The sequence below is a fragment of the Pedobacter cryoconitis genome (genome assembly GCF_014207135.1).
GTDB classification, from domain to species: Bacteria; Bacteroidota; Bacteroidia; order Sphingobacteriales; family Sphingobacteriaceae; genus Pedobacter; species Pedobacter cryoconitis_D.
This window is the reverse complement of sequence record NZ_JACHCC010000009.1, coordinates 1-115,343: the sequence shown is the minus strand read 5'-3', so window position 1 is coordinate 115,343 and position 115,343 is coordinate 1. Positions and strand designations below refer to the sequence as shown.

Genomic DNA, 115,343 nt, shown 5'->3' with positions numbered 1-115,343 from the left:
AAAATAGTGCTTTACATCAGGAAAGTGTACAGAAACTGGAGTTTATCTTACAGCATGCCAATCATCAGCCTGGCTGTGTCCTGAAAAATAAGACAGACAAAAGCCTCGTTAAACCTATGATTGAGGCTATTATCCGTGAATATGTGAACAGAGACCTTTATAATAAAGAGCTGATCAGGCAGCTGATTAATACACTGATTATCGTTGTGGCGAGGAATATTGCAAAATATCTTCCTGAACAGATCAACGAGCAATCTGAAGAGAAAGCGCTGGGAATCCTGGAATATATCCAGAGTAATATCTGCGAACCTGAGAAATTAAGTGCTCTAAATCTGGGAAATGTATTCGGTATATCTGAGTCTTATCTCGGACGGTACTTTAAGAAACACGCTCAGGAAACGATGCAGGATTATATTATGAAATATAAACTCAAACTGATAGAAAACCGTCTCCTTCACAGTGACCTCAGGATTGGTGAGATCTCACGGGAATTTGGTTTTACCGATGAAAGTCATCTTAACAGGACTTTTAAGAAATATAAAGGCACCAGTCCATCAGGTTTCAGAAAAATATACAAATAACTTCAGCACAGTTATTTAGTTAAATAATTTTCATCTTCTTTTCTTATTGATCTTTCAGGATCGTCTGCACTTCGTGCAGAGAAATAATAATTATTTCAAAATGGAGTAGGGGTATATCTCTGTCATGGCGTCTAATCAGTAAACAAGCACAAAATGAGACATTTTAAGAGAGTCTATTTATTATTGAGACGAGCTTTATTCAGCTTTAAGAAATTAGCCTGAAAACTGTAGAAAAAATTGGATGTGCTATTGGATGCGATAAAATGTCGTTTCGGTAGGGTAAAATTCCGTCTCAGTTACTTTGTCTTTCTTATTTCGTTCATGATGTGCTAAAATTGTCTGATAAAAAAACGTAAAAATTAATTATTCAAGTATGAAAAAGTTATTGTTAGTAGCAGGATTATTGGCTTCTGTAAGTTTAGTAAAAGCACAGGATATTCAGTTAATCCCGAAAGCAGGTTTAAGTTTCTCTAAGCAAGCCATCAGTAATATGGACGGTGAGAAGACAAAAGTTGGCTTTACAGCTGGTTTAGGTGCTAATTTCAGAATTGCTAAATCTGCATTCTCCATTCAGCCGGAGTTAAATTATGTGAGCGCAGGTACCAAAATTAAAAATGTTAGTACCAGCTATAACCTGAATTATCTGGAGCTGCCAGTGTTGGCGAAATATTCTTTCGGTCCGGTATATGTGAATGCGGGCCCGTCTGTAGGCATGGCATTGGGTGGCATGAAAAAAATGGAAAGTTTTTATCAGGCCTCGGTTCAGCGATTCAATTTCGGTATCCAGATGGGTGGCGGTGTGGCCATTCCGGTTGGTAAAGGAAGTGTGTTGATTGATGCCAGATATGCACTGGGATTAACAGATGTAAATAAAGGACCAGCAACAGCTAAAAACCGTGGTTTCGTAACTACAATTGGTTACGCAATTCCTCTTTAATCATTTTGCATTGATACAAAAGCCCGTGATTTGGGTAATGGGCTTTTGTAATTCAACTATTTGTAATCCCAGTCAATTGTGGCCTGCAGGCTTTATGAGGTTTCTTATTTTAATATCTTTTCTTTTTTTATGCTCCGGGGCGGTAGGCCAGGTTATACAGGTAAAAGGTTTGATTACTGACAAATCAACGGGACAGCCAATTCATGGAATAACCGTAGGTTTTGAAAATTCCACCATTAAAACTTCAAGTGACCACAATGGGGTTTATACGCTGAGCTCAAAAGATCAGGTGAGATCAATCCATTTCAATGGTGTCGGCTACCGGAAATTAAAACTGGATATTCCCGCCGGACATAACCATCACCTGAACATTCAGTTAGAACCGCATACTCAGGACCTCTCCGAGGTGAGTATCTCTGTCGCACATAAACCAAGGTACAGAAACAAAGATAATCCGGCCGTTGAGCTGATCAAAAAGGTTATCGCGCATAAAGAATCCAATGCCGCAAATCTTCAGAACTATCTGTCCTATCAGGAATACGAAAAACTGAATATCCTTTTAAGTATGACTACCGAAAAAGCAAGGACATCAAAACTGCTTAAAAGGTTATCATTTTTAAAAGATAATTCAGATTCACTGAGTAAGCCGGGTAAGATGCTGACCCCAATTTTTATGAAAGAAAAGGTAAGCCAGAACCTGGTTTATCAGAATCCGTTTAAACAGGAATCTGCTGTGCTGGCTGAAAAGCAGTCCCGTATCGATCAGTTTATTGATGAAGATGGAATTAATGAATATCTGGATAAGATTTACCAGCGTGTTGATATTTATCAGGATAATATCGGAATGGGAAATCAGAGTTTTATGAGTCCGGTTTCAGGTCTCGCACCCCAGTTTTATAAATATTTTATCATTGATACTTTAAAAGATGTTTCTCCGATGCAGGTCAAACTGATGTTTGCCCCGAGAAATAAAGAAGATGTGCTTTTTCTGGGCTACCTGTATGTTTCTCTGGATGGTAAATATGCGGTACAAAAAGCTTCGCTGTCTATCAATTCCAAAATAAATATCAATTGGGTCAAGGACATGCACATCTCTCTTCAGTACGATCAGGATAGTACTGGGCATTATTATCTGGGTAAAAGTGTGATGGCAATGGATTTAGGGGTCTTTAAAGAGGGGGCTACCATTTTTGGAGAAAGAACCTTGTTTGTAAATAATTTTGTGAGCAGTCCAAAGGCACTGAATATTAAACTGGCAGAGGCTAATCCGCTTAAATCTATTCCCGTCGAAAAATTCAGGCCGGAAGAACTTTCATCTACTGAACGGATGGCCTATAAAAATATTGATAGTCTGAAAAAATCAAGCTCTTTTAAACGGGCTATGGGAGCTGTTTCGTTTTTACTCTCCGGCTATATCGGACAAGGTAAAGTAGAAGTCGGGCCATTCAATTCATTTTATAGTTTTAATCATGTGGAAGGCCTTAGATTTCGCGTTGGGGGGCGTACCACAGATTTATTCAGTAAACGGGTCTTTTTTGACGGACATGTCGCCTATGGTACACGTGATCATCGTTGGAAATATTCATTAGGAACTATTCTTTCTCTTTCTCCGGGTTCTATTTATGCTTTTCCGGTCAGGTCACTGACCTTAAGACATAGCTTTGAAACACAAATTCCCGGACAGGATCTTAACTTCCTGGAAGACGATAACTTCCTGCTATCTTTTAAAAGAGGGGTTAATAATAAATGGTTATATAACAGAAAATGGTTGCTGGAATATCTTCATGAAACAGAAGATCACTTTTCCTTTAAGGTCGCCTATAAAAATCAGGTTCTAAATCCGGCAGGAGGACTTCGGTTCACTACGCTGACCGATGCCGGCCCTTTAGCTATTCCGGCGATTAACAGTTCAGAGTTTTCTGCGGAAATCAGATGGGCTCCTCATGAACAATTCTATCAGGGGAAACGTTTCAGAAGACCCATACGGAACGGGTACCCAGTTTTTACTTTAAGGGGATCTGTAGGAGTTAAAGGATTCATAAATGGAGATTACGATTATCAGAATCTGACCTTTAACGTTTTTAAAAGGACTTATTTATCTCAGTTTGGCTATTCCGATATTATTCTGGAAGCGGGGAAGGTATTTGGAAAAGTCCCTTTTCCTTTGTTAACCATTCACAGGGCCAATCAGACTTATGCCTATGAATTGCCCTCTTATAACCTGATGAATTTCATGGAATTCATGAGTGATAAATATGCCAGCATTAATGTAGAGCACAATTTTAATGGATTTTTCCTGAATAAGATCCCTTTGGTCAAGAGGCTTCAGCTCAGAGAAATTGCCACGATAAAGGTACTGAGCGGATCACTATCCAATAAAAATGATCCGCGTCAGAGCCCAGGTTTGTACCAGTTCCCTCAGGATAAATTAGGTAATGATGTGTCTTTTAAATTAGGCTCCACACCCTATATTGAAGGCAGTGTAGGTTTATCTAATATTTTCAAAATACTAAGAGTGGATCTGGTCAGAAGATTTACCTATCTGGAAAACCCACATATAGCCAAATGGGGAATCAGAGCGAAAATCAAAGTGGACTTTTAATAAAATGGTATTTTCATGTCGTTTATTATTTAATATTAAACGATTTACCTTTTCTTTGCAAAAAAAAACTTACAAGGTCATGATGAAAATATTTTTGGGTGCAGCTGCTTTAATTGTACTCTTTGCCGGATGTAATTCAGGAGAACAAAAAGTGAAGAATTACATACCCAGGACCCTTTCTAAAAATGAGACATTTAACTATTTTCCGGCTGATGCTTCGGACTCAATCTCTTTGTTTAAATTTAAGAAGCCAGGAGAGGACGAGTTTCTTGCTGTGAAATTCAGGGACAGTGCGGTGGTTATTCAGGAAGGAAAATCGAATCCTGGTAAGGTGCTTTATAAATTTTTGTCCGCCCAGTTTATCAATAAACAAAAGACGTGTTTGCTGGTTCGGGCAGCAGACAGTTTGGCGCTGATACCGCATGTATTTCTGATTGCGGTAAACAAGGGTGCATTGGAAGTCATCAGTTTATCCCGTCCGTCAAATGGAAGAGATGATGAATCATTCAGTGGAGGAATAGAGAGAGTTGGTGCTACCGGATACCTGGTCAATAATGATTTTTTTATAACCAATGTCACTGCCAATGTTTACCTGATTAAAAGACAGTTTCCTCAGGAAAGAATTCAGGGAAAAATTCTGATGCTATCTCCTGATAAACGAACCATCGTTTTTACTGTGAAGGATTTTTTCTATCAGGTTAATTACCGGACTGATGAGGTTGTGAGTGAACCAATTGCTGCCGGCAGTCCTAAAGATATGGGCTCCGTTTATAAATGGATTACAAATAACTACAGTTACAAGGAAAATAAAAGTGGGAATACCTTCCTGAGGCATAATGACGACAACAGGATTGTCGATATGAGTGAGTTTAAAAAATAAGTTAAGGGCAGTTTAAACTGCCCTTTTTTTTTGTCTTATTATTATTTGATAATCAGGCTCTTACGCTGTGTGGTGTGGGCGCTGAAAAATCCTAATGCACCCCCGGTTATATTACTGATCGGGTTTGCCGGAGAACCGTTGCCGGTACCTTTGGCACCATTTAAACTAAACAGATAGAGATAAACTGAAGGATCAATGCTATGCATTTCTACGCCTAGTTTATCGCCTCTTTTAATGTCTTTTGATCTGTCTTTGGTGGTATTCTCAAAAACCACACTAGCATTCACAGTCTGGCCGGTAGTGAAGTCATTGTTTGTTACACTATAATTCGCTTGTCGCTGATCATTGACAAACAACTCAAACCAATAAAAATTTTTAGTAGCCGCTGAATCCTTATATTTTACGTAGGCGATGGTTCTCAGGCTGTCAAAATCAGCTGGTTTCATATAAAAATCTAAAAATGGTATAGGAGCGGGCATAGTACTGGCCGCAGTGAATACCTGGCCGTCTATGGTTGCTGTCATATGATAGGTCTGACCTGGAGTCCCGTTAATTGCACTGGTCTTATAAACTCCGGGAATGGTTTCCTGAAGGGTCACAACAGCACCATTATTTTCAATTTTAACATTGGCACCACTTACTCCACTGAAGGTATTGTCAGCATTGAAGTTTTTAGTCTTGCTGATTAAGACACTGCAAACTCCCGGCTCATTGGTGATAGTCCCTTCAATTACATATTTGACCTCGTTATTGGGGATTTTGAGTTCTATTATCTTTTCACAGGCAGAAAGAAGTATGGACATTAACAGCATAAGTGTTATATTATATATTGGTTTCATATAGATATCTGTCTAAAATTTAAAATCGTAAGAAATCGAAGGAATAAACCGGAATAAGGTTGTTTTAACAGCATCAGTCTGGTTAGGGTTATTCACATTATCCTTGAATTCGATTGAATAAGCATTTGATCTACCATAAGCATTATACAGACTGAAGCTTAGCTCAGAAGAGAATTTTTTAGTCTGTTTCAGTTTACGTGTTGCACCTAAATCCAATCTGTGGTAGGCAGGCATCCTGTCTGCGTTCCGTTCTGAAAAGTAAAAGTAATTCTCTCCCAGTAATTTATATTTTGCATTAGGAAAAGTAACGGCGTTTCCGGTAGAGAATACCCAGTTGGCAGATAAAGACCATTTTTCATTTAATGCGTACATGCCTACAACAGAAATATCATGAGTTCTGTCCTGACGGGTATTATACCACTGATTATTGTTAATACCATCTACCTGTCTCTCGGATTTGGAAAGTGTATAGCCTACCCACCCCGTCAGTTTGCCCGTTTTCTTCTTAATCAGCAGCTCTATTCCATACGCTCTTCCTTTACCATAAAGTAGCTGGGTTTCTATGGGTTTATTCGTATAGATATCGGCACCATCCCGGTAGTCAACCTGGTTCTGAAGCGTTTTGTAATATATTTCTGAAGTAAATTCATAGGCATTCTGTCCCAGATTCTTATAATAACCTAATGATACCTGATCACTGATCTCTGGTTTGATGATATTGGTACTGGCGAGCCACCGGTCAGTCGGAGAAGATGCGCCCGTGTTGGAGATCAGATGGAGATTTTGTGTGTTGCGGACATAAGATGCTTTAAACGAAGTGGATTCATTGGTCTGAAGGGCAGCAGCAATCCTGGGTTCCAGATTGAAATAGGTTTTAACTATTTCCCCGCTTTTATAGCTGGTTGTTCCTGTTACCACTCCGGCGTTGTTGACCTGATAATAATCCCCTTTTCCTAAAATAGAAAAAGCCGATAAACGTAAACCATAAGTCAGACTAAACACATCATTAGCTTTCCAGGTATTACTGATATAGGCAGCATTTTCCAGTGAATACCTGTTCTGAAGATCCTGAGAGATGAAACCTGTGTTTCCATCGGCTCTTACTTCCCCTGGTTTTATCGTGTGATAAATCGCATTCACACCAAAAGTCACCGTGTTTTTATCATTGGCATACCATTGGATATCTTCTTTGAAATTCCAGTCTCTGATTTGTGAAAACAAGGAAAGCGAATTCTGGTCTTCATTACTTTTGATTGTATAATCGTAATTGCTGAAAATCAAAGAAGTATTGGAAAAGAGTTTGCTGTTGAAAACGTGGTTCCAGCGTAGGGTAGAGGTGATATTACCCCAGTCCAGTCCTAATAGTTGTTTTGAACCTAATACATCTCTGCCCAGGTAACCAGAGATAAACAGCCTGTCTTTATCTCCCAGTACATAATTCGCTTTTGCATTGAGATCATAGAAATAGAGTTTCGTTTTTCTGACCGTCGAGTCGGAAGACAACTTAAGGAATGGATCTAAAAATGTTCTCCGTGCAGCAATCAGGAAAGACGATTTCCCTTTCTGTATCGGGCCTTCCACGCTAATTCTGGCAGCAATCATACCTACTCCTCCATTAACGGCCAGTTTCTGATTGTTTCCATCATTCATTTTTACATCCATCACGGAAGATAACCGGCCTCCGTACTGAGCTGGCATTCCGCTTTTATATAGGGTCACATTTTTAATCGCATCCGAATTAAATGTCGAGAAGAAACCCAGTAAGTGTGTCGCGTTATAAACTGGTGCTTCGTCCAGTAAGATCATGTTCTGGTCGGCGCTGCCCCCTCTGACAAAAAAGCCACTTGTACCTTCAGTAGATGACTTAATCCCTGGTAAAAGCTGTAAAGTTTTGATGATATCTCTTTCACCGAGTATGACAGGAATAGTTTTAGTTTCGGATACACTTAATCGTTCAACTCCCATTTGCGGATTATCTATCTCTCTGCGGGTAGTTGATGAAGTAATATTCACAGTTTCCAGCTCATTCGCATTATCATCCAGTGCAATATTCAACGTTAGATTTTTATTTAATTCAATAGCCTGAGTCCTGGTTCTGGAACCAACGGCACTAATTTCTATATGGTATTTACCCGTTGGCAATGTCAGTGAATAGAAACCATATTCATTACTTATTACAGCTTGTCTGGTCCCGGCAACTCTGATGGTTGCTGCAATGAATGTTTCACCTGTTGTAGAAGAGGAAACTGTACCACTCAAAGTATGTTTTCGACCTTCTGCCGGATTTGCCGCCGGGTCGGCCATGACGTTTTTTTCTTTCGAGGGGTCATATTTGATGTAAACTTCTTTTCCCAGTTCCGAGAATTTAAAAGGCTGATCAATAAACAGCAGCGTTAATATTTCATTTAAGCTTTTGTCTTTTGCATTGACACTGACTTTCAGTTTGCTGCTTGCTACCTGGTCATTGTAGGTGAATTTAGTCCCGCTGATGTTGCTGATTTTGTCCAGGGCAGATTTTAAAGATTCTTCTTTCAAAGAGATACTTAATTTTTTTTGCAGTGGGCTCTGTGCGTAAGACTGTACTTGTACGCAGAGCAGAATGAGTAACAATATGACAATAAATGTCAGGAACCTTAAGGGTTCGGATTTTTTCATAACTTTATATATAAATATTGATTTTAATATGCCCCACAGTTCTCAAGGCTTGGACATCTTTTAATTGATTGGATACTTGTCCGGTTTTCTAGCTTTAGAAACCGGACATTTATTTTACGATAACATATAGTCCTCCTTCTTTCTTCCAGTTTACTTCCATTACTGTACTTAACTTGTTCAGACATTGTTCAATAGGTAATGTCATATCCAGCTGACCATAAAATTTACCAGGCTCAAGAGATGGTGCCAACTGGATTTTCTGGTGATATTGCGTTTGCAGATCCGTAAGCACTTCACTGAAATCAGTTCCTTTATAATCAAACAAACCCAGGCGCCTGTTGAGAAAATCGCTGGCGGCAGGGTAGTTCATCTTTGTGATTTTCTCTGCTGCCTTATTCACGGTAACTCTTTGATTTGGACTGATGATTGCCTGCTGATCCTTATTTGCTGTTTTCAAAGCCACAGCTACTTTTCCGGTTACCAGGGTAACTTCAATATCCGGACGGTTTCTATAGGCATTTACATTAAAGCTGGTACCCAGTACTGTGGTACTGACATCCCCACTCTGGATAATGAAAGGATGATGGACGTCATGTACGACTTCAAAGAAGGCCTCTCCATCCAGGTTTACAATACGTTTACTCTTATCAAATTTATCGGGAAAACTTAATTTACTGTTTGGGCTCAGCCAGACTCTGGTGCCATCAGCCAGTTGTATTTGTTTGTGTTCCGCATTTTTACTGAAAACCTCCAGCTGATGGACAGGATTAAAGACCTGGGAGACTTTTTCACGGAAAAGATAAGCCCCTCCCAATACAAGTAGTATTGCAGCAGCTGCACTAAATTGTCTGAACCTATAACCGATCCTGCGAATTACCGGCGCAGGTTCTTTGACAAGGAATGATGGGATAAGCCCGCTTTCAGGAACAGCTTCTGTATTGTCCCATGTAGCTGACATCAATGCTGTGATTGCTGAATCGTCCTTTGTTTCTCTAAGCAATTCAAAAAAACGCTCCAGTTCAGTTGCAGAGCACTGGTTGGATAGATACAGCTGATAAAGTTCCTTTAATTCGTCTTTGTCTTCCATGGTATAGGTCTTTATGATTTTCCAGAACGCTGTCGTTCTATCCGATCTACATACTACTATACAACTGTCGGGAGCCTAAGGACTAGTTCGAATGAAAATAATTTGCCGAGGCAATGATAAAGCAGATGACGCTGCCATTTTTACTTACATATTCTCTGATAGACCGGGTTGCTTCTACCATATGATTTTTAACTGTATTTTTTGAGATATTCAGCTGCCTGGCAATTTCATCGTGACTTAATTCATCCTTGCGGCTCATCTGATAGATCAGTTTTTTTTGCTGTGGCAACCTTTCGATAGCTTCTTCATAGATTTTACGGAGTTCTTTTTCAAGAATCCTGTCTTCGGTTTTGTTGGAACTGGTTTCTATATTGTTAAATACCTGCTCCTGCAAAGCTCTTTCACGTGCTACCTTTTTAAGGTGGTTCAACACATGGTTCAGCGTTATTTTTTTGATGTATGCAGAGAATGAAAGTTCGGTATTGAGCTGTTCTCTTTTATGCCAGATCTTGATAAATACCTCCTGAACGGTTTCTTCTGCGGTGACAGTTGATTTACTCAGCTGGTAAGAATAGGTATATACCTTGCTTCTGTATTGATTATAAATTTTTATAAACGCAGACTCATCACCCTCCCTGAGTTTAATCAGCAGGTTTGTATTTTCCAGTTGCTCCGATTGAGGTATATCCATGAATATCTGGGTCAATGTTAAATATTTTTTTTTATAAACAATAGGTGTTGCCGATTCTTTAATTTTGGGTTTATACCGGTAACCAGTAATATAGAATTGTTGATTTCCATTTAATCTGCCAGAAAATGATAACTGATAAACCTTATATTTTTAAATCTGAACGCCTGGGTTTCCGGGAGTGGACTGATCAGGATCTGGAAGGACTAACTGGTATAAATACTGATCCTGAGGTGATGCATTATTTTCCATCGGTACAGTCAAAGGAGCAGACATTGGCATTCATGACCAGGATGCAGCTGCAGTTTTCTGCAAAAGGGTTCTGTTATTTTGCTGTAGATAAGTTGTCGGACCAGGAGTTCATTGGGTTTGTCGGACTGTCGGAGCAGACATTTGAGGCCAGTTTTAATCCTTGTATAGATGTGGGCTGGAGGTTAAAAAAAACAGCCTGGAATAAAGGCTTTGCTACAGAAGGTGCTGAAAGATGTTTAGACTATGGCTTTCATCAGCTCGGGCTGAAAAAGATAAATGCCATGGCGCCAAAAGTAAATTTGCCTTCTCTGAACGTGATGAGAAAACTGGGGATGAGAGAAGTACTGAGTTTCGATCATCCGCTGTTACTGAATGATACAAGGCTCAGGGAGTGTGTATTGTATGAAAAACTGGGTTAATGCTTTCTGTAATTCTGTATTTTTATATCTGCTGAATAAATCAAATTAATTATACCGTAATATCTGGACTTTGTTTAGCTTACTGGAGGTTATGGAATTTAAAGAATAAGCTCATCTTCCTTAAAAAATGCTCATATGAAAACTGCTTTACTTTGTTTTATCTGTCTGTTATTCACAATCAAGACATTCTCCCAGCAACGTGCTAAAAACAGAGATGTTGATTTTGCTAAAGTCGATTCTCTGGCCAATGATGCAAAACCAAAAGAAGCGCTGGCATTAATCAATAGTTTAAACCGGAAAGCCAGGGCTGAAGGCAATACAGTTTTATTGATTAAATCTGTTATGTACCGTACTCTGTTTCAGAGTTATCTGGAAGAAAATGCCCTCCCTAAAATCCTGACCGATTTAAAAGCAGATATACAGGTTGCAAAACAACCGGAGAAAAGTGTGCTTTTATCTTTACAGGCAGAAACTTACTGGACATATTATCAGCAAAACAGGTATAGGATCTATCAGAGAACCGAAGTTCAGGCTGATACCGGGGCTGATATCAGGACCTGGTCCCCGAAAAAGATAACGGATGAAATTACAAAAAGCCTTCTTTCTTCTCTTTCTGAGAAGGAGTTATTACAAAATACAAAGGTTGGTATTTTAAACAATATCCTTTTGGGTGATACTTCGACAAGATATCTGAGACCGACGCTTTACGATCTGCTTGCCCATCGTGCAATGGATATTTTAGTGAATACAGAATTGGATCTGTCAAATGCTGATGATGAGGAGGTTGACAGCAGTTCTTCTACTATAGAACCATTGAAGATTTTTCAGAACCTGATTCAATACCATACCAGTCATCACAATGAAGCAGCATTGGCCGATGTTGAGCTTAAAAGACTAAAATTTATTTATCAGAAAAGCACTGATGAAAATAAAGAAGAAAACTACCGGAAGTCTCTGGACTTACTGGCTGTGCAGGCTATTCACACAGAAATTTATGCGGATTTAGTATATGAAGAAGCACTGTCTTATAAAAACGAGCAGAATTTGCAGGCTGGTCAGAAAGCAGATTTGATTAAAGCAGTGGAACTTGCAAATAAAGCAATACAGGCATTTCCTAAAAGTAATGGAGCGATGAATGCTGCAAACCTAATTAAAGAGATTAATCGTAAAACATTAAGAATACAATTAAGGGAATTCATCCAGCCGGGTCATCCATCTCAGCTTTTCTTTTCCTATAAAAATCTGGATACTATAAAATTGCAGCTTTTCAAGGTTCCAGCGACGGTAAATGATTATTATTCCAATTTTAACAATAAGGAAAATTATCAGGAATTTTTAAAAGATAACCGGGCTATAAAAAGCTGGTCTGAAATCTTGCCAAAAGCAATTGATTATCAGGAACATACATTTATTGGGAAAATGGAAGCCCTTCCTAATGGTAACTATGTTCTGATTGCGCAGAATACAGCAGATACTAACCAGGTTGAACGGCTGGTTCAGTACAGTAATTTCAGGGTGAGTTCAATGGCAGTTACCCAGAGATTTCTCTATAATAAAAATGAATATTTTGTGGCCAGTAGCCTTACCGGGGCTCCGCTTAAAGGAGTAAGTGTCCAGGAGATGGAGTCGGGTATTGAAAATAATCAGCCAAATCCTTTCTTTAAGACTAAAGGAGATGGCTATGCTGTATTAATACCCCACAGTAGCTTAAGGAACCTGACAGCGCGGTTTGTTGATGGTACCGACACTTTGTATATGCCTTTGAGGAATTATAGAAATAACCAGGAAGAGGCAGTTCATAAACAGGTAGTTTTGTTTACTGACAGGGCTATCTACCGTCCGGGACAGACTGTATTTTATAAAGGTTTGCTGATGGAGGGCAAGGGTAATAAATACAGTATTCTTCCGGGCCAGAAAACAGTACTTACATTTAAAGATGTCAATGGTAAAGAGTTGGACAAGCTGGACGCGATAACCAATGATTTTGGAACATTCCAGGGTTCATTCACGATCCCTACCGGAAAATTAAATGGTACAATGAGATTGGTTACTGATTATGGAAGTAAAGAAATACAGGTAGAAGAATATAAAAGACCCACTTTCGAAGTTGTTTTTGATCAGGCAAACCAAAAATATAAACTCAATGACAGCATAAAAGTACAAGGCAAAGCATTGTCTTTCTCCGGGTATTCAGTTACTGGTGCTAAAGTGGTTTATAAGGTGTACAGAAGCATTATTCCCAATTTTTATTATGGGCGTCCTTATCGTCAGGAATCACGTAAACAAATCGCTATTGGTACTACGGTTACTAAAGAAGGAGGTAGTTTTGATATTACCTTTTTTGCAGCTGCAGACCAAAAGCTGAATGAAAACTACACTTTTAATGTCGAGGCTGATATTACGGATTTGAATGGAGAAACAAGGACGGGTACCAAAAGTATTAATGCAGGTAAGACAGATATAGTGATCAATGCAGGCATACCTGCGCAGGTGTTTTTAAAACCTAAGACTGATACTATTCCTTTTGAAATAGTGAATTTAAATGGAGAGCCGATAGCTGCAAAAGTAAAAGTAGAATGGACTACGCTCCAATCTCCTGGAAGGCTGGTCAATCAGTCTGCATTTTCATCCATACCAGACAACTATAGTTTAGGTAAGGAAGAGTTCCTTAAAATATTCCCTTATGAAAGTTATAAAGGGGATAGCGAACCAGAGAACTGGCCCACTCTTCAAAATGGTTATCATCAGGATTTAACTGTTAGTGACGGAAAAGGAGTGTTAACCTTAGATTGGAAAAGTCATGCGCCTGGTTATTATAGGGTTAAACTCGCGGCGGAAAATAAATTCGGTGATACCGTTTCGATCAATAGAATAGTCCGTATTTATCCTGCAGACCCTGAAGTTATTCAGAGCATGAATGAATGGCTGGTCACTGAAAAAAATACTGTTTTGCCTTCAGAAAGTGCCGTGTTCAGAATAGCAGGAGCTATAAAAGATGCAAAAGCCTACTACGAAATATATTACAGAGGGAAAATTGAAAAGAAAGTATGGATTGACGTCTCCCCGAAACAGACCATTATCAATGTCCCGGCACAACCGGATTATGGAGATGGATATGCCGTTCAGTTCACAATGATCCAAAACGGGGTTATTTATAATTCTTTACAGTCAGTGAAAATTATAGATCTCTCTAAAGAGCTGGAGATTAACTTTCTGACCTTTCGTAATAAATTACAACCTGGAGAAAAGGAAAAATGGAAGTTGAGGATTACCAGTAAAAAAGGGGAGAAGCAAATGGCCGAAATGGTTGCTACTTTATATGATGCCTCTCTGGATGGTTTACGGAAATTAGAATGGGAAAATATCGCTGCATCAGCTTATAGTTATTATGCTTATCGGTGGGAATTTGACAGAAACTCAATTCGTAGTGGAAATGAACTTTGGTTCTTAAGAAATTACAGCAACGATTACAGCACACCACTACGGAATTATGAGAAACTGAATGCGATCGGGATTGATATTCCAATAACAAGCAGCTATGCCTATCGGCAATATTTACAAATGCTAGAATTAAAAACTATAAAGGGTAATAGTTCAATTGTCCTTCAGAAATTAATGAATCTGCAGAAGGGAAAGAATAAATATGGTCTGGTAAGGGACAAAAGTGGGAATACCATACCAGGAGCTCTAGTGTCTTCAGCTAAAGTTGCTGTGGCTACCGACCAGTACGGAATTTATAGCATCAATGCAAAATCAGGTGATCAGCTGAAAATTCAGATGATTGGCTATAAAACTGCTTTGGTTCGTTTCACAGAAGCGAAAAGGTTAGATGTTGTACTGGAGCAAGATGGAAGTTCATTAAAAGAAGTTGTTGTGACTGGCTTAGGTGTACAAAGAAAGACTGTAGCTTACAGTAGTTCGCAGATCACACTCAGAGGGGCATCAACTTTAGCCGGTCAGGTTCCAGGTGTTCCGATTGCTAATGCTGATGTAGTTTCTAATCCAGGTATTCCCGGAGCCGGAGATAAAATCGAGATGCACGCTGCGGCAGGGGGAGCACCAAACATTGTTCCCCGGACAAATTTTAATGAAACTGCATTCTTTTATCCTCAGTTAAAAACAAATGAAGCTGGTGAAATCGATATTGAGTTTACAATTCCTCAATCACTAACAAGATATAAAATGATGGGTTTTGCCCATACCAAAGACCTTAAAACAGGCACTGTTGAACGTGAGCTGATCACACAAAAACAATTGGCTATTTCGGCAAATGCTCCCCGTTTCTTCCGTGAAGGGGATACGATCCTTTTCAGTGCAAAACTGAATAATTTATCTGGAAAGGACCTTAGTGGTGAGGCCTCCTTAGAATTAAGAGATGCCTTAACCGGAAAAATTATCCAGATTCTTTCTCCGGAAGGAAATGCCCTGCAAAAATTTGCATTGGCAGATAAAGGGAATGAAGTCTTGAAATGGCCGTTAATTATTCCATCCGGGATCAGTGCGATAACCTATAAGGTATTGGCCCAATCCGGAAAATATAGTGATGGAGAAGAGATGACTATTCCGGTTTTACCAAATTCTATGCTGGTTACCGAAACGATGCCTTTAAACGTGAGAGGAAATACGACAAAAACCTTTACCCTCGAAAAATTACTAAAATCAGGATCTTCAAAAACAATAAGAAACCAGGCACTGACTTTAGAATTTACAGCTAATCCTATCTGGTATGCGGTACAATCGCTGCCTTATTTAATGGAATATCCATATGAATGTGCGGAACAGACTTTCAGCCGTTTTTATGCGAATAGTTTTGCCACCGGAATCATCAATAGTTCTCCAAAGATTAAAGAAGTATTCAATCAGTGGCAGCAAACAAATAATGGAGAAGCCCTTCTTTCCAATTTAGAGAAGAACCCTGAACTGAAGTCGGTTTTATTAGAAGAAACTCCCTGGGTAAGGGCTGCTTCTTCAGAAACGGAACAGAAAAAACGTCTGGGTGTTTTGTTTGATTTAAACAGGATGAGTTACGAGCTGAAAAGCAATTTTGAGAAGCTGGAAAAGATGCAAAAACCGAATGGTTCTTTTGCCTGGTTTACAGGAATGAGTGAAGACAGATATATTACCCAACATATAGTTTTAGGGATGGGGCAGCTTGAAAAACTGAATTTGATTGATCAGAAGGCATTTCCTGGATTTAATCAGATACTGAATAAGGCTATCATTTACCTGGATAACCAATTGATTCTTGACTTCAAAAAAGAAACTTCAGGAAAAGGTATTGCGTATCTGCCTTTACATTATCTGTACGGACGTAGTTATACCAATCAGGAAAATAAAGATCCTGAATTTAAAAAAGCTGTCGCTTATTATCTGAAAAGACTGTCCGAAAGCTGGAAAACAATGGAGCCTTATCAGTTAGGTCAGGCTGCATTGGTTTTGAGCAGAAATGGAAACAGGCCAGAGGCATTGAAAATCATTAATCTGTTAAAAGAAAGGGCACAGCAGAGCGATGAAATGGGTATGTACTGGGCAAATAACCGTAGTGGCTGGTGGTGGTATCAGAATCCGATTGAGACACAGTCCTTATTAATTGAGGCCTTTGATGAAGTTGCTGCAGATGCCAGTTCAGTGGAGGAAATGAAAATCTGGCTGTTGAAAAATAAACAAACCAATGATTGGAAAACAACCAAAGCGACAGCTGCGGCCTGTTACGCCTTATTGATGAAAGGTTATAATTTATTAGGAGAATCTGCTGAACCGGAAATCCTGATCGGCAATAAAACATTCAGCGAACTGGGCATCACAGCTGGCAGTAAAGAAGCTGGTACGGGTTATCAGAAAGTAAGTATAGCAGGGGCAGCTATAAAACCTGAAATGGCTGAAATTAAAATTAAAAACAATAATCAGTCAATTGCCTGGGGTGGGGTGTACTGGCAATATTTTGAACAGCTTGATCGGATTACGCCTTCACAGACCGGGGTTAAAATCAAGAAACAATTGTTTATACAGAAACAAACGGCAAAGGGAGATGTGCTTACTCCGATATCTGCGGCTAATCAACTTGCAACCGGTGATTTGTTAAAGGTGAGAATAGAGATTTATACAGACCGGGATATGGAATATATACACCTGAAAGATATGAGGTCAGCAGGCTTCGAACCGGTAAATGTAATTTCACAATACAAATATCAGGATGGGCTGGGGTATTATGAAAGTACGAAAGATGCTTCTACAAATTTCTTTATCAGTTATTTGCGTAAAGGTGTCTATGTATTTGAATATGCTTTAAGAGTCACACATGCAGGAAGTTTTTCTAATGGAATAACTTCTTTACAGTGTATGTATGCCCCCGAATTCACGACTAATTCCGAAGGGATCAGGGTGCAGGTAAAGCCGTAACGTCCCGGGAGGGAAACCAATATTTATCGCTATGTTTAATATATAAACGCTTTAGTTGAAAAATAAGAATTACATCGTATTACTATACGTGACCATAGGTATTATATGGGTGGCTTTAAGCGATCAGTTTATCGCCATGTTAATTGACGGTATGCCTGTACATGACAGGGCATTGGTCAATAGTTTAAAGGGGTTTATGTTTATTGCATTCAGCGCCTTACTGCTTCATTATCTTGTTAATCTTTATAACAGGGGGCAAAAGCGGGAGATGGAATATCTGCAGCGGAATCTCGAGAATAGTAAGAAGGGGCAGCAGCAGTGGCATTATGCGCAGAAAATGGCTAAAGTGGCCAGCTGGGAGTATTTTATTCAGCAGGATGAAGTCATGTGGTCTGATAGTTTGTATGCACTTTTTGGTTTACAGCCTGATGCTGCAATTACACCAGCATCATTTTTTATGGAACGTGTACATCCTGATGACGTTCATGGCTTTAATGATCATCTGGAAGTCGTACTGAAAAGCGGCGAACTGGATTATGTACACCGTCTGCAAATAGATGGAGAATGGCGTCATGTACGTCATGCGGGAATTGTCGTTTATCAGGATGAACAGCCTTTGAAAATTATGGGGGTGATGCAGGATGTCACAGAAAGTTTCAACCGTGAACTATTATTAACCAATGCACTGGAATGGCATGAACTGGTTAATAAAGCAACTCATGATGCGATCTGGGACTGGGACCTGAATACAGATAAACTGACATGGAATGCTGGCTTATTACCCCTGTTCGGTTATGATTGTAAACAGATACCAGATACACTGGACTGGTGGGAGGACAGGATACATCCACTGGAAAAAAAAGAGGTCATCCACAGTCTGGATAACTTTGTGAAGCTTACTAAAAAACGCTGGGAAGCGTCTTACCGTTTTAGGTGTGCTGATGGAAGTTACAAATATGTTTTTGATCAGGCTTATTTACTCACAGGTGAAGACGGTGTACCTAAACGGGTTATTGGTGCAGTTAAAGATATAGATGAATTAAGTCGTAAAGATGAGGAGAACCGGCAGCTCGCTGAAGTGGTTGGTAAGGTCAGAAATGGTATTGTCATTAAAGACATTGCACAAAGGATACAATGGGTGAACCCTGCATTTGAACGGCTGACGGGATATGAATTGGAGGAGCTGAAAGGTAAATTGCCTGAAGACATTTTATACGGGCCGGAAACTAACAGATCGACCAGGGAAATTATTCAGGATACGTTAAAAGAACAGGACTATTTTTATGCAGAAATTGTAAACTACAATAAAAGCAGAAACCCTTATTGGGTTGAAATTAACAGTACTTCAATCTATGATTCGGATGGTCAGCATTCGGGTTATATAGATATCGTTACTGAGATCACAGAGCGAAAAAAACGCGAAGCACAGATTAATGAACAGAATCAGACTTTAAAAGAGATCGCCTGGATCAATTCGCATGAAATACGCAGACCCGTAGCTTCTATTCTGGGGCTGTCAATGTTAGTGGAGAACACAACCGATCAGGCTGAAAAGGAAGAATACTACAGGATGATTAATAATTGTGTGAAAGAACTGGATGAAATTATCCACCAGACAGCGGCGAAGGTGAATGAACTGACCAGTAGGGAAAGAGACTGAGCCATTAGCTGATTTATGGGATTTCATTAAGATAATCAGTCTTTGGATTTTTAAGCACAGAATCAACCTTGTGATTATGCTGCGGTTTATCAATTTTTTGCTTTCCCTGACTCTGACAAGCCTGAATAAAGGAGCTAAGAAATAGTAAACCAAATATTAACCTTTTCATTCTCCAAATATCGGGACCAGTCTTTGATTATTATAATTGATTGTTTTAATGGTTTTGATTAGTAATAACGATGGATGTGTTGTGGTATATCAGACTGGTATAGAAAGTAAAGGTATATTGAGGCCAGAGGCCATGACACGTGTTTTACTCCGGTGTACAATGCTTGCCCAGAAACCATATTTTTTGGGGACCATAATCAGCAGGTCGGCCTGAAATTCCTTAATTTCTTTTTCTATTTCCCTGATAACCATAATTGATTTGACATTTTTATAATAATAAGTGACACCGTCGAGGCTATCGTCAAGTGCATGGATAACCGAAGCATGGGCTTCCTCTGATCTCAATATTTCCAGTTTTTGATCCACATTAAAGATTTCAACCTCTGCTTCGAGATCGATAGCAACTTCCTTGACACGTTCCAGCACTTTTTTGGATAATCCACGCAATACATCACAGGCGAAAAGCACCTTTTTTGTCCCCGCGAAATGGGCATTTACAGGTACCGCCAGCACAGGAAGTTTTAAGTTTTTGATTGCATAGGAAGTTGTGTTACCCCAAAGTTCCTGTTCCAGCGTTTTTTCAGGCATGCCTAAAACAATCAATTCGGCCTTGTATTTTTTGATCACTTCCTTAAGCTCGTCTTCAATAAATGAAAAGGCACATTCATGTCCGACCTCAATCCCATAATCGTAGGAAAGGGAAAAAGCTCTTTCAAGCAACCTGATCTCATTTTCAATCATTAATAACTGAATACTTGAAGCTGGTAGTAGTGTATTAGCCGCATGGAAGGGAATGACAAAGGAATTGAACAAAACTAGTTTTGCTTGTTTATGTCTCGCTATTTCGGCTGCATACTCCACTGCATTTTCAGCTAATTCAGAAAAATCAGTTGCGGCGATTATGGTCATCATATCAGATTGGTCTTTAAACCAATTTAATCAGATGTCTTTAAATTATCATTGTTTACTTGGTTAGGGAAAACAATTTTACAATGAGATAACCAATTCAGGGTAAATGGGCGGTTTTGGAAGAGACCTTTACGGACAGGGATTAAATTTTCATTTGGTAAGTTATTAAATATCCTCTACCTTTGAATCATCAGATGATATGATGAATAACAATAATTTAATCTCCCGAAAATCATTAGCCGATGAGGTTGCCGAAAAACTTCAGCAGCAAATCGCCTTTGGCAATTATAAGGTCAATGAAAAACTGCCTATAGAACCTGAGTTAATGAAAACTTTTGGCGTTGGCCGTTCTACTATCAGAGAAGCTATCAAGATTCTGTTGAATTCTGGTTTATTAAGAGTACAGCAGGGGATCGGAACTTTTGTGGAGAATTCAACTGGTATTAAGGAACCGCTGTCGCAACGTTTAAAACGAGCCGACAGAAAGGATCTGGACGAGGTACGGCAACTACTGGAAATGAAGATTGCTGAAAAGGCAGCTTTAAACAGAACAAAAGCTGATCTGGTAAAAATATATGACTGGCTTAAAGTGCGGGACAAAGCAGCAAAACATGATCAGCTGGAAGAATGTATAGATGCAGATATTCAGTTTCACATCGCTATTGCTGAGGCCTCAGGTAACGATATTCTGATAGACCTGTATAAGTCAGTGGCTATCCATCTGAGAAACTGGTTTCTGGAGATCTACAAAGACACGAAAGCCTTCAGGGAAACAAGTCATCAGCATAAACAGCTGGTTAAAAGTATAGAAGCTGGTGATGCAAAGAAAGCCTGGAGCAACTCAGCGAAAATTATAGGACATGTTTCTCAGTAAAATGAATTTATAAAGAAGTTAAAAACAAATTGATATTGATGGAAACTAATACAGCAACACTCGACTCCTCTACAACAAAAGCAATCATCCAAAAGACGATTTATCCGATACTCTTTACAATCAGTTTTACACATTTACTGAATGATATGTTACAGGCAGTTATTCCTGCCGTTTATCCATTATTTAAGGCGAAGTTTAATTTATCCTTTTCACAAATTGGGTTGATTACGTTAACCTATCAGTTAACGGCTTCCTTGTTGCAGCCTTTTATAGGGCACTTTTCTGATAAAAAACCAAGACCTTATTCTCTGGCTGTCGGAATGGGGTTCACGTTGATGGGGCTGGTTCTGGTCTCTTTGGCGACAAGTTTTATGGCAATCCTGGTTTCAGTTTGTTTTATTGGATTAGGTTCATCAGTTTTCCATCCGGAAGCTTCAAGAGTAGCACACATGGCTTCGGGAGGTAAAAAAGGACTCGCGCAATCCATATTTCAACTTGGAGGAAACGCGGGAAGTGCAATAGGTCCGTTACTGGCTGCACTGATTGTTATTCCTTACGGACAATTTTATATTATCTGGTTTGGAATTGCAGCGGTCCTGGGAATTCTGATCCTGATACAGATTGGCAAATGGTACAGTGATCATCTGGATCTCAAAGTTAGTGGTAAAGTGCGTACCCTGGACGAGAACAGGCCAGCACTATCGAAAAGAAGGGTTGTTATTTCTATTGCCATTCTCCTGGTCCTGATCTTTTCAAAGTATTTCTATATGGCCAGTATGACCAGCTACTTTACCTTTTATCTGATTGATAAATTCCATGTTTCTGTGCAGCAATCACAACTATATCTGTTTGCCTTTTTAGCCGCAGTGGCTGCGGGAACAATGATAGGCGGGCCATTAGGTGATCGTTTTGGCAGAAAGTATATTATCTGGATTTCTATTTTAGGAGTTGCACCCTTTACCTTATTACTTCCTTATACGGGATTATTTTTAACAGGCGTGCTGGCAGTAGTAATTGGGGTGATTATCTCTTCCGCTTTTTCAGCGATTCTGGTTTATGCTACAGAGCTGATTCCGGGTAAAGTAGGTATGATTGCGGGGCTGTTCTTTGGTTTTGCTTTTGGTATGGGAGGGGTAGGTTCTGCTGTACTGGGTAAACTGGCCGATCAGACAAGTATCGAATATGTGTTTAAAGTATGTGCTTTCTTACCTTTGCTAGGTATCATTACCGGTTTTCTGCCTAATATAGAGCAAAAGAAAAAGTAATTTCTTTGTTATATTTAATATATAGAAAAAGCGGCAGGATTCAGTTCCTGCCGCTTTTTCTATTGTTAAACTCTGGAAGCAATGTATTGTTCACATAAACCTAAAGATAAAGTCATTCCGTTACCACCAAGACCATTGATGATGGTCACTCCAGGTGCAGCTTCAGTAATGAGCTCGGTCGCTCCATTGGTCATTTTAGGATAGATACCATGCCATGACTGAAGCATTTTCCATGATTTGAAACTGGCAAAAGTATGCAGGTATTCTATAATCATGTTGTTGATAAACTCCTTGTCAAACGGATCATGGACCAGGCCATATTCATGAGAATCTCCGATGGTTAATTCTCCGCTTCCGTTTTGTGATACCATCACATGGATACCCCAGTTTAAATGGGTTGCATATTGTTCTTCATACCTTTTGCGTAAAGCTGGTAAAGAGGAGGCAGCCTGAAAACCCGGATAATGGATCATGGATAATCCACCACATAAAGAAGGGCCTATACGCCATTCATCAGGTTGAGTTACCAGACGCATCATCTGTAACTTACATTTGGTAATTTCTGCCGAAGCAAATAACTCAGGGTATAGTGTTTCAAAATCAGCACCACTGCAGACAAATATTTCATCTGCTTCCCAGTTTTGGTTTCCTGAACTAACTTTTGGATGTTCAATCCGGCTGATTGCGGTGTTCCAATGAAAAATCACACCAAACTTTTCAGCCAGGTAAGAAGCGACCTGGCCTATAGCTACTCTTGATTCGATGATCATTTCCTCACCGCTCCATAAGGCTCCTTTCAGTCCATTCGTATTAATAGCAGGTGATTTTTGTAATGCCTGCTCAGCAGTTAGCAGACTACAATTCCGGTGCTGACTGTTAATATTCACATATTCACTCATGACCTGTAATTCATCATCATGATAGGCCAGGTGTAATGAACCTACTTCATCATGCCATATTTTAGCCTCTGTACAGATCTCTTTCCATATGCTGCGGGATAACATCGCTCTTTCAAACATAGGGCCTGTAGCTTGTCCGATAGGCCATACCATGCCGAAATTCCGGATCGATGCACCAACGGCACGTTCGTTGCGCTCGATAATGGTTACTTGATAACCTCTGATTGATAATGCACGGGCAGTAGCTAAACCTACAATACCTGCACCTATTACTATAGCAGTCTTCATAAGGAAACGATATTAAATTGTTGCTCAGTTTTTTTTTCTTTCTTTTTGTTTTTCTGAGCAGTCTGTAAAAAATAAATAAGTGATAGTACACTGCTGATACCACCAACTATGGAGACCAGCATAATGCCTTCTTTAAAAAATATGCCCCAGCTGATGTTGGGTCTGGCTAATTCCTTGGTTAATAAAATACTGATGCTGGCCAGATAACCTGCGGCATCAGCAATATACATCAGAAAACCAACGTTACTGCGGTAATTGAAAGATGCAATCATCCTTTCAAAAAAGATGGCATTATAAGGTACATAGGCTAGATAGAGACCCAGTCCGGCCATAGTCATCCAGGTGATCGGATTAATCATTTTATGATCAAAGAGATAAGTGGACATGCCTACCAATATACATCCTCCAATAATAAACAAATGGATAATACTAAAGGCTTTGAGATTCTTTTTAACCAGAATAAGCAGACTGATTGCCGTTAACACAATAATAGAGATAAACAGATCAATATGTGTATAAATATTATTGCTCTTGACTCCGAAATCGGCCCAGATCTCTACTTCAAAATTATCTCTGACATCACGCATAATCGTTAACATGACGTAGATAATTACAGTTAAAATAATGCCTGGAAGAAAACGTATCAGAAACATCCTTCTTTCCTGAGCGTTCATTGGAGAACGCTCTACCCTGAGTTTTTTATCTTCTGCCGATGGTGGAGGAATCAGTTCCAGAATAAATACAAACAGGACAAGAGGGATCACAAATAATGCTCCTGTAAGGAAAGGCATATGATATTCGTTCACATGAAATACCGTCAGTAGAGTGCGGCCAACGGTCTTGACAAAACCAGAGGCAAAGATCAGACTGATTGACATCACCGCGGCCATAAATTCTGTTGACTTTCTTCCTTCCAGATAACCGAATACCAGTCCCCAGATCATTCCCAGAGGGAAACCATTGATAAATAAAAAGGCAATATTCCATGGAGCAGGTACCAGTGCAAAACCTAACAGTGCCAGCCATGAAATGCCAATAAGCACTAAAATACTCTTTGCGCGGTTATTCCCTTTTATTTCCGAAATAAAACGGATCCCGTAAAATTTGCTCAGGGTATATCCCAGAACCTGGGCAATCACCAGCCACACTTTATAATCCACATGGAAGTACTGATGGTCTATAAAAGTACCCGCAGCAAAAGCTTTACGGAAAGCGTACATCGCAGTATAAGTGCCAAAAGCAGCAATAGCGGCAAGAAGAGAAAGCACAGCATAGGGGAGTCTGGCAACTTTAGCCCGCAGGTGGTTCATCAGTTCCATAATTTATCCGTTTACCAGGGTTAAAATCTGTGACATATCATCGATAATATGTGTAGGATGGTAAGTTTCCAACTCCTCACGGGTAAAAATCCCGGTAGTTATACCGATTACATATTTACAGCCTGCATTTTGTCCTTCATGAATATCCACTTCGGTGTCACCAACTTTGATAACCTGCAAAGGGTCTGTAAGTCCGCATTCCTTCATCAGCTGCTGAATCATGAATGGATGAGGGCGGCCTAGTTCAACTTCATCCGAGCCGATCACGTAATCAATAATGCCTTTTTCTTTCCACTGTAGACGATTGATAATGACATCTGCAATATCTTTCGAAAAACCTGTATTGATACCCACTTTAATTCCCTGCTCATGTAATGTGCGGAGTGTCTCTTCTACATTTGGTAGTGGTTCAATTGCCGGGCCATTCTGATAGAAATCAAGCATTTGTCTGACAAATTCAGTATGAATGCTGCTGATCAGTCCGGCTGTTATTAAGGATGTATCAGTTTCATGCATTTGAAGTAGCTGTTGTATCGCCAGGTTCTTCTCATAACCCATCAAAGGGTTAATCCGGGTTAAATTAACAGTGTAATTGTGTTTCTTTAAAGCGGCCTGAAGTGCTTTACTGACCTCATGGTTATCTTTAATTGTCGTGCCGGCTATATCAAATACTGCTAGTTTTATTGGCATCATATCTGGTGATCTTTTGTTTAGCAATACTAAACTTTGTTTATTAATATCAAATAACCATAATGTTAAGCTTTGGTAAACAAAGGATTTATTCCTTATGATGTAAAGCTAAATTTAGTTAATTTTAGCGTATGGATATTGTAACTCTTTCATGGCTAAAGTCTCTCGAAATTTTTATAAATGTCCCTGATGATCAGTTACAATGGTTTCTGGATAACAGTAAAAACCATTTACTGGAAGACGGCAGTTTTCTGACTTCACCGGGCGACGCAATTACCGGCCCCCATCTGGTTATCTCCGGAAAACTGGATCTATATCTGATGCAAAATGGCTCAAAGCGGGAGTTCGGCGCTTTTACAAGTGGTGATATTATGGGTTACTTACCCTATTCAAGGGGTAAGGTTGCTTCTGGTTATGCACAGGCGAATGGTACAGTGCAATTACTGAGTTTTCCTGTAGAAAGAATACAGGAGATGATTAAAAATCATTTTGAACTCACACAGGCATTGGTCCACGTCATGAGTAACCGGGTACGTGAATTTACCGCATTACAACAGCAGAATGAAAAAATGATGGCTTTGGGTAAACTTAGTGCCGGCCTGGCGCATGAGCTGAATAACCCGGCATCTGCAATTGTAAGGGATTCTGTTTCACTGAAAGAACACCTGAAGATGAGCTCGGAAGTCTTTAAAAAAATTGCTTCGATTACTATGGATTGCGACAGTATAGATGCGCTGAATACCGAAGTTTTTAAAATACTGGCTGTAACCGATCATCCTCATTTAACCTTAAAACAAAGAATGGCACTGGAGGATGAGATCAGCAGCTGGTTTGAAGAAAGGGAGGTAGAAAACGGATATGCAATTGCGGAGAGTTTTGTGGATTTCAATTTCAGCATCACTGATCTGGAGGCATGTGCGGTAACTGTCCCTGGCAATTTATCCCCTGTATTTAACTGGATCAGTAATCTGCTGATTACTGAACGGATGGTTGAAGACATACAGGAGTCATCGAGACGTATTGCCGATCTGGTCAATTCAGTCAAGACATTTACGCATATGGACAGGGGGCAGGACAAACAATTTGCCGATATTCATACAGGTATCCGTAATACGCTGACCATGTTAGGTTATAAAATCAGAAAGGGGAATATAACAGTAGTGGAAGATTATGATGAAACGCTTCCACCGGTAAAGGCTTTGATAGGTGAACTTAATCAGGTATGGACTAACCTGGTTGATAATGCGCTGGATGCTATGGAAACGAATGAGCAGGGAACACTGACCTTAAAAACAGAGAAGGACAGGGATTTCGTAAAAGTTACTGTAACAGATGACGGACCGGGTATTCCAGCTAGTGCCCTGCCCAATATATTTGATCCTTTCTTTACGACCAAACCGATGGGGAAAGGAACAGGTATGGGACTGGAAGTAGTCCAGAGAATCGTGCACCAGCATAATGGTTCGGTAAAAGTCAGCTCTAAAGGCGGGCACACTGAATTCGTAGTCTGTTTTCCATTTAATAATTAACACCACATGAATTTACCCATAATTTTCTCTATAGATGATGATCCACAGGTTTTGCGCGCGATCAGCCGTGACCTGAAAGTACAATATGGTAAGGAATATAAAATCATAAGTACTACTTCGGCACAGGAAGCATTAGAAATGCTGACTGAGCTTAAAAATAGTTCTGATGTGGTCGCCTTGTTCTTATGCGATCAGCGGATGCCCGAAATGGAAGGGGTTGCATTCCTGGAAAAGGCCATTGTCTTGTTTCCTGAGGCCAAGCGTGTATTGCTGACGGCCTATTCAGATACTGAAGCTGCAATCAGGGCAATTAATGAAGTAAAACTGGATTACTATCTGATCAAACCCTGGGATCCGCCTGAAGATAAACTATACCCGGTTATCAATGATCTGCTGGAAGACTGGCAGGGAGATTACATTCCTGAATTTAAAGGGATCAGGGTTGTCGGTTTTCAGTTTTCTCCATTGTCACATGTGGTGAAGGATTATCTGGCCAGTAATCTGATCCCATATCGCTGGATGGATATTCAGAAAAATCCGGATGCAGCTGGACTGTTGTCCATTAATCAACTAACGAATGATGATCTGCCCCTGGTGGTGCTGGATGATGGTACTTTTCTGAGTAAACCTTCGATTAAAGAGATTGCTACAAAAATAGGGAAGAATCCGGAAATCATCCATGATATGTATGACGTTGTTATCATTGGAGCAGGCCCTGCCGGATTGGCGGCGGCAGTTTATGGTGCCTCAGAGGGATTGAAAACACTCATGATTGAACGTAAGGCCCCAGGAGGACAGGCAGGAACAAGTTCCAGAATAGAGAATTATCTTGGTTTTCCATCCGGACTGAGCGGTGCAGATCTGACCAGACGGGCGATTAGTCAGGCAGTACGTCTGGGCGCAGGGTTTCTGTCCCCCCAGTCTGTCAGTGATATTAAACAGAAGGATGGCTATAAAACCATTATACTGGAAGACGGGCCAGAAATTGTAAGCCGGACCGTAATTATAACTACCGGAGTAGATTACAGGAAGCTGGAAGTGAAAGGTATAGAGAACTTTACCGGAGCAGGTATCTATTATGGGGCAGCGATGACTGAAGCCTCTGCCTGCAAAGAGAAAGATGTCTACATTATTGGTGGAGGTAACTCAGCGGGGCAAGCGGCTATGTATCTTTCCAAATTTGCTGCGAATGTCAGTATAATCATCCGGAAGGATAGTCTTGCGGCCACGATGTCTTCCTACCTGATTGATCAGATCGGGCATACTCCGAATATTCATATCCTGCCTCATACCGAAGTGTTGGAAGCAGAGGGGCAGAACCATCTTGAAAAACTGGTACTGATTAATGTTAAAACAAAAGAAACAACCGAAAGGGAGGCTGCTGCACTTTATATATTCATTGGCGCAAAACCCTATACTGACTGGTTGAAGCTGGATATCCTTAAAGATGAAAAAGGCTTTATTGAAACGGGACGTGAACTCAGAAACTACGAGAACTTTACCAAATCCTGGAAACTCAAGCGGGACCCGTTTTTACTGGAAACAAGTTGTCCTGGTATTTTTGCTGCCGGTGATGTACGTTCAGGAGCGATGAACCGTGTGGCTTCTGCCGTGGGAGAAGGTTCAATGGCTATTAGTTTTGTCCATAAATACCTGGCAGAAGTTTAAAAAGATATATCTGTAATCCACCATTCTGCTATCTTCAAGTTTTTATTGTTTAACAAAAGCTTTACAATTAAGAATTATGTAGCCGATATCTTTGTTAAAGCAATTATTTCAGCTAATATAGCGGGACAACTCCCAAATGTTCCCGATTAAGTAATATATATTGATTAACAAGAATGGATTCTAGAAGAGACTTTTTAAAGAAGGCAGCCATGTTTTCAGGCGCTACTGGTTTGGCCAGTGTAATTCCAATGTCTATACAAAAGGCAATGGCAATTGAAGCAGATCCCGGGACTACTTTTTACGATGCGGAACATGTCGTTTTTCTGATGCAGGAAAACAGGTCTTTCGATCATATGTTTGGTAAAATGAGAGGAGTAAGGGGATTTAATGATCCAAGGGCTGCTATCCTGCCGAACAAAAATAAAGTATGGTTGCAGCAGGATGCTTCAGGAAATACCTTTGCCCCTTTCCATGTTGATATTAATAAAACAAAAATTACCTGGCAGGGTGGGCTTCCACATTCATGGAATGACCAGGTTGCTGCAAGAAATATGGGTAAATATGATAAATGGGTACCTGTAAAATCTTTAATGACCCTGGGGTATTATGACAGAACTGATATTCCATTTTATTATGCACTGGCTGATGCTTTTACCATCTGTGATCATAGTTTCTGTTCTTCACTGACCGGTACCACACCCAACAGGTTATTTTTCTGGACCGGGACAATCCGGCCTGAACAAAACGGAAAGGCTATCGCTGCGGTTGACAATTCGCAGGCAGAATCACATACCAATACATTTGTAGACTGGGATACTTTCCCAGAGCTGCTTGAAGAACACGGTGTAGACTGGAAAGTCTATCAGAATGAATTATGGACTGTTAATTTACAGGATAAAAGAGTAGGGGACTGGGTGGATAACTACGGCGATAATGCGCTGGAGTATGTGAAACGCTATAATGTGAAACTATCTGCCTATTTCCGTAAAAACGGAGATAAGACCAGTAAAAAAGAGATCTTAAGTGCAGAACAGGTTCAGCAGAAATACAATAAACTCAGTCAGAAGGAAAAGAATCTTATTGATAAAGCATTTGCTACAAATATTGCGATCAAAGGTGATTACCTGGAACTCGAACCCTTTACTTATACCAATGACCAGGGAGTTAAAGAAACTGTAGAAATTCCTAAAAATGATATCTTTCATCAGTTCCGGGAAGATGTAGATAAGGGTAAACTGCCAACCGTATCCTGGTTGGTTGCCCCGCAGCGGTTTTCGGACCATACAAGCTCTCCTCTATATGGGACATGGTATGTTTCTGAAGCCATTGATATCCTGACCAAAAACCCTGAGATCTGGAAAAAAACAATTTTTGTCCTGACCTACGATGAAAATGACGGGTATTTTGATCATCTGCCTCCATTCGTTGCACCCAATCCAAAAGATACGGATACGGGAAAGGTTTCCGAAAAAATGGATATAGATGTGGAATGGGAAGCTAAAAAAGGAAGCCCGATAGGTCTGGGATACCGTGTACCTATGCTGATCGCTTCACCCTGGAGTAAAGGAGGATATGTAAACTCACAGGTATTTGATCACACCTCATCGCAACAGTTTCTGGAACGTTTTTTAAGTAAAAAAACAGGTAAAAAGATCAGAAGTCACCAGATCAGTGACTGGAGAAGAGCTGTCTGTGGTGACCTTACTTCTGCTTTCCGACCTTACAACGGAGAGAAGATAGCTCATCCTGAATCTCTGAAAAAAGAGGAAGTGGTGACTAGCATCCAGAATGCTAAAAATAAACCCAAGCAAGTCACTCCTGATGCATTGACCAAAGAAGAAATTGCTGCAATTAACCTGAATGCCTCATTTTCGCCCCAATCTCCTGCTGTGATGCCTGTTCAGGAAAAAGGGACAAGAAAAGCCTGTGCTTTACCTTATCAGCTATTTGCTGAGGCCAGTCTGAATGAGCAGAGGACAGCCATAACATTGAATTTTGCATCTGGGAAAACAGGTTTTGGACAAGTGCTGGAACCAGTAGGGGCTGCATTTAATGTTACCTCATTAAGCCTGTATGCTGAAACGGAAGGAAAAAATTGGGACTATGCAGTAAATGGGGGCGGTCAGGTCAGTCATCAGCTTGACCTGAACAAATTCAGCGATCATAGTTATAATCTTGCTGTAAGAGCACCTAATGGATTTTACAGGCATTTTAAAGGAGGTAAAAATGATCCTGCGCTCCAGGTATCCTGTTTATATGAAAAATCAGGGCTGCTGAAAGAAAAGCTCAGCGGAAACATAACCGTTCTGCTGGAAAATAAAGGAGAAGAAGCCTTGAATATAATCATAAATGGTGGGGTATATGGGCCTGATGATTCCCGAAAAATCCAGTTAAAAGGAAGAAGCAAAGAAAGTATAACCATCAATCTTGAAAAGAATTCAGGATGGTATGATTTTACAGTGCTGACCGATGAACCTGGTTATAGCAGACAATATGCCGGACATACTGAAACCGGAGAAGAATCTATTTCTGATCCTTATATGGCGGGTATCCTTTAATTAAGTTCCTGTTGTTTAAGAATGGGTAGAGAAACAAAGAATGAACTTCCATGGTTCTTACCTTTACTCTCTGCCCATACTTTACCTTTATGGCTCTCTGCAAGCATCTTGACTATAAATAAACCCAGACCATAAGATTTCTCATGAGCAGTAGGGATAGAACTTAATTTGGCAAATTTCAGGAACAATTTTTTCAGATCATCTTCATTTAATCCAAGGCCATCATCCTTGAATTCAACAACCAGCTCATCTTCATGAAGTGAAGTATTGATTGTAATTATAGCTCCTAAGTGTGAATACTTCATTGCATTGCTCAGCAGGTTATCAAAAATATCCAGTATACGGTCTTTGTCGGCATAAATTAAAACTGATAATTCATTATTGATAATCAATGTTTGATTTTTCGCAGTTAATGAAAGCTCGAAAGACTGTTGTAATTGTGTAAGGAGTTCTGTAATCATCAGAACTTCATAAATTAATTCAATATTGGAATTTTCATTTCTTGCGTCTGTCAGCAGGTTATTCAACTTTTGCTCTATGCCTTTAGAAGAAGCCTCGATCTTAGCGGCCATGTTAAATACTTTCTCACTGCTGATCTCCCTGCTACCTAATAACTGTGCGTACAGAGAGATAGAGGTCACTGGGTTCTTCATATCATGGGCCAGCCTGTGCAGGCGATCATCATAGGCCCTGACAATTTTTCTGTTGACCAGACGGGTTTCCAGTTTCTCCATAACCACTCTCGAAAGTAACTGAAGCATTCTGGATTGTTGTTCTGTAACTACTGTCCTGGGTTCAGCATCGAGTACACAAACGGTCCCCAGTGCAAATCCATCCGCTGTGCGTATTTGTGCGGCTGCATAGAACCTTACCCCCCCAGGTCTGGCGATATAGGGGTTTTTCATTAATTCTGGAAATTCATGTGTATCATGGAATATGGTCAGGTCGTTCTCCATGATACTTAATGAACACAGACCGTAGGCTCTTGAAATATGATCAACTTCAATCAGGCTGCTGCTTGCTTTGACAAAAACACGGCCTTTATCTACAAAGGTTACAAAAGCCTTTTTTGTGTTGAATATTTCTGCAGCCATTAAAGCAATAGTATCAAAATCTGTTTCAGAAGGGGTGCCTAATATTTCATATTGGTATAGTTTCTTTAATCTTATCTCGTCATTGCCGGGAATAAGATTATCCGGCGTTTTAATTTCTGTCATTGATTTCGTATTTCTGAACCTGTCTGATTGGGGTAATAAGCCATTTTTCTGCAATCTATTCTTCATTTTAAATTATGCCTGAAGAATTATATTATGAATTAAACAAAAAACCGGATTGATTGTTGTATGAATTGTTCTTTTATAGAATGATGCGGATTAACTATTTGTCGAAACAAAATCCTGGTCTGACCGGGTATATAAACATTAACGGTAATGAACCACTGATCAGGACTGATTCTGGTATGATTATGTATGAAATTATTCAATTTTTTTAAATTATGGGTATATTTAGACTTTGCATAGGATTTATTAAGTTTCTTCTCTCTCAGGTGTAAGCCTGTAAAATTAATTATGATACAAAAAAAGGTTAAATTTATTGCTGGAGCCCTGATCTGTTTATGTTATTTCCTTCCCGCGGAAGCATTTAAATTAAGAAATCCTGTTCAAACCAGGGCGGTTGCTTCATTTTCTACCTTAATTCCTCAGGCACAATTCAATAAGCTTTTTCCTTTAAGAGACAAGTTCTTCACTTATCCCTCTTTCCTCAAAGCTGTACAGAACCTGGCACAGGTAAAAGTCAGAATTGAGAAAAGAGGGCCTTTTATCTATAAAATTACAAGATCCGATAAACGTACCGGTAAAGAAACGGTTGTTCGTCAGGATAAAGACTGGAACGAGAGCTGGGCACAGCAAAAAGAATACAGCAGCGTCACAATTGATTATGGCTTATTTTGTAATAATCAGGATCTGAAGACCAATCAGAAAGAACTGGCAGCTTTTTTTGCACAGGTTGCCCATGAAACCCGGAACGGACGTGATGGACAATTTAATGATGGGCTGATGCTGAAGAGAGAATTGGACACTGTTAAAAACTATGTAGTTAATAATGTAATTTATCCGGCGCTTCCAGGTAAAAAATACTACGGACGTGGTCCGCTTCAGTTAAGTTATAACGGTAATTACGGCTTCGCCTCTGACTGTATCTATGGAGATAAGAATAAATTACTCAGTGACCCCGATCTATTGCTTAAAGATCCGGTAGTTTCTTTTGAAACGGCTATTTATTTCTGGATGACCCCACAGGGGATTAAACCTGCTGCACATGATGTAATTAATGGGAAGTGGAAACCTACAGCTGCAGAACAGGCAAAAGGATGGTCTGCCGGGTTTGGGCTGATCACTAATATTATCAACGGTGCTATTGAATGTAATAAAGGGGAAACAGTGGCCCCGATGAAAAACAGGATGGCTTATTATCAGTATTATCTGCGTGCTTTTGGTCTGACAGATACTAAAAATTGTTCCTGCGGTTCTATGCAACCTTTTCCTTAATGCTGTAGTAAAGGCAGGATCTCATCCACGTACTTTCTTTCATTCGCCAGTCTGGGTACTTTATGCTGTCCACCTAATTTGCCTTTTGATTTCAGCCAGTTATAAAAAGTATCTCTTGGTGCATTGTGAACCTTAGGTCTGCAAAGAGCCATATTATTAAAACGTTTGGCATCATAATCAGAATTAATCTCCCGGAGTGTCTGATCTAGTATATCAACGAATTTCTCAAAATCGTCCGGCTGCTGATCAAATTCAATTATCCACTCATGCCCTCCGGCTTCATTTCCACGGAAATAGATCGGACATGCTGTATAATCCTTAAAAGCGGCACCAGTTTCCTTACATGCTTTACTGATAGCCTGTTCAGCATTATCTATAATCACTTCTTCTCCAAAAGCATTAATAAAATGTTTGGTCCGGCCTGTAATTTTAATTCTGAAAGGCGATAAAGAGGTAAACTGAACGGTATCCCCGATTACATATCTCCATAATCCTGCATTGGTAGAGATAATAATTGCATAATTCTTGTACAGCTCTACTTCTCCAAGCGTAAGTGTTGCAGGGTTATCATCACAAAGCTGTTCAAGTGGTAAAAACTCATAATAAATTCCATAATCAAGCATTAAAAGCATTTCTTCCGAATTCATCTGATCCTGTATGCCAAAGAAGCCCTCAGAAGCATTATAAGTCTCCAAGTAATACATGTCGTCCCTGGGGATTAATTCTTTAAACTGCTCTCTGTAAGGACTGAAATTAACAGCGCCATGAAAATAAAGCTCAAGATTAGGCCATACTTCCAGCAGGTTTTTTTTGCCGGTGATTTCCAGGATCTTTTTTGCCAGAACAATCGTCCAGGTAGGTACTCCCGATATATTGGTTACATTTTCTTTAATGGTGGCCTCAGCCATTCTATCCATTTTCTGTTCATAATCGTCCATCAGAGCGATAGAAATATCCGGTGTACGATAGTATTCAGCCCACATTGGCAGGTTTTTGATCAGAACTGCCGATAGGTCACCATAAAATGAATCTTCATTTAACTGGTTAATCTGATGGCTGCCTCCAAGTACCAGGGCTTTTCCTGTAAGAATCTGATTGTTGTGTTTATTGTTACAGAAGATAGAAATCATATCCTTACCACCTTTAAAATGGCATTCTTCCAGTGCTTCGGGTGATACCGGGATAAACTTGCTTCTGTCACTGGTGGTTCCCGATGATTTGGCAAACCATTTGATTTCGGACGGCCAGAGAATATTTTGCTCTCCCTGAAGCATCCGCTCTATATATGGTTTTAAAGTATCATAATTTTGCAGTGGAACACGTTGCTTAAACTGTTCAGGAGTTTCAATAGATTTATAATCATATTTTTTTCCCCATTCTGTATTTTCAGCACAGGAAATCAGGTTATGGAACCACTCTTCCTGGACATCTACAGGATATTTCATGAAAAGCTCGATCTGATGAACACGCTTTTTCATATACCAGGTAAAAATAGAATTTACAATTGCCATGCTCGGTTTTATAGATTATAAGTTTTTACTGCGTAGTACGAAATTGGAACCTAAGTAAACTTTTCTCACCATTTCATTTGCGGCAAGAATTTCCGGAGTACCAGACTCCAGTATTTTTCCTTCAAATAGCAAATAAGCTCTGTCAGTAATGGAAAGTGTTTCCTGAACATTGTGGTCGGTAATCAGGATGCCGATATTTTTATTTCTGAGTTTTGCAACGATGGTCTGGATTTCTTCTACTGCAATCGGGTCAACCCCGGCAAAAGGCTCATCCAGTAAAATAAAATTGGGACTTGCAGCAAGCGCCCTTGCAATTTCTGTTCTTCTGCGTTCCCCTCCTGATAAAAGGTCACCACGGTTTCTTCTGACTTTGTGCAAACTGAACTCATCAATTAATTCCTCCAGTTTTTCTTCCCGTTCGACTCTGGTCATCGAAGTCATTTCCAGGATAGCCATAATATTGTCTTCTACAGATAATTTTCTGAATACAGAAGCTTCCTGAGCTAAATAACCAATTCCCTTTTGTGCTCTCCGGTACATCGCATCTTTGGTGATATCCTCATCATCCAGGAAAATGCTGCCTTCGTTAGGTTTGATCAGACCGACAATCATATAAAAAGAAGTCGTTTTTCCTGCTCCGTTAGGCCCCAGTAATCCCACAATCTCTCCCTGGCTTACACTAAACGAAACGTCATTAACGACAGTCCGCTGTTTGTATTTTTTTATAAGATTATCAGCTCTTAATATCATTTATATCTTGGTTATTAATCCTAATTGCTTTAATATTCAGTTGTAAACGCTTTTGCTCTTTCCACACATTCTCTTCTATAGTATAGCAGACAGAAAAAGGCTGATCGGGCAATAATAGTTGTTCAAATTCAGCAAGGCCAAATCCAATGGCTTCAAAAATAACGGAATTTTGTTGTTTAATGCTCAATTTTAAATGTTTTGCACCTACAATATAAGATCTTCCGGCCAAAATCAAGCCATGACTTACAAACACCGGAGCCGGGTTCATTGGTCCGAATGGTGCCATCTGGGCAATAATGCGCTGGAATTTTCCATCTATCTGCGCCAGATTGATTTCGTTGTCAATATGGATTTCCGGACAAAGTAAATTTTCTGTTATAGTAGAAGCAACAATATTTTCAAAGCGGTCAGTAAACTTCCCGATATTTTCAGGTTTCATGGTTAGTCCGGCTGCAAATTTATGTCCGCCAAACTGTTCCAGTAAATCGGCACAACCCAGTAGGGCCTCGTAAAGATCATAGCCAGCTACAGAACGGGCTGATCCGGTAAGCATTCCATTAGAATGGGTGAGGACAATGGTAGGTCTGTAGTATTTCTCCGTTAAACGCGAAGCCACTATACCGATTACTCCTTTATTCCAATGCTCATTATAAACTACTGTAGTTTTTTTACTGATCAGTATTTCAGAATCATCAATTAGAGCCAGTGCCTCGGCTGTAATGTTCTGGTCAGATGTTTTGCGGTCTGTATTTTGTATATTAATAAAAAGACTTTGCTCGGCAGCCAGCTCATTCGCTGTGCACAGCAACATTTTGACGGCCTGATTACCATGGTCCATCCGCCCCGCTGCATTAATTCTCGGTGCCAGGGTGAATACCACATCTGTAATTGTAAAATCCTTGTTTTTACCACAGCTATCCATCAATGCTTTCAGGCCGATACATGGATTTGTATTTAATTTGATTAGTCCGAAATAGGCAAGGGTACGATTTTCATCTATTATCGGAACAATATCAGCTGCGATTGAGACCATGACCAGGTCAAGGTACTTTTCATAATTTTCTGCCGGAAGACTATGTGTCTGACAATATGCCTGGGCCAGTTTAAAACCAATGCCACAGCCGGCAAGTTCTTTAAAAGGATAGGGGCAATCTGATCGTTTCGGATCCAGAACAGCGACTGCTTCAGGAAGTTCATCTCCTGGTAAGTGATGGTCACAAATAATAAAATCTATCCCCAGGGTATTTGCGTAGGCAATTTTATCATTGGATTTAATGCCACAGTCCAATGCTATGATCAGTGTTATCCCTTGTTTTTTCGCATAATCAATTCCGGTAACAGAGATTCCGTATCCTTCCTTGTGCCTGTCTGGGATATAGTACTCTATTTCACTGGTAAACTGTTTGAAAAAGCTATAGGCGAGAGCTACAGAGGTTGTTCCGTCAACATCATAATCGCCATATATCAATATTTTCTCATGAGCAGCTAATGCGCGGTCAATTCTGGATATAGCTTTATCCATATCCTTCATTAAGAAAGGATCGTGAAGCTGTGTCAGCTGGGGACGAAAGAAGTCTTTTGCTTCCTGAAAGGATGAGATACCTCTTTGTACTAAAATCTCAGCTAAACTCTTATCTATATTTAATTGTTGTGCAAGCAAACCTGTCGTTCCCTCATCACCCTTTACGGCTTGCACCCATCTTTTCTTCATTTAGTTATTATCGTTTTTAGTTTTTTAATTTAAAAAGGCCTGCCCAGCTGTAATGACCGTTTGATGAAGGTATTTCATACAGGTTCCCTATCTTTGTAACCGATGTAAATATATCATTAATTATTCTTTTGACTAATACCTACGCCATTGCAAGTTTTCACTTTATATGAAGGTTCTTACTCTGTAGCAGCCGACAAAAAATTTATTCCTTTTAATCCTCAGACAGATAACCCTAAAGACAGACCAGGGTCCCTGTTTATTCATGTTAATCCTTTTCTTGTCAAACATGGGGATAAATTATTGTTGCTGGATACCGGGCTCGGTTACAGTAACAGTAAAGGAGAGCTGATTATACATGAAAATATCAGGAGAGCAGGCTTTAATCCTGAAGATGTGGATTATGTATTGATGTCTCATTTACATTTTGACCATTCCGGTGGGATGGTACATCAGAAGGATGATGGAATGGAGCTGAGCTTTCCGGATGCAACCTATGTCATTCAACGTGGAGAGTGGGAGGGGGCATTTACCAATACCTCATCTTCATACAGAACAGAAATCTTTGATTTTCTGCAACGTAATGCACAATTAGCTTATGTTGATGAAACAGGTGACTTTTTGCCCGGAGTTAAACATATACTAACAGGCGGGCATACTCCATACCACCAGGCCTGGTTATTGGAAGATAGTGAAGATAAAGTTTTCTTCGGCGGTGATGTATTACCAGAGCCTGAAGAACTGATCAAGAAATTTATTGCTAAATACGACTATGATGGCCGTAAATCCATGGAATTAAGGGAAGAATTCGGACAAATGGCTGTTGCAGAACATTGGAATTGTCTCTTTTACCATGGTAAAAGCAGGGCGACAGGTTTTGTTGAATTGGGTGCTGAAGGGCAGTTTAAGCTGGTGTAGCACCTGCACTTTTGCCTTCAAACAGTTCAATCAGTCGTTCTATAGAAAGGGGTTTAGAAATAAACCCTTTTACTGTTTTATAAGTTTTGGCTTTTTCAATATCGTTTTCATATACGGAAGATGAAAGCATATACATGTCAATTTCCGTTTCTATTCCTAGTTTCTCATAGGCTTCCAGAAATTCCCATCCATTGAGTACCGGCATATTTATATCTATCAGGATCAGATGAGGCAGGAGCTGATTCGTGTCTATCAGTTCTTTCAGGTAATCAATAGCTAGCTGTCCATTCGTTTGAGCTACCATTTTCGCTTCATAGCCTGTTTTTTCTACAATCTTTTTAATGATAAAAATATTGATATCGTCATCATCAATTACCAGTAGGTTAATCTTAGTATTCATCAGCTTGAATTTTATGAAAAGGGAGTGCGTATTGTTATAAAGATATAAAATAGAAATGTAAACTGATTCTCTGTTGATTTATTATTTAACAAAAGAAGGGTCATTTCTTCAAACGACCCTTCTTTTGTTTAGGAAATCAGATTTTTTATAATGTCGCTTCTTCTTCCATATAACTTTCAATCGGAGGACAGGCACAAACCAGTGACCTGTCACCAAATGAATCATTAACTCTTCCTACCGAAGGCCAGAATTTATGTTCGGCAACATAGGCTAATGGGAATGCAGCAGTTTTTCTGGTGTAGCTATGTGACCATTGGTCTCCAGTAACTACAGCTGCAGTATGTGGTGCATTTTTCAATGGATTGTCAACTTTATCCAGTGTACCTTTTTCAACCATGGTGATTTCATTTCTGATGGCAATTAATGCATCACAGAAACGGTCGAGCTCATGTTTAGGCTCACTTTCTGTAGGCTCAACCATTAGTGTTCCAGCTACAGGGAAAGAAACTGTTGGTGCATGGAAACCATAATCCATCAATCTTTTCGCAATATCAACCACTTCGATACCAAAGTTTTTGAATTCACGACAATCCAGGATCATTTCATGTGCACAACGGCCTTTACTTCCTGAATAAAGAACAGGGTAGTGTTTCTCTAAACGCGCTTTCATATAGTTCGCGTTTAAGATCGCATATTCAGTTGCACTTTTCAATCCCTCTCCACCCATCATGGCAATGTATGCATGAGAGATAATCAGGATAGAAGCTGAACCCCATGGGGCAGCAGATACAGCGTGAATTGATTTTTCGTTATTGATATTTACTACAGCATGTCCTGGTAAATATTTAACCAGGTGAGCAGCTACACCGATCGGACCCATACCAGGACCACCACCACCGTGAGGGATACAAAATGTTTTATGTAAATTCAGGTGACATACGTCAGCACCAATATTTGCCGGGCTGGTTAATCCAACCTGAGCGTTCATATTTGCACCGTCCATATAAACCTGTCCGCCGTTAGCGTGGATAATTTCACAGATTTCGATGATACTTTCCTCAAATACACCATGTGTAGACGGGTAAGTAACCATGAAGCAGGACAGATTATCTTTATGCTCTTCAGCTTTAATTTTTAAGTCAGCGACATCAATATTTCCGTTGGCATCACATTTAACAATAACGATCTTCATACCGGCCATTGCTGCTGACGCAGGATTGGTACCATGTGCAGAAGAAGGAATTAAAGCGACGTTACGCTGATGATCACCACGATCCTGATGGTAAGCTCTGATGACCATCAGACCTGCATATTCACCCTGAGCACCAGCATTAGGCTGTAAACTCATAGCTGCAAAACCGGTAATTTCACTTAACCAACGGTCTAGTTCGTTAAATACGGTATAATAACCTGCCACCTGATCTGCCGGGGCAAAAGGGTGGACCCTGCCAAATTCTGCCCAGGTAACCGGGATCATTTCGGTAGTTGCATTTAATTTCATGGTACATGAACCTAAAGCAATCATCGAATGACAAAGCGAAAGATCTTTTGCTTCCAGAGATTTAATATAACGCAGCATTTCATGCTCTGAATGATGCGAATTAAATAAAGGATGGGTTAAATAAGCCGATGTACGTTGTAATTCAGCAGGAATTACTGTTTCAATGTTTTTTTCTTCAGCAAGCTCAACACTGTCAGCAGAGATCGCTTTTACTTTAGAAAATATTTTGTTCAGTAATTTAATATCTGCAATGGAAGTAGTTTCATCCAGTGAAATTGTAGCTACAGTACCAATGTAATTCAGGTTGATCTCGTTGTCAATACACTCTTTGTGGATTGAGTCTTTTAGATCACCCAGGTCTACACGGATTGTGTCAAAATAAACCTTGTTTAATTGTTTATAACCGATTTTCTCAATGGATTGCGAAAGTGCAACAGCTAAGCCATGGGTTCTTTCAGCAATTAATTTAAGTCCTTTCGGGCCATGATAGACCGCATAGAAACCAGCCATAATAGCTAATAAAGCCTGTGCAGTACAAATATTTGAAGTTGCTTTATCTCTGCGGATATGTTGCTCTCTTGTTTGCAGCGCCATACGCAAAGCGTAATTGTTATGACTGTCAATGGTTACGCCGATAATTCTTCCCGGGATGGAACGTTTATATTCATCCTTAGTCGCGAAAAATGCAGCATGAGGACCACCGAAGCCCATTGGTACACCAAAACGTTGTGTAGTACCAACGACAATGTCTGCTCCCCATTCTCCCGGAGGAGTTAATAAAGTCAGACTCAGGATGTCAGCTACAACTGTTAATTTAACATTTTTAGCATGTGCTTTTTCTGCAAATGAACTATAGTTAAATACCTCTCCGTTTCCGGCCGGGTACTGAACGATAGCGCCGAAAAATTCTTCTGTTGCCTCGAATGACTGGTGGTCACCGATTACCAGTTCAATTCCGAATGGATTTGCACGTGTTTTTAAAATATCTATAGTTTGCGGGAACAATAGTTCCGAAACGAAGAATTTACGGGCCTGCTGATTTTTACGTAAGCTGAATTGCATAAACATTGCTTCAGCAGCAGCAGTACCTTCATCTAATAAAGAAGCATTGGCAATTTCCATACCTGTCAGGTCGATGACCATAGTCTGAAAATTAAGCAAAGCCTGAAGACGGCCCTGAGCAATTTCAGCCTGGTATGGAGTATATTGTGTATACCATCCTGGATTTTCCATTACATTTCTCAGAATCACTCCCGGCGTAGTGGTATCATAGTATCCTTGTCCGATATAAGATTTAAAAACCTTATTCAGTGAAGCAGTTTGTTTAAGACTCTCCAGGTATTCTTTCTCAGACTTTGCTACTGGTAAATTTAAGGGTTGTTTTAACCTGATTTTTTGAGGAACAGTTTGTTCGATCAGTTCAGCAACAGAACCCAGACCAAGGGTGCTTAACATGGCGTCAGTATCCTCCTTATTTGGAGCGATATGACGGTTTTTAAAGTCTTCTTTGTAATGGATGTTTAAACTCATGACGGTTAACAATAAATTTGCGCAAAGGTATTAAAATTTCAGGTTCATTCCAATGGAATACCCTGAACAAAATGTTATTCTACAATTGTTTCAGATAAAGCTGAATGGTGTTTTCCAGACCTAAATACAGCGCATCACTGATCAGGGCATGACCAATGGAAACCTCCAGCAGATTAGGAATATTTGCAGCGAAATATTTCAGGTTATTCAGGTCCAGATCATGACCGGCATTAATTCCTAAGCCTAATTTATTTGCAGTATGCGCCGCCTGTGTATAAGGAGTGATTGCCTTTACCGGATCTTTCAGGTAATTAGCCGCATAAAACTCAGTATAGAGTTCTATACGATCAGTTCCTGTAGTCTGAGCTGCTTCTATAATCTCTCTGACAGGGTCTGTGAAAATAGAAACCCTGATCCCTTCCTTTTGGAAAAGTTCTACCATCTCTCTCAGATAAACCTGATGTTTTACTGTGTCCCAGCCATGATTGGAGGTGATTTGCCCTTCGGCATCAGGGACTAAGGTTACCTGTGCCGGCTTGTTCGCCAGAACCAGATCTATAAATTTCTGCTCCCTGCAGTTTCCTTCTATATTAAATTCAGTTGAAATGGCTGTTTTAAGATCGAATACATCCTGATAGCGGATATGTCGCTCATCAGGTCTTGGATGTACAGTGATTCCTTCTGCACCAAAACGTTCACAGTCAAGTGCTACCTTAACCAGATCTGGATTGTTTCCCCCGCGACTGTTGCGTAACGTGGCTATTTTATTGATATTTACTGATAGTTTTGCCATGTACAAAGATAATCCATAAAACATGAACAGGTATAATATTATTGTAAACAGGTTGGTCGCGGCTATAGTTATTTGTGTTTTTTTATCATTTGGGGCAATTGTCAGTCAGGCACAGGAGGTAATTAAAGATTATACAGTGTATAACGGCGTTGCGAAAGTGCAGGGAAAAGAGCTTTTGATCCTCCGGAAAATGGAAAAGGCAGGACAGCAGTTTTATCTGACTGTAGATCCTCATACCTTATCCACCCAATTAACCCCTGCTTCTGCTGCAGTGATTAAAGCTATGGACTGGAAAAGCCTGAAAATATACTTTCAGCAGACACCTTATTTTAATGCCTGGGCGACAGCCGCCAAACAATCTCTTGCTTTACAGGATGCTGGTGTTACTCACGGTTTCCCAAAAGAAAAGGGTATTACGCTGACGATAGATCTTTGTCCGTCTCATAAGCCACTTGACCGGATTATTTTTACCTCATTGATCAGTGAATTTGCTAAAATTGAACAACCGGTGCCTATTGCACTTTCTATTACCGGCCGTTGGATGCTGACACATACTGATGATCTGAACTGGCTGAAGGAACTCGTCGCAAAGAAAGAAATTGATATTACCTGGATAGACCATTCCTTTAATCACCATGTGAGTGCTACAGCCCCTTTAAAGACTAATTTTCTGCTGGAACCAGGAACTGATATGAATTTTGAGATACTGGGTACCGAACTGGCGATGCTACAACATGGTCTGACCCCGTCTGTGTTTTTCAGATTTCCCGGTCTGGTTTCTGACCAGCAGGTCGTGGATAAAGTACTCGCTTATGGGATTATCCCGGTAGGTAGTGATGCCTGGCTGGCAAAAGGGCAAAAGCCTTCGGCCGGAAGTATTGTTCTGATTCATGGAAATGGAAATGAACCAGTGGGTGTGGCCGATTTTATGGTGTTACTTAAAAATAAAAGTACTGCGATTACCAGCAAACAATGGCTGATGTATGATCTGACAGAGAGTGTAGAAGATGAATTCGGGAAATAAAAAAGGGATGCAAACCTTTCGGTGCATCCCTTTTAAATCTATATAACAGCTTAGTATCTGTAAGCTTCAGGTTTGAAAGGACCTTCAACTGGTACACCGATATAATCAGCCTGTTGTTGATCTAATACATCTAATTCAACACCAATTTTAGCTAAGTGTAAACGGGCTACTTTCTCATCCAGGGATTTAGGAAGAACATAAACTTTGTTCTCATATTTGCCTGGATTAGTCCAAAGCTCTAACTGAGCCAGGGTCTGATTAGTGAAAGAAGCAGACATTACAAAACTTGGGTGGCCTGTAGCACAGCCTAAGTTTACTAAACGGCCTTCGGCTAATAAGATAACATCTTTACCGTCGATAGTATATTTATCAACCTGAGGTTTGATTTCTACTTTGGTATTACCGTAGTTAGCGTTTAACCAGGCAACATCAATCTCATTGTCGAAGTGACCAATGTTACAAACGATAACTTTATCTTTCATAGTTCTGAAATGCTCAGGACGAACGATGTTACAGTTACCTGTAGTAGTTACCACAATATCAGCTTCTTTAACAGCTGTAGCGAATTTCTTCACTTCATAACCTTCCATTGCAGCCTGCAATGCACAGATCGGATCGATTTCAGAAACGATTACACGTACACCCTGTGAGCTTAATGATTCAGCAGAACCTTTACCTACATCACCGTAACCGGCAACTACAGCAACTTTACCAGCAAGCATTACGTCAGTAGCACGACGGATCGCATCTACCAATGACTCACGGCAACCATATTTGTTGTCAAATTTAGATTTAGTTACTGAATCATTTACATTGATAGCTGGTAAATGTAAGGTTCCGTTTTTCATACGTTCGTATAAACGGTGAACACCAGTAGTAGTTTCTTCAGATAAACCTTTGATTGCAGGAATCAGTTCAGGGAAACGGTCAAAAACCATGTTGGTTAAATCACCACCATCGTCTAAGATCATGTTTAATGGCTGTTGCTCAGGGCCAAAGTGTAAAGTTTGTTCGATACACCAGTCAAAATCAGCTTCATTCAGACCTTTCCAGGCATAAACCTGAATACCAGCCGCAGCAATAGCCGCAGCGGCGTGATCCTGAGTAGAGAAGATATTACATGATGACCAGGTTACTTCTGCACCAAGTTCAACTAAAGTTTCAATTAAAACTGCAGTCTGGATAGTCATGTGCAGACATCCTGCGATACGTGCACCTTTTAATGGTTTTGAAGGACCAAATTCTGCTCGTAATGACATTAGGCCTGGCATTTCTGCCTCTGCTAATCCAATTTCTTTACGGCCCCATTCTGCCAGTGAAATATCCTTTACTTTGTAAGGGATATAAGTAGTCTCTACTGATGACATATTTATTTTATTAAGTAATTGATTTGTAGTTAATTAAGTTGTTTTGAGTTTTGTGTTGTCCACTATTTGCCAACCTTTTATAAAACTCCTTACTTTTTCATCTGCAAAATTACACAATAGTTTGGCTAAATTCAAAAAGGGTGGAAGAGGTAACACACTAGTTTCCTTATATCAGTGTTGAGAAGTTATTCCATTCTGATGAAATATTTGGGGATATGCTTTAACTTACACCTCCAGATTCTGAAAGAGATTTTTTACCGGTTCCTCTTCATTAACGCTTAAAATAGTATCTACGAATGAAAAATAATCATTTGCAATTTTTGCAAGTTGAGGTCTGTCATAGATTTGAGCCCTGGATGATATCCGTAAACAAATACTCTGTTTAGTATCATAAACGGCTATTGATAAAGGAAGATTTTCTCTGTCCCATTGTGGCAGATGATAGGTTAACTCAGCATCGCCCAATTTAAAGGCAGGAACGATTTGATGATAACCAAAATATAATGAAGGTTGGTTGGATGTTGTTACATTTTTTTCTTTATAAAGTTTTAACACTTCTTCATAGGGGAATTTTTGGTGTTGCAGAACTTCTAATAACCGGGCCTTACACTTTTCAAAAATCAATTTTATGCTCATATGTTTGTTTATCTCATAATTCACGAGTATAACGTTGGATAAGAAGCCAATTATTTCATCGAATCCGTCGTGATTGCGGTTGGCTACCGGTAGCATGATCGGTATGTCTTCGACAGTTGTAAATCCGCTTATAAAAATTGCGTAGGAGATAAAAAAGAACTGAAATCTTGACATGTTTTTTCCTTGCAGAAATCCATGAATTTTTTTTAAAGTAGTTTCTGGAAGATATTTGATATGGGAAAGCCCCCCAATTTCCGTATGATCAATATTGGAGAATTTTTTCTTGAAATAGAGGAGCGGTTTGTATAGTGTTATCTGATTTTGCCAAAAAAATCTGTCGATTTCAAATTTTTCTGAATGTTGATATATAAAGAATTCCTTTTGAAATTCCGTAAACTGGTGAACTGTTTTGTTAGTATTTTCCTCATTGTAATTATCAACAAGATTTCTAATCAAAATTTGCAAAGTATGGCCATCTGAATTAATATGAGGCATATCGATATGTAAATACTTATTTTGATCTTCAGTTTCGATAATAAATAAACGCACTAAGGGTGCTTCGCCAAGTTTAAAGGATTTCGTTATTTCTGCCTTAACTATGTTTATGTCCTGACCTTTTACTTGAATAACCGAAATATCTTCCACATGATTTTTATTTTTAAACAGCTTTCCTTTTTTGAAAATATAAGATGTGTAAAGTCCCTCGTGTCTTGAAATAGTATTTAAGGCTGCAAGGCGTAATTGATCAATATCGATGCCTCCGGTTATTTTAAAAGTAATAGTAGAATTAGGGAAAGGATCCGAAGGATTAAGCTTATTCCTAATAAAGAGGTTTTTCTGTCCAAGGGTTGCTTCACTGGAATCAAAGTTTTCTAAATCAGGAACCTGTTTTTGTGAAGCTGAGCGTTTGAAAGATTTGATTAACTGATATAAGTCGTTTATAGTAGGATGATTAAACAGGTCTGTTGGCGTTATTGCCAGTCCGTATTTTGAATTTATTTTAAATGCAAGTTTTATCAGTGAAAATGAATTGCCACCCAAATCAAAAAACTGGGCATTAGGATCAATATTCCCATTATTAGTCAATAAATTACTCCAGAGATCATGTAAAAAGACAAATGTTTCATCCTGTGAAAACAGCAATGTTTTGTCTGTCTTTTCTATTTCTTCATATGGATTTGGCAGTTTTCTTTTGTCGATTTTGTTATTTACGGTCAGTGGCAACTTGTCAATAACAATAATGTGGCCTGGAACCATATATCCTGGAAGCTGTCTTTTGAGCAAATTCATAAGAATTTTCGGATTGTATGTTTCCTGGGGTATGATGTAGCTGACTAAAGCCTGATTGCCTTGATTGTTATCAAAGGTGGTCACAAAGGAGTCCTTTGTCATACCAGACAACTTGATGACTTTTTTAATCTCTTTTAGTTCTACACGATTGCCATTAATCTTTACCTGATCGTCATTCCTGCCCAGATAAAAAATAAGATTATCTTCCTCCATCATTCCAATATCACCTGTTCGGTAAAACCGTTGATCATTGCAATTAAAATCTGCTTTTATAAACTTTTCTGTTGTCGCAGTTGTATTATTTAAATATCCGCTGCTAAGGAGTGGCCCGGCCACCAATATTTCGCCTGATTCGCCAATGGCTGAGGGTTGCAGTTTTTCATTACTCAATGCGATAATAACATGTGGCAGGGGGATACCTAGTGGAACAGGATCAGGAATTTCATTGATATCCGTTGGGAACTCATAGGTTATAATTCCTATTGTTGTTTCCGTTGGGCCGTAATGGTTAAAAAAGAGGCACTCTTCTGATAGTAAACTGCGAATCGTAACGGCAAGATCATGAGAACAAGCTTCGCCGCCTAAAATCATTCTTTTTTTTGGGAGAATGGCACGTGCATCAGCGTATTCTCCGAATAAATTAGCTATGGAAGGAGTCGTTTTATAACAATCTACCGGATAGGTTTCGAGATGTTCTTTTAATGAGTCAAAACTTGAGTGGGATTTTAAATTAACTATATCCAGATGTTTGCCAAAACACAGGGCGCTAAAAAAAGCAGTATAACCGGCATCTGCAGATAAGGTACCTAGTATAGCGTAAGAAGCGCAAGCACTTAGTTGGAATCTTTCATAGACGTCAAGGAGATAGGCCATGAGTGCACTATGCTGGATCATTACACCCTTAGGTTTACCAGTAGATCCCGAGGTATAGATGACGTAGCATAAATCTGAGGGATGGGTAAATGTAAGTTCCGGAGTGGTTTCGTGTGCTTCAGTAGGTTTGGGCCCTGAGTTGATGTTTAAGGTTTGATGACCTATTGAAGTTATGCGTTCTTCATTTACTAAGTCACTGACTACGATTTTGCACTGACAATCGTCGAGCATGTATTTTATTCTTTCCTCTGGGAATTCTGGATCTAATGGTAAAAACGCAGCCCCCGCTTTCAAAATGCCTAAAACGGCTACTGGTATAATAACACTATAGTCCAGAAAAAATGGTACTATATCATTTCTTCCCACACCTGAAGATTTTAATTGCCTGGCTAAATCATCACTCATGCTATGAAGCTGATGATAGGTAAGTGTGTCGTTTTTATAACGGGCAGCCTGGGAATTCGGTGTCTTATTTGCTTGCGATACAAACATATCAAGGACTGTCATGGATTGCAGTTTTGAAAATATGTCGTCATTGGAATTAGTGTTATTAAGCGAATTGTGCATTGTTGAAGGCTTAGATTTATGAGCGATAGAATCGCTAATCTTTTGTAATCACCAGATTTTTATACGCTCCGCTTAAGCAATTGCCTAACCAGAATCCCACTGAGCCTGTTGTTAACGCTTGGTTTAAAGAAGTATATTTCAAAACAGGAGTATTGTTATTGTCAACATAAACGGTCAAAGTATTGTTATGTATTATTGCTTTGATGTGGAACCAGCCTTTCAGTGGCAGTGTCGCTAAGGCCTGATAGCTTTCACTTTCGTAATGCCACCAATCGAAATCTGTACCTGTTTTAGGCATATATTGAACGGCATTGACGGTGCCTGAAGCCCCCGGCCTGAAATACAAAGTCTCGTAATTGTTTTCATCTTTGATCCGGAAAGCAATTCCGACGAAACTGCCTTTTCCCAGCGGTGTGGCGAAATCTGCTTCAATTGTACCATTATAAAACTTCATGTTACGCAGATAGGCAATTCGGGCCGATTTGTAATTGTCAAATTTATTTGTCAGCATCAGGGCCGGGATACCTAAATACTTTCCTATAACATACCCTGCAGAATCAGATTTTGGTAAAATCCAATCTTTTTCATTGATACTTGTAACTGGGATACTGATTGTTCCCGATTGGCAGCTTGCCTGGCTTATTTTGAAAATCAGAATAGTTGCAATTAATACTGCGGAATATTTTAGTTTCGACATTTTTTATGGTTTTTCTTGTTCGACAATTTGAATTCCTTCCATTGAGTCTAAGCGGGCAATAAGTCCCCATCCAAAATAATTATTTGCCAGCGCTATTACCAGTTTGTTTTCACCTGTTTTAAGCGGTAATCTATATTTTCCGTTTTGAATAGATACCCTTCCTTCCGGATCCTTTTTCACTGGTTCGAAATAAATATTCTTATCTGAGAAGGCAATTTCATCATTAACAAAACCCCATATCTCGTCACTAAATCCAACATTAAGAAAACGTATCTGGTCAACCGGAGATAGGAGTGTTACTTTTAACCATATCATTCTTCTGTTCTGGCTGCGGTTATATAAACGGCTAAAATTGATCAGGCCGCAATTCTCAGCTGTGATTGATTTCCAGGAGACATCTTCTTTTGGAATTTCTGAGGAGATGGGTTCCCTACCTTTCTGAAGATTTACAGGATCAGTATATTTCCAGTTTCGCAAAAAACGTGGATCATTTAAAGTCAGGTCAAGGCCAGCCACTGGAGAAAGGCCCTCTGTAATGTTTGGCTTTATAATGATATTGGATATATATCCTGTTCCGTTAAATGCGATAAAACCGGCACCAAAATTACCCTCCAGTTTAGGTATGACAAGTGATGGCTTATTCATATCGTTTACATATACAAGCATCTGATCGCCAGAAACAACCAGTTTGATATGATTCCACGTGTTCCTTTTAAAGTTGGCAGCACTTTGGTAATGGGGTAACAATGTCCAGTAGGTCAATCCTTTAATTGTCGGAGCATATTGTATTGCTTCGATCGAATTAGGTATGGAGGCTTTATCGGGTCTCAGATAAAAATATTCGGCATTTTCGACATCAGCTGCTCTGAAATAGATGCCATTTAGAAGATCATCCTGAGGGTCAATGTCGTATTCAATTGTTCCGTTTAGAAATTTTTGGTCTTTATACAGAGCCGGTTTACCGAGGGACTTGATATGCAAACTTATAACACCATTATGTTCTACAAATTCGGTATTGGTCGAATTATATTCCCAATGGTCCGGAGACATATTAGGTTTTATTTGTCTTGATTGCGCAAATACAGAAGTTGTGATGCTAACAAAGAAAAAAATATTAAATATTTTTCTTACAGTTTTTAGATGATTTATGCTATACATAGTCAAATGATTTTATACAAAAAACGTACTCCATGAAGTATTTCGGAAGGCTTCTTTTAGATCATCATAATTATCAACAATTTCGGAAGGCTGATAAGTAATCTGTTTTTTCAATAATGTCTTTACTGTTTTGTGTGGCAATTCCAGAAAGTCGCAAACTTTATTTGTACATTCCTGTTTATCCAAAATCAGGTCTTCATAACATATATCCAGTTTAGAGTGATTTCGAAAAGTAAAATCATTCGTCAGCTCGTACCGTTCAATAGCAGAGAAATAATTATAACATTCATCGTAATCAAAATGCAATGGTGTTAGGTTGTTCCCGGTTTTGGGCATCCAATGTGTCCATTCGCTTGTCGTGTAAGCAGTTTTAAGAGATATCAGCGTATCCAGCTTGTTTCTTCTTTTTAAGTGAATAATTTTCAGATCAGTGTCACTGGACAGATAATTCCATAAACTTTTAAATTTAGTATTCAGTTGACTGATCGAATAATTATTTCGTATAAAACTATCAAAGTCATCATATTTGTCAACCAGCCTTTTTGATATTGAAGCTGACGAAACCATTTTATCAAAATAATCGAAGCTTAGGTGATCGTAAAACATCTTAAATCCGATAGCCTGATGTTTAGACTGAGCAGATTCATCCAGTTTTTTTTTCAGGAAAATAATAGGATCATTTAACACATCATCCAGAGTTTCCTGAGGCAGATTATCTATATTAAATAATTCACCATGCATCTTAATATCTCCATAAGAATTCAATAGGGACATTAATAAATTTGAACCTGTTCTAGCTGTTGCCAAAACCACAAACCGTTGCTTTTTTTTTACATTTTCCAAACTCATTATGTAATAAATTTTATCTTATTCATTTAATTATTCTTAGTGCTCAAACAAAAATATCTGAGGCCAGGATGGGCTTGTTTGAGATGGTTCTCTACATATAACCGTATGAACATCCTGGAATTCTATTTCAATTCTATAGATAAGTGAAATGTACTTGCTTGCGCTAATACAGTAGCATCGACTTTTACGTCCAACCGATTGTGCATTTCCCATTTCGCAAAACACACCTCTGTTATTGAATTCAACTGTTATGAATTCATCATCTTCGGTATCTTCCAGTCTATATTTATGTATTGCGTTTTTCCTTTTCTGGTTTCCGGTGCGGAATACTGCCGGGAGCCATTTCGACATGAATTCCATTTCAACTCCAAAATCTGAACGTTTATCTAACAAAAAGTTACTTAATCGGCCTATTACCGAACTATAATGAAAAGTTGAAAATGATCTTTTATGAATAAAAAATTTTTTCGGGATCTCCTTCCACTTCGGAATATAGAAATACTTAAGTTTTTTAAACTTGATTAAGTGATACAGAATAACTTCTTTTCTCTCATTATGCAGACTCCCATTATTCCAGTCAATCTTAGTTGAATTCAGACCACTTGTTTTTGTGAAAAAGAGTTTACCATCAATCCATTCCATCTTTCCTGGTAAATCTTCGACACAACACATTTCAAAGTGCGCTTTTATTTTTCCCGCGTTCTCAAATTTCTTTACAATATGAGTCATACTCTCAATTTGGGCGCTTGTTTCAAATATAGATTTACCACACATTAGTTCGTAAAAAGTACTGCCGCACTCATCAAAACAATAATGTTCAGCATCTTCAAGTATTTTTCGATAATCACGACTTTCTCTGTATAGTCTATTAATCGTTTCATTATTTTTATATACTGTAAGAAATCCGGTAACATATTCTCTTCTTACACATATTACGTCATTTTCATTCAAAATCTGAGGAGTAAAAAACGAACGGATATCACCAAAAATTAAATCTATATCCCCATGACCCCAAAAATCATATCCATTTAAATAATCCGAAAATATATCTCCATATACGGGCTTAAAATCGCATAACTTATAGGCATCAGTAAAGTTTGTTTTTATCTGTATTTTATGATCAATTAACTGCCTTAAGTCTTTTAAAGTTATGCTGACAACTTTAAAATTAGGCGGTAGTTCTTCTGAGATTTCAGCATCTGTAAATAAGATGAAATTAACAGTACTGTTATATTTACATGAATGGAGGAAATATTTAAAATACCATGGTAAAGGGCCAAAATAACAGTATATGAAACATATTTTATGCATCTTCATGAATTAAATTAAAGGCTGAATTGAGCTATTATCGTGTGATTTTTTTGTGAAAATAATACAACTAATTCATTGTCACTTTAAGTTTACCGTCAGCTTTTATTAACTGATCAAACTCTCCTTCTTCAACAATCTTTCCCTGCTCGATTACATAGATATAATCAAATAAAGGAAGGATATCCAAATTATGCAGAGCGACAATGAGTGCTTTTTCTTTGAAATGAAAAAACAATTGATTGTATATATGTTTTGTCAATGCCTGATCAACACTACTTGTTGGTTCATCGATTAAAACAATTTTGGAATTCCTGGCGGAAAGAATTCCTCTGGCTAGTGCTAGTCTTTGTCTCTGACCCCCTGAAAAGTTTGAACCGTTTTCAGTTATAACAGTGTCTAATCCTAAGGGTAACTGATCAATAACTTCCGAAAAATGTGAAGTAGCACATGCTATAGATACCTCTTCTGCGGTATATTGTAATCCGAAAGTTAAATTGTATAATAAAGTATTCTCAAATATTTCTGGCTCCTGGGGTATCAGCGTACAATCGTTATTAATCATTTCCAGACAATCGTATAATTGAATGGTATTAATTTTCATGTGTACTCCGTCACGTGGATGATACAGGCCTCTTAATAAAGCTAGTAGTGTACTTTTTCCTCCACCGGTTTTTCCTATTAAGGCAATCTTTTTACCCTTTTCTAATTTAATCGATATGTTATGTAAAATGTTTGTTTTCCAGTCTGCAGCATACGAAAAATTCAACTTTGAGACTTCAGCACTACTCCATTTATCAGGCAGTTTCAAAGTGTAATCTGAAGTGTCAATTTCTTTATAATGATCATATTGTTTACAAATATCATCAACGGCAGTCACATTCGTATTTAACTGGACTATCTGATTATAAAGCCACGCCAGGCTATGGAAGCCGGCAGTAAACTGATTTACATATAACAATAAGATGACCAATGGCGCTATAGCAATAGCACTACTTCCAGAAGACGCCTGAATCACATATCCTATAATACATATTCCATAAATTACAGCCACCGCTATATCCGCAACGAACCATTTCAGTTCATTTTTTTTTATATATCTGATAAATGGGTCAAATGTTTCATCAATCTTTAAAGATATGCCATCCAATATTTGTCTTCCCAAACGAAGGGTGGTTACCGTTTTGATATTAGCAAGGCTTTCTGTCATTACTGCACTTACCTTATCATCTTTTTCATTGTGTTTTGACAAATGCCCAACCAGTGTCTTATCAATTTTCAGAATAAATAAAATTGTCAGGATGCCAATAATTACAGAAATCCCTCCAAATAAAGGAGCAAAATATACAATAGAGAATAATGAAATTATTAATTTTAAGAAAGATAGATAATAATTAAATCCATTTTTAAAGAACTCATTTAGAGAAAATCCAGATTTTCGAATTTTATTCAGCAGCAGCCCGCTATGATTATTTCTATGCCATTGCAGAGGCAGATATAATACCTTGGAAATAGTTTCCATTGAAAAATTCTTGCCAATGATGAAGGCTAAAGAACATTCCTCAATACGTGCAGAAGCCTTGATCGCCCATTCGATTAAGTTAATTACAATGTACGAGGAAACATACAATAATGTGTACCTGAGTGTTTCTGAAAAATCCTTCTCTAAATGACTGATAAACCAACCATACATAATTGGTTTTGACGCATCAATTAACGCAACGAATGTATAACCAGTATAGACCAGTACATAATTTAAGCGATGGGTCTTTGAGTATTTCCAGGAGATTGAAAGTAAGTTTATGTATGGGTTTTGCATTATAAAATTATATTGACGAGGGAGAAAATGTCAAATCAGTATTAATTTTACTTTTTAAGGCGATGTCCTTCAAGCTTAAATCTGGATAATACGCTATCTTTTTTAGGATCGCTATATAATTTTTTAGAATATCATTACAAATTTCCTGTTTATTCCAGTCACATAAAATAGTCATTCTAACTTTACTGCAGGCAGTATCGTCTTTAATAGTCAGCGAAATATCAGATTGAATATCCAGACTGCACTTCGCCTCTTCGATCCTTGTCCGGGAAACGTTGCGCTGAGTGTCAAATTTAGTTGCGATAGCTTTATCTTTTAATCCATACTGAACTAATCCACTAAGCGTACAGCTCATTGAATTCATTTTTAGCATATTGAAATCTGCCTGGAACATAGATTGATTATGTCTGAATTTATCCTGATAAGACTTGAAAACTTCTTTATATGGAACTTCACTATTGGCTATACTGCTTTGAATCTCAGAATTAACCCGTTGTAATAATAAATGTAATGATAAATCGTCCTCGAGTTCTATTGTGTTGAGTAGGGTGTCAGCAAATAATCCAATAGTATTAGAGTTCTTTTGACTTCCGACTCCCCGGCTATGGAATATATTCAGAATACTAATCGTTTTTTGCCCGGAATATCTTTCCAGAACAATGTAGTACGCCAACTGGAATATCGCTGAAAAAACCACTCTTTTTTTTAATGCAAGCGACCTTAGATCTGACATTAGCTTTTGAGGGATAGGAATTTCTTTAAACACCATACTTGCCTGGGTTCCATGAGCCCCGAATGGTAGTTTTAGTGAAGGAATAGATCGGTCCAGCTTTTTGTTCCAGTATGCTTTTTTTGCATCGAAAGCTTCGGTCTCCAGAAACCTCTCCTGGTATTCCGAATACTCATGGTATTGTAAACAGGGTTTAAAATCAATTGGTACCTGATCTAAACGACAGTTATAAGCATATACCAGGTCGCTCCAGAATAGCTGTGTGGAAATATAATCACACATTAAATGATTAAATAGAATTATGACATAAATAATCTCACCAAAACAGAATAATTTTACGCGAAATAGCAAGCCACGTTCAATTTCGAAAGTATATTGCAACATTTCTTTTGTATGCTGGATGATATGCGAGTCAAATTCCTTTTGATGAGTACAGCTGCATAGATCAATTTCCAGGATTTCGTTGATATCAAATGAATCTTGTATCAGCTGGTATAAAACCGATCCGTCCTGGATAAATCCAGTACGGAGTCCCGAATGTCGCCTTACTACCATTTCTAATGAATCCCTGAATGCCGCGAGATCTAACTTCCCTTTGAAGGACCTTGAAACAAGGAAATTCCAGTAAGAAAAAGAGGTGTTCTGAGCGTTAACCCACATTTCTTCCTGTTGGGTGCTGGCCTTGAAAATCTTACTCTTGTTTATAGATGATCTGTTGGTTATATTGTTGATTATCATGGTTGTTGCAAGATGAATAGTATCTTTCTATAACATTAGAAGCTAGTTCTGAAGGGGCGATCAGAGACTGTTTAGCAATAAGTGCATTTAAATTGTTGCTATAGAAATCCAGATTGCTTAATATAAGCTCCAGCGCATTTAACAATTTGCCTTTCGTCAATTGCATAACAGAAATTTGAATACCTATTCCTAGTTCCTCCACTTTTTCGGCAGTTAATTGTTGCTCTGGAATTTCTGGAATTACGACCAGAGGTGTCACCGAGGCAACTGCTTCATGAATACTTGCCATTCCCCCTCTGGTAACAAAAATCATTGCATTACTTAAGACTGACTCCTGATCAATAAAGTCGACCAGTGTGACATTTGGAGCGACAGTTCCAATATCAGATTTGTTAATCTTAGAGCCTATGGAAACGATGCTTGGAATATTCAAATCTCCCAGAACATCAATGATCAATTTGAATAAATCGACATCATCATTGAATATTGTACCCATTGATACGTATATAAGCTTCTTGCTTTTACAGCTGTTGGGTTGATTAACAGGGTATCCGACAAATGTACTACTTCCCTCAACCGGATCATTTTCGAACGAAAACTCCTTTAAGATCAAAAAAATGTTACACTTTTCCTTATTAATATAAGAGTCCCATATATCTGGTTTGAAAGAGAAGCCAACCTTTTTATAAAAGGACTGGTATTTTTTTTGAAGTCGCATCACTGATTCTATACCAGTGTTATTGTACACTTTTGTTTTTTCCTGTTGCCTCCTGAAAAATGGTATCATCACATGCTGACTTAAAGAAAAAGTAGTATAAATAGAAATAGCTGGCAATTTGCTATCTATTGCAATTAACTTCCCCCATAGTGCCAGATGAGAGTGTGCAATAAGATCCGGTTTTTCCAATGAGACTTCATTTCGCAAGAAGTCGAATAATGAAACTGCCGTATCCAGCAACATTTCAGCAAAAGCAAAAAAAGAGGTGTTATTACCTATCCTGGAGGTATCATAACCTGTAGCGTAAGACGGGTATGCTTTGGATATGAAAGCGTCGTTACTCTTTGATGAAAAGTCGGCTGTGTTATAATAAACTACAATGTTTCCTCTGGACGAAAGCTCACTCATCACCGATACGAGTGCTTTGTGAACACTTACCAGGGGCAAACCAAAAAACATATATTTGGACATTGCTTAAATACTATTTAGGAAGGAATTAGTAAGAAAATCCAATATTATCATCTCCCATTTTACTTTTCAGTCCTGAAGCAAGGACTTTTCCAACAAAATCGCCAAATAACATTCCCTGTCTTGTTAGTGTAAGCTCGTCCCTGTTGTCGGTGATATAGCCTTTCAGTGTTAGTTCCTCAATAGTTTCCGGAATGAAGTTAAAATAATCAAATCCGAACTTGTTAATAAATTCCTGTTTTGAATAAGAAGTCAATCTTGCAGCGCAAAGAAGAAGTTCCTTTACCATCAGATCTTTATGAGAGAGTGTATATGTTCTGTATAGTGGAAATAAACTCTTGCTCACACGTTCTGCATACGTATCCATGTTATTAAGATTCTGATAGTTTATATTGCCGATTTTTCCAAATGAGGAAACTCCATATGCTACTAAATCTTGCCCTCTCCATGTGTTTTCTGCATATCGGTGCATATATCCATTATTTGAAAATGCGAAAGAACTCCATGGTTTATAATCTGTACCCGAAATCAAATCCAATGCGGCACCCATATATGCAAGCTCTTCGGTATCAGATGGTAATTGAATCTCGTTTGTACGAACCCCCTTTTTGAAAAAGACCGTATTGGCGTATGTTTTCATTTTATATATAGTCAGCATATCCACATTTTGATTCAAGGCTATCTGAAGTGAATCGACCCAGGTTTGCATTGATTCTCCTGCCAGTCCGCTTAATAAATCCACATTAATTGAAAACCCGCCCAGATCCTTAATCATTTCTACGGACTTAATAGCTTGCATTGCCGAATGCTTCCTGCTACTATATTTTATAATATTATCATCAAAGGATTGTACCCCCATACTAATCCTGTTAACACCTGCATCTTTGTACCAGCCAAGTTTATTTTTATTAAATGTTCCTGGCTCTGCTTCAAATGTAAATTCCACGTTCTTTATTTCATGAAACTCATGTAATGCTTCCATTAGTTTGTTAAACTGCTCTTCTGTTAATACTGAAGGAGTTCCTCCACCAATATATATAGAATTTACTATTCGCTTTTTTAGTCCTAAGGCTTCGCTAACCGATTTCATTTCAAGACGCAGTGTCTCAATATAATTGTCGACGTGCGATTTAGATTTGATTAGCTCTTTCATGTAAAAGCAATAATCACATATTTGAATACAAAAGGGAATGTGAATATAAATATTGATACCGCCCGGATGAAGAGCGTAGCTATTTGATTCATTCTTCCAGTGTTTAAAAAAAGGGTAGTTTGTATAAAACTCCTCCCTCGTAGGTTTTTCTTTTAGATCTCCAATTGAAAGAGAAATATGATCAAGATCAACTACAGATTCTCCTTCAAATAATTTCGTGTTTAAGTCCATGAGTATATTTTTAATTTGTGGTTAGGTTTTGCATATAACATATAGCGCATACATTACGTATTAATCATTTTCACCGTGACGGTAATTAACTTATTGAAAGTTTTGCACTAGATATTTCTGAATTTCAGTTGAATTGAAAATATGTATATCATGTGATATTAATTGTTGATCGTCAGTTGATTTTTGTATAAATCACATCGGCTAAGTGATTTATACTACTAAACAAGTCGTAGCTAAGATCTTCTTCTTCAAAATTTATAGAGAACTTTTGTTCAACCAGAACAATTAAATTCACTATACTGATGGAATCTAATCCTATACCATCCTCGTATAAAGACAGGTCGTCTTTTAGATCCCCTACGTTTAAATTTGCATCAAGATCGTCTACTAAAACCTCTTTGATTTTTGATTTTATGGAATCTTTTGAAATATTATCTATCATAGTTTTATAATTTTATGTGTAAAGAAAGGTCAGCTGTTTTCTATCCGGTTTACCATTGTATAAACGAGGAATACTTTCAGTAAAATGAAAATGGTCTGGTACTGCATACCGTGGCAAATTTCGCAAACAGGTGTTTTTCGCAGAAGAAGTATCAAGTGTATAGTCGGTCTTTAATTCACAAATTGCTAAAAGCTCTTTGCTGCTTGTTTCTATAGTAACAATCTTATTAGCATGCTCTAACAGGTTTTCCAACTTAACCTCGAGTTCCTCTAAGGATAAAAGAAAACCAGAGCGATTTATACATAAATCGATCCTGCCCACAACTTCCAGATTGCCAGAGTTGTCAATTCTCCCTGCGTCTTTAGTTCTATACCAACCATCTTCAAATGGTTGGTCAGTCATTCTTTTTCCATATTCATCAAGATAAAACTCAAATCCATATGGGTTCTTACAGAGTATCTCGTTGCTATTACCGGTCGTTTTTATTTTGAACTTAACCCCATTTACAGGCTTCAGCGATTTTTCACTAAAAGTTATTTTATGCTGCAGACTCACTTCAGATGTGGCCATTGCGCCAAGTTCTGAACATCCATAAAGATTAATCAGGTGTCCGTACCGATTTATAAATTCAGTTCTTAAATTGCCATCTAATGGTTCTCCGGCAGAAATATAAGTGTGACTTTGTGAAAGTGTCTTGTTTAACTGCAGCAACATTTTACAAAATGTAGGATTGATCAAACTGATATCAGGTTTAAAGCCCCTAAGTTTATCTATCAGCTTGATTACATTTGACTTGTTGATTATAGAAACATTTGCTCCTGCCATGATACCCGGAAGAAGACCAACCCCTAATCCATACATGTGACATACCGGAACCGATACTAACAATTTAGAATCTTTACTGATATTAAAATGTTGAATACAGGCGGCGGCATTTTTAAAAAGGTTATCTGCTTTATAGTAAATATATTTTGGCGCAGCAATACTGCCGGAGGAAGCTAAAATTACCATTCCGCTGTTATTTTCCAGGTCTCCTTTGTCAGTGTAGTTCGTATTCTCTGCTAACTGTATTTGCAATGAAGATGAGTCGTCCCTGTCTTTTAGAATAAGTATTTTATCACAAAAGCCAGGAACAGCTCCACTATTTAGCAGATTAGGTGATGCTAAGAATACATTTACTTTCTTGCTGAAAAAATATAGCATGATTATAACACAGTCTACTGTGTTATTTACTTCTAAGAAGACACATCGGGTAATCTGCAGTTGATGAGCTTTAAAATATTGATCTAAGTTTTGAAACTCTTTCAAAACATCTCCATAATTTACAAAGCATTGATCATCACTGATACCATTATGTCTTACATTGCCATCCCATAGCGATTCTAACAAAGCCATCGTTAATATCGTTGAATAGATTCTAGATTGAAGAATTCTTCTATAGTTGCCACTTTTCGGGAACCGATCAGAAAGTCATACCGCTTCTTATACAAAGGCCCATCTGGTAAGTTCATTAAGATAGTCTCGTTCTCAAATATATTGTCTTCCACAGTAATATTCTTTTTATGGATGGCCGATTCGCAGTTCAGTTGTGTGAAAATACGGCCAAGGGGTAATTCTTGTGCTGTAATAAGACGATCCTCTTCTTCTGTTAATAGGCTCTTGTATATATAGCTAGTGCTATAAATTAACGGGTGTTCGTACGATGAGAAATACAATTTGCTAATTCTTTTAATAATCAGATCATCTTTTTCTTGTCTTATTATTTTAACCCTCAATCTGCTTTTTCTTAAAGCCTCAAAATACAATGTAGTAGAGTCCTCCATTTTAATAAGATCATCTACAACATTGCTCCATGAAATCAAATTATCAGTATTCATATTTTTTTTATAAGCAGTCCGGGTATAATAGAGTAATCTTGATAAGGATATGTAGTATAGGGAATTGATAACGCTTTATTTAACCCGATCAGCCTCTGATACAGATTTTACTTTATCGGGAGTGTCAGTCTTTTTCCCAAATCTGTAGGATACGGATAACGTAAGCCTTCTACTGTCAGCATAAAAAGAATAATAACTAACTGATTTTGGCAAGTAATCTATTCCCGACGTTATTTGAGAATAGAAGATATCTGTAACCCCCACCTTAGCAGTAAGTCTATCTTTTAGCAATTTTTTGGAAACAGCAGCACCAACTGACCATATTGGCGAATAAACTCCTTGCAGATACTTGACCCTGCCTTTATAATATCCAGATAACTCTCCGCTCCATCCACCAGGAAACTGAAACAGATTACTCAGGTTACTTGAAAATTGTGTGCTGGTCACATGAATCTTTTCATCTCTGACACTTCCATTAAGGTTGTTATATGTTGTTTGGATAAACAGATTAGGAGTCCACCAGTTAGTAATTGATTTCCGGTAGTTTACTGACAAGGCTAAACTTTGTACGTCTCCAATATTCCCCGGTTTAATGACTGTATTTTGTCCGGTCAGGTAACTAATGTTTTCAAAAGCGTTTTTAGTGTTGCTATAGCTAACTGTAGTTGAAAGCCATGATTGGTAAGAATAATATAATTCAATATTATTTGTATACTGAGGCTTTAAATCAGCATTGCCCGTTAATGAAGTATAAGGAGTTATGTAGTATAAAAATGGATTAAGATCATAATAATTCGGGCGGTCCACTTTCCTTCCGTAATTCAGGGAGAGGGTGTTCTTTTTATTAATGCTGTAGGCAATACTGAACGAAGGGAACAGACTGAGATAGGAACTGGCAAATGAGGAGTCCTGCTTTGTTGTTACTACATCATTTATTTTACTCAGATTACCCCGATAGTCTGTGTACTCTGCTCTAAGGCCTCCCTGGATCTCTAACTTGCCATAAGTCTTCTTTAGCATCGCATATGCAGCATTGATGTTCTCTTTATATAAAAACCTTCTGGACATTAATGGATTAGGGACCCATTTGTTGTTGATTGAATCCAATATAAAATAAGAGGCTACATTATCATTGGTTACATAACTCGATTTTAATCCCAGATTAAGCGTGAAATCATTACGAAGTGATTGACTATAATCCATTTTGGCTGAATAAATATCTACCCTAAACGGCAGGGAGCCTTTCTGTTCAAGTCTGTTTTCTAATGTTTGACTTGCATTAAATGTTTGCGTATTAAATAATAAAGTCTGCTCTGGTGTATATTTCAGATAGTCTAAATCGACTGTAAGTAATCCCCCTTTATCATTTAGCTTATGGGCAAGATTTAAATTGGCAGCCACCGATGTAAATTCGCGGGTAGAATAGTTTTTCTGTCGTATGGTGGAGTTTTGATTAGAAGTAAAGTCCTGAACGGTAATTGTACTATTACCAAACTTTTCAGTGTTATTCTTGTTTGCTGATAAGACGAATCCGATAGTTGTTTTGGGACTGAGATAGTAATCCATTCCGGTCTTTACGTTGAAAGCTGGACTAGTGTTCTTTGCTTTAGAAGCGGTAGTTCCATCCAATATTGACGTAATCTTCCCATTTTGATCATAAAAATACTGAGGGCCAGGTATTCTTAGAAAATCTATGCCATATTCACTGCTTCCGTTGAGAAAAAAATTGAATTTTCCTGTGTAATAATTTAGATTCAGTCCTGCACTTGATTTCGCATAAACTCCCTGCGAATAATTAAGAGTGACCATACTGTTAAACCCTTCTTTTGTAATCTTTTTTGTTATAATATTAATAGCCCCTGCACCTCCTGATGCGTCATATTTTGCGGGCGGACTGGTCATTATTTCTATTTTATCAATAGTCAGAGAAGGTAATCCTTTCAGGTAAGTCTCTAATTCCTGACCATTAAGATAGGTTGGCTTCCCATCTAACATAACCAATACACCACGTTTGCCATTTAAACTTATTGTTCCATTCTGATCGACCGAAATGCCTGGCGACTTGACCAATACTTCCATCACACTGGTGCCAGCATTAGTTGGCGCAGCATCCACGTTGATTGTCATTTGGCCAGGTTTCTGTTCAATAAATGCTTTTCTGCCGGTCACTGTAACTGCAGCTAAATTGGTATAATCAGATGGAGAAAGTGCAAAAGGAGGTATGGTGTATTTCAAGCTGTCACCTATAGTAAATATGTTAGAATAAAAAGGTTTCCATCCTAAAGCTGTGATAGCTATTCTGTATTTTCCTAAAGGGACACGATTAAATTGGAAAGTATTAGTACTATCTATCAATCCAAACCTTGTTAAGCTTGAGTCAGCTATATTCAATAAAGTAACCGGTATATTTGAATTTGGTTTATTTTCATTGGTAATTGAACCAACAATAATGCCTGTTTGTGCCTTCAGATCAGAGGCGTAGCAAAACATACACCAGAAAACAAGGTGCATTATATTCTTAATTTTTTTCAACTATTCTAATTATTTACCTGATGACATTTTCAACTATATTTTTCTTTACCAGCTTCAGCATTTTGTGAGCCAGATAATGTGCCTGTATACGGATCTCGGGCACGGCGGTTGTTTCCCATAATATTCCTTTTGCAGGTGCGCCAAGCGTATGAAAGCAATCAGAGGCGTACCCGTCTTCCTGTATTAATGCACCTTCTTCATCACATAATATACCCAGACAAAGCGGATCAGCACATATTAATCTTTTTTGCAAGAGGTTCTGAATCAGTACCTGTGAAATGCGATTATAATTAGTAGACGGGCCCATGCAATTGATGATAATATCAGCGGTTATCTGCTGTATTTCTTTACCACCTTGTTTACGTATAGTAATTTTGAACCTGCCCTCCGCTGTCACCTGGATCCCGGTGATCCTGCCGGCCTGTATTCTTACCTGTTCTTTAAGTAAGGCAGCAGACACAATATCTGCACAGGTTTCCGGCATACGGTGCCTGCAAACATCCCAATAATGGCGCAGGTGTTCCATAAAAGCTCTTCTCTCTGCATATGGCAGTTGTTGCCATAATTGAGAAGTACATGGACGCAGAACATCTATCACAGCGCGCCAGTCGGAGCCACTATGCTTTGCCTTGCGAAGATGGGATCTTACAACTTGTAACATGCCGAGTGCAGTTTTTACGGCTTGCATCTCGCCCCGGAAATCAGGGTATGGTTCGTAATTTTTATGCATCGACGGTAGAAGCCCATGTCTGGATAGCGCAATGGCTTTCCCGTTGTGCCTTGTTTTTTGAAGGCTGATCAGTGTATCGGTCATCGTTAATCCAGTACCAATCATAACTACTGTTTCATTCCCCTGGATATGATTTGCCCATGAATTGTCCCATGCAGAATGGAAATAACCGGCAGTCTGCATATAGGTTTTATCATGCAATGGCAGATGATTAGCTGCAAAAGTACCCGTAGCCAGAACCAGCTGGTCAAATGGGACAGCCGTCTCTTGATTTGTCAGCACCAGCTTATTTACCATATCCACATCTACCGCTTCCACCCGCAGACGGGTAACATTTATGGTCGAAGCTTTTGCTTCCATTAAACGGTTAAAAATATCAAGGATATAAAGGCGGTAAATTTTCCTTGGCACAAATGATGTAGCCGAATAGATGAATGATTTTCTGTAAAGCCAGTCTGTGAAATGTTCCTTTTTGTCAGAAAATGCACTCATATTGCAAGCCGGCACATTCAACAAGTGATCCTCATCTTCTGTTGAATAAGGTACCCCAAGCCGGTCTACTGCTTCCTTTTCCATCATGATTACCTTTAGTTCTTCATTTGGGCAAAACCGCAGCAAGTTAATCAGCAACAGGTATCCGCTCAGACCACCTCCAATTATTACTATATTTTTCAATATATTCTGGTGTTTTATAAAAGTATAATCAGTTACGAGCCTGTCTTTCCGGCCAGGAAACCGCATCCATCGGGGCTGGTATATAATTGGCAAGCTCCAGATAACGTAATATCTTTCTCACAGAACTTTCTACTGTTTCCAGGTCTGTACAACAAGTTACTTCTGGCTGCTGTGGCTCCTCATACGGATCATCGATACCAGTGAAAGACTTGATGATACCGGTGCGGGCTTTTTTATACAAACCCTTCACATCTCTGCGCTCGCACTCATCTATTGGGCATTTTACGTATACCTCGATAAAATTCTTTATTGTTTGTCTTACCTGGTTGCGCGTATTTTTGTATGGTGATATGGCAGATACAATAACGCAAACGCGATTCCTGGAAAGTAGTGCTGCTACAAAACCGATACGAAGGATATTGATATCGCGGTCTTCTCTTGAAAAAGAGAGCCCCTTTGACAGGTGTTCGCGTACAATATCGCCATCGAGCATTTCACAGGGAGCCTGCCGCTCACGCAGTTCTTTACATAGCATTTCAGAGATAGTCGTTTTGCCTGCGCCACTTAAGCCGGTAAGCCAGATGGTGAATCCTTCATTATTCATGTAAGATATTGGAAAGAGATTATATAATTATTTTCTTGGTCAATGCCAGTTGCTATGCTTCTACTGCTTGTTTAAGTCACTGCATCGTTGGGATTGTACGCTTAGAATGGCCGCCATCGCCCTGGTACTCACTATGAATTTTCGTGACAAAATCCAAAGGCATATCCATCAATATATTCCTGTTTAGCAGATCAATCCGTACCAAAAGCTTTTCTTTTCCTTTATATTGTACAAGTTCACAATACAAGCCAGTCAACATACCTTCTTTAATGAGAAGCCGCTGCCCAAACTGGAATCCTTCCGAAGATATTTCCAGGCTGGCTGATGCATTCGTCATTATTTTCAGACTATTTATAATAAGATCATCCACCATAGCTATCTGTTTACCAAATCTGACATAATTAATCACACCCCCAATTTCGAGCCCTTGAATATAATCTTTTACTCCGGTCAGATAAATGAAGAGATAAGAAGGAAACATGGGGAGCTCTACCAGTTTTTTCCGATCATTCCAATTTCTCAATACCTTCACTAAAGGTAAATAATGATTAATGTTGTTTTCGGAGAGAGTCAATGCGACTTTTTTCTCGTTATTGGTTTTGGTATACAGTACATACCAACCCGGAACAAAATTCTTATTCATAATTGATATCATAGTTTTTGTAGTATGTTAAACAGATATGCTAAATCTTAATCTATATAGATTATAGAAAATTTTCGTCACTTATGGAAACTGTCAGAATTCTTAAAATATGGCTAAGTTGTCTTTCTTTAGGTCATTGAGCGCAGAGCTGTCGCTATAGTCAGTACCAGATACTTACTAAAGTAGTTGAATTTAAATAATGAAATTGAATTGAAATATATGCTTAACATATTTCTTTTAATAAATTCAATTTTATAAAGTATTTTCTCTACAAGGAAACTCCTTTGCTAAAGATAAAAGAAATTAAATCGAAATAGCAAAATATATTTTGCTATTTCGATTTAATAAATGCCGATAATAGAGTAAAAGTTTAATAATAAAAAAAACACTTAACTTGTTACTAAATTATGGAATGACTCTTGATGGAAACTTATCTCCGGATTCGTGACTCATTTTAGTTCTGAAATAGAAGATAGCCTCTTGACCAAAGTAATTTCAAGGTAAAAAACAATTTACTTAAATAGTAATCCTTTGATGCTAGGTAACAGTGCTGTACCTTTGTATATTAAATTGAATAATATTAAAGCTTTTACATATGTATCCAGAATATTTAGTTGAGCCCATGCGGGCTGAATTGACCAAAGTTGGTTTTGAAGAAATGAAAACTGCAGAAGATGTTGATAATGCCATTAAAGGCGAAGGAACTGTTTTCGTAGTGGTAAATTCAGTTTGTGGCTGTGCAGCTGCAAATGCGAGACCAGCAGCAAGATTAGCTGCGGCTAATGAAAAACATCCTGATAAACTGATTACTGTTTTTGCAGGAATGGAAAAAGACGCTGTAGACAGAGCGAGAAGTTATATGGCACCTTTCCCACCATCTTCACCAGCAATGGCATTATTCAAAGACGGTAAACTTGTACATATGATCGAACGTCATCAGATCGAAGGTCGTCCTGCTCAGATGATCGCAGAGAACCTGATCGGTGCTTTTGATCAGTACTGCTAATTAATAGCCTTAAGATATATCCGGTGAATGCCGGTAAGGAATCCGGTCTTGTGCCGGATTTTTTATTTACAAGAATTTAAAAGTCTTTATTCAGTAATTTTTCCAGTTCCCCAAAGGAAACATTCATTCTTACACGTCCTTGTTTAGCGTAGGCGATTTCACCGGTTTCCTCAGATACAATGACAGCAACGGCATCGGTAGTTTCAGATACTCCGATCCCCGCACGGTGACGTAAACCAAACTGAGGAGGTAATTTGTCATTATCTGTCAGTGGTAATATACAGCTGGCACTTTTAATCTTGTTTTCCGAGATAACAACAGCTCCGTCGTGCAGAGGACTATATTTCTGAAAAATACTTTCCAATAGCCTTTTAGAAATTTTAGAATCGATCAGCTCACAGCTATTGGCAAACAGCTGATCGTCATAAAACTTAACAAAGACAATCAATGCTCCAGTCCTTGATTTTTTCATGCTTTTGCAGGCATCTATAATCGGCTTGATACGAACCAGGTTATCCCGTTCAATATCTTTACTGCCAAATAAATAACCCCACCAGGCTTTGTTTTTCTGTAAAAAAGTGTTTTTTCCAATTAGCAGCAGGAAACGCCTGATTTCGGGCTGGAAGATCACAATCAACGCGATAATCCCGACACTCATAAACTTATTGATGATCGTTGATAAAAGACGCATATTCAGTGCGTCCACTACAAACCACAGGATCAGAATAATAAACATACCCAGCAGTAAATTAACCGCCAGTGTATTTTTAATCAGATTGTAGGTATAGTAAATCAGGAAGGCAACGAACAAAATGTCCACTACATCCGTAACCGTTATCGTTAGAAAATCAAAGTCAAAACCTTTCATTGTTGCCAAGTTAGGAATTTTACCCAAATATTAGGACTGTTGCATCTTTTCAACAATAGATATACATTCAACTGCAGCCTTTACATCATGTACCCTTAAAATTGATGCTCCTTTCTGCAAAGCGATAGTGTTCAGTACCGTAGTTCCGTTCAGTGCTTCTTCCGCTGTATTACCCAGTAATTTATAAATCATAGATTTTCTTGAAATACCAACCAGTACCGGTAAGCCAAAGAGATCAAAGTTTTCCAGTTGATTGAACAGCTGATAATTGTGCGTTGTGTTTTTGGCAAAACCAAAACCTGGATCCAGTATGATATCTTTAACTCCCATTGTCCTTAAGCGGCTTATTTTTTCTGTAAAATAATCGGCTACTTCCAATCCTATATTCGCATAAACAGGCTTTTTTTGCATAGTCTGCGGATTGCCCCGCATATGCATCAGGATATAAGGGACATTTAAAGCTGCAACTGTTTCAAACATAGCTTCATCCAGTGTCCCACCCGAAATATCATTGATCACATGTGCCCCTGCATCAATACTTTCGCGGGCTATTTTTGCACGGAAAGTGTCCACAGATAATTTAGCCCCGGGAAACCGTTTGCTTATTGCAGTAATTGCAGGGATAATCCTTTTCAGCTCTTCATCCGTGCTCACTTCATCAGCGCCGGGGCGGGAAGAATAAGCACCTATATCTATAAAAGTTGCCCCTTCTTCCAGGCAGGTTTCTGCTCTTTCCAGTGCAGCATCTATAGAACCCATTCTGCTGTTACTGTAAAAAGAATCCGGGGTTAAATTCAATATCCCCATCACGCATGGGCGGCTTAAATCCAGGAGTTCGCCTTTTAGGTTAAGTGTTATTTTTCGGTTTAAAAACGTATCTTTAGCCATCATTTTATAGAGCCTGTTTAAAATTAATCTGCTCATTTGTTTATGCTTCTTTTTAGCTGCAACATCGTCTTATTCATTTCAGGTAGAAAGGCTACCAGAAATAAATAACCCTCGTTTCGCTTAAAAATAAGCTGTAAACAATTTGAGCATCTAAATTTAAACAGACTGTACAAAAATACAGTATTAAAATAGCTTTAAACTAAATATTTTAATTGTTTTGGCAACAAACACCTCACAAGAATTCGATACAGTAATTGCGGTTTGTAAATCGCTTTTTTTAAAAAAAACCAAAGATTATGGAACGGCATGGCGCATTTTGCGTTTGTCTTCTATCACTGATCAGCTTTTTATCAAAGCACAGCGAATCCGTACGCTTGAAGAAAAGAAAGTTTCTAAAGTAGGAGAGGGGATCATTCCAGAATATATTGCCATCATCAATTACTGTGTAATTGCTATGATGCAAAATGAAATGAAAGACAGTGATCCGAATGAACTGGAGCTGGAAGTTGTAGAAGCCCTGTTTGATCAGAAAGTACAGGAAACTAAAGAACTGATGTTTGCTAAAAATCATGATTATGGAGAAGCCTGGAGAGACATGAGAATCAGCTCACTGACAGACCTGATCCTGCAAAAAATATTCAGGGTGAAACAGATTGAAGATAACCTTGGTGCAACGGTAGTTTCCGAAGGGGTTGTTGCCAATTACCAGGATATGCTGAACTATGCAGTTTTTGCATTGATTAAAATGGACATCAAATAATATCATTTATCAATACCATTAAAATAGCTATAAAAAGATGAACAGAGCCGTGCTAAATTTTTCAAGAATATTTGTAGGTGTACTTTTTATTTTCTCTGGTCTGATCAAGGCCAATGACCCACTCGGATTTGGATATAAACTGGAAGAGTATTTCGATGTATTTCATATTTCTTTTTTAAGTCCTTTTGCAACGGGAATAGCTATTTTTCTTTGTGTACTTGAAATTGTACTGGGCGCCTTATTATTATTTGGTTTCTGGAGTAAAAAAGTAACAACTGGTTTACTCGGGATCATCATATTTTTCACTTTTCTGACCTTCGTCTCGGCTGCGTTTAAAGTAGTGACTTCCTGCGGTTGTTTTGGAGATGCTATTCCGCTTACCCCGTGGCAGTCTTTTTCAAAGGATCTCATTTTGCTGGTGCTGATTGTATACCTGTTTATTAACCGGACTAAAATCTTACCGGTTACACAGAATCCTGGTCAACAAAAGGCAGGTCTGATCGGGGTATTGGCTATCTCGGTGCTGTTCAGCATTTACACTTACAGTTACCTTCCTGTACTGGATTTTCTGCCCTATAAAGTTGGGGCCAGCATACCTGATGCCATGAAAATTCCCGAAGGTGCTGCACCAGACGTTTATCAGATCCTGTATAAGCTGAAAAACAAAGCGACTGGCGAGACAAAGGAAATGAGTGATAAAGATTATCTGAAAACAGAGATCTGGAAAGATAACAACTGGGAGATTGTTGGTCAGCCCGAGCAAAAGCTGATTAAGAAAGGATACGAAGCTAAAATCAAAGACCTGGTGATCAGTGATGCTTCCGGAACGAATTATACTAAAGAACTTATTGAAAACCCATATTATAACTTCCTGGTTGTGGCTTATAACCTGAAAGATACTAACGAAGACGCCATTGGAAAATTGAATGCAATGACTTTAGATCTGACAGAACAATTTAATATCCGCACCGTATTGCTGACCTCCAATTCTGCACAGGATGCCGGGGTGTTCAGTAAAAACCATAAACTGCTTGCCGAGATATTTTATGCCGATGCTGTACCCCTGAAAAGTATGGTCAGGGCAAATCCTGGAATCCTGTTAATGAAAAATGGTGTAGTTGTTAATAAATGGAGTTTCCGGTCATTGCCTTCTCTCGAAAAACTGAAAGCAGCTTATTTCAATAAATAAAGATGTGGCTTTACGCAACACGGAAATTTACCTATGGACTCGCAGTAATGCTGGGGGTGGTCGTTGTTGTATTTGTCCTGTTCAACATTCTTCCCGGAGATCCGGCAAGGATGACCCTTGGACAGCGGGCTGATGTACAATCTTTAGAAGCTGTCCGTAAAGAGTTTGGCCTGGACCGTTCAAAACCTGTACAGTTCCTGCTATTTATCAATGACCTGTCGCCAGTTGGTTTTCATGAAAATACCCCACAGGCTCAGGAAAAGTATCATTATATCCGTTTGATCAATTGCTCGGCCAATGTCATTGCTTTGAAATGGCCCTATCTGAGACGTTCCTATCAAACCAAACGCGAGGTATCGACCATTCTGTCAGAAACAGTACCTAATACCTTTGTCCTGGCTGCAACAGCCATGCTGTTTGCTACCCTGCTTGGAGTCTTATTAGGTGTGTTGTCGGCAGTTTATAAAAATACCTGGATTGATCATGCCTCCAATGCTTTTGCGATCCTGGGACTTTCGGCGCCCTCATTTTTCGCAGGTATTATTATCGCCTGGTTCTTTGGCTTTGTGCTTGGACCATATACCGGACTGAATATGTCCGGGAGCCTGTATAGTTACGATCCTTTTAAAGGAGAGGTAATCACCTTGAAAAACCTGGTATTGCCGGTACTTACCCTGGGATTGCGTCCTCTGGCTATCATTGTACAACTTACCAGGACAGCTATGCTCGATATACTGGCACAGGATTATATCCGTACTGCCCGGGCAAAAGGATTGGGCCGTCGCGCTATAATTTATAAACATGCTTTAAAAAATGCATTGAACCCAGTCATTACAGCAATTTCAGGCTGGTTTGCCTCTCTGCTGGCCGGTTCTTTTTTTGTCGAGTACATATTTGGTTATAATGGTTTAGGCAGGGCTACGGTCCGGGCGCTGGAGATGTCAGATTTTCCTGTGGTGATGGGCTCCATTCTTTTTATTGCACTGATATTCGTAGTAATTAATATTTTTGTAGACGTATTGTATGCCTTTGTTGATCCAAGGGTAAAATTGAATAATTAATGAAGATATTTCTGATTGGTTTTATGGGATGTGGTAAAAGCACCCTGGGTAGAAAATTAGCAACAAAATTAGGCTATGATCTGATAGATCTCGATCATCAGCTGGAAAAAATTACCGGTGTTACTGTCGCTGATTATTTTGCTGCCCATGGAGAAGAAGCTTTCCGTAAACTGGAAAGTGATACCCTCAAAGACCTGGAATATCCAAAAAACTGTATTATCGCTACCGGAGGCGGGACTCCCTGTTTCTTTGATAATATAGAGTGGATGAATGCGAACGGTACTACTGTGTACATCGAGATGCCTGCACCAGCATTAGCTAAAAGACTGGAAAGCGGTATTGCTAAAAGACCATTATTACGTAACCTGACACCAGAAGGTGTAGTTGAATTTATTGAAAATAAACTGGCTGAGCGTGAAGGATTTTATACCAAAGCGCAGCTGATACTCAGTGGTATCAATCTGACTGCTGATGCGATCCGTGCAGAAATTCTGGCCCGTGACTAGTTATCTTCAGCAGCGAACTGTTCCTCAATAAATTTGATTTCTGTTTTGCCATGCGAAACTGGATTGCCATTTTCATCCACATTTACAAAGACCATTTTGTCGATGGTTAAAATGCTTTTTCTGGTGATCTTATTACGTACTTCACAACGCATGGTCAGGGAAGTATTGCCAAACGCAATTGCAGTAATACCCATTTCAATAATATCACCTTGTTTTGCTGAACTTACAAAGTTGATCTCAGATATATATTTGGTAACTACTCTTGGGTTACCCAGCTGGACAATAGCGTAAATAGCTGCTTCTTCATCTATCCATCTTAATAAGCTCCCGCCAAATAAGCTCCCGTTTGGATTCAGATCTTCTGGCTTAATCCATTTTCTGGTGTGGAAATTCATAATCTTAATTTTCTGCAAAAATACGGCTTTCCTGATCCCTGAATCTCACCTTAACGTCAATAATATCAGAGCGTAAACCAGTTTGTATTGGCTTGTTTCTGCAATACCGCAGAAAAATCTACCCTTGGTGGAAGATTCAGATAAGGATAAGTAACTTTTGAAAGATATAAACCCTGTGGGTGTGCAGGCGTAATTAATGCAGGGGTTTCCCTGCTGATCAGGTGACTTTCAAACTCCTCCACACTTAGTAACCCTTTCCCGATTTTCAGGACCTGCCCCATAATAATCCGGATCATCTTTCCTAAGAAGCGGTTGGAAGAAATCTGGAATCTTATTTTTTCCTCTTTTTCATCAATCATCAGACTGGCTGTACGGACAAAACATAGGGTATGCTCATATTTATCAGGACTCGTACAAAAAGCTCTGTAATCCTTATACTGAGGGAGTAAATCTACGGCAGCTTTCATTTTATCCAGCTCCAGGTCCTTCAGCAGGTAATAGGAACTTAATCCATTTAAAAACGGGTCCTTATAAGTATGCAGAAAATAATCATAAGCCCGCTGTACCGCATCAAAACGAGCATGTGGCAGACCTTCCATCGGGATGACATCATAGACCGCAATGTTCATGGGCAGTAATTTATTCAGCCTGAAAATCAGGTCAAAATCCCATTCCTGTTCTATGTCCATATGGAAAAAGAACTGGCTGGCATGTACCTGGGCATCAGTTCTGCCACATCCATTGATGAATACCGGAGTTTTAAAAATCTGCGTCAGTGCATTTTCTATTACCCCTTGAATATTCAATACATTAGCCTGCTTTTGCCAGCCATTGTATTGTAAACCATTGTAGCTTATATGTACGAAATATCTCAAAATCTATCTTCTTCCTGCTCTCTTGTTCAAATCATCGACAGATACGGTCATTAACCTACCCATAATCTGTTTGCCCTTGTATGTAATCAGACGCATCTGGCTGGCGTCTTTAGGGACTACCAGTTTCTCTGTATATTTAGGATAGAACCTATCCGGTGTAGAGTTGTCAAAACTATAGTAAATATCCAGCCCATCCAGCTCCGTAGACAATTCAACCATCACCTGACGATCAGCTGACCTGCTTACTTTCAGTACCGGATCATAAATGCCTGGTGAATACTTTGTTTCTGCAATATCCATACGCTGGAAATGCTGTTCTACCTTACCCGTAAAATTAGTCCAGTTTTTTTTCTCTTTAGGTGACCATACAGACTCGGCAATAGCATAACCCCTTGGCCAGGTCATATATTCCGCCTGACGGATGTTGTACACCTGTTCAGTCCATAGATTAGCCTGTCCTCCCTTAATATATTTTGGATCGGCACCCGCCGGAATGGGATCAAATTCATAGGCTTTACCCAGACGGATAGAAGAGTATACTCTCGCTTCGGTCACAGGGTCGGCCTGCATCAGATCCAGATAAGTCATATTCTGAGGGCTCATGACTACCTCATGTTTTTCTCTTGAAGCCTGTATACCATAGGCTGCACTTCTCCAGCTCATGACAGCTGCACTGGGAGACATATTTCCGTTCAGTATTTCGTCCCAGCCCATAAACTTTTTGCCTTTGGATTCTACAATCTTCTGAACTCTTTTCTCAAAATAACCTTGTACCTGATGCATGTCTTTCAGCCCTTCTTTTTGCATTAAAGCTTTAATCGCATCACTTTTCTGCCAGTAGTTGATTGGAGCCTCATCTCCACCCATGTGGATATATTCAAAAGGGAAGAGGGCAGCTACCTGTGTAATCACAGAATCCAGGAAACTATAAACCTTTTCATTGGCCGGACATAAAGTATTATCAACCAGGGCGAATGGTGGCGGCCCTTTAGACCAGTCCATAATCTTTTCACCAGAACGTACACGGTAAGCTTCTGCGCCTGGAGTACAGGACAGGTCCGGATAAGAAACTATAGCCGCCAGACTATGTCCCGGAACATCAATCTCCGGCAGGATATCTACAAATCTGTCTTTTGCATATTTAACCAGTTCCCTGATATCGTCCTGAGTATAGAAACCACCGTAAGTACGGGGTTCATCGGCAGTTGGTGTACTGAAATTACCAAATTCACCTACCTTTTTTACATTCCAGGCCCCAACTTCGGTCAGTTTCGGTAAACCTTTAATTTCCAGTCTCCATCCTTCATCGTCGGTCAGGTGTAAATGAAGCAGGTTAAACTTATACCGTACCATTGCATCAATATATTGTTTGACCTCCTGTTTCGTGAAGAAGTGACGGGCTACATCAAACATTAAACCTCTCCAGGCAACCCTTGGATAATCCATGATTTCTACACAAGGTATTTTCCATTTGATGCCTGAAATCAGTTCTTTAGATTCTATTTCTTTAGGGAAAAGCTGTAACAGGGTCTGTACACCATAAAACAAGCCAGCAGTCTGATTCGCCTTAATCGTAATTACACCTGATGTTACAGAAAGCTGATAACCTTCATTACCCAGTGCTGCATTTGGATTATGGTTGAGTACTAACCTGATGGTTGCGGCCGCTTGTGTATTGGTAAATTCAGATACAAATTTACCAGTTGGTACAGTTAGTTTTTCCTTTAAATAATCTACAACCAGTTTCATTTCAGGAGAAGCCAGTATAATTACTTCTTCCGGTAAAGTGAAAAAACCATTGGTTTTGAGCAGCGAAACCGGTTCTGGAATAATTGAGAACTCAGGCGGTCTGTTCATTGAATTGGCATTACTGTCTGCTATTGAAGAATTCGTATTTCCGGTTCCCATTTGTTGACTATATGTGCTCGTGTAGAAAAGAAGGCAGCATATAAAAGGTAAGAATTTATTCATAAAATGAAGAGGGGCTTGCGCTTGTGTGTTTGATAAAAGGTTGCAATTTAGCAATTTGTGGATAAATATGGGTTTTCTGTGGAGAATTTATTACTATTTCAATGCATCCAGGACTTTGAAAAGCTTTGGATTGATTCCTGTGCCCGAATAATTGTTGATATTGATGACAATCACATATTTTGCTCCGTTTTCTGCTGTATAATAACCTGCAAATGCAGAAACATCGTTTATTGTACCACTTTTTAATTTCATTCCGTTGTATTCTGGTAATGATTTATAAAAATCAGGGAACCAATCTTCTTTTTGTACCTGGAACAGGATGCTGGCCATGGCCGATGTCGTTACCCTTGTTGCTGGCGAAAGCCCGCTTCCATCGATAATATTCATTGCATTTTTATCCATTCCTCTGGCGGCCCAGAATTTGACCTCAGCGGCGGCGCCGTTGGCCGCAGTAGCTGCAACACCCGATTTCCAGGCTATAGTTCTCAGCAAGTGTTCTGCATACAGGTTCAGACTTTTTTTATTCAGCCAGAAAACAATTTCAGCTAATGCAGGTGAACTGACCGTACTGATCTTTTGCCCGATTTCCGGAACAGGAAGATGAGCCGCGGATAACTGACGTGCTGTTACCGGGGCTTCAGAAACTTTAATACCCGCTTTAGCTAAAGTATCCTGCAGGCGGAAAGCGGCTTCAAATGCAGGATCAGGTAAGGCGAGTGCAATTCCCTGTTTTTGTATATCTGTGGCCCATGTACCTCTTAGGTAAGCTGTACTCGAAAAAGGAGGAAGGTAAGCATAGGCATGGTCTCCGCTACCTGCAGCACCTGGTTTTAGCTCATTGATGATGGTCAGGTAAGGCATGTCAGGAACAGTCCTGAGCACACTTACTGTATTGCCAGGGTGTAATTTAACATCAAACTGATTTTCGCGCCAGCTTAAGGCAGAGGAGCCTGCGCCATAGTAATTACCCAGGTCCTGCCAGATCCAGCCGTCAGGCGTAGTCTGAGTGCCCCAGAGTCGGTCATCGCCGATGACCTTACCTTCAATTTTTTTAATCCCGGCTGCTTTGATTGCTGTTACCCACTGGTTTAATATAAAGCTTTCTTTACTATGTGCATAACGCCACGAACCCAGGGTCGGATCTCCGCCGCCCAGGATGATGATATCTCCTTTCAGCGTACCTTCGGCATTGACCGAACCGCTATAACCAACAACAGTCTGATATTGGAAATCTTTGCCCAACACAGAGAAGGCTGTTGCCGAAGTAATAGTTTTCAGTGTTGAAGCCGTGGCAAGACCAGTATTTTCATTTTTAGCAAAGAGTTGTTTACCCGTTTTGGCATCTAAAACACAGATTGAGGTAATCGCATACTTTGTCTGCCTGTCTTCGAGGAAAGCATTAAAGGACTGTGTTAATTTTTGTACAGGGCTTTGCGCAAATGAAAGACTGCTGGAAAGGATAAACAGGAATGCAATTGATTTCTTCAACATTGATATCAGATAAAATTAAAAGCTCTAAATAACATTACAAATAACGGGAAAGCAAATTGATTAAAAACAAAAAATGTGGTGTTATTCAGGCATTTTGCCAGATTAACACCACATCCTGTATCTTAAACAGCTGCTTAGATCAGCTCTTTTCTCAATAAAAATTCTGCAATCTGTACTGCATTTGTCGCTGCACCTTTACGTAGGTTATCTGCAACGATCCATAGGTTTAAAGTGTTCGGCATAGACTCGTCCCTTCTGATACGGCCTACAAATACCTCGTCTTTTTCATGTGCATCTTTTGGCATTGGATATTTAAGATTTGCAATATCATCTACTACGATAATGCCCTCTGTTTTTTCCAGTAAACTTCTTACATCAGTCAGTTCAAAATCATTTTCGAATTCAATATTCACTGATTCAGAGTGTCCGCCCATTACAGGAATACGCACAGTTGTCGCAGTAACGCGGATACTGTCGTCACCCATGATTTTGCGGGTCTCTTTAATCATTTTCATTTCTTCCTTGGTATATCCGTTCTCTTCGAAAACATCAATCTGCGGAATAACGTTCAGGTCAATCTGATAAGGATAAGCCATAGGCCCGTCTGTGATACCTTTACGCTCATTCATCATTTGTTCTACTGCCTTAACACCGGTACCGGTTACCGACTGATAAGTAGAAACAACCACACGTTTAATTCTGTATTTATCATGTAATGGTTTTAAAGCCACTACCATTTGTATCGTTGAACAGTTTGGGTTAGCAATGATCTTATCATCAATTGATAACTCATAAGCATTCACCTCTGGTACAATCAGTTTTTTAGATGGGTCCATACGCCATGCGGATGAATTATCAATTACTGTAGTACCTGCTTCTGCAAACAGCGGAGCATATTTTAAAGAAGTACTGCCACCGGCAGAGAATAAAGCCACATCAGGTTTCATTGCAATTGCTGTTTCCATGTTAACCACCTTGAATTGCTTACCCTTAAAAGTGATTTCTTTACCAACACTCTTCTCAGATGCAACCGGAATTAATTCGGTCAACGGGAAATTACGCTCTTCTAGTACTTTTAACATAACAGTGCCTACCAAACCAGTAGCACCTACAACTGCAATTTTCATTTAATCTATTTATTTTAAGTTTTTAATGATAATATATCATATCCCAAATATGGGAAAAAACTTAGCGTTTTCCACAGAAACCCTCTCTTTTTTAGGTATTTTACCTGATTATGAATTATAAACCACAAAAAAGGCGGCCTTAGAATAAGGCCGCCTATGAAGGATTTTTTATAAAAGTGCCTTCTTAATATAGTCGGCACTTTGTTTGATACTGATATAGGGGTCAATAGCAAAGTTCTCCTGTTCTACGATTAAATGTCTTAATCCAGCCAGTTTAGCATGATTATGGATCTCCTTGAAGTTGATTGTTCCCGTGCCCACTTCCGTGTTAATGGTATGATCTACCTTATCCATGTCTTTAACGTGCCACATCGGGAAACGTCCCGGATGCTCAGTAAATAGTTTTACCGGATCATTACCAGATCTGACTACCCAGTACAGGTCCATTTCAAACTGTACTGTTGCAGGATCTGTTCCTTTAAGCAGGATTTCATAACCGGTAGTATCACCTACCTGCTGGAACTCAAAGTTATGATTATGATAAGCCAGCTTCACACCGCCTTCTTTACAGATAGCAGCAGCCTCAGTTAATTTTCCGGCAACTTTTTTCCAGTCTTCTTCAGTTTTACGAAGATTATCACCCAGATAAGGTACCACAATATATTTACTGCCTATGGTATTGGCAGCTTCGATATAACTTCTCAGTTCATCCTGGTCACCACCACCAATGAATTTATCCATTCCGTAGTGTCCGCTTGGTGCGGTAAGACCATTCTGATCCAGCAAGGCTTTAAAAGCTTTAGGATCCAGTCCCCAGAATTTATCTTTCACCGAATAACCAAAAGTTTCTACTTCTTTATAACCAGCTTTGGCCACTTTGGCAATTGTTCCTTTGACATCCTGTGGAAGCTGGGCTCTTAAAGAATACAATTGTAAACCAACAACTTTATTTGATGCAGCGAAAGCTAATGAGGGGAGGACCAGGGCGCCGGCTGCAGCCAGACCCGCCTGTTTGATAAATGTTCTTCTTGAGTTCATAATTAATCTTTATAGGTCACAAATTTTAATCGCATTTCTTAAGGACTGAAGTTTATCTTTCTGTTTAGGAATGAATTCCTGTGCGATATATCCTTTAAAACCTGTTGCCAGGATAGCTTTGATGATGGCAGGATAAAAAAGTTCCTGTGTGTCATCTATTTCATTTCTGCCGGGTACGCCAGCAGTGTGGTAATGGGCAATATAAGGGTGATAAGTCCTGATGTTATGGATGACATCACCCTCATCAATCTGCATATGATAAATATCATAAAGCAGTTTAAAGTTTTCTGAACCTAATCTTTTAGCCAGTTCAACGCCCCATGAGGTATGGTCACACTGATAATCTTTATGATCAACTTTACTGTTCAGTAATTCCATCACCAGGACTACATTGTGTTTTTCGGCCAGGGATATAACCTGCTTTAATCCTTCAACACAGTTTTTCCATCCCGTCTCATCATCCTTTCCCCTGCGGCTTCCGCTGAAACAAATCAGATTCTTATAACCCGCAGCAGCAACCAGCGGGATCATTTTAGTATAGTTCTCTATCAGTTTAGGATGAAAGGCAGGGTCATTCCAGCCATCAGTCAGATTGATTTCTGCACCATTACACATAGAAGAATATAAACCATATTTTTTGAGTGTAGGCCAGTCGGCAGGGCCGACAAGATCCATCGCTTTTAAGCCCATTCCCTGAACGGCAGCGCAAAGTTCATCCAATGGAATGTCACCAAAACACCAGCGGCAAACAGAGTGATTAACATTACCCTTCAGCGGTTTATCGTGCAGTTCTGCTTCCGATGATGCATAAGCTGGCAGGGCAGAGGAAAGACCAAGAATGGCTGAACCTGTGATAATCGTTTTTAAAGCATTTCTGCGGCTTTGTTCTGTTCCCATAATTAAGCTTCGTTAAATTGAGTATCAATAGTCCGTTTAGACTTTTCATTGAAGAAAATCGTGAAAAGCAGGAATACAACCAGGGCGATTCCAGCAGGAATGATCCAGACCATTTTCCAGTCTACAGCACCATTAGTTAGTTTATAACTGTCAGTGATCATACCGGCAACTTCAAAACCGATCAGCATTCCGACACCATATGTAGCCAGGGTAATCAGGCCCTGCGCTGCACTTTTATATTTTTCACCAGCTCTTGAATTAGTGTAAATCTGTCCCGATACAAAAAAGAAATCATAACATACACCATGTAAAGCGATCCCGATCAGCAACATGAAGCTTAATTCACCAGCATTCCCATAAGCAAATAAAGCATAACGGATAGCCCAGGCAATCATACCGACTAAAATAGTTTTCTTAAAACCGAACCTCTTGAAAAATACCGGGATCATTAATAGAAATAATGCTTCTGATACCTGTCCAATGGCCATTTTTCCCGTAGGGCCCTCTACACCTATACTGGATAAGAAAAGGTTTGCATTCTGATAATAGAAAGCCAGTGGGATACAAATCAGGATTGCAGAGATAAAGAAGATGGCAAAGTTTCTGTCTTTAAGCAATTTTAAAGCATCCAGTCCCAGGATATCTGAGAGTGCTACTTTTTCACCTTTGGCTACTTTAGGTGGTGTTTTTGGTAAAGCAAAACTGAATAAGCCCAGGATTAATGAAGCTACACCAGCCATCAGGAAAGTGTTTTTTAATAAACCAGATTCCATGCTTGCTTTAGAGTCCCACAAGAATAAATAACTGATGCATAACCCAGCTACGATCCAGCCGATAGTTCCCCAGAACCTGATCGTTGAGAATTCTTTCTCTGCGTCTTGCATCTGGTTAAAGGAAACAGAGTTGACTAAAGCCAGAGTTGGCATAAATAAAATCATGTAACCCAGAACATAAGGATAGAATATATGCACATCAGTGGCCGTATACATCTGGTACATTAAAACTGCTCCGATAATGTGCAGCACACCCAATATTTTTTCCGCATTAAAAAATCTGTCTGCAATCAGACCAATGATAAAAGGAGCAATGATAGCTCCCCATGACTGGGTCGAAAATACAGAAGCCGAGTCAGCCCCGGTCGCATGCAGGTTTTTTTCTAAAAAAGTACCCAGGGTAACAAACCATGATCCCCAGATAAAGAATTCCAGAAACATCATTGCTGATAACTTAATACGGGTAGTAGTATTCATCATATTTATACTGTTTTTTAAATAAATTAAAGTTCTTTGATCATAATATTACGGAACCAAACCTCATCACCATGATCCTGTAAGGCTATTTTTCCGGTTTTAAAAGTTCCGAAACCATCCCATTTTGCAAATTTGCTTCCTGCGATTAACGATTTCCAGTTCTGATCAAACTGTGTAGTAGAAACTACCTTTACCCCATTTAATATAAACTCCAGTTTACCATTATTGCTGATAATTTCGGCAGTATTCCATTCACCTACTGGTTTTACAGGCTCAGAACTACTCTTTACCAGATCGTACAGATCACCTGCGCGGTGTTTGGTGATTTTTCCGTCCGGATGACCTTCGTTATCCAGTACCTGCATTTCAGGACCAGTACTGTAAGTCTGGTGATATTTCTCCGGGTTTTCATTCACATGGAATAAGATACCACTATTAGATTTTGGTGCTACTTTCCAGTCAATTTTTAAGTGAAAATTGGTATATTCTTTATCTGTAACCAGGTCGCCGTCATCCTTTTGTTTAGCTTTAGGGTCAAGATGTATCACCCCGTTTTCTACTCTCCAGCCTTTTCCTACAGAATTTTTTCCATAGCTATGCCATCCTTTAGTTGTCTTTCCATCAAATAAAGAAGTAAACCCTTTTTTTGATGACTGGGCTTTTGAATTGAAGCCGATCATTGTAAATACCAGTATTGCAGAAATGGCGTAAGTCTTCATGTTTATTTTGTTTTAGCTAATAATTATATACCGAGTGACCAGCCTTTACGGTATTCACGTTTTACATACTGGTTCACTTCATCAAAATTGGTTACTTTCATTTTGTCATTATCCCATAGCAGTTTGATATTTCTGCCAGGGTAACTGATTTTTCCTGCAATATTTTTATGCTGCAGGTCATTAGCCCTTATAGCCAGGTTAGCCATTAACAGAGCCTCTGTCAACGGACCGGCAATTTCAAAAGGAGAACTTAATTCTTTTTTGCCATAACCGGCGATAGCGGCCTCTACCCATTGCGCGTAATGTCCGTCAGCACCATGAGGTACACGTGCAAATCTTTCCGGAACTTTAATATCCTTATTGCGGCTTAACGGTAACAGACGTGGATCAGCACTATAGGTACTGCTCATCATTTTTCCTTTTGTACCGATGAACAAAGTACCGTTTCCACCATCACCAAATACCTCATTGGCTTCCAGTTCTTCGGGACGTGTAGGCTGAATACCACCATCCATCCAGTGAACAGTAATGTCACCCTGGGTTTTAGCTGTTTTAGGGAATTTTAACGTCACATGACTCGAAGGAGGACAGCTGTCAGGGAAATAACCGCGTTTAAATTCATCAACATAGACTGAACCAACACTGGCCTCTACTTCAGATGCATATTTTAAGCCAAGTACACTAAACGGAGCTTCCAGTAAATGGCAGCCCATATCACCTAAGGCGCCTGTTCCGTAATCCCACCAGCCTCTCCAGTTGAAGGGAACCAGCTTTTCTACATAATCTTTAAAAGGAGCAGTATTCAACCATAAATCCCAGTCGAGGGTTTTAGGTACTTCGGCTTTATTGGCTGACCATGGAATACCTTGTGGCCAGACTGGTCTGTCAGTCCAGGCATAAACTGTATGGACATCTCCGATCAGACCTGCATCATACCATTCTTTCATCTGGCGCGGCCCATCGTTTGATGCACCCTGATTGCCCATTTGAGTAACTACTTTGTATTTTCCTGCTGCTTCAGTTAATTTTCTGGCTTCGTAAATATCATGTGTCAGTGGTTTTTGAACATAGACATGTTTTCCAAGCTGCATAGCGGCAAGGGCTATAATGGCATGACTGTGATCCGGTGTGGATACACTGACCGCATCGAAATTTTTATGCTCTTTGTCTAGCAATTCCCGCCAGTCCTTATAAAATTTGGCTTTAGGGAAGTTCTTTACTGTTCCTGCTGCCCGGTTAGTATCTACATCACAAAGAAACCCGATGCCCGCTTTTCCGCTTTTTGCAAAGTTTGAAATATCAGAAGCCCCTTTACCTCCGGCACCAATACCGGCCACAATTAACCTGTCACTTGGAGCTAAGAAGCCATTTCCGCCTAATACATGGCGGGGTACAATCATAAATGCTGCTGCGGCAACGGCCGAAGTTTTAAGAAAGGAACGTCTGCTGGACGCATCTATCTCTTTGTTAGTCTTTTCCATGCTTATAATTTGGTTAGATAGGGGTGTTGGTGTTCCGGAGAACTTATTTTTTTAGTGACAAAATCCAGGTCACCATTTGTTTGGCATCGTCTTTACTCAGGTTAGGGTGTGGAGTCATTGGCAGATCACCCCAGGTTCCTTTACTTCCTTTGATGACTACATCAGCCAGTTTACTGATATTTTCGTCATTGGAAGGGTATTTGGCTGCGATGTCTACATAGGCAGGGCCGATTACCTTTTGTGTTTTATTATGGCAGCCAACACAGTCTGCAGTAGCAATCAGTTTTTCACCAGGCAACATTTCTGATGGAGTCTGTGCTTTGACGGTAGTTTCTGTATCCGACGTTGCTGCTGCAGATCCTTCGCTTTTAGAAGCTCCCGGATTTCCGCATGAAGCTATAGCTAAACTAAAACAGCCCAAAATTAATAGTGTCTTTTTCATCTGTGTGTGTTTATTTATTATTTAATACCTAAGATTTTTTTGTTAAAAGTTTCATCTGCACCTGTCGCAGCGAAATCATCAAACGCCCTGGTCGTAACCGGGATAATATGTTTTTTTATAAATTCGGCACCTTCTCTTGCGCCGGTTTCAGAATCCTTGATACAGCATTCCCATTCCATCACTGCCCATCCTTTGAAATCATACTGAGCAAGCTTACTGAAAATAGTTTTGAAGTCAACCTGTCCATCTCCTGGTGAACGATAACGGCCTGCACGGTCTGCCCAGCCCTGATATCCGCCAAAAGTACCTTGTCTGCCTGTCGGATTAAATTCCGCATCTTTCACATGGAACGCTTTAATACGTTCATGGTAGAAATCAATATACTGGATATAATCCAGCTGTTGTAAGACGAAGTGCGATGGATCATATAAAAGACAAGCTCTTGGATGAAAGTTTACTTTCTCCAGGAACATTTCATAAGTGATTCCATCAAATAAATCTTCGCCCGGATGTATTTCATAACAAACATCTACACCACAGCTGTCAAATTCATTTAATATCGGCAACCAGCGACGGGCAAGTTCTTTAAAACCTTCCTCGACTAAACCTTCAGGTCTTTGTGGCCAGGGATGGAACATATGCCATAAAAGCGATCCGCTAAAAGTGGCATGTGCATTCAGGCCCAGATGCTGGGAAGCTTTAGCCGCATATTTCAGTTGCTGCACTGCCCATTCCGTTCTGGCTTTTGGATTGTTCCTGTACTGGGCAGGTGCAAAACCATCAAACGCCAGGTCATAAGCAGGGTTAACTGCCACCAGCTGTCCCTGTATATGCGTAGATAGTTCAGTAATTTCAAGTCCGTAAGAATTGACTTTACCTTTCAGTTCGTCTGCATAAGTTTTACTCTCGGCTGCTTTTTGCAGATCAATAAACCTATTATCCAGGGTTGGCATCTGGATTCCTTTAAAACCCAGTCCTGCTGCCCATTGACAGATTCCGTCAAGTGAATTAAACGGGGCTTCATCTCCAATAAACTGGGCTAAAAAAACTGCTGGTCCTTTAATTGTTGTCATCGTTGTTATATTTTAAAATCAGACCATTTCTGAGCTGATTGCCCTGAGGCAACTACATTTTCTATAAAAGCCATTCCACGTACACCATCTTCTGCACCAGGGAAATCGAGCATCTCTTCAGTTGGTGTGGTACCATCAAGCTTAGACTTTAAAGTTAACGCGAAATTCCGGTAAATGTTAGCAAAAGCTTCGAGGTATCCTTCGGGGTGTCCGGCAGGAGTTCTGGCATTAAACTGAGCGGCTTTACTCAGATAACCCTGTCCTGCACGATAAGTCTGGCTTGGAGCGTCCAGCCATTTTACCTTTAAGGTATTCGGCTCTTCCTGATGCCATTCCAATCCGCCTTTTTCGCCATATACTTTAATTTTTAAAGCATTTTCTTCACCGGCAGCAATCTGCGAAGCAACCAGTACCCCGTTGGCTCCGTTGTTAAATTTGAGCAGGACATTTCCATCATCATCCAGCGAACGGCCATCTACAACTATATTCAGGTCAGCACAGATTTTGGTAATCTCTAAACCCGAAATATATTCAGCCAACTGTGCAGCGTGGGTGCCAATATCACCCATACAGCCACTGATCCCACTTTTCGAAGGATCAGTTCTCCATGAAGCCTGTTTATTTTCTTCACGTTCTGATGGCAGACTTAACCAGCCCTGAGGATATTCAACAAGGACTTTTCTGATTTTTCCGAAAGCACTGTCCCTGACCATCTGGCGTGCCTGCTTAACCATTGGATAACCAGAATAAGTATAGGTAAGACATAAGATCAAACCGGTTTCATTTACCTTGTCTCTCAGTTGTTTGGCTTCTGCCAGTGTAAAGGTGAATGGCTTATCGATAACGACATGAAAACCATGTTCCAGTGCCATCATCGCAGGTGCGAAATGTGCAAAATTAGGAGTCACTATCGTTACAAAATGCATTCTCTGGTCAGCTGGCAGGAGACTCTCTTTTTCGATCATCTCCTGATAACTTCCGTAATTCCGGTCATCTGCCAGAAACAAAGCTTTTCCCGACTCTTTTGCAGTTTCAGGACTGGAGCTTAAAGCGCCGCAGCAAAGTTCTATATGACCATCTATATTGGCTGCGATACGGTGGACGGCGCCTATAAAGGCATTTTTTCCGCCACCAATCATACCCATTCTGATTTTACCGTTCATTAAATGTTTCCTTTTTTTAATTCAGTTACTGCATAATCTGCTGCCCTTGCTGTTAAAGCCATAAAAGTTAATGAAGGGTTCTGGCAGGCAATAGAAGGCATGCATGATCCGTCAGTGACAAATACGTTTTTAACTTCGTGCATCTGGTTCCATTTATTCAATACTGAAGTTTTAGGGTCGTTACCCATACGTGCAGTTCCCTGTTCGTGGATAGCCATACCTGGCGAAGATCCGGCATCGTAAGTCTGTACATTTTTGATACCTGATGCCTCCAGCATTTCTGCTGCGTCATTCATCATATCAATACGCATTTTCTCCTCGTTACCTTTAAATTCACAGTCGATAGCCAGTACTGGCATTCCCCATTTATCTTTTTTGGTTTTATCGATATATACTCTGTTCTCATGATAAGGTAAAGCCTCTCCGAAACCACCCAGTCCCATTTTCCAGGCACCTGGTTGTGTCATCAGGTCTTTAAAGTCACCGCCAAAAGCAAGTTCAGCTACGTCTTTATGCCATCCGGTACGGCTCGCACCACCCTGATAACCAAATCCACGCAGGTAACCGCGTTTATCACTGCCCATGTTCTGGTATCTTGGAATATAAATACCATTAGCTCTTCTGCCATAAGTATATTTATCATCAAATCCTTCTGCATCACCCGAAGCGCCACAGCGGAAATGGTGATCCATTAAATTATGTCCAAGTTCTCCGCTTCCATTTCCTAATCCGTTAGGATGCTCGGCAGAAGTAGAGTTCAGCAGTAAAAATGTACTGCCTAAAGTAGAACCGTTTACAAAGACAATTTTAGCATGATATTCTATATGTTCTTTGGTTTCCGAATCTATGATCATTACGCCGGTTGCCTTCTGGCTTTCTTTATCATAAATGATATGATCAACCAATGAGTAAGGACGTAAAGTAAGGTTTCCTGTAGCAACTGCTGCCGGAAGGGTAGAAGACTGGGTGCTGAAATAAGCCCCGAAAGGACAACCTCTGCTGCAACGGTCACGGTACTGGCAACTTCCTCTTCCTCCGTGAGGAACAGTCAGGTTAGCTGTACGGCCGATAGTCATAATCCTGGATTTATTCCATTTGTCTTCAATCCGTTTTTTAACAGATTTTTCTACGCAGTTCATCTCCATTGGAGGCAAAAACTGTCCGTCAGGAAGAGCAGGCCAGTTTTCTGCCTGTCCGCTGATCCCTGCAAAACGTTCTACGTGATCGTACCACGGACTTAAATCTTTATATCTGATAGGCCAGTCGACACCATGGCCATCTTTTTTATTGTCTTCAAAATTCAGGTCACTGAAGCGGTAACTTTGTCTGCCCCACATCAATGATTTTCCACCTACATGGAAGCCACGGTACCAGTCAAATCGTTTTACCTCTGTATACGGACATTCGTGATCGTTTACCCAAAAACTTGCGTTAAATTCCTGGTAAGGGTAATCGCGTTTCTGAACCGGGTGAAGATCTTTTTCCTCTTCGGTTAATCTTCCGCGGTGTTCAAACTCCCAGGGTTTTTTCATCGCCGTGGTATAGTCTTTAATATGTTCTATATTTCTGCCGCGTTCAAGCAGCAAAACTTTAAGTCCTTTTTCAGTGAGTTCTTTCGCAGCCCATCCTCCGCTTATTCCAGATCCGACTACTATGGCATCATATGTATTTTGTGCGGTTGCTTTTGTATTTAAATTCATCTCGTTTTTAGGTGGTTAGGTTATGCGTAAACTCTCTGTCCTGGTTTCAGATCTACACAGCCATCGTAACGGCCTGGAATATCTATATATTCAAGTGCTTGTGTAGCACCTATTTCTGAAGTGAAATAACCTAGCAGGGTTAAATCTCTTGCTATAGCAAAAAAGTAAGATGGTCCCTGAGGCCCGTACTTAGCGGCTTTAACAGTGCCTGTGAGTGCTTTTCCTTTGGCTTTTTCGGCCGCTGCGTTTTTCTCGCCATCGGCTTTTTGCGCAGCAACGGTTTCATCTCTTACCTTTCCAAGTAATTGTTCGCGTTCTTTTGCCGTAATTTTAAGGAATGAATTGTTGTATTGTTTTTTAGCACGGGCTTCGAGATCTTCCAGCCCTTTTACAAATACGTCTTGTGCTTCTTTCGGGTAACAATCCCTGACCATCATTGAAATCCATGGACCAACTCCGGCTGCTTTTGCGCCTGGTGTTTTTGTTGAAGGAATAATGGTGTCTGCTATTTCCGTGATCAGCTGATCCTGATTTGCTGAAAATAGTTCCGATCCTTTTTTGGCAGGAGGAGTGTTACAGCCTTCAAGAAATACTCCGATTGTAGTAGCAGATAATGCGCCTCCCATTAAAAAAGCGATGTTTCTGACTGCGTCTCTTCTTTCCATACTTATATTTGGTTATTTAAGGTGTTGTTTGTACACTATCAACTCTTAAAAATAGAAAAAAATAAGCTTAACGAATAATATGTCTGGACTAATTCTTTCATATCTTATTTTTGTTACACCCTATATTCATTCTAAATAAGTATTTAGCAAAGCGACAGGTCAATATACTGCTGTATAGTATTGTGATTTATCAACATGATGATGTAGAAACATTTTTCAATAGGTTTCGCGCAATTTTTTACCTTTGCCAAAATCAAATAACCAATGACTGAGAAAATATTAGTATTAGGCTCTAACGGGCAGATAGGAACTGAACTGGTTACTGCGTTGCGTATTACTTATGGTGAGGACAATGTGGTTGCCTGTGATATCAGACGTCCTGATTATGATATCAAGAATTCAGGACCTTTTGAATTCGTCAATGTTTTAGAGAAGGATACTTTAAATACCATTTTTAATAAATATAAACCTACTCAGGTATATCTGCTTGCTGCATTATTATCTGCTACTGGTGAACAGAATCCAAAACTGGCCTGGGACCTGAATATGAACGGCCTGCTGAATATCCTGGATCTGGCAATTGTTTATAAAACGGCAAAAGTTTACTGGCCAAGTTCAATTGCAGTATTCGGACCTAATTCTCCGAAGGACCAAACGCCACAATATTGTGTAATGGACCCTAATACTGTTTATGGAATTAGTAAATTAGCAGGAGAAAGATGGTGTGAGTATTACCATCAGAAATTTGGTCTTGATGTGCGGAGTATCCGTTATCCGGGACTGATCAGCTGGAAAGCTGCTCCGGGTGGTGGTACAACCGATTATGCAATACATATTTTTCATGATGCTTTAAAGAAAGCAAGTTATGCTTCTTTCCTTTCGGCAGAAACGGAATTACCAATGATGTATATGGATGATGCGATCCGCGGAACAATAGAATTAATGGATGCCCCGGCAGACAAAATTTCTATCCGTTCAAGTTATAATTTTGCAGGTGTAAGTTTCACGCCCGAAATTCTTGCGGCTGAAATCAGGAAACACATTCCTGAATTTACATTAACTTACACAGCTAATGATCCCCGTCAGCAGATTGCTGCTAGCTGGCCACGTTCTATGGACGATCAGCAGGCAAGACTGGACTGGGGCTGGAAACCGGAATTTGATCTGTCAAAAATGACGGCAGATATGTTAAATAATTTAAAAAAGATAGGGTAAAACTCTTTAATTTATACCATGGGAAGAGCATTTGAGTTCAGAAAAGAAAGAAAATTTAAACGTTGGGCTAAAATGGCAGTGCAATTCACCCGTATTGGGAAAGAAATTGTAATGGCCGTAAAGGACGGCGGTCCGAATCCTGATACGAATTCCCGTTTACGCACGGCAATTCAAAACTCTAAAGCGGTAAATATGCCGAAGGATAGGGTGGATGCTGCTATTAAAAGGGCATCTAACAAGGATGAAAACGGTTATGAAGAGCATGTATATGAAGGTTACGCTTTACATGGTGTAGCTGTATTAATTGAAACGGCAACTGATAATACGAACAGAACTGTAGCTAACGTACGTAGTTATTTCAGTAAAACTGGTGGGTCATTAGGTAAAACGGGTTCACTTGATTTTATATTCAACCGTAAATCTATTTTTAGGTTTGTACCGGGAGAAAAGGATATGGAAGAACTGGAATTCGAACTGATCGACGCTGGCCTGGAAGAACTTTACCTGGAATCTGACGAGGAAGGTAATGACATCGCTGTTGTTCAGACTGCTTTTGAAGATTTTGGTAAAATGCAGAAAGCACTGGAAGACCTGGGATTTGAAATGAAAAGTGCAAAACTGGAACGTATCGCGCTTTCAACTACACCTATTTCTGAAGAACAGGCCGCGGATGTGTTAAAACTGATCGATAAACTGGAAGAAGATGATGATGTGCAGGCGGTTTACCACAACATGACGGAGTAGGAATCCGTTTGTCTAAGAAGGCGTCCAAATAAAAAACCTGGTGTTTTTTGAAGCTTCTTCTATGGAAGATCAACGTCAAAAAACAGCAGGTTTTTTCGTTTGGAAGCAGGTAAAATAATAGCCAGGTATTTTTTTTGTGCCGCATTCCGGAAAACGGAATATGCACAACAAAATACCTGGCTATTATTTTATTCACAGGTCTTCCCAAATAAAAAAAAGCCAGATGTTTTACTGAATGTATCCCTCATAGACAGAACAATTCACAAAAAACACCAGGCTCATTATTTTCTCACAGCTTTAACCAAATCGGATTCGGGAGAGAAATCCAAAAGAGATTATCTGTTATATTTGAAAAAACTTTTGAATGCTTATTTGACTAAATGCCTGACTTAGGGGGATTCAAACTTTGAAAAACAGCATCCGCTGTTTTATTCCCAGCATTGTCAAAGAGAAATGGGGATTTAATCAGCAATGATTCCTGAGTGTCATCCAGAAAAACAAAATCTCCAGCCTTTACCCGGTAAGGCAGATAACCAAAGGTTGGAATGGTAAAGGATGGGGAATCTGCATGTTTATACAGGTTTTTTCTCGTGTTGAAGAACGAGGTGTATTCAGCATCAGCAAGACCGATCTCCCTGATTGGGGTTGAATTTAAAGGTGTAATTATTCTATTATTAATGAAATCGAGACCCTTAATTGACCCCGCATCCGAGAAACGTAATACGGATTTAGCTTTACTCAGGTTATTGGTATCTCTTATTCCCAACTCGCTAATTGTATTGTTCTTAATAATTATATCGTTTCCTGTACCGATTACCTTGATCACACTCTCGGAAGGATTAGGGCCGGGATTTAATGAACAGGCACCATAGAAGGTGTTCTCTTCTACAATTGCACTTTCTTGAAGTTCCAGAAATTCCACTACAGAATTATGGAAAGTATTGAAAGAAATTTGGGTGATTGTTCCATAATTGAAAGAAAGGCCTTTTTTTAGGTTTAAGAAAGTATTAGACTTTAACTGATTGCTATTGCTGTCCAGATAGATAATGAAACCACTTACACTCGTAGATTTTACACAATTAAAGATGTTGTTTTCTATGATTATACTCCGGCATGCTTTAGCAGTTCCAATCCCAGCCAAATCGCTACCAAATTTATCATCACTTATAAATGTATTCCCTCTAAATATAATACTATAGGTAATTAGTATTGAATCCTTACCAGCTTTAGGGTTTTCGTTCCCATCATCATTGACCTGAAATCCGGTGTTTGTTATGGTATTATTCAGGAATAATAAATCTGTACCTCCGCTGACAGTTGCGCCCCTGGCTGCCCCGTTATCGAAATTACATGACTCCATGGTTATGTTTTTTGGATTATGACCAGTTGTGAAATGCTGATACCCTTTTCCAATACCGGTATTATCACCAGTAAAAATAGAGTTTAGTACCTTTACATTACTAATGCCATTTCCCCAAACCTTAAATGCAGCAGAATAGTTATTCTTAAAATAACATCTCTCGAAAAGTACATTATCTACGATATTATCATCTGAATAAGGTTCAATGTCAACACCGCATGCTGGATCTGTACCTTTAGTATTCGTAAAACGACAGGCAAAAAAAGTCAGGTTCTTACCGCCCTCGACACTCATACCCTGACGCCTGTTGTTGTCGGCAGTACATCTGTTGAAATATATGTTCTGATTTAATGTGATTCCGGAAGTATCATTAATGACCTGCAGATTGAAACCGTCTCCCCAGCAATCTGAAGCTGTGAGGTCTTCTACATAAACATTTTCACACCCGCTTATGGCTAATCCATAACCCCATTCTCCACCCCGGGTAGCTGTAAAATATCTGTCCCCAACAAGATGACCTCCTTTAATGGTTACATTTTTTTTACCATAGATCCTGATAATGTTATAAGCAGTGTTCTGATTATTGATAGCTTTTAAATAACAACCGTCATCCATCAGGAGGGTACTGTTGTCATTAAGGTAAATACCACCCTTATCTATTAAGAATCCTGAGGCACTCGGATCGTAAAACTCGTAATGTGCCTTAATCATAAAGGTTCCCTTGGGAATTCTAACTGAAAACTTACCAGCAGCATAATTGATGGCATTTTGTATAGCCACTGTATCATCATTGATCCCATCGCCGAGAGCCCCGAACCAGGTAACAAGAACTTCATTTCCATGTGCTCTCTTAAAACGCTTGCCATCTAGTGAGACTAAAATAGTACCTGTGTTATCCGCGGAAGTTGTATCCGCAGAATCGTAATACCAGATTCCTTTGTAGTTTTGGTCGGTTATATAAAACTGATCTGTTGTGATAGGGTTGTTGATGTCTCTTAATCCCTTAATTGTTGTGGTTTGTAATGGGGCAAAATCTGTCATTTTTCTCTTGTTTTGATTTAAATGTACAGAAGTTTATTTCAGGTAATTTTTGATATCGGCCCCAAATTTTCGATAACTTTTTGATCAGATATTGGATAGAATTACCTTGGGAATGATCAAAGTTTTATATGGATTAGTTTGAATGGGTTGTTCATGCGTTTTTTCTGTTTTTTATCAGGAATAAAACGCTGAATATCCTGGCTAATATTATGAAAACCAGAAAAGGGGGAAGGAGAAAAACAGGGCTTAATAAGCAAAGAGGCACTGTATTAGAATACAGTGCCTCTTCTATTTTTGACCGGATTATTTCTGATGACTAAACAACCAGGGGATAAGGGTCGGTTCAGCAAAAGCCGAATCCCAGCTGTTATGGTTATCATCGGGATAAAGGGTGAATTTAACTTCTTTACCAATAATCTTCAGTTGATTGGCTATGGTTGTTGATAATACCGGCGGTACTACATCATCCTTTCCTCCATGGAAAATCCAAAGCGGAACATTTTTATACTTATCTACGTTCGCAATGTTATCACCACCACAAATACTGAATGCTGCAGCAAAAGTTTTAGGTTTACGTTTTAATAATTCGAAAGTTCCCATGCCACCCATTGACAATCCACCAACATATACCTGTTTATGATTCACATAAGGTTTCTCCAGAAAATTATCTATCATACCCAAAAGGGCCTTCATTGCCTTTGTTGGTTTCCCGCCTTTCTGGAAATCAAAGTTTCTCTTGCCAGCCGAATCTGTTGAGAACTTCACATTCGACCAGAAACTGTCTTCAGAACACTGAGGGAAAATGATAATCGCAGGATACTTCTGACGAAGATCATCCTTCAGGAATAATTTTCCGCCATGATCCAGCTGCTTCGCATTATCATGACCTCTTTCTCCACTGCCATGCAGAAAAAATACAACGGGGTACTGTTGTTTGGCATCGAAATGTTCGGGAAATAAAATACGGTAAGAGATCGTATCCTTACCATTGATATAACTACCCTTATCATATTTTTTGAGATCCTGCGCCTTTGTCTGCAAGATGAACAGGATAGAAAATAAGAGAATTAATTGGAAATGTTTCATACGTAAAATTAAAAAACCCGCTCGGATTTAAGCGGGTTTTAATAAATTAATATTTCTTGTAATTGGCGTTAGACTGCATTAATAACCTGTATTTTGTTTTAATGCACCCTGACTCCTGTCAATCTGATCCTGTGGCAGAGGGAAATAACTGTCACGTGGATTTATTGTAATGCCACTCAGATAACCGAAAAAGCCTCCTTCAAAACCGAAATAACTTTCCAGTGTCTGTTTAGCAGTACCCCAGCGTACAAGGTCAAAGAATCTATGTCCTTCAAGGGCAAGTTCCAGTCTGCGTTCAAAACGAACAGCATTTCTGGCGTAATCTGCACCTGGGAATGAAGTATAAAGACCAACTTTATAGGCTGCTGCCGGTACCCCATTGATTAATTTCGGAGGTAACTGAGAAGCCCTTTGTCTGACTTTATTTACTAATGTCATCGCCCTGCCCAGATCGCCAGTCTCCACCGCACATTCAGCAGCCATCAAATAAATATCAGCAAGACGAATAATATTCACATTCAATGCAGTAATATTAGTATTTCCAGGAGCACTTCCACTACCGATCTGCGCTGCTTCAATAACATTTTTATAAGGGACAAAAGGTCCGCCATTACTAGGGTCACGGATCCAGGTATCACCACCCATTAATCCCCAGTCACGATAAGGAACTCCTCTTCTGCCCATCGTATAATCAATCCTTGGATCTAAGGCTATCGTTTGATCCACCTGATAAGTAAGTTTATCAGATGCAGATAAACCTAAATCAGATTTATAAGGATTATTGCGATAACTGCCGTCAAGTAATGGTAAACCATTGGCATCCACTTTGTAAGCATTGGCCAGGTCAATGGAAGGCTGAAAAAATCCACAGCAGTTGATTGGCAAACCATTACCATATGGGAAGTTCAGCATATCACCAACGTTTCCATTATCACCACCAGTTCCATCAGTTCCTACAGAGTGCTGTACAGAAAAAACAGCTTCAGGACCATTCTTTTTCGTAATATCAAAGTTATCAGTATATGGTAAAGTCACCAGATCTGGTTTTGCCAGAATAACTGCATTTAATAAGGCATAAGCTTCAGCATATTTTTTCTGATATAAAAATACCTTTCCAAGATATGACTGTGCAATATATTTATCCATACGTCCTACCTGGTTCTTCGGTTTTGTAGCCGGCAGATTGGTCACCGCAAACTGAAGATCATCTACGATATTAGGATAAATATCCTTATCATTCGGAACTGTAGGAGTTGTCGTCGCTTCAGTAACATAAGGGACGTTTTTGAAAATCCTGACCAGGAAAAAATAATAATGCGCACGGAGCATTCTGGCTTCACCCTGAATTTCCAGAGCACGCGCATCAGGAAATTTAACTGTACCGCCGCCAGCTTGTAAGGAAGCCAAAACTTTAAGGGTGTTATTACAGCGTTGTATACCCTCAAAACATCTGTCCCAGATATTAGCTATGTTATCATTTGTACTGGTGGGCGCATGACGTTCAATCTGGTTCATGTTCGGCTGATCACCATTGTTACTGCCCTTATGTGCATTATCTGAAGAAACTTCACCAAATAACCATTGACTTGGTGCAGCACCATAATTGCCCCAGGTACCATTCAGATTACCATTAAGCAGGCCATAAGCACCTACAAGCAGACCCTCAACACCATCCTGACTGGTTAATTGTGGTACGGTTAACCCACCTTGCGGCTGAACGGCTAAAAAATCCTTCTTGCAGGAATAAATGCTGCAAATTAAAAAGGATAAGAAAATATATTTTAAGTGTTTCATCTTTATATCTTTTAGTTAAAATCCAACATTAATACCAATTAGAAACTGACGTGGGGAAGGATAAACACCTTTATCAACTCCAAGAGCTGAGAAGGTATCTGCCGGTGGACCAGCATTTCCTACAGCAGCCGATGCATCCCTTGTCTGGCTCACTTCCGGATCAAGACCCGTGTATTTAGTAATGGTGAAAAGATTCGTTGCGCTTACATATACTCTTAATTTATTAATACCCGATTTTGGACCAAACATTTTAGTCGTAGGGAACGAGTAACCAATTTGTATATTCTTCATTCTGAAATAACTTCCTTTCTGAACATAATAACTGGAAGAAGCATATTCAAGATCGGATACACCAACATAAGATGAAGGGATCATACTTGTCGGATTAGTCGGGCTCCAGGCATTCAATAACCTGGTACTTCTTGCCCCATCAAACGTTGGGAAATCTGTAAAATAACGGGTCGCTTCGTACAAATCATTACCCTGAACACCATTGAAGAAGGCGGCAATATCAAAGTTTTTATAAGATGCATTCAGGCTTAATGAATACATAAAATCCGGGTTCGGGTTTCCAATAATCGTACGGTCACTCGGATCTATCTTGCCGTCACCATTAACATCTGCATAACGGAAACCACCAACTCTTGCTCCGGTATAAGAAGGATATTTGGCCAGATCAGCAGCATTCTGGTAAATTCCAGCAACTTTGTATCCATAAAAAGCACCAAAAGGCTGTCCTTCCTCCATAATACTGGTTTGCAAACTTCTGTAATTACCATAAGGTTGTTTATCAATTCCAGGCGCAAGCTTCACGATTTTATTGACATTCTTAGAGAAATTCACACCCACATCAAACTTAAATGGACTGTCTTCTTTACGGCCATAATGGTAAGCCAGGGAGAATTCAACCCCCTTATTACTCATATCACCTACGTTCTGGTAAGGAGAACTACCCAACCCTACTGCCGTTGAAGGCAGTGGAACAGGATAAAGCATGTCCGTAGTTTTTCTGTTATACCAATCTAATGAACCGTCAAAAGCTCCGCTTAACAAGGTAAAGTCAAGACCAATATTCAGAGAGCTTAATGATTCCCATTTGATATTAGGATTCTGATATTGGTTCTGCCATACGCCTGTAGTCAGATTGTTTCCGCCGCCAACTGCATAAGCAGCGCTGGATATTGAGCTCTGGAAGATGTTTAGATATTGATTTCCAGGTATTCTCTGATTACCTGTCCGGCCATAACCAACTCTTAGTTTCAGATCGGTTACCCATTTGATACTTTTCATGAAATCTTCTTCAGAAATTCTCCAGGCAGCACTTGCAGCAGGATAGAAACCGTATTTGTTGGCAGGGCCAAAGTTTGAAGAACCATCGCGGCGCATAGTGATACTAGCCAGATAGCGGTCATGATATGAATAGTCAATCTTTCCAAATAAGGAAAAAAGCGACCCTATTGATCCATAACTGGAATTACTGATATTAGAAGAACCAGTATTCAGATAGTAGTAATCCTGATTGCCTAATAAGAAGAAATCGTTTCTTCCACCATTCAGTTGTCTGGTTCTGGAGCGAATGGCTTCAGTACCTACTAATACATTCAGGCGGTGCTTTTCGTTAATTACCTTGCTATAGTTCAAAGTATTTGTCCAGGTCCACTCTGTATTATAACCCTGATATTCATTCAGGTTATTCGAGTTGTTCCCTTCCGAAAACTCCAGGTTCGGATAACGCATTGATAAACCGTTAAAGTTCTCATAGCGCAGACCGAAATTAGTCCTCAATACTAAACCAGGAATGATATCTCCTTCTGCAAATACATTACCGAAGAAGAAGTTACTTTTATTTTTATTGTCTTTTGCACGATACAAGAAAGCCAGCGGGTTTTCCGCATTTCCCAGGTTACTGCCGCGGCTACCCGCAAAGTTTCCCATGATATCATAAACAGGAATAATAGTGGGGATACGATACGCCCATCCGATAGCACTTCCCTGATCCTGATAATCACCGGATACGTTAGGGTTTACCCCTAATCCATAACCTTCAGAATAGCTATACTGTGCATTTTCACCAAAACGAACTCTTTTATTAAAAGCTGAGATGTTTGTATTGGTTCTAAAATTATAGCGTTTGAAACCAGTATATCTTATAGTTCCTTTCTGGTCCAGATAACCACCAGAAAAAGTATAAGTTGCGTTTTCTCCACCACCAGTTGCACTTAACTGATAGTTCTGGATAGGTGCACTATCCGTGATTTCGTCAAACCAGTTTGTACCTTGCTTATTTGCCTTGGTAATCTGATAAAAAGTAGCCGGATCACGGCTGTAGTTATATTTTGAAGGATCTGCATCAGCAGGAGTCACATCCTGACCTGTTTTTGGACCAGCAACAAGATAGTCCGGAAGGGTAGGTGTTGCACCATTTCCATAGTTTGTACCTGTCAAAGGCGTAAGTCCCGCATTCTTATAGCCAGCAAACAGATAGTCGGCATATTGCTGAGGGTTCATCATTTTAGGAAATGAACTTTTTCTTGGTGCCTGTATACCGAAGTAAGTATCAAATGTGATCTTAGGTGTACCTGCCACTCCTTTTTTAGTCGTAATGATGACAACCCCGTTATTTGCTCTCGATCCGTAAATTGAAGCCGATGAAGCATCTTTTAACACTTGCAGACTCTCAATATCATTCTGATTTAACCAGGAGAGTTTACCTTCAAAAGGTACGCCGTCAATGACATACAAGGGTTCGTTATTATTGATCGTACTCACCCCACGTATTCTGATCTGAGGTGTCGCACCTGGTGCACCATCGTTGATGATTTGCACACCCGTAGCTTTACCCTGCAATGCTTCTACGGCACTTGCGGCTGGCTGAGATTTGAGCAGACCCATATTGACTACTGATACGGCCCCGGTTAAATCCTTCTTTCGCTGAGAAGTATATCCGGTAACAACAACTTCAGTTAAATTATTGTTGTCAGCCAGCAGAACGATAGTCACATTAGATTGCCTGCCCACCGGAACTTCTTTTGTTCCATAGCCTACAAAAGAGACAATTAATACATCTGTGGGTTTTACCTGTAGTGCGAATGCACCGTTGGCATCTGTGGTTGTTCCTCCCGGAGAATTCTTGATTTTAATGGAGGCGCCGATAATGGGCATTTTGTCATCACTGGCAATGACTTTTCCGATAAATTTGGTTTGTGCGCTTGCGCTGCCGACAGCACAGCACAAACTCATACACAAGAGGAGGATGACCCTCTTGATAAGTGGTAAATTTCGTTGCATAAGTTATATTTGGTTTAGGTGAAGGGAATAGTGGTGTTAATTTGTTTTTTCTATAGCTAAGTTTTTAAGTGTGAATATTGGACTGGTGTAGTAAATACACTATATATGTGTAATTCGTACACTAAACCTAAACTAAAGAAAGGAAAGTATAAATCCAATAGCTAAAAGGTTTTTTATTTTCTTTGTGGGATATGGTATTTTTCGATTCGACAAAAATGGTCTTTCCATGCTTGCTGGAAAATTTCTTGTATAAACAAAAAAAGCCCTTCAACTATAAGTCGAAGGGCTTTTTAAAGAATTAGTTTTAAAGTGTAAAGCTAAACTGAGCTGTTGAAAGATCACGTGAATTAGGACCGATAAATACATTAAAGTCTCCTGTTTCAGCGGCAAATTTTAAATCTGTATTATAGAATTTGAGCATTTCAGTGTCAATAGTGAACTTAACTTGCTTAGATTCACCTTTTTTCAGGAAAATTTTCTGGAAGCCTTTCAGTTCTTTTACCGGGTGGGTAACAGAACCATAAATATCCTGAAGATATAATTGTACGACTTCCTGACCGTCAAAATTTCCAGTGTTTTTTACTTCTATAGTAGCCTCAAGAGTCTGGCCACTTTTTATCGTATTTTTATTGATTTTAACTGGTGAGAAACTGAAAGTTGTATAGCTCAGACCAAATCCGAAAGGATACAGGGGCTCATTTGAACTATCGATATAACGGGATTTAAATTTCTCATTCGAAACACCATCATAAGGACGGCCAGTACTTTTATGATTGTAATAAAGCGGGATCTGACCTACACTTCTTGGGAAGGTTGCAGTCAGTTTACCTGCAGGATTGTAATTACCTACCAGTACATCAGCTATTGCATTTCCAGCTTCAGTACCACTAAACCAGGTTTCCAGAATAGCAGGAACATTGGCATCTTCCCAATCCAGAGTTAAAGGACGGCTGTTCATCAATACCAGTACGATTGGTTTACCAGTAAGCTTTAATGCTTTTAATAAATCTTTCTGATTCGGTAACAGATCGAGGTTAGTCCGGCTTGTTGCTTCTCCACCCATCAGTGCACTTTCACCTAAGACAACAACTGCTATATCCGCTTTTTTTGCCGTAGCTACTGCTTCGTCAATTAATTGCTGCGGAGATTTTGCATCAGCAACGATATCTGCACCATTTGCATTAATCTGTTTCAGGATAGCAGGATTATCAACCAGGTTCGCACCTTTTGCATAGGTAATATCCATATCCGGGGCAACATTTTTCAATCCTTCGATAACACTGATTGCTTTTTTCCAGTCTCCCGCTGCACTCCAGTTCCCGATCACATCACGTTTATTGTTAGCCAACGGGCCAATCAGGGCAATCTTTGCATTTTTCTTCAGGGGTAATAACTGATTGTTGTTTTTTAACAATACCATGGAGGCTGCAGCGATATTTCTCGCGTCCAGTCTGTTTTGCGGGGAAAGTATTTCTGTTTTTGCACGTTCTTCGTCAACGTATTTGTAAGGATCAGCGAATAATCCCAGTTTATATTTTGATTCCAGGATCCTGCGACACGCCTGGTCAATCACCTGTTGGGTAATCTTTTTCTCTTTCAATGACTGTTTTAAAGTAGTCAGGAAACCTTCTGCAACCATGTCCATATCAGTTCCTGCATCCAGTGCTTTTGCACTTACAGTCTGCAGGTCACCCAAACCATGAGGAACCAGTTCACTGACACCTGTATAATCACTTACGACAAAACCCTTAAAGCCCCACTGATTACGTAACAGATCTGTCAGTAACCATTTATTTGCTGTCGCAGGTGTTCCGTTGATATCATTAAAAGACACCATTACTGTTTCTGCTCCTGCATCAATAGCAGCTTTATAAGGAGGCAGGTATTCATTATACATTCTGATCAGGCTCATGTCTGTTGTATTGTAGTCTCTTCCGCCTTCAGCTGCGCCATATAAAGCAAAGTGTTTTACGCAGGCCAGAATCGCATCTTTATTAGAAAGACTGTTAGTCTGATATCCTCTTACCATGGCAGCGCCGATTAATGAACCCAGGTAAGGGTCTTCACCCGAACCTTCAGAAATTCTGCCCCATCTCGGATCTCTTGAAATATCCACCATTGGAGAGAAAGTCCAGTTTAAACCATCCGCACTTGCTTCTCTGCCTGCAATACGTGCACTTTTTTCAATCAGTTCCATATCCCAGCTGGTACTTAAACCCAATGGAATAGGAAAGATAGTTTTATGACCATGTACTACATCATAGCCAAATAGTAAAGGGATTTTTAAACGTGATTTCGTTACAGCAAGTTCTTGTAACTTACGAACTGCCTGTGGGGTGAAGGTATTGAAAACACCCCCTGCCAGGCCTTTTTCAATTTTTTCATCCACTCCCTGACTTAAGATCGGACCAGTTACGTCAAAACCTACCGCAGGTAGATTAAGCTGTCCGATTTTTTCATCTAATGTCATCTTTGACATCAGGTTACTGATGAAGGAGTCCATCTTTGGATCTGTCGCGCTTGCGGCTTTTTTCTGTTGTGCAAACGCAGAGTTTGCCAGAATAACAGCCGCCAGGAAAAATAAGGAAGTTGATTGTTTCATATGTGTATTTAATAGTATTTAAATTAGGTTAATTGGCCCTGATCACTTTTGATCTTGCGGAACTCCCATTTTCGTTAATAGCCTCTATACAGAAATAATATGGTTTTTCTTTATCCATTCCCTTATACCAGTATTCGTTTGCCTGATAAACCATAATACTGTTGTACAGTTTATCAGGGGCGGTACCCAGGTAAATATTATAGGCATAGGCATTATCTACAGTATTCCATTTGATCCAGGAGTTTCTTTTGTCTTTTTCTGTTCTGAGTACAGTGAAATTTTCAACGGCCGCTGGTTTGCTGCCTTTTCCATGCCCGAATACTCTTAATCCACTGATCGCAAATTTGCCCGTCGGCATATGTATATTCTCTAATTTGATAAACCGGGCAATAACGGATTGATCAAGTTCTATGTAATCATGTGGTACATCCTTTTTGTTAGCACTTTTATCAGCTAGTATTTTCCAGCTTTTTCCATCTGTCGAATACCAAAGTTTATACTGATGGTATATGTCTGTCTGTTTACCTAAAAAAGTAACATCCTGATCTGCATAATTGATCTGAACGGCCTTTACCTCAGACAGCGCTCCAAGATCAGACTGTATCCATTCACCTTTTTGAGCGCTGGCTGCACTCCAATAGGTTTTTATACTTTCATCCACAGCATTATTTGCAGTGTAAGACCCTAAAGTAGAAGATACGGTTACAGGTTTATTATAATTAAGCAGCATCCAGCCCGTGAAACCTGATTTCAAATGATCTGAGGCTTTTGCAGGCAGATAATGCGGGTAATCACCAAAGGCAGCATCCATATACATGGTACCATCCCGGTCAAACCCGGCAGGCCAGATCCCCAGTCTCCGTTCAAAATTGTTTTTTACAGCGATGACCATGGTAGATACATGCCAGTAATTTTTCCAGTTGTCCTGGAAAGTAGCACCATGTCCGGCTCCCCGGGCAAAACCACCCGGCTTATAAGACAGGGGTAAGGATTGATGTTCAAACGGGCCCAGTGGATTATCAGCTACGGCCACACCATCCGCATAACCACTAAATTCTGTTGCCGGTCCACCATATTGCAAATAGTATTTTCCATTATGTTTGGTCATCCATGCGCCTTCTATAAAAGGATCGAGAAAGGTGTTATCCAGGTATTCTCCAAAACGTTGCCAGCCATAGCGCTGATCATCAAGCAGAAGTAGTTCTTTGCGGGTACCTATAGGCTGAAAAGTTTTTCTATTTAATTCTACGCCATATAATGGGTACCTGTTACTGCTGCCGTTGTACATATATAATTTGCCATCATCATCTACAAAATGGGCAGGGTCCCAACCCCCGATTTCAAATTCATGGACAGCCTCTTTCCAGCTGTTTTCTTTAGGATTTGTACTCATCCAGATGGGGAAATTTTTGGAATAGGTAGAACCGAAAACCAGCATTGTATCCCCCTGTATCCAGACCGAAGGCGCACACAGGTCATCATATACCTTATGCTCAGGACGAAGAAAGGACCGGGATACAAAATTCCAGTTATAGAGATCGCTGCTCCACCAGTACCCTTTCTGGTTCGTAGAAAACAAGAAATAATCTCCTTTGTAATTAACTATTACCGGGTCAGCTGTTGCCCTGTGTTTGCCCTGTTCTGTAAAACCGGGAATAGGGACGTACCCATAATCGAGATTAACAGGATTACAGTAAGTCAGCTGTTTTTGCTGACCAAACAGGGAAAAACCCGAGAATAAGAAACACAGCAGGAGAATATTACCTTTCATCATAAACTTATTTGGTTAATGCCGGGCTTGTAATACCCAGCCTGTTCAATCCATTTTTAACATCAGGGCTGCTCATAAATAACTTCCATAATAACCCGCTGCGGTAGTTTTCTATCATACAGATGATAGGTCCCTGATCAATAGCCAGGTGTGATTTCGCATACCAGTTATGTTCTTCACTAAAGCCATCCACAAAACCATATTCGCTCCAGATTTTATCACCCAGATCAAAATAAAAATGTTTCAAAGCCTTCATAGAATACTCAGGCGTATAAGGAAAAGCCGATAAGGCAGCTGTTGGACTGATTACACTGAGATCTTCGTTAGGAGAGTGGGCAGCATAACCCTGCCAGCTGTCACTTGCAGTAAGTCCCCAGCTGTTTTCGCCATAACCTTTGTAATGTTTAGGATTTTCTACGCAGTAGTCATGGTTGATTAAGGTGTGATTTTTATTCTGTTCAAAATAATCTGCATAACGGTCCTTTAATCCGCGGGGATCAAGGCCTATAAAAGAATATTGTGAAAAGAATAACGGGCCACCGAAATCAAATCCCAGGGGTAGGGTAGTGCCTAAAAATTTCTTTCCGTTAAAAAAGGTATTGCTGTTTGCCCAGCCTTCTTCATAAACTTTTCTGTCTATCGGTGATTTAGGGGAAGCAGCAGCCAGAATGTAGGTCATGAAACATTCGTTCCATCCTTTGATCTGGTGGTTCATGCTCCAGCCATTGTTTGGGCTCCAGTGCCAGTAAAGTACATTTTGTTGTTGCGTGAACCAGTTCCACTCAATACCTTCCCACATCCATAATATTTTATTACGGATATCATTTTCCACTGCATTGTCAGCAGTGTAGTATTGACGGGCTGTGAGTAAACCCTGAAATAAAAACGAAGTTTCTACAATGTCTGCTCCATCATCTTTAGGACTGAAGCGGATTACTTTTCCGGTTTCACCATTCAGCCAGTGTGGGAAAGCACCATGAAACTGATCAGCTTTCCATAAAAAGTCTACAATTTTTTTAGTTCTGGCGGCAGCCTGCTCGCGGGTAATAAACTTACGTTCAGAAGCTACTATAGTGGCCATGATTCCAAAACCTGTTCCACCAGTGGTTACAACTTCATTGCCATATTCAAAGGCAATGTTACTGCGTTCACGGGCCATTCCGCTTACCGGGTGACCAAAGTCCCAGAAGTAACGGAAAGTCTGTTTCTGTACCAGATCCAGTAACTGATCATCCGTCAGGTTTTTCCGGATCTTCATCTCGGGTTTAATGCCCTGGAAAGGAATTGTTTTCTGCTGTGCCAGGGCCGAACAGCTGATGACTGTGAGTAGGAAGAAGCTGATTATACTTGAATAATTAGGTTTCATTTGTGGTTGTGTGTGATTGTTTGCAGTATTTGAATGATGTTAAAAGAGGTTATCAGAACTGCATCTGATAACCTCTGAAATTTATTTTTGTTGGTTTAGTAACCCGGGTTTTGAGTTAACAGGTTACCACTCCGGTCAATTTCTGTCTGAGGGATTGGCCAGACTTCGTTTTTGTTAGCTTTCCATCCTTTCGGACCAAAAACTTCGGCTGCTCTTCCCTGGCGGATTACGTCGAAATAGCGATCGCTTTCCATAGCTAGTTCCAATTGTCTCTCTTTATAAACCGCTGCACGGATAGTCGTTGCATCTGTTGCCGTAACATCAGCAAGGATAGCTGTGTTGGTACCTCTGGCGCGGGCGCGGACTCTGTTTAATGAACTTAATGCCTGAGTTGAGTTACCCAGTTCGTTGGCTGCTTCTGCATTCATTAACAAGATATCAGCAAATCTTAAGACTCTGATGTGTTGTTGTGCACCCGAATTGTAAGCTGAATTATACAAGCTGAATGGTACATAAGATTTCATGTTGTATCTCGGATTTGGTGTCGTTGTAGGAATGACATCACCATCAGGTGTAGTTGATCCTCTGAACAACATCGTTCCGATTATTCTTGCATCGCCTGGCTCATATGCAGCTGCAATTACATCAGACGGAACATTAAAGCCCCATCCACCGGCAGGAATTCCAGGTACACCCTGAACCTGGCTGTATTGTGAATTTGTAGCAACAGGATTTCCAGGAAGAATCTCGGCCTGAACTTCAAAAACAGATTCTGAGTTATTGTTATGGGTTGTACGGAAACTTTGATAGAAATCAGGGAACAGACTGTAGCCTAATCCCATTACCTGGTTAGTATAAGCTAATACATCGGCCCATTTTTTCTGATACATAGCTACTTTAGCATGCATGCCAAGGGCGGCACCTTTTGTTGCGCGGCCAATATCTGTGGAACCATAGGCCTGAGGTAAAACAGCAGCAGCATCAGTTAAATCCTGTTCAATCTGTGCATATACAGTTGCTTTAGGCGTACGCGGAATATTATATTCTGAAGTACCGGCCGGAACTTTTAGTCTTAATGGTACATCACCATAAGCTCTCACCAATCTGAAATAAGAGTAAGCACGAACAAATTTTGCTTCAGCCAGGTAGCGGGTTTTCAGAGACGCATCCATTGAGATCGCAGGTACATTATCTAATACCTGATTACATAGATTTATATTCTGATACTGTGCATCCCAGAATCCTTGTAATGAACCTTCTGTCGAAGTTACAGTGAAGTTATCATACAGATTCCAGAAAGTAGCATCAGTTGGTGTACTTCCTTTATCCGCTTCATCAGAAGCTACACTTTCAATAACCAGTGCCGGGAAAGCAACATTTCCCCAGGTACGCAAATTGCCATAGATAGCATTTACACCTTTGGTTGCATCATCCTGAGTTTTCCAGAATTGGACAGCCGGCTGTTGTCCCTGAGGCGGAACATCCAGAAAGCTCTTTTTGCAGGATGAAGTGAACAATGCTGTTGATACCAAGGCCACAGCAAACCATTTTTGTATATTTATATTATTAACTATTTTCATATCCAAATCAATTAAAAGGTAAGATTTATACCAAGGTTATAAGTCGCGAAAAGTGGATAAACATTGATATCAACACCTGCATTTGTTGGTGTACCACCAACCTCTGGGCTGAAACCTCTGTAACCAAATAAGTTCACAGCATTTTGTGCATTTGCAAATACTCTTAGTTTCTGTACTTTCCATTTTGACATTAAAGCCTGAGGGAAAGTATAGCCTAACTGGATATTTCTCAATCTGATATAAGCACCGCTCTCTACATAAAATGAATTAGCCTGGATATTATCACCACCTGCTAAATTTGCAGAAGGATAAGTATTGGTTGAACCTGGTCCGGTCCAGCGGTTGTCATAAAGTTTTTTAGTGTAATTCTCATTTCCGAATCTTGCACCTAGATTTCCATTGTAGACATCTACACCTGCTACACCCTGGATATCAACTGTTAAATCAAAGTTTTTATAAGCAAAATTAGTGTTCACACCATAAGTGTATTTAGGATTAGGGTTTCCAAGTGAAACTCTATCCTTACCATCAATTTTTCCATCTCCATTCTGGTCAACATAGATAAAATCACCTGGTCTTGCATTTGGTTGTGCAGAAGCGGCAACTTGTGCTGGTGTCTGGAATATACCAGATACTTTGTAACCATAAAACTCACCTATCGGACTTCCTGTTATAGTTCTTGTTGGAATAACAGCATTCACAAGACCTCCACCTCCAGCATAAATCGGGTTATCTCCAGAAGTTACGTTAAGAACCTTATTGTTATTCATACCCACATTTCCACTGATAGAGTAAGCTAAACCACCGGCAGTTTTATCAGACCAGGTAGCAGCAAGTTCGAAACCACGGTTTCTGAAGTCCGCCTGATTGCCAATTATTTTACCGTTTGAAGTACCTAAAGAACCTAATACGGGGATATCAAAAATTGCCTGTTCAGTTTTTCTGCTGTAATAATCAGCTTCAATGCTTAATCGGTTATTCAGGAAACCCATTTCTAAACCAATATCCGTACCCGCACTGCGTTCCCAGAATAGGGCAGGAGGGACGATTGTTGTTACACTGGCACCAGTGTAAGGCTGACCGTTAAAGAAAGCGATTAATCCTGCTCCCTGGTCAATTGATAAAGTGGTTGGATTGATAGGTACGCCGGCATTACCAACTTTTCCCCAGCTTCCGCGAAGTTTTAAATTAGTAAAAATCTTCTGGTCTTTCATGAAGTCTTCATTGGTGATTACCCAGCCTCCACCAACTGAAGGAAAATATCCCCAAAGATCACTTCCTCCAAAAAATTGCGAGGCAGCATCGGCTCTTATAGAAGCATTTAAGAGATATTTGTTTTTAAATGAATAATTAGCACGGCCGAAGTATGAATCTGCTGTATTTAAGCTCCCTGAATCTTTGATCAGTCTTGTAGCTGCATCTCCAAGAGACAAATATAAATCACCATCAGTACTGTAAGGTACATTTTGTGCAGTACCATTCAGCGTATAACTTTTATAACGTTGTGCCGTTTGTCCTACTAATAAAGTCAGGTTATGATCTCCCCATTTATTATCATAAGTCAGGGTGTTTTCAAGAATCCAGTTTCTGGTTTCTATTCTGTCAATTCCTAAGATACTTACTGTTGTATTCTGGGAAGCAGTAGCGTAGTATTTTGGTGTATAAGTCCGGTTTTCTTCTTGTGCGAAGTCACCACCTGCACTTGTTTTGAAAGTAAAGTGTTTGGCAAACTTCAGTTCTGCGAATACATTTCCGGTAACCTTATATTTTGCATTACGTTGGTTAAAGAAATCTAATGTAGCCTGTGGATTAGAAGTAGGACCATTTCCTAAATTGAGTTTACTTGGATCTCCGTAAGAACCATCTGCATTGAACACTGGTATAACTGGTGCTGCAGTATACATATCACGGAAAATACTAGTAGGTGCATCTCTTGATACACTTGATACGCCGGTCACATTATAACCTATTTTTAATCCTGGAAAGATTTGAAAATCATTGCTTAATCTGGCTGTGTATCTTTTATAGTTGTTTTTCTTTACAATACCATCCTGATTTAAATAACCAAGAGAGAAATTATAACTTGATTTCTCTGTAGCACCATTGATAGAAACCTGGTGATTAGTTACCATCGCATTTCTCAAGATCTGCTTATACCAGTCTGTACCTTCACCAAGATTGGTACTTGGAAACAGAGGTGGTTGATTCAGAATCTTGTAAGATTCATTTACGGCTGTTGCATATTCAGATGCGTTGGCCATTTTCACTGCATTGGTTACACTCTGTATACCTATAGAACCATTGTAGTTAATCGTTGGATCTCCTTTTTTACCACGTGTTGTAGTTACCAGCACTACACCATTAGCAGCGCGGATACCATAAATTGACTGGCTGGATGCATCTTTCAGGATACTGATATTCGCAATATCTGCAGGGTTTAAGAAATTAATATCATCGTACCAGACACCGTCTACTACATATAATACGCCTGTTTGTCCATAGATAGTTCCTGTTCCCCTGATCGTTACTGTCGGAGCCTTACCCGGCTGACCGCTGTTTACGATGGATACACCGGCAACCTTACCTTGTAAAGCGCCCACTGCATTTGTCGAGGCCTGCTTAGAAATGTCCTCTCCTTTTACAGAGGCTACCGATCCTGTTACATCGATTTTGCGTTGTGTGCCGTAACCAACCACAACTACCTGATCAAGCTGCTGAGATGATGAGGCTAAAGCAGCATTGATTGTAGTCTGATTATTTACTGCTACCTCTTGTGTGTTGTAGCCGATATAGGTAAATACCAATGTTCCGTTTGCCGGAACGCTGATAGCATACTTACCATTGGCATCTGTTTGTGTTCCTACGGTAGTACCTTTTACCATTACGCTTACAGCCGGGATACTCGTTTTATCCTGACCATCGGTAACTGTCCCTTTAACGGTAATGTTCTGGGCAGAAACTGCGTTCATAAAAAGCAAACATAAAAAAGTCAGAACAGAAAATTTTGTAAAGATTTGTTTCATACTGATTATTGGTTATGTGTTAATTGATTGTTAAATCTGCGGTGGATTTAGGGCATAAACAAAGAAAGTGCCTCTACATTAATACATCACAATATCTTCGTGTAAAAAATACAATAAGCTGTAAAGATGTAAAAAGACTGCTTAATCCCTGTCTGGAGCAGAAATAGCGACGAAGTGTGTGGATAATAAGAATTGAGGTATTTGATCAGTTCCGAAGCTTTGTGTAGTAATGATGTAGTGCTAATACGGTCTTGATGTGGTATTAGAGCTCCATGAAGAACTCCGCCAGGTTTTTGTCGTGTGGTATATTCAGCTTCTTCCGGAGCCTGTATCTCCTGATTTCAACTCCTCTTAAAGAGATGTTCAGCAGAGAAGCCATCTCTTTACTGCTCATATTCATATGGAGATAGGCACACAATTTAAGATCATTGGGTACCAGGTCAGGATGACTTGCTTTTAGTTTTTTAAAGAAACTACCATGGGCTTCATTAAAGCTGGTCTCGAATAATGTCCAGTCCCGCTCATCGTTCATTCCTTCATCAATGACCTTCTGTATTTTTCTGAATTGATCATCAGCAGGTGTTTTTCCTTTTTCATCTTTAAGTTTGGCGATCTCCTGGCTCAGCTTCTGTAACAGTTCATTTTTATAGACCAGGCTCATCGCCGAACTGGCCAGCTCACGGTTTTTGCTCTGGAGTTCAGCATGCAATTTTTCGGTTTGTATTCTGATGATTTGTTTTTCCGTAGCTTCTGCTTCTTTCTTCAGGAAAATCTCTTTTTCCAGCTCTACTTTAGTCATGATCTCTTCATGATCTTTCTGAAGCCTGGTCTGATATTGTTTCTTGGCCAGGAAAAGTAACAGTATAATTAGCAACAGGTACAAAGCAAAGGCCCAGTTACTCGCATAAAATGGCGGAAGAACTGTAAACTCGAAAACAGTAGTCTGACTGATCAGTTCATCATTGATTTTAGCCCGAACCAGGAATCTGTAATTCCCTTTAGCCAGGTTGGTGAAATCCTTTTGAGAAGAAGGGCTCCATTCGGACCATTGCTTAGCATATCCTTCCAGGTAATACTGGAATTTGATTTTAGCCTGTCTGTAGTAGGGAAGTGAAAAGGAGATTCTGATATTATTTCTGTTGAATGGGATTTCTATTTCATCGCCATTGTTTCCATTTTCACTGATTATTTTATAAGAATCAGTAACATCTTCGACTCTTCTGATCAGGACTGCTGGCAGTGTGTTTTTCTTCGACAGATTTATCCCAGCCGTTGCATCGTAAATTACGAAGCCATCATCTACACTGATTAAATGCATGGTATTACTGATCTGGCTGATATTTTCATAATATTGCACCATTCTGCCATCCAGTAAGCTCAGTCTGTTAGAATCGATGACTAGTTTACCAGGCTCCCAGAAATCAACCAGTGCAGTTTTTCCATGATTAATGAACCAATATTTTTTTAGTCCTGCGCTAATGATTTTATTTGAACTGGCGAAACTTCCTAATTCTTTATTTAATTCTTTATATAGGCTAAAGCGGTTACTGATTTCATCGTAAAGCATAAAACCTGCATCCGAAGAGAAGACGAGTTTATTTTCGAGAGTAAAGAGATTGATATTGTAATTTCCATGAAGTCCGTTTTTCTCATCATAATAGCGGGTTTTGATTACTCTTTTAAAGTCAGGGCTTAAAGTCAGCTTATATAAGCCTTTGTAGGCGTGACTTACCCAGATATCTCCTCTGGAATCCTGTTCTACATAACGGGAAGGTTCTTTAAAATTCTGTATTTTTGTGAAATATTTCCATTGTCCACTGCCATCTTTATGGTATAATACCAGACCATTATAGGTTCCCTGGATCAGATAATCAGGATTGCTGTTCAGCTTTTTAATTGTCCAGCCTCCGCTTGAACTGGAAATCTTTTCCAGCTGGTTGCCAGTTACTTTAAAACTTCCGACATTGTGGCCCATGATCAGCTGACCATCCAGTACACTGAGATCCCATACCTGGCCCTGAGAATTAGGCACCAGCTTAAAATCGAAAGTGTTGAATTTCTTACTGTCTCCTGATATCCATGGACTATAAAAAAGCCCCTGATTTGTTCCCAGATAGATGTTATTATTATAAATCAGACTCGAATAGACTGTTCCAAACTGGCCGGCTTTATCGAGGTAAAAATAAAGCGGTGAATTCAGTTCTACACGATCAATGCCATTATCAAGGCCCGCCCAGAGATTTTGTTCATTATCTGTGAAGACACTGAGTACAGTATTATTCTGTAATCCGCTCGATTTGTTAATCTGCTGTACAATATTTCCTTCCTGGTCAATCAGGATCAAGCCATTCAGAATGGTACCGAAAGCATAATACTGATTATCTATCCTGCTGCCATTATTGAGCTGATAGGTCTTTAAGAAGCCATTTGCCGGCGTATTGAAAGGTATATAACTTGATCCGTTATAGATAAACAGACCATCCTTGCTGGTGCCAATTAACAAACTTCCATTTTTGTAAGGCAGGATCGTCATAATATTTGACGGACTTACCGGATTAGTATGCGGAAGGGCTGTCAGCTTATTCCCTTTTAATTCAAATATTCCCTTTTCAAGGGCTTCAACCAGGAACCTGTTTCCAACTTTGTGTAAAAAGAGAAAGGGACCGGGACCTTTAACTACGGTTATTTTATTCTGCTCGTAAATATAAATCGTTGTGAATGACTGAAAAATAACCCTTTTCCCGTCTACATATATTTTCCATATCTCATCTGATAACTGTTTGGTCTGAGGGATAAGCTTAACCAGAGAAGTATAAGTTAGTTTTTTGTTATGGGCTGACCAATAGCCGAACTCACCAAAACTGCCAGTGTAAACCAAGCCCCTGGAGTCTGTTGCAACTGCACGGACTATCTGGCGATTGGGCATCCGGTACTGCTGCCAGTATCTGCCATCATAAGTCAGCAGGCCTTGTGTATTGCCAAAATACATAATTCCCTTGCTGTCCTTTGCAATTGCCCAGTTCTGGTTTCCTGAAAGATAAACCGATTTTGGAAAATTCTGAACATAAGGAACTCCTATACTTTTGATCTGTGTAGCCTTTACCAGGAAACCTGATAAACTAAAACACAATAAAAGCAGAAAACTAATGATGTAACGGGTCTTCATTTATAACAATGGATACTCAGATATTGATAAAAGATGCAAATTATACATTATATATAACATTCTGTTATTTTGATATGTTTGCAAAGGGGTTACAGCATCTATTTAGCGGTGTGTTTTGAGAAAATCGGTGACATATTGCGGGGTCTTCTTTTCGAGTCCCCGTTTGTGCATCATGGTTAGATAGGTCTGATAGTTCTGTATAGCCAGTGCTGAATTATTCTTTTTCCGGTAAACATCTCCCAGGTTGAGATAAGTTACCATCCGGTCGGGAAACTTTTCGGTCACCTTTTTGAGGAAAACTTCGGCGGCGTCTAAAGCGTTTGCCTGTTCCAGGAAGTAACCTATGTCATTGACAAAAACTACGTTACTTTTGCTAATCTTATAGTCTATATGCTCATCCGGGCTATATTGATAAGCCCTGGTTTGGGAATTTTTATCTGCAGTATAATCATAACAAAACCCGGTTGCATCCTCTTTTCCAAAGGCAAGGTTTAATAAAGGAAGGTCCATGACCGGAAGTTTTTTTAGGGTGTCGAGCAAGTCCTTGTATTTGCCTGGGGTATAATAGAGCTTAATCTCATGTTCGGCTTTTAATGTTTTATCATAAGGCGTTTCCTCCCCGTCAAATTTATCCAGGTAAAGATTTATTGAACTAGCGTAGACTTTGTAAGTCCTGTGTTCTTCTCCTGCATCATTTGCCCCGTTCTGATAGTAACTTATACATTGCCATTTTCTTGTATTCTTGCGGAAAACAAATTTGAAGAGCTCAAGCTGACCAAGTCCTGACGGGCCCCACGACATGCTCAATGCAACTGTATCCTTATTCACTGTAATCTCGTGGTCGTGCATATTGTTGCAGTCAGCGCACATAAAGGCATTAGGATTTGCAAACAGCAGACGATATTGATCCTTATCTTTTTGATAAAAAGCAAGGCCCTCAGCTATGAGGTCGCCTTTATTATTATTTTGAAAATAAGGATCCTGAAAACTGAGGGTATCTATCTTTTCATATAATACAAAAACGCCGGTGATGCCATTGGCAGCGGTATATAAGGGATAGCTATTCAATAACCTGACGCGGGACTCATTAAAAGAAGATGCTAAATTTTCCTGGTTGAGTTTATCGGTAGTGAGCCGGACTGATTCTTTTTGTGCCTTTGTAAAAAGACAGGTAAACATCAGGGCAAGTGATAGGATAAGAGTTCTCATATGATCCCTCAAAATTATTCTTTTTTATGAAATTTAGAGCCTGTTTAAAATGGGCTGAAGATTTATTGTCTTCAGCCCATTTTGTATCTGGTCTATTTTGCTGAAATATTTACTGGTTGAGGTACTTTTACATAGTATCCTGTTCCGTCATATGGACGGCGACGGGGATTGGTTACGCATGCCTCAGAGCAGCAACCATGAAGTTTGGTGCCACATTCGTCACATTGTGTAACGTGCTCATTGCATTCCGGATTGGCGCAATTGATCATTTTCGCAGTAACTGTTCCACAGTTATAACATTTAGAAACTGTGCTTGGGTTAATGGTATTCACATCTACCGCTATGCGGTTATCAAATACATAACATTTACCTTCGAAATCTTCACCGCCTGCTTCTTTACCATATTTAATGATACCACCATGTAACTGGTAAACGTCATTGAAACCATGGTGAAGTAAAAGGGCAGAGGCTTTTTCGCATTTGATACCGCCAGTACAATAGGTAAGTACTTTTTTGTCCTTGTATTGTGCCAGTTCATTGATCTTTTCTGGGAATTCTCTGAAATTTTCTATGTCAAGGGTAATGGCATTTTTAAACTTACCCAGGCTGTGCTCATAATTAGAGCGGACATCCAGGATAATTACATCTTCCTGATCGATCATTTCTTTAAATTCTGTCGGCTCAAGATGTTTTCCGGTTTTTTCGTTAGGATTGATGATACTGGTATCCCTTAAACCTGAGTGTACAATCTCTGATTTATAACGGCAATGCATTTTAATGAAAGAGGGTTCGTCAACTTCATCCAGTTTGAATTCAGTTTTTGCGAAACGCTCATCGGCATGAATAGCTTCCATATAGGCTGCACAGGCAGCTTTAGTACCAGAAACAGTTCCGTTTAAACCTTCATCAGCAACAATGATACGGCCAACCAGGTCTAGTGATTTACAAAATTTAAGGTGATCGGCAGCAAATTGTTCTGCATTTGCTATTGGGCTATAGCAATAGTATAGTAATGTATTGAATTTTTCCATAAAAAATTGATACCGCTGCAAACGGCGTTTAACAGTCGCAAATTTAAGAATAAAATCTTAAATCCAAACCTGATATGATTAACCGGTTTACTATCGTATATATATAGGTATGTACAGAACGGTTTATGTGGGGGATTGTTAGGGTTGTAGTCGGGTGGTGTTCGGGTACTGGTCGAGACTGAGCCAGTATGGGCACGTTGTTGGTCTATGGCCAGTCCAGGTATTTTAACTAGTTAAAATACCTGGACCCATTATGCAGGATCAGTATGCCAGCGATAGTTCTATCCAAAGGCTGACTGCAGGCTGACCCGAACCACAGGTATATAGTATATAAGGGGAGGGGCTTGGGCTGATTTTCCTGGTCTGCTGGGCTGAAATTAAGCTAATGTTATCCCATTGTTAAGTGTGTTGAAACTTTTCGGATTGAAAATCAGCGTATTAGTGTTTTGATGCAAATAATAGTGGTGTAATGTTTGGAGGACGGTATAATTTTCCTACTTTTGCATCCCGCTTCGGAGGAAGGGAAACTTGAAAAGGATAAAGAAGA

General features: G+C 39.5%; 83 protein-coding genes (1 of these 83 running past the window's edge). 22 read left to right on the top strand and 61 right to left on the bottom strand.

Annotated elements, in window-relative coordinates; translation table 11 throughout:
* The 4 genes from HDF25_RS17215 to HDF25_RS17200 form a co-directional block, all read left to right on the top strand.
* A protein-coding gene (locus HDF25_RS17215; protein ID WP_184626992.1) for an AraC family transcriptional regulator crosses the window boundary here: on the top strand, positions 1 to 581 show its 3' portion. Its footprint begins 256 nt before the window's first position; only the last 581 of its 837 coding nucleotides appear in the window; the start codon falls outside the window, past its left edge; it ends in the stop codon at positions 579 to 581.
* 373 nt (positions 582 to 954) lie between these two features.
* Positions 955 to 1,518: a porin family protein gene (locus tag HDF25_RS17210; RefSeq protein ID WP_184626990.1), complete on the top strand. Its 564-nt coding sequence runs from the start codon at positions 955 to 957 to the stop codon at positions 1,516 to 1,518.
* A 169-nt stretch (positions 1,519 to 1,687) separates the two neighbouring features.
* A complete protein-coding gene (locus HDF25_RS17205) occupies positions 1,688 to 4,120 on the top strand; it encodes a DUF5686 family protein (protein ID WP_184626988.1) in 2,433 nt (810 codons plus the stop codon).
* Positions 4,121 to 4,199: 79 nt separating this feature from the next.
* On the top strand, positions 4,200 to 5,000 hold the full coding sequence (locus tag HDF25_RS17200; protein ID WP_184626986.1) for a hypothetical protein: 801 nt from the start codon (positions 4,200 to 4,202) through the stop codon (positions 4,998 to 5,000).
* Between the two features lie 41 nt (positions 5,001 to 5,041).
* Here HDF25_RS17200 and HDF25_RS17195 read toward each other — a convergent pair whose 3' ends face one another.
* The 4 genes from HDF25_RS17195 to HDF25_RS17180 all read right to left on the bottom strand — a co-directional run bounded on the left by HDF25_RS17195 (position 5,042) and on the right by HDF25_RS17180 (position 10,272).
* Positions 5,042 to 5,839: a DUF4249 domain-containing protein gene (locus HDF25_RS17195; RefSeq protein ID WP_221450941.1), complete on the bottom strand. Its 798-nt coding sequence runs from the start codon at positions 5,837 to 5,839 to the stop codon at positions 5,042 to 5,044.
* A 12-nt stretch (positions 5,840 to 5,851) separates the two neighbouring features.
* Positions 5,852 to 8,494, bottom strand: coding sequence for a carboxypeptidase-like regulatory domain-containing protein (locus tag HDF25_RS17190; RefSeq protein ID WP_184626982.1), 2,643 nt, complete (start codon positions 8,492 to 8,494; stop codon positions 5,852 to 5,854).
* Positions 8,495 to 8,603: 109 nt separating this feature from the next.
* The gene (locus tag HDF25_RS17185; protein WP_184626980.1) at positions 8,604 to 9,581 is read right to left on the bottom strand and encodes a FecR family protein; all 978 of its coding nucleotides are present in this window, start codon (positions 9,579 to 9,581) and stop codon (positions 8,604 to 8,606) included.
* Between the two features lie 82 nt (positions 9,582 to 9,663).
* Positions 9,664 to 10,272 (bottom strand): RNA polymerase sigma factor, encoded by a 609-nt coding sequence (locus tag HDF25_RS17180; protein ID WP_184626978.1) that lies wholly within the window; start codon positions 10,270 to 10,272, stop codon positions 9,664 to 9,666.
* A 125-nt stretch (positions 10,273 to 10,397) separates the two neighbouring features.
* Between HDF25_RS17180 and HDF25_RS17175 the strand changes: the two genes are divergently transcribed.
* The 3 genes from HDF25_RS17175 to HDF25_RS17165 all read left to right on the top strand — a co-directional run bounded on the left by HDF25_RS17175 (position 10,398) and on the right by HDF25_RS17165 (position 18,999).
* Entirely contained in the window at positions 10,398 to 10,940 is a 543-nt protein-coding gene (locus HDF25_RS17175) for a GNAT family N-acetyltransferase (RefSeq protein ID WP_184626976.1), read from the top strand.
* Positions 10,941 to 11,075: 135 nt separating this feature from the next.
* Entirely contained in the window at positions 11,076 to 17,339 is a 6,264-nt protein-coding gene (locus HDF25_RS17170; protein WP_184626975.1) for an alpha-2-macroglobulin family protein, read from the top strand.
* A 55-nt stretch (positions 17,340 to 17,394) separates the two neighbouring features.
* Entirely contained in the window at positions 17,395 to 18,999 is a 1,605-nt protein-coding gene (locus tag HDF25_RS17165) for a PAS domain-containing protein (protein WP_184626973.1), read from the top strand.
* A 258-nt stretch (positions 19,000 to 19,257) separates the two neighbouring features.
* Here the strand turns inward: HDF25_RS17165 and HDF25_RS17160 are convergent, their stop codons facing one another.
* Positions 19,258 to 20,079, bottom strand: coding sequence for a universal stress protein (locus HDF25_RS17160; RefSeq protein ID WP_260409397.1), 822 nt, complete (start codon positions 20,077 to 20,079; stop codon positions 19,258 to 19,260).
* A gap of 196 nt (positions 20,080 to 20,275) precedes the next feature.
* Here HDF25_RS17160 and HDF25_RS17155 point away from each other — a divergent pair, with 196 nt between their 5' ends.
* A complete protein-coding gene (locus tag HDF25_RS17155; protein WP_184626971.1) occupies positions 20,276 to 20,950 on the top strand; it encodes a FadR/GntR family transcriptional regulator in 675 nt (224 codons plus the stop codon).
* Positions 20,951 to 20,988: 38 nt separating this feature from the next.
* The gene (locus tag HDF25_RS17150) at positions 20,989 to 22,215 is read left to right on the top strand and encodes an MFS transporter (RefSeq protein ID WP_184626969.1); all 1,227 of its coding nucleotides are present in this window, start codon (positions 20,989 to 20,991) and stop codon (positions 22,213 to 22,215) included.
* A gap of 65 nt (positions 22,216 to 22,280) precedes the next feature.
* Here the strand turns inward: HDF25_RS17150 and HDF25_RS17145 are convergent, their stop codons facing one another.
* Genes HDF25_RS17145 through HDF25_RS17135 form a run of 3 tightly spaced genes read right to left on the bottom strand, consistent with a single transcriptional unit; the run spans position 22,281 to position 25,414 of the window.
* Complete coding sequence (locus HDF25_RS17145) at positions 22,281 to 23,402, bottom strand: TIGR03364 family FAD-dependent oxidoreductase (protein WP_184626967.1); 1,122 nt, start codon at positions 23,400 to 23,402, stop codon at positions 22,281 to 22,283.
* Complete coding sequence (locus HDF25_RS17140) at positions 23,399 to 24,721, bottom strand: DUF5690 family protein (RefSeq protein WP_184626965.1); 1,323 nt, start codon at positions 24,719 to 24,721, stop codon at positions 23,399 to 23,401. The genes HDF25_RS17145 and HDF25_RS17140 overlap by 4 nt, the downstream gene beginning before the upstream one ends.
* Before the next feature lie 3 nt (positions 24,722 to 24,724).
* Positions 24,725 to 25,414 carry an HAD-IA family hydrolase gene (locus tag HDF25_RS17135; RefSeq protein ID WP_260409396.1) on the bottom strand — a complete coding sequence of 230 codons (690 nt, stop codon included), beginning with the start codon at positions 25,412 to 25,414 and terminating at the stop codon, positions 24,725 to 24,727.
* Positions 25,415 to 25,542: 128 nt separating this feature from the next.
* Between HDF25_RS17135 and HDF25_RS17130 the strand changes: the two genes are divergently transcribed.
* The 3 genes from HDF25_RS17130 to HDF25_RS17120 all read left to right on the top strand — a co-directional run bounded on the left by HDF25_RS17130 (position 25,543) and on the right by HDF25_RS17120 (position 31,166).
* On the top strand, positions 25,543 to 26,940 hold the full coding sequence (locus HDF25_RS17130; protein ID WP_184626963.1) for an ATP-binding protein: 1,398 nt from the start codon (positions 25,543 to 25,545) through the stop codon (positions 26,938 to 26,940).
* Between the two features lie 6 nt (positions 26,941 to 26,946).
* Complete coding sequence (locus HDF25_RS17125) at positions 26,947 to 28,608, top strand: response regulator (RefSeq protein ID WP_184626961.1); 1,662 nt, start codon at positions 26,947 to 26,949, stop codon at positions 28,606 to 28,608.
* A 173-nt stretch (positions 28,609 to 28,781) separates the two neighbouring features.
* The gene (locus HDF25_RS17120; RefSeq protein WP_184626959.1) at positions 28,782 to 31,166 is read left to right on the top strand and encodes a phosphocholine-specific phospholipase C; all 2,385 of its coding nucleotides are present in this window, start codon (positions 28,782 to 28,784) and stop codon (positions 31,164 to 31,166) included.
* Here HDF25_RS17120 and HDF25_RS17115 read toward each other — a convergent pair.
* Positions 31,163 to 32,449: a GAF domain-containing sensor histidine kinase gene (locus HDF25_RS17115; RefSeq protein WP_221450940.1), complete on the bottom strand. Its 1,287-nt coding sequence runs from the start codon at positions 32,447 to 32,449 to the stop codon at positions 31,163 to 31,165. The genes HDF25_RS17120 and HDF25_RS17115 overlap by 4 nt on opposite strands.
* A gap of 285 nt (positions 32,450 to 32,734) precedes the next feature.
* Here HDF25_RS17115 and HDF25_RS17110 point away from each other — a divergent pair, with 285 nt between their 5' ends.
* The gene (locus HDF25_RS17110; RefSeq protein WP_184626954.1) at positions 32,735 to 33,715 is read left to right on the top strand and encodes a chitinase; all 981 of its coding nucleotides are present in this window, start codon (positions 32,735 to 32,737) and stop codon (positions 33,713 to 33,715) included.
* Here the strand turns inward: HDF25_RS17110 and HDF25_RS17105 are convergent.
* The 3 genes from HDF25_RS17105 to recJ are packed head-to-tail and all read right to left on the bottom strand — an operon-like array spanning position 33,712 to position 37,687.
* On the bottom strand, positions 33,712 to 35,226 hold the full coding sequence (locus HDF25_RS17105; RefSeq protein WP_184626952.1) for a GH3 auxin-responsive promoter family protein: 1,515 nt from the start codon (positions 35,224 to 35,226) through the stop codon (positions 33,712 to 33,714). The genes HDF25_RS17110 and HDF25_RS17105 overlap by 4 nt on opposite strands.
* A 15-nt stretch (positions 35,227 to 35,241) precedes the next feature.
* Complete coding sequence (gene lptB, locus HDF25_RS17100) at positions 35,242 to 35,976, bottom strand: LPS export ABC transporter ATP-binding protein (protein WP_184626950.1); 735 nt, start codon at positions 35,974 to 35,976, stop codon at positions 35,242 to 35,244.
* Positions 35,960 to 37,687 carry a single-stranded-DNA-specific exonuclease RecJ gene (gene recJ, locus HDF25_RS17095; protein ID WP_184626948.1) on the bottom strand — a complete coding sequence of 576 codons (1,728 nt, stop codon included), beginning with the start codon at positions 37,685 to 37,687 and terminating at the stop codon, positions 35,960 to 35,962. The genes lptB and recJ overlap by 17 nt, the downstream gene beginning before the upstream one ends.
* Positions 37,688 to 37,834: 147 nt before the next feature.
* Here recJ and HDF25_RS17090 point away from each other — a divergent pair, with 147 nt between their 5' ends.
* Positions 37,835 to 38,602, top strand: a complete 768-nt coding sequence (locus HDF25_RS17090) for an MBL fold metallo-hydrolase (protein WP_184626946.1) — start codon at positions 37,835 to 37,837, stop codon at positions 38,600 to 38,602.
* Here the strand turns inward: HDF25_RS17090 and HDF25_RS17085 are convergent.
* The 3 genes from HDF25_RS17085 to HDF25_RS17075 form a co-directional block, all read right to left on the bottom strand.
* Positions 38,589 to 39,002 carry a response regulator gene (locus HDF25_RS17085; protein ID WP_260409395.1) on the bottom strand — a complete coding sequence of 138 codons (414 nt, stop codon included), beginning with the start codon at positions 39,000 to 39,002 and terminating at the stop codon, positions 38,589 to 38,591. The two genes, HDF25_RS17090 and HDF25_RS17085, sit on opposite strands and share 14 nt — an antisense overlap.
* Positions 39,003 to 39,147: 145 nt before the next feature.
* Complete coding sequence (gene gcvP / locus HDF25_RS17080; RefSeq protein ID WP_184626944.1) at positions 39,148 to 42,033, bottom strand: aminomethyl-transferring glycine dehydrogenase; 2,886 nt, start codon at positions 42,031 to 42,033, stop codon at positions 39,148 to 39,150.
* Positions 42,034 to 42,112: 79 nt separating this feature from the next.
* Positions 42,113 to 42,826, bottom strand: coding sequence for a pyridoxine 5'-phosphate synthase (locus HDF25_RS17075; protein ID WP_184626942.1), 714 nt, complete (start codon positions 42,824 to 42,826; stop codon positions 42,113 to 42,115).
* Between the two features lie 22 nt (positions 42,827 to 42,848).
* Between HDF25_RS17075 and HDF25_RS17070 the strand changes: the two genes are divergently transcribed.
* Positions 42,849 to 43,850, top strand: coding sequence for a polysaccharide deacetylase family protein (locus tag HDF25_RS17070; protein ID WP_184626940.1), 1,002 nt, complete (start codon positions 42,849 to 42,851; stop codon positions 43,848 to 43,850).
* 50 nt (positions 43,851 to 43,900) lie between these two features.
* Here the strand turns inward: HDF25_RS17070 and ahcY are convergent, their stop codons facing one another.
* From ahcY to HDF25_RS16985, 17 genes are all read right to left on the bottom strand, one after another.
* Complete coding sequence (gene ahcY / locus HDF25_RS17065; protein ID WP_184626938.1) at positions 43,901 to 45,217, bottom strand: adenosylhomocysteinase; 1,317 nt, start codon at positions 45,215 to 45,217, stop codon at positions 43,901 to 43,903.
* A gap of 225 nt (positions 45,218 to 45,442) precedes the next feature.
* A complete protein-coding gene (locus HDF25_RS17060; protein WP_184626936.1) occupies positions 45,443 to 48,523 on the bottom strand; it encodes a non-ribosomal peptide synthetase in 3,081 nt (1,026 codons plus the stop codon).
* A 94-nt stretch (positions 48,524 to 48,617) separates the two neighbouring features.
* The gene (locus tag HDF25_RS17055) at positions 48,618 to 49,280 is read right to left on the bottom strand and encodes a hypothetical protein (protein WP_184626934.1); all 663 of its coding nucleotides are present in this window, start codon (positions 49,278 to 49,280) and stop codon (positions 48,618 to 48,620) included.
* A gap of 3 nt (positions 49,281 to 49,283) precedes the next feature.
* Positions 49,284 to 50,330, bottom strand: coding sequence for a family 16 glycoside hydrolase (locus tag HDF25_RS17050; protein ID WP_184626932.1), 1,047 nt, complete (start codon positions 50,328 to 50,330; stop codon positions 49,284 to 49,286).
* A gap of 120 nt (positions 50,331 to 50,450) precedes the next feature.
* A complete protein-coding gene (locus HDF25_RS17045) occupies positions 50,451 to 51,287 on the bottom strand; it encodes a sulfotransferase (protein ID WP_184626930.1) in 837 nt (278 codons plus the stop codon).
* Between the two features lie 36 nt (positions 51,288 to 51,323).
* Positions 51,324 to 52,604: a DUF6625 family protein gene (locus HDF25_RS17040; RefSeq protein WP_184626928.1), complete on the bottom strand. Its 1,281-nt coding sequence runs from the start codon at positions 52,602 to 52,604 to the stop codon at positions 51,324 to 51,326.
* Between the two features lie 61 nt (positions 52,605 to 52,665).
* Complete coding sequence (locus HDF25_RS17035; protein ID WP_184626926.1) at positions 52,666 to 54,414, bottom strand: ABC transporter ATP-binding protein; 1,749 nt, start codon at positions 54,412 to 54,414, stop codon at positions 52,666 to 52,668.
* 7 nt (positions 54,415 to 54,421) lie between these two features.
* Positions 54,422 to 55,882, bottom strand: a complete 1,461-nt coding sequence (locus HDF25_RS17030; RefSeq protein ID WP_184626924.1) for a condensation domain-containing protein — start codon at positions 55,880 to 55,882, stop codon at positions 54,422 to 54,424.
* Positions 55,836 to 57,071 carry a nucleotide disphospho-sugar-binding domain-containing protein gene (locus HDF25_RS17025; RefSeq protein ID WP_184626922.1) on the bottom strand — a complete coding sequence of 412 codons (1,236 nt, stop codon included), beginning with the start codon at positions 57,069 to 57,071 and terminating at the stop codon, positions 55,836 to 55,838. Before HDF25_RS17025 ends, HDF25_RS17030 begins: the two co-directional genes overlap by 47 nt.
* 25 nt (positions 57,072 to 57,096) lie before the next feature.
* Positions 57,097 to 58,452, bottom strand: coding sequence for a radical SAM family heme chaperone HemW (hemW, locus tag HDF25_RS17020; RefSeq protein ID WP_184626920.1), 1,356 nt, complete (start codon positions 58,450 to 58,452; stop codon positions 57,097 to 57,099).
* 172 nt (positions 58,453 to 58,624) lie between these two features.
* Positions 58,625 to 58,894 carry an acyl carrier protein gene (locus HDF25_RS17015; protein WP_184626918.1) on the bottom strand — a complete coding sequence of 90 codons (270 nt, stop codon included), beginning with the start codon at positions 58,892 to 58,894 and terminating at the stop codon, positions 58,625 to 58,627.
* Between the two features lie 12 nt (positions 58,895 to 58,906).
* On the bottom strand, positions 58,907 to 60,289 hold the full coding sequence (locus tag HDF25_RS17010) for a class I adenylate-forming enzyme family protein (protein WP_221450939.1): 1,383 nt from the start codon (positions 60,287 to 60,289) through the stop codon (positions 58,907 to 58,909).
* A 2-nt stretch (positions 60,290 to 60,291) separates the two neighbouring features.
* Positions 60,292 to 60,771 (bottom strand): chorismate pyruvate-lyase family protein, encoded by a 480-nt coding sequence (locus tag HDF25_RS17005; protein ID WP_184626913.1) that lies wholly within the window; start codon positions 60,769 to 60,771, stop codon positions 60,292 to 60,294.
* Between the two features lie 75 nt (positions 60,772 to 60,846).
* On the bottom strand, positions 60,847 to 63,303 hold the full coding sequence (locus HDF25_RS17000) for a TonB-dependent receptor domain-containing protein (protein WP_184626911.1): 2,457 nt from the start codon (positions 63,301 to 63,303) through the stop codon (positions 60,847 to 60,849).
* A 13-nt stretch (positions 63,304 to 63,316) separates the two neighbouring features.
* The gene (locus HDF25_RS16995; RefSeq protein WP_184626909.1) at positions 63,317 to 64,708 is read right to left on the bottom strand and encodes an FAD/NAD(P)-binding protein; all 1,392 of its coding nucleotides are present in this window, start codon (positions 64,706 to 64,708) and stop codon (positions 63,317 to 63,319) included.
* A 28-nt stretch (positions 64,709 to 64,736) separates the two neighbouring features.
* Positions 64,737 to 65,312, bottom strand: a complete 576-nt coding sequence (gene cysC / locus HDF25_RS16990) for an adenylyl-sulfate kinase (protein WP_184626907.1) — start codon at positions 65,310 to 65,312, stop codon at positions 64,737 to 64,739.
* 76 nt (positions 65,313 to 65,388) lie between these two features.
* Positions 65,389 to 65,955, bottom strand: a complete 567-nt coding sequence (locus HDF25_RS16985; protein WP_184626905.1) for a UpxY family transcription antiterminator — start codon at positions 65,953 to 65,955, stop codon at positions 65,389 to 65,391.
* 595 nt (positions 65,956 to 66,550) lie between these two features.
* Between HDF25_RS16985 and HDF25_RS16980 the strand changes: the two genes are divergently transcribed.
* On the top strand, positions 66,551 to 66,961 hold the full coding sequence (locus HDF25_RS16980; protein WP_184626903.1) for a BrxA/BrxB family bacilliredoxin: 411 nt from the start codon (positions 66,551 to 66,553) through the stop codon (positions 66,959 to 66,961).
* Between the two features lie 76 nt (positions 66,962 to 67,037).
* Here HDF25_RS16980 and cdaA read toward each other — a convergent pair whose 3' ends face one another.
* Together cdaA and folP are read right to left on the bottom strand one after the other, a co-directional pair.
* Positions 67,038 to 67,829, bottom strand: a complete 792-nt coding sequence (gene cdaA / locus HDF25_RS16975) for a diadenylate cyclase CdaA (RefSeq protein WP_184627341.1) — start codon at positions 67,827 to 67,829, stop codon at positions 67,038 to 67,040.
* A gap of 30 nt (positions 67,830 to 67,859) precedes the next feature.
* Positions 67,860 to 68,717: a dihydropteroate synthase gene (folP, locus tag HDF25_RS16970; RefSeq protein WP_221450945.1), complete on the bottom strand. Its 858-nt coding sequence runs from the start codon at positions 68,715 to 68,717 to the stop codon at positions 67,860 to 67,862.
* Between the two features lie 217 nt (positions 68,718 to 68,934).
* Between folP and HDF25_RS16965 the strand changes: the two genes are divergently transcribed.
* The 4 genes from HDF25_RS16965 to HDF25_RS16950 are packed head-to-tail and all read left to right on the top strand — an operon-like array spanning position 68,935 to position 72,233.
* Positions 68,935 to 69,477, top strand: coding sequence for a DUF1599 domain-containing protein (locus tag HDF25_RS16965; RefSeq protein WP_184626901.1), 543 nt, complete (start codon positions 68,935 to 68,937; stop codon positions 69,475 to 69,477).
* A gap of 37 nt (positions 69,478 to 69,514) precedes the next feature.
* On the top strand, positions 69,515 to 70,666 hold the full coding sequence (locus tag HDF25_RS16960; RefSeq protein WP_184626899.1) for a BT_3928 family protein: 1,152 nt from the start codon (positions 69,515 to 69,517) through the stop codon (positions 70,664 to 70,666).
* Between the two features lie 2 nt (positions 70,667 to 70,668).
* Complete coding sequence (locus tag HDF25_RS16955) at positions 70,669 to 71,727, top strand: ABC transporter permease (RefSeq protein WP_184626897.1); 1,059 nt, start codon at positions 70,669 to 70,671, stop codon at positions 71,725 to 71,727.
* Positions 71,727 to 72,233: a shikimate kinase gene (locus HDF25_RS16950; protein WP_184626895.1), complete on the top strand. Its 507-nt coding sequence runs from the start codon at positions 71,727 to 71,729 to the stop codon at positions 72,231 to 72,233. Before HDF25_RS16955 ends, HDF25_RS16950 begins: the two co-directional genes overlap by 1 nt.
* Here HDF25_RS16950 and HDF25_RS16945 read toward each other — a convergent pair.
* The 15 genes from HDF25_RS16945 to HDF25_RS16875 form a co-directional block, all read right to left on the bottom strand.
* Entirely contained in the window at positions 72,230 to 72,628 is a 399-nt protein-coding gene (locus HDF25_RS16945; protein WP_184626893.1) for an acyl-CoA thioesterase, read from the bottom strand. The two genes, HDF25_RS16950 and HDF25_RS16945, sit on opposite strands and share 4 nt — an antisense overlap.
* 65 nt (positions 72,629 to 72,693) lie before the next feature.
* Positions 72,694 to 73,503 carry a tRNA pseudouridine synthase A gene (locus HDF25_RS16940; RefSeq protein ID WP_184626891.1) on the bottom strand — a complete coding sequence of 270 codons (810 nt, stop codon included), beginning with the start codon at positions 73,501 to 73,503 and terminating at the stop codon, positions 72,694 to 72,696.
* Positions 73,504 to 73,506: 3 nt separating this feature from the next.
* Positions 73,507 to 75,411 carry a beta-N-acetylhexosaminidase gene (locus HDF25_RS16935; RefSeq protein ID WP_184626889.1) on the bottom strand — a complete coding sequence of 635 codons (1,905 nt, stop codon included), beginning with the start codon at positions 75,409 to 75,411 and terminating at the stop codon, positions 73,507 to 73,509.
* A 156-nt stretch (positions 75,412 to 75,567) separates the two neighbouring features.
* Positions 75,568 to 76,965: a D-alanyl-D-alanine carboxypeptidase/D-alanyl-D-alanine-endopeptidase gene (gene dacB / locus HDF25_RS16930; RefSeq protein ID WP_184626887.1), complete on the bottom strand. Its 1,398-nt coding sequence runs from the start codon at positions 76,963 to 76,965 to the stop codon at positions 75,568 to 75,570.
* 134 nt (positions 76,966 to 77,099) lie between these two features.
* A complete protein-coding gene (locus HDF25_RS16925) occupies positions 77,100 to 78,092 on the bottom strand; it encodes an aspartate-semialdehyde dehydrogenase (RefSeq protein WP_184626885.1) in 993 nt (330 codons plus the stop codon).
* 168 nt (positions 78,093 to 78,260) lie between these two features.
* A complete protein-coding gene (locus HDF25_RS16920; RefSeq protein ID WP_184626883.1) occupies positions 78,261 to 79,130 on the bottom strand; it encodes a sugar phosphate isomerase/epimerase family protein in 870 nt (289 codons plus the stop codon).
* Between the two features lie 9 nt (positions 79,131 to 79,139).
* Entirely contained in the window at positions 79,140 to 80,027 is an 888-nt protein-coding gene (locus HDF25_RS16915) for a hydroxypyruvate isomerase family protein (protein ID WP_184626881.1), read from the bottom strand.
* Positions 80,028 to 80,029: 2 nt separating this feature from the next.
* On the bottom strand, positions 80,030 to 81,277 hold the full coding sequence (locus HDF25_RS16910) for a nucleoside permease (RefSeq protein ID WP_184627337.1): 1,248 nt from the start codon (positions 81,275 to 81,277) through the stop codon (positions 80,030 to 80,032).
* Between the two features lie 26 nt (positions 81,278 to 81,303).
* The gene (locus HDF25_RS16905; protein ID WP_184626879.1) at positions 81,304 to 81,996 is read right to left on the bottom strand and encodes a DUF1080 domain-containing protein; all 693 of its coding nucleotides are present in this window, start codon (positions 81,994 to 81,996) and stop codon (positions 81,304 to 81,306) included.
* A gap of 23 nt (positions 81,997 to 82,019) precedes the next feature.
* Positions 82,020 to 83,477 carry a Gfo/Idh/MocA family oxidoreductase gene (locus HDF25_RS16900; protein ID WP_184626877.1) on the bottom strand — a complete coding sequence of 486 codons (1,458 nt, stop codon included), beginning with the start codon at positions 83,475 to 83,477 and terminating at the stop codon, positions 82,020 to 82,022.
* A gap of 43 nt (positions 83,478 to 83,520) precedes the next feature.
* Complete coding sequence (locus tag HDF25_RS16895; protein WP_184626875.1) at positions 83,521 to 83,919, bottom strand: c-type cytochrome; 399 nt, start codon at positions 83,917 to 83,919, stop codon at positions 83,521 to 83,523.
* A 17-nt stretch (positions 83,920 to 83,936) separates the two neighbouring features.
* Positions 83,937 to 84,992: a sugar phosphate isomerase/epimerase family protein gene (locus tag HDF25_RS16890; protein WP_184626873.1), complete on the bottom strand. Its 1,056-nt coding sequence runs from the start codon at positions 84,990 to 84,992 to the stop codon at positions 83,937 to 83,939.
* Between the two features lie 5 nt (positions 84,993 to 84,997).
* The gene (locus tag HDF25_RS16885; RefSeq protein ID WP_184626871.1) at positions 84,998 to 86,155 is read right to left on the bottom strand and encodes a Gfo/Idh/MocA family protein; all 1,158 of its coding nucleotides are present in this window, start codon (positions 86,153 to 86,155) and stop codon (positions 84,998 to 85,000) included.
* Positions 86,155 to 87,855 (bottom strand): GMC oxidoreductase, encoded by a 1,701-nt coding sequence (locus HDF25_RS16880; RefSeq protein ID WP_184626869.1) that lies wholly within the window; start codon positions 87,853 to 87,855, stop codon positions 86,155 to 86,157. Before HDF25_RS16880 ends, HDF25_RS16885 begins: the two co-directional genes overlap by 1 nt.
* A gap of 20 nt (positions 87,856 to 87,875) precedes the next feature.
* Complete coding sequence (locus HDF25_RS16875; protein WP_184626867.1) at positions 87,876 to 88,520, bottom strand: gluconate 2-dehydrogenase subunit 3 family protein; 645 nt, start codon at positions 88,518 to 88,520, stop codon at positions 87,876 to 87,878.
* Positions 88,521 to 88,784: 264 nt separating this feature from the next.
* Here HDF25_RS16875 and HDF25_RS16870 point away from each other — a divergent pair, with 264 nt between their 5' ends.
* Together HDF25_RS16870 and HDF25_RS16865 are read left to right on the top strand one after the other, a co-directional pair.
* A complete protein-coding gene (locus HDF25_RS16870; protein WP_184626865.1) occupies positions 88,785 to 89,735 on the top strand; it encodes an NAD-dependent epimerase/dehydratase family protein in 951 nt (316 codons plus the stop codon).
* An 18-nt stretch (positions 89,736 to 89,753) separates the two neighbouring features.
* A complete protein-coding gene (locus HDF25_RS16865) occupies positions 89,754 to 90,479 on the top strand; it encodes a YebC/PmpR family DNA-binding transcriptional regulator (protein WP_184626863.1) in 726 nt (241 codons plus the stop codon).
* 376 nt (positions 90,480 to 90,855) lie between these two features.
* Here HDF25_RS16865 and HDF25_RS16860 read toward each other — a convergent pair whose 3' ends face one another.
* From HDF25_RS16860 to HDF25_RS16805, 12 genes are all read right to left on the bottom strand, one after another.
* A complete protein-coding gene (locus HDF25_RS16860) occupies positions 90,856 to 92,880 on the bottom strand; it encodes a right-handed parallel beta-helix repeat-containing protein (RefSeq protein WP_184626861.1) in 2,025 nt (674 codons plus the stop codon).
* A gap of 303 nt (positions 92,881 to 93,183) precedes the next feature.
* Positions 93,184 to 93,966, bottom strand: coding sequence for a prolyl oligopeptidase family serine peptidase (locus HDF25_RS16855; RefSeq protein WP_184626859.1), 783 nt, complete (start codon positions 93,964 to 93,966; stop codon positions 93,184 to 93,186).
* Between the two features lie 78 nt (positions 93,967 to 94,044).
* Entirely contained in the window at positions 94,045 to 95,760 is a 1,716-nt protein-coding gene (locus HDF25_RS16850) for a RagB/SusD family nutrient uptake outer membrane protein (protein WP_184626857.1), read from the bottom strand.
* A gap of 15 nt (positions 95,761 to 95,775) precedes the next feature.
* Positions 95,776 to 99,048 carry a SusC/RagA family TonB-linked outer membrane protein gene (locus HDF25_RS16845; RefSeq protein WP_184626855.1) on the bottom strand — a complete coding sequence of 1,091 codons (3,273 nt, stop codon included), beginning with the start codon at positions 99,046 to 99,048 and terminating at the stop codon, positions 95,776 to 95,778.
* 304 nt (positions 99,049 to 99,352) lie between these two features.
* Positions 99,353 to 101,650, bottom strand: a complete 2,298-nt coding sequence (bglX, locus tag HDF25_RS16840) for a beta-glucosidase BglX (RefSeq protein WP_184626853.1) — start codon at positions 101,648 to 101,650, stop codon at positions 99,353 to 99,355.
* Positions 101,651 to 101,678: 28 nt separating this feature from the next.
* Positions 101,679 to 103,424: a family 43 glycosylhydrolase gene (locus tag HDF25_RS16835; RefSeq protein WP_260409394.1), complete on the bottom strand. Its 1,746-nt coding sequence runs from the start codon at positions 103,422 to 103,424 to the stop codon at positions 101,679 to 101,681.
* Positions 103,425 to 103,428: 4 nt separating this feature from the next.
* Entirely contained in the window at positions 103,429 to 104,787 is a 1,359-nt protein-coding gene (locus HDF25_RS16830) for a glucoamylase family protein (RefSeq protein WP_184626851.1), read from the bottom strand.
* 95 nt (positions 104,788 to 104,882) lie between these two features.
* Complete coding sequence (locus tag HDF25_RS16825; RefSeq protein ID WP_184626849.1) at positions 104,883 to 106,367, bottom strand: RagB/SusD family nutrient uptake outer membrane protein; 1,485 nt, start codon at positions 106,365 to 106,367, stop codon at positions 104,883 to 104,885.
* 11 nt (positions 106,368 to 106,378) lie between these two features.
* Positions 106,379 to 109,390, bottom strand: a complete 3,012-nt coding sequence (locus HDF25_RS16820; protein WP_184626847.1) for a SusC/RagA family TonB-linked outer membrane protein — start codon at positions 109,388 to 109,390, stop codon at positions 106,379 to 106,381.
* Between the two features lie 262 nt (positions 109,391 to 109,652).
* The gene (locus HDF25_RS16815) at positions 109,653 to 112,556 is read right to left on the bottom strand and encodes a triple tyrosine motif-containing protein (RefSeq protein ID WP_184626845.1); all 2,904 of its coding nucleotides are present in this window, start codon (positions 112,554 to 112,556) and stop codon (positions 109,653 to 109,655) included.
* 102 nt (positions 112,557 to 112,658) lie between these two features.
* On the bottom strand, positions 112,659 to 113,765 hold the full coding sequence (locus tag HDF25_RS16810) for a tetratricopeptide repeat protein (protein WP_184626843.1): 1,107 nt from the start codon (positions 113,763 to 113,765) through the stop codon (positions 112,659 to 112,661).
* Positions 113,766 to 113,857: 92 nt separating this feature from the next.
* Positions 113,858 to 114,796, bottom strand: coding sequence for a rhodanese-related sulfurtransferase (locus HDF25_RS16805; RefSeq protein ID WP_184626841.1), 939 nt, complete (start codon positions 114,794 to 114,796; stop codon positions 113,858 to 113,860).
* Positions 114,797 to 115,343: the final 547 nt, after the last annotated feature.

What these genes read in the sequence shown, in the direction of transcription:
- HDF25_RS17210 (WP_184626990.1), top strand. Translation starts at nt 955, where the DNA reads ATGAAAAAGTTATTGTTAGTAGCAGGATTATTGGCTTCTGTAAGTTTA.
- HDF25_RS17200 (WP_184626986.1), top strand. Translation starts at nt 4,200, where the DNA reads ATGATGAAAATATTTTTGGGTGCAGCTGCTTTAATTGTACTCTTTGCC.
- HDF25_RS17195 (WP_221450941.1), bottom strand. Translation starts at nt 5,839, where the DNA reads ATGAAACCAATATATAATATAACACTTATGCTGTTAATGTCCATACTT.
- HDF25_RS17190 (WP_184626982.1), bottom strand. Translation starts at nt 8,494, where the DNA reads ATGAAAAAATCCGAACCCTTAAGGTTCCTGACATTTATTGTCATATTG.
- HDF25_RS17185 (WP_184626980.1), bottom strand. Translation starts at nt 9,581, where the DNA reads ATGGAAGACAAAGACGAATTAAAGGAACTTTATCAGCTGTATCTATCC.
- HDF25_RS17180 (WP_184626978.1), bottom strand. Translation starts at nt 10,272, where the DNA reads ATGGATATACCTCAATCGGAGCAACTGGAAAATACAAACCTGCTGATT.
- HDF25_RS17175 (WP_184626976.1), top strand. Translation starts at nt 10,398, where the DNA reads ATGATAACTGATAAACCTTATATTTTTAAATCTGAACGCCTGGGTTTC.
- HDF25_RS17170 (WP_184626975.1), top strand. Translation starts at nt 11,076, where the DNA reads ATGAAAACTGCTTTACTTTGTTTTATCTGTCTGTTATTCACAATCAAG.
- HDF25_RS17160 (WP_260409397.1), bottom strand. Translation starts at nt 20,079, where the DNA reads ATGATGACCATAATCGCCGCAACTGATTTTTCTGAATTAGCTGAAAAT.
- HDF25_RS17155 (WP_184626971.1), top strand. Translation starts at nt 20,276, where the DNA reads ATGATGAATAACAATAATTTAATCTCCCGAAAATCATTAGCCGATGAG.
- HDF25_RS17150 (WP_184626969.1), top strand. Translation starts at nt 20,989, where the DNA reads ATGGAAACTAATACAGCAACACTCGACTCCTCTACAACAAAAGCAATC.
- HDF25_RS17145 (WP_184626967.1), bottom strand. Translation starts at nt 23,402, where the DNA reads ATGAAGACTGCTATAGTAATAGGTGCAGGTATTGTAGGTTTAGCTACT.
- HDF25_RS17140 (WP_184626965.1), bottom strand. Translation starts at nt 24,721, where the DNA reads ATGGAACTGATGAACCACCTGCGGGCTAAAGTTGCCAGACTCCCCTAT.
- HDF25_RS17135 (WP_260409396.1), bottom strand. Translation starts at nt 25,414, where the DNA reads ATGATGCCAATAAAACTAGCAGTATTTGATATAGCCGGCACGACAATT.
- HDF25_RS17130 (WP_184626963.1), top strand. Translation starts at nt 25,543, where the DNA reads ATGGATATTGTAACTCTTTCATGGCTAAAGTCTCTCGAAATTTTTATA.
- HDF25_RS17125 (WP_184626961.1), top strand. Translation starts at nt 26,947, where the DNA reads ATGAATTTACCCATAATTTTCTCTATAGATGATGATCCACAGGTTTTG.
- HDF25_RS17120 (WP_184626959.1), top strand. Translation starts at nt 28,782, where the DNA reads ATGGATTCTAGAAGAGACTTTTTAAAGAAGGCAGCCATGTTTTCAGGC.
- HDF25_RS17115 (WP_221450940.1), bottom strand. Translation starts at nt 32,449, where the DNA reads ATGAAGAATAGATTGCAGAAAAATGGCTTATTACCCCAATCAGACAGG.
- HDF25_RS17110 (WP_184626954.1), top strand. Translation starts at nt 32,735, where the DNA reads ATGATACAAAAAAAGGTTAAATTTATTGCTGGAGCCCTGATCTGTTTA.
- HDF25_RS17105 (WP_184626952.1), bottom strand. Translation starts at nt 35,226, where the DNA reads ATGGCAATTGTAAATTCTATTTTTACCTGGTATATGAAAAAGCGTGTT.
- lptB (WP_184626950.1), bottom strand. Translation starts at nt 35,976, where the DNA reads ATGATATTAAGAGCTGATAATCTTATAAAAAAATACAAACAGCGGACT.
- recJ (WP_184626948.1), bottom strand. Translation starts at nt 37,687, where the DNA reads ATGAAGAAAAGATGGGTGCAAGCCGTAAAGGGTGATGAGGGAACGACA.
- HDF25_RS17085 (WP_260409395.1), bottom strand. Translation starts at nt 39,002, where the DNA reads ATGAATACTAAGATTAACCTACTGGTAATTGATGATGACGATATCAAT.
- gcvP (WP_184626944.1), bottom strand. Translation starts at nt 42,033, where the DNA reads ATGAGTTTAAACATCCATTACAAAGAAGACTTTAAAAACCGTCATATC.
- HDF25_RS17075 (WP_184626942.1), bottom strand. Translation starts at nt 42,826, where the DNA reads ATGGCAAAACTATCAGTAAATATCAATAAAATAGCCACGTTACGCAAC.
- HDF25_RS17070 (WP_184626940.1), top strand. Translation starts at nt 42,849, where the DNA reads ATGAACAGGTATAATATTATTGTAAACAGGTTGGTCGCGGCTATAGTT.
- ahcY (WP_184626938.1), bottom strand. Translation starts at nt 45,217, where the DNA reads ATGTCATCAGTAGAGACTACTTATATCCCTTACAAAGTAAAGGATATT.
- HDF25_RS17060 (WP_184626936.1), bottom strand. Translation starts at nt 48,523, where the DNA reads ATGACAGTCCTTGATATGTTTGTATCGCAAGCAAATAAGACACCGAAT.
- HDF25_RS17055 (WP_184626934.1), bottom strand. Translation starts at nt 49,280, where the DNA reads ATGTCGAAACTAAAATATTCCGCAGTATTAATTGCAACTATTCTGATT.
- HDF25_RS17050 (WP_184626932.1), bottom strand. Translation starts at nt 50,330, where the DNA reads ATGTCTCCGGACCATTGGGAATATAATTCGACCAATACCGAATTTGTA.
- HDF25_RS17045 (WP_184626930.1), bottom strand. Translation starts at nt 51,287, where the DNA reads ATGAGTTTGGAAAATGTAAAAAAAAAGCAACGGTTTGTGGTTTTGGCA.
- HDF25_RS17040 (WP_184626928.1), bottom strand. Translation starts at nt 52,604, where the DNA reads ATGAAGATGCATAAAATATGTTTCATATACTGTTATTTTGGCCCTTTA.
- HDF25_RS17035 (WP_184626926.1), bottom strand. Translation starts at nt 54,414, where the DNA reads ATGCAAAACCCATACATAAACTTACTTTCAATCTCCTGGAAATACTCA.
- HDF25_RS17030 (WP_184626924.1), bottom strand. Translation starts at nt 55,882, where the DNA reads ATGATAATCAACAATATAACCAACAGATCATCTATAAACAAGAGTAAG.
- HDF25_RS17025 (WP_184626922.1), bottom strand. Translation starts at nt 57,071, where the DNA reads ATGTCCAAATATATGTTTTTTGGTTTGCCCCTGGTAAGTGTTCACAAA.
- hemW (WP_184626920.1), bottom strand. Translation starts at nt 58,452, where the DNA reads ATGGACTTAAACACGAAATTATTTGAAGGAGAATCTGTAGTTGATCTT.
- HDF25_RS17015 (WP_184626918.1), bottom strand. Translation starts at nt 58,894, where the DNA reads ATGATAGATAATATTTCAAAAGATTCCATAAAATCAAAAATCAAAGAG.
- HDF25_RS17010 (WP_221450939.1), bottom strand. Translation starts at nt 60,289, where the DNA reads ATGGCTTTGTTAGAATCGCTATGGGATGGCAATGTAAGACATAATGGT.
- HDF25_RS17005 (WP_184626913.1), bottom strand. Translation starts at nt 60,771, where the DNA reads ATGAATACTGATAATTTGATTTCATGGAGCAATGTTGTAGATGATCTT.
- cysC (WP_184626907.1), bottom strand. Translation starts at nt 65,312, where the DNA reads ATGAATAATGAAGGATTCACCATCTGGCTTACCGGCTTAAGTGGCGCA.
- HDF25_RS16985 (WP_184626905.1), bottom strand. Translation starts at nt 65,955, where the DNA reads ATGAATAAGAATTTTGTTCCGGGTTGGTATGTACTGTATACCAAAACC.
- HDF25_RS16980 (WP_184626903.1), top strand. Translation starts at nt 66,551, where the DNA reads ATGTATCCAGAATATTTAGTTGAGCCCATGCGGGCTGAATTGACCAAA.
- cdaA (WP_184627341.1), bottom strand. Translation starts at nt 67,829, where the DNA reads ATGAAAGGTTTTGACTTTGATTTTCTAACGATAACGGTTACGGATGTA.
- folP (WP_221450945.1), bottom strand. Translation starts at nt 68,717, where the DNA reads ATGGCTAAAGATACGTTTTTAAACCGAAAAATAACACTTAACCTAAAA.
- HDF25_RS16960 (WP_184626899.1), top strand. Translation starts at nt 69,515, where the DNA reads ATGAACAGAGCCGTGCTAAATTTTTCAAGAATATTTGTAGGTGTACTT.
- HDF25_RS16955 (WP_184626897.1), top strand. Translation starts at nt 70,669, where the DNA reads ATGTGGCTTTACGCAACACGGAAATTTACCTATGGACTCGCAGTAATG.
- HDF25_RS16950 (WP_184626895.1), top strand. Translation starts at nt 71,727, where the DNA reads ATGAAGATATTTCTGATTGGTTTTATGGGATGTGGTAAAAGCACCCTG.
- HDF25_RS16945 (WP_184626893.1), bottom strand. Translation starts at nt 72,628, where the DNA reads ATGAATTTCCACACCAGAAAATGGATTAAGCCAGAAGATCTGAATCCA.
- HDF25_RS16935 (WP_184626889.1), bottom strand. Translation starts at nt 75,411, where the DNA reads ATGGGAACCGGAAATACGAATTCTTCAATAGCAGACAGTAATGCCAAT.
- dacB (WP_184626887.1), bottom strand. Translation starts at nt 76,965, where the DNA reads ATGTTGAAGAAATCAATTGCATTCCTGTTTATCCTTTCCAGCAGTCTT.
- HDF25_RS16925 (WP_184626885.1), bottom strand. Translation starts at nt 78,092, where the DNA reads ATGAAAATTGCAGTTGTAGGTGCTACTGGTTTGGTAGGCACTGTTATG.
- HDF25_RS16920 (WP_184626883.1), bottom strand. Translation starts at nt 79,130, where the DNA reads ATGAACTCAAGAAGAACATTTATCAAACAGGCGGGTCTGGCTGCAGCC.
- HDF25_RS16915 (WP_184626881.1), bottom strand. Translation starts at nt 80,027, where the DNA reads ATGGGAACAGAACAAAGCCGCAGAAATGCTTTAAAAACGATTATCACA.
- HDF25_RS16910 (WP_184627337.1), bottom strand. Translation starts at nt 81,277, where the DNA reads ATGAATACTACTACCCGTATTAAGTTATCAGCAATGATGTTTCTGGAA.
- HDF25_RS16905 (WP_184626879.1), bottom strand. Translation starts at nt 81,996, where the DNA reads ATGAAGACTTACGCCATTTCTGCAATACTGGTATTTACAATGATCGGC.
- HDF25_RS16900 (WP_184626877.1), bottom strand. Translation starts at nt 83,477, where the DNA reads ATGGAAAAGACTAACAAAGAGATAGATGCGTCCAGCAGACGTTCCTTT.
- HDF25_RS16895 (WP_184626875.1), bottom strand. Translation starts at nt 83,919, where the DNA reads ATGAAAAAGACACTATTAATTTTGGGCTGTTTTAGTTTAGCTATAGCT.
- HDF25_RS16890 (WP_184626873.1), bottom strand. Translation starts at nt 84,992, where the DNA reads ATGACAACAATTAAAGGACCAGCAGTTTTTTTAGCCCAGTTTATTGGA.
- HDF25_RS16885 (WP_184626871.1), bottom strand. Translation starts at nt 86,155, where the DNA reads ATGAACGGTAAAATCAGAATGGGTATGATTGGTGGCGGAAAAAATGCC.
- HDF25_RS16880 (WP_184626869.1), bottom strand. Translation starts at nt 87,855, where the DNA reads ATGAATTTAAATACAAAAGCAACCGCACAAAATACATATGATGCCATA.
- HDF25_RS16875 (WP_184626867.1), bottom strand. Translation starts at nt 88,520, where the DNA reads ATGGAAAGAAGAGACGCAGTCAGAAACATCGCTTTTTTAATGGGAGGC.
- HDF25_RS16870 (WP_184626865.1), top strand. Translation starts at nt 88,785, where the DNA reads ATGACTGAGAAAATATTAGTATTAGGCTCTAACGGGCAGATAGGAACT.
- HDF25_RS16865 (WP_184626863.1), top strand. Translation starts at nt 89,754, where the DNA reads ATGGGAAGAGCATTTGAGTTCAGAAAAGAAAGAAAATTTAAACGTTGG.
- HDF25_RS16860 (WP_184626861.1), bottom strand. Translation starts at nt 92,880, where the DNA reads ATGACAGATTTTGCCCCATTACAAACCACAACAATTAAGGGATTAAGA.
- HDF25_RS16855 (WP_184626859.1), bottom strand. Translation starts at nt 93,966, where the DNA reads ATGAAACATTTCCAATTAATTCTCTTATTTTCTATCCTGTTCATCTTG.
- HDF25_RS16850 (WP_184626857.1), bottom strand. Translation starts at nt 95,760, where the DNA reads ATGAAACACTTAAAATATATTTTCTTATCCTTTTTAATTTGCAGCATT.
- HDF25_RS16845 (WP_184626855.1), bottom strand. Translation starts at nt 99,048, where the DNA reads ATGCAACGAAATTTACCACTTATCAAGAGGGTCATCCTCCTCTTGTGT.
- bglX (WP_184626853.1), bottom strand. Translation starts at nt 101,650, where the DNA reads ATGAAACAATCAACTTCCTTATTTTTCCTGGCGGCTGTTATTCTGGCA.
- HDF25_RS16835 (WP_260409394.1), bottom strand. Translation starts at nt 103,424, where the DNA reads ATGATGAAAGGTAATATTCTCCTGCTGTGTTTCTTATTCTCGGGTTTT.
- HDF25_RS16830 (WP_184626851.1), bottom strand. Translation starts at nt 104,787, where the DNA reads ATGAAACCTAATTATTCAAGTATAATCAGCTTCTTCCTACTCACAGTC.
- HDF25_RS16825 (WP_184626849.1), bottom strand. Translation starts at nt 106,367, where the DNA reads ATGAAAATAGTTAATAATATAAATATACAAAAATGGTTTGCTGTGGCC.
- HDF25_RS16820 (WP_184626847.1), bottom strand. Translation starts at nt 109,390, where the DNA reads ATGAAACAAATCTTTACAAAATTTTCTGTTCTGACTTTTTTATGTTTG.
- HDF25_RS16815 (WP_184626845.1), bottom strand. Translation starts at nt 112,556, where the DNA reads ATGAAGACCCGTTACATCATTAGTTTTCTGCTTTTATTGTGTTTTAGT.
- HDF25_RS16810 (WP_184626843.1), bottom strand. Translation starts at nt 113,765, where the DNA reads ATGAGAACTCTTATCCTATCACTTGCCCTGATGTTTACCTGTCTTTTT.
- HDF25_RS16805 (WP_184626841.1), bottom strand. Translation starts at nt 114,796, where the DNA reads ATGGAAAAATTCAATACATTACTATACTATTGCTATAGCCCAATAGCA.